The organism is Billgrantia montanilacus, from assembly GCF_003336675.1.
GTDB classification, from domain to species: domain Bacteria; phylum Pseudomonadota; class Gammaproteobacteria; order Pseudomonadales; family Halomonadaceae; genus Halomonas; species Halomonas montanilacus.
On sequence record NZ_QPII01000017.1, the window covers coordinates 1 to 96,014 of the forward strand.

At 64.6% G+C, this 96,014-nt stretch carries 89 protein-coding genes and 1 tRNA gene; 42 read left to right on the plus strand and 48 right to left on the minus strand.

Annotated features, from left to right (window positions below):
- From DU505_RS17890 to def, 5 genes are all read right to left on the minus strand, one after another.
- Positions 1-117, minus strand: a 117-nt coding sequence (locus DU505_RS17890; RefSeq protein ID WP_147273095.1) for an NAD-binding protein, incomplete at its 3' end; no start/stop codon positions are given.
- Positions 118-225: 108 nt separating this feature from the next.
- A complete protein-coding gene (locus DU505_RS17895) occupies positions 226-432 on the minus strand; it encodes a dodecin (protein WP_114480355.1) in 207 nt (68 codons plus the stop codon).
- Positions 433-474: 42 nt separating this feature from the next.
- The gene (rsmB, locus tag DU505_RS17900; protein ID WP_114480356.1) at positions 475-1,824 is read right to left on the minus strand and encodes a 16S rRNA (cytosine(967)-C(5))-methyltransferase RsmB; all 1,350 of its coding nucleotides are present in this window, start codon (positions 1,822-1,824) and stop codon (positions 475-477) included.
- Positions 1,824-2,810 carry a methionyl-tRNA formyltransferase gene (fmt, locus tag DU505_RS17905; protein ID WP_114480433.1) on the minus strand — a complete coding sequence of 329 codons (987 nt, stop codon included), beginning with the start codon at positions 2,808-2,810 and terminating at the stop codon, positions 1,824-1,826. The genes rsmB and fmt overlap by 1 nt, the downstream gene beginning before the upstream one ends.
- 109 nt (positions 2,811-2,919) lie before the next feature.
- The gene (gene def / locus DU505_RS17910) at positions 2,920-3,432 is read right to left on the minus strand and encodes a peptide deformylase (RefSeq protein ID WP_114480357.1); all 513 of its coding nucleotides are present in this window, start codon (positions 3,430-3,432) and stop codon (positions 2,920-2,922) included.
- Between the two features lie 264 nt (positions 3,433-3,696).
- Here def and DU505_RS17915 point away from each other — a divergent pair, with 264 nt between their 5' ends.
- From DU505_RS17915 to aroE, 5 genes are all read left to right on the plus strand, one after another.
- Entirely contained in the window at positions 3,697-4,725 is a 1,029-nt protein-coding gene (locus tag DU505_RS17915) for a LysM peptidoglycan-binding domain-containing protein (RefSeq protein ID WP_245948062.1), read from the plus strand.
- A gap of 53 nt (positions 4,726-4,778) precedes the next feature.
- Positions 4,779-5,840: a DNA-processing protein DprA gene (dprA, locus tag DU505_RS17920; RefSeq protein WP_114480359.1), complete on the plus strand. Its 1,062-nt coding sequence runs from the start codon at positions 4,779-4,781 to the stop codon at positions 5,838-5,840.
- A gap of 261 nt (positions 5,841-6,101) precedes the next feature.
- Positions 6,102-6,659: an L-threonylcarbamoyladenylate synthase type 1 TsaC gene (tsaC, locus tag DU505_RS17925; RefSeq protein WP_114480360.1), complete on the plus strand. Its 558-nt coding sequence runs from the start codon at positions 6,102-6,104 to the stop codon at positions 6,657-6,659.
- A 42-nt stretch (positions 6,660-6,701) separates the two neighbouring features.
- Positions 6,702-7,625 (plus strand): oxygen-dependent coproporphyrinogen oxidase, encoded by a 924-nt coding sequence (gene hemF, locus DU505_RS17930; RefSeq protein ID WP_114480361.1) that lies wholly within the window; start codon positions 6,702-6,704, stop codon positions 7,623-7,625.
- 159 nt (positions 7,626-7,784) lie between these two features.
- Entirely contained in the window at positions 7,785-8,597 is an 813-nt protein-coding gene (aroE, locus tag DU505_RS17935; protein WP_114480362.1) for a shikimate dehydrogenase, read from the plus strand.
- 140 nt (positions 8,598-8,737) lie between these two features.
- Here aroE and DU505_RS17940 read toward each other — a convergent pair whose 3' ends face one another.
- Positions 8,738-8,998 carry a hypothetical protein gene (locus DU505_RS17940; RefSeq protein WP_114480363.1) on the minus strand — a complete coding sequence of 87 codons (261 nt, stop codon included), beginning with the start codon at positions 8,996-8,998 and terminating at the stop codon, positions 8,738-8,740.
- An 18-nt stretch (positions 8,999-9,016) separates the two neighbouring features.
- Positions 9,017-9,817: a M48 family metallopeptidase gene (locus tag DU505_RS17945; protein ID WP_114480364.1), complete on the minus strand. Its 801-nt coding sequence runs from the start codon at positions 9,815-9,817 to the stop codon at positions 9,017-9,019.
- A gap of 121 nt (positions 9,818-9,938) precedes the next feature.
- Between DU505_RS17945 and DU505_RS17950 the strand changes: the two genes are divergently transcribed.
- On the plus strand, positions 9,939-10,805 hold the full coding sequence (locus DU505_RS17950) for an ATP-binding protein (RefSeq protein WP_114480365.1): 867 nt from the start codon (positions 9,939-9,941) through the stop codon (positions 10,803-10,805).
- Between the two features lie 145 nt (positions 10,806-10,950).
- Here the strand turns inward: DU505_RS17950 and DU505_RS17955 are convergent, their stop codons facing one another.
- The 15 genes from DU505_RS17955 to DU505_RS18025 all read right to left on the minus strand — a co-directional run bounded on the left by DU505_RS17955 (position 10,951) and on the right by DU505_RS18025 (position 25,152).
- Positions 10,951-11,586, minus strand: coding sequence for a hypothetical protein (locus tag DU505_RS17955; RefSeq protein WP_114480366.1), 636 nt, complete (start codon positions 11,584-11,586; stop codon positions 10,951-10,953).
- A 199-nt stretch (positions 11,587-11,785) separates the two neighbouring features.
- A complete protein-coding gene (gene der, locus DU505_RS17960; RefSeq protein ID WP_114480367.1) occupies positions 11,786-13,189 on the minus strand; it encodes a ribosome biogenesis GTPase Der in 1,404 nt (467 codons plus the stop codon).
- Complete coding sequence (gene bamB / locus DU505_RS17965; RefSeq protein WP_114480368.1) at positions 13,186-14,352, minus strand: outer membrane protein assembly factor BamB; 1,167 nt, start codon at positions 14,350-14,352, stop codon at positions 13,186-13,188. The genes der and bamB overlap by 4 nt, the downstream gene beginning before the upstream one ends.
- Positions 14,349-15,008 (minus strand): YfgM family protein, encoded by a 660-nt coding sequence (locus DU505_RS17970; protein ID WP_114480369.1) that lies wholly within the window; start codon positions 15,006-15,008, stop codon positions 14,349-14,351. The genes bamB and DU505_RS17970 overlap by 4 nt, the downstream gene beginning before the upstream one ends.
- Positions 15,009-15,055: 47 nt before the next feature.
- A complete protein-coding gene (gene hisS, locus DU505_RS17975) occupies positions 15,056-16,369 on the minus strand; it encodes a histidine--tRNA ligase (RefSeq protein WP_114480370.1) in 1,314 nt (437 codons plus the stop codon).
- A 26-nt stretch (positions 16,370-16,395) separates the two neighbouring features.
- Positions 16,396-17,511: a flavodoxin-dependent (E)-4-hydroxy-3-methylbut-2-enyl-diphosphate synthase gene (ispG, locus tag DU505_RS17980; protein ID WP_114480371.1), complete on the minus strand. Its 1,116-nt coding sequence runs from the start codon at positions 17,509-17,511 to the stop codon at positions 16,396-16,398.
- A 10-nt stretch (positions 17,512-17,521) separates the two neighbouring features.
- Positions 17,522-18,514, minus strand: coding sequence for a RodZ domain-containing protein (locus DU505_RS17985; protein WP_114480372.1), 993 nt, complete (start codon positions 18,512-18,514; stop codon positions 17,522-17,524).
- Positions 18,515-18,544: 30 nt separating this feature from the next.
- Positions 18,545-19,279 carry a type IV pilus biogenesis/stability protein PilW gene (gene pilW, locus DU505_RS17990; protein WP_114480373.1) on the minus strand — a complete coding sequence of 245 codons (735 nt, stop codon included), beginning with the start codon at positions 19,277-19,279 and terminating at the stop codon, positions 18,545-18,547.
- A 99-nt stretch (positions 19,280-19,378) separates the two neighbouring features.
- On the minus strand, positions 19,379-20,503 hold the full coding sequence (gene rlmN / locus DU505_RS17995) for a dual-specificity RNA methyltransferase RlmN (protein ID WP_114480374.1): 1,125 nt from the start codon (positions 20,501-20,503) through the stop codon (positions 19,379-19,381).
- Between the two features lie 70 nt (positions 20,504-20,573).
- Entirely contained in the window at positions 20,574-20,999 is a 426-nt protein-coding gene (ndk, locus tag DU505_RS18000) for a nucleoside-diphosphate kinase (protein WP_114480375.1), read from the minus strand.
- A 247-nt stretch (positions 21,000-21,246) separates the two neighbouring features.
- A complete protein-coding gene (locus DU505_RS18005) occupies positions 21,247-21,573 on the minus strand; it encodes a HesB/IscA family protein (protein WP_114480376.1) in 327 nt (108 codons plus the stop codon).
- A 36-nt stretch (positions 21,574-21,609) separates the two neighbouring features.
- Complete coding sequence (locus tag DU505_RS18010) at positions 21,610-22,758, minus strand: aminotransferase class V-fold PLP-dependent enzyme (RefSeq protein ID WP_114480377.1); 1,149 nt, start codon at positions 22,756-22,758, stop codon at positions 21,610-21,612.
- 49 nt (positions 22,759-22,807) lie between these two features.
- Positions 22,808-23,278, minus strand: a complete 471-nt coding sequence (gene iscR / locus DU505_RS18015; RefSeq protein WP_114480378.1) for a Fe-S cluster assembly transcriptional regulator IscR — start codon at positions 23,276-23,278, stop codon at positions 22,808-22,810.
- 131 nt (positions 23,279-23,409) lie between these two features.
- A complete protein-coding gene (cysE, locus tag DU505_RS18020) occupies positions 23,410-24,273 on the minus strand; it encodes a serine O-acetyltransferase (protein WP_114480379.1) in 864 nt (287 codons plus the stop codon).
- Positions 24,274-24,360: 87 nt separating this feature from the next.
- The gene (locus tag DU505_RS18025) at positions 24,361-25,152 is read right to left on the minus strand and encodes an RNA methyltransferase (protein ID WP_114480380.1); all 792 of its coding nucleotides are present in this window, start codon (positions 25,150-25,152) and stop codon (positions 24,361-24,363) included.
- 173 nt (positions 25,153-25,325) lie between these two features.
- On the opposite strand from DU505_RS18025, the gene DU505_RS18030 reads away from it, so the two are divergent.
- Entirely contained in the window at positions 25,326-26,120 is a 795-nt protein-coding gene (locus tag DU505_RS18030) for an inositol monophosphatase family protein (protein ID WP_114480381.1), read from the plus strand.
- 79 nt (positions 26,121-26,199) lie between these two features.
- Here the strand turns inward: DU505_RS18030 and secF are convergent, their stop codons facing one another.
- The 5 genes from secF to queA all read right to left on the minus strand — a co-directional run bounded on the left by secF (position 26,200) and on the right by queA (position 31,917).
- On the minus strand, positions 26,200-27,129 hold the full coding sequence (gene secF / locus DU505_RS18035; protein ID WP_114480382.1) for a protein translocase subunit SecF: 930 nt from the start codon (positions 27,127-27,129) through the stop codon (positions 26,200-26,202).
- Positions 27,130-27,138: 9 nt separating this feature from the next.
- Positions 27,139-28,989, minus strand: a complete 1,851-nt coding sequence (gene secD, locus DU505_RS18040; protein ID WP_114480383.1) for a protein translocase subunit SecD — start codon at positions 28,987-28,989, stop codon at positions 27,139-27,141.
- 192 nt (positions 28,990-29,181) lie between these two features.
- Positions 29,182-29,511: a preprotein translocase subunit YajC gene (gene yajC, locus DU505_RS18045; RefSeq protein WP_114480384.1), complete on the minus strand. Its 330-nt coding sequence runs from the start codon at positions 29,509-29,511 to the stop codon at positions 29,182-29,184.
- Positions 29,512-29,610: 99 nt separating this feature from the next.
- Complete coding sequence (tgt, locus tag DU505_RS18050) at positions 29,611-30,729, minus strand: tRNA guanosine(34) transglycosylase Tgt (protein WP_479688579.1); 1,119 nt, start codon at positions 30,727-30,729, stop codon at positions 29,611-29,613.
- Positions 30,730-30,876: 147 nt separating this feature from the next.
- Positions 30,877-31,917, minus strand: a complete 1,041-nt coding sequence (queA, locus tag DU505_RS18055) for a tRNA preQ1(34) S-adenosylmethionine ribosyltransferase-isomerase QueA (protein WP_114480386.1) — start codon at positions 31,915-31,917, stop codon at positions 30,877-30,879.
- 138 nt (positions 31,918-32,055) lie between these two features.
- Here queA and DU505_RS18060 point away from each other — a divergent pair.
- Positions 32,056-32,142 (plus strand) — tRNA-Leu (locus DU505_RS18060).
- A 142-nt stretch (positions 32,143-32,284) separates the two neighbouring features.
- Here the strand turns inward: DU505_RS18060 and DU505_RS18065 are convergent.
- Complete coding sequence (locus DU505_RS18065) at positions 32,285-33,022, minus strand: Crp/Fnr family transcriptional regulator (RefSeq protein ID WP_114480387.1); 738 nt, start codon at positions 33,020-33,022, stop codon at positions 32,285-32,287.
- 920 nt (positions 33,023-33,942) lie between these two features.
- Between DU505_RS18065 and DU505_RS18070 the strand changes: the two genes are divergently transcribed.
- The 6 genes from DU505_RS18070 to DU505_RS18090 all read left to right on the plus strand — a co-directional run bounded on the left by DU505_RS18070 (position 33,943) and on the right by DU505_RS18090 (position 37,441).
- Entirely contained in the window at positions 33,943-34,137 is a 195-nt protein-coding gene (locus DU505_RS18070) for a hypothetical protein (RefSeq protein ID WP_114480388.1), read from the plus strand.
- A gap of 217 nt (positions 34,138-34,354) precedes the next feature.
- A complete protein-coding gene (locus tag DU505_RS18075; RefSeq protein WP_147273096.1) occupies positions 34,355-34,675 on the plus strand; it encodes a hypothetical protein in 321 nt (106 codons plus the stop codon).
- Between the two features lie 76 nt (positions 34,676-34,751).
- Entirely contained in the window at positions 34,752-34,907 is a 156-nt protein-coding gene (locus DU505_RS22635; protein WP_181872864.1) for a hypothetical protein, read from the plus strand.
- Between the two features lie 139 nt (positions 34,908-35,046).
- Positions 35,047-35,460, plus strand: a complete 414-nt coding sequence (gene rnk / locus DU505_RS18080) for a nucleoside diphosphate kinase regulator (protein ID WP_114480390.1) — start codon at positions 35,047-35,049, stop codon at positions 35,458-35,460.
- A gap of 53 nt (positions 35,461-35,513) precedes the next feature.
- Positions 35,514-36,131 carry a LysE family translocator gene (locus DU505_RS18085; protein ID WP_114480391.1) on the plus strand — a complete coding sequence of 206 codons (618 nt, stop codon included), beginning with the start codon at positions 35,514-35,516 and terminating at the stop codon, positions 36,129-36,131.
- 74 nt (positions 36,132-36,205) lie between these two features.
- Entirely contained in the window at positions 36,206-37,441 is a 1,236-nt protein-coding gene (locus tag DU505_RS18090) for an EAL domain-containing response regulator (protein ID WP_114480392.1), read from the plus strand.
- Here the strand turns inward: DU505_RS18090 and DU505_RS18095 are convergent.
- Positions 37,381-39,033: an isovaleryl-CoA dehydrogenase gene (locus DU505_RS18095; RefSeq protein ID WP_114480393.1), complete on the minus strand. Its 1,653-nt coding sequence runs from the start codon at positions 39,031-39,033 to the stop codon at positions 37,381-37,383. The two genes, DU505_RS18090 and DU505_RS18095, sit on opposite strands and share 61 nt — an antisense overlap.
- A 361-nt stretch (positions 39,034-39,394) precedes the next feature.
- Between DU505_RS18095 and DU505_RS18100 the strand changes: the two genes are divergently transcribed.
- From DU505_RS18100 to DU505_RS18120, 5 genes are read left to right on the plus strand one after another with little or no spacing between them, the layout of a single operon-like run.
- Entirely contained in the window at positions 39,395-39,949 is a 555-nt protein-coding gene (locus DU505_RS18100; protein ID WP_114480394.1) for an NUDIX hydrolase, read from the plus strand.
- Positions 39,946-40,872 carry an AAA family ATPase gene (locus DU505_RS18105; protein WP_114480395.1) on the plus strand — a complete coding sequence of 309 codons (927 nt, stop codon included), beginning with the start codon at positions 39,946-39,948 and terminating at the stop codon, positions 40,870-40,872. Before DU505_RS18100 ends, DU505_RS18105 begins: the two co-directional genes overlap by 4 nt.
- Positions 40,873-40,874: 2 nt before the next feature.
- Positions 40,875-41,849 carry a DUF58 domain-containing protein gene (locus DU505_RS18110; RefSeq protein WP_114480396.1) on the plus strand — a complete coding sequence of 325 codons (975 nt, stop codon included), beginning with the start codon at positions 40,875-40,877 and terminating at the stop codon, positions 41,847-41,849.
- On the plus strand, positions 41,846-44,005 hold the full coding sequence (locus tag DU505_RS18115; RefSeq protein ID WP_114480397.1) for a transglutaminase TgpA family protein: 2,160 nt from the start codon (positions 41,846-41,848) through the stop codon (positions 44,003-44,005). Before DU505_RS18110 ends, DU505_RS18115 begins: the two co-directional genes overlap by 4 nt.
- Positions 44,006-44,031: 26 nt before the next feature.
- Positions 44,032-44,517, plus strand: a complete 486-nt coding sequence (locus DU505_RS18120) for a glutathione peroxidase (protein ID WP_114480398.1) — start codon at positions 44,032-44,034, stop codon at positions 44,515-44,517.
- 12 nt (positions 44,518-44,529) lie between these two features.
- Here DU505_RS18120 and DU505_RS18125 read toward each other — a convergent pair whose 3' ends face one another.
- Positions 44,530-44,919: a DUF7079 family protein gene (locus tag DU505_RS18125; protein ID WP_114480399.1), complete on the minus strand. Its 390-nt coding sequence runs from the start codon at positions 44,917-44,919 to the stop codon at positions 44,530-44,532.
- 331 nt (positions 44,920-45,250) lie between these two features.
- On the opposite strand from DU505_RS18125, the gene fabV reads away from it, so the two are divergent.
- From fabV to DU505_RS18140, 3 genes are all read left to right on the plus strand, one after another.
- Positions 45,251-46,462 carry an enoyl-ACP reductase FabV gene (gene fabV, locus DU505_RS18130; RefSeq protein ID WP_114480400.1) on the plus strand — a complete coding sequence of 404 codons (1,212 nt, stop codon included), beginning with the start codon at positions 45,251-45,253 and terminating at the stop codon, positions 46,460-46,462.
- A 54-nt stretch (positions 46,463-46,516) separates the two neighbouring features.
- Positions 46,517-46,717 carry a hypothetical protein gene (locus DU505_RS18135; protein ID WP_114480401.1) on the plus strand — a complete coding sequence of 67 codons (201 nt, stop codon included), beginning with the start codon at positions 46,517-46,519 and terminating at the stop codon, positions 46,715-46,717.
- A 147-nt stretch (positions 46,718-46,864) separates the two neighbouring features.
- On the plus strand, positions 46,865-47,842 hold the full coding sequence (locus DU505_RS18140) for a GlxA family transcriptional regulator (protein WP_181872865.1): 978 nt from the start codon (positions 46,865-46,867) through the stop codon (positions 47,840-47,842).
- Positions 47,843-47,867: 25 nt separating this feature from the next.
- Here the strand turns inward: DU505_RS18140 and DU505_RS18145 are convergent, their stop codons facing one another.
- Positions 47,868-48,512: a class I SAM-dependent methyltransferase gene (locus tag DU505_RS18145; protein ID WP_114480402.1), complete on the minus strand. Its 645-nt coding sequence runs from the start codon at positions 48,510-48,512 to the stop codon at positions 47,868-47,870.
- A gap of 193 nt (positions 48,513-48,705) precedes the next feature.
- Here DU505_RS18145 and DU505_RS18150 point away from each other — a divergent pair, with 193 nt between their 5' ends.
- The 7 genes from DU505_RS18150 to zapE are packed head-to-tail and all read left to right on the plus strand — an operon-like array spanning position 48,706 to position 56,580.
- Complete coding sequence (locus tag DU505_RS18150; RefSeq protein ID WP_114480403.1) at positions 48,706-49,920, plus strand: aspartate aminotransferase family protein; 1,215 nt, start codon at positions 48,706-48,708, stop codon at positions 49,918-49,920.
- Between the two features lie 50 nt (positions 49,921-49,970).
- Positions 49,971-51,041, plus strand: a complete 1,071-nt coding sequence (locus DU505_RS18155; RefSeq protein WP_114480435.1) for an arginine N-succinyltransferase — start codon at positions 49,971-49,973, stop codon at positions 51,039-51,041.
- Positions 51,041-52,087, plus strand: a complete 1,047-nt coding sequence (gene astA, locus DU505_RS18160; protein WP_114480404.1) for an arginine N-succinyltransferase — start codon at positions 51,041-51,043, stop codon at positions 52,085-52,087. The genes DU505_RS18155 and astA overlap by 1 nt, the downstream gene beginning before the upstream one ends.
- Positions 52,084-53,553 carry a succinylglutamate-semialdehyde dehydrogenase gene (gene astD / locus DU505_RS18165; RefSeq protein WP_114480405.1) on the plus strand — a complete coding sequence of 490 codons (1,470 nt, stop codon included), beginning with the start codon at positions 52,084-52,086 and terminating at the stop codon, positions 53,551-53,553. Before astA ends, astD begins: the two co-directional genes overlap by 4 nt.
- Positions 53,550-54,914 (plus strand): N-succinylarginine dihydrolase, encoded by a 1,365-nt coding sequence (gene astB, locus DU505_RS18170; protein ID WP_114480406.1) that lies wholly within the window; start codon positions 53,550-53,552, stop codon positions 54,912-54,914. The genes astD and astB overlap by 4 nt, the downstream gene beginning before the upstream one ends.
- A 53-nt stretch (positions 54,915-54,967) precedes the next feature.
- Positions 54,968-55,441, plus strand: a complete 474-nt coding sequence (locus DU505_RS18175; RefSeq protein WP_114480407.1) for a GNAT family N-acetyltransferase — start codon at positions 54,968-54,970, stop codon at positions 55,439-55,441.
- Entirely contained in the window at positions 55,438-56,580 is a 1,143-nt protein-coding gene (zapE, locus tag DU505_RS18180) for a cell division protein ZapE (protein WP_114480408.1), read from the plus strand. Before DU505_RS18175 ends, zapE begins: the two co-directional genes overlap by 4 nt.
- A 96-nt stretch (positions 56,581-56,676) precedes the next feature.
- Here the strand turns inward: zapE and DU505_RS18185 are convergent, their stop codons facing one another.
- The 4 genes from DU505_RS18185 to DU505_RS18200 form a co-directional block, all read right to left on the minus strand.
- On the minus strand, positions 56,677-58,455 hold the full coding sequence (locus tag DU505_RS18185) for a bifunctional diguanylate cyclase/phosphodiesterase (RefSeq protein ID WP_114480409.1): 1,779 nt from the start codon (positions 58,453-58,455) through the stop codon (positions 56,677-56,679).
- A 53-nt stretch (positions 58,456-58,508) separates the two neighbouring features.
- Entirely contained in the window at positions 58,509-60,170 is a 1,662-nt protein-coding gene (locus tag DU505_RS18190) for a methyl-accepting chemotaxis protein (protein WP_114480410.1), read from the minus strand.
- Between the two features lie 554 nt (positions 60,171-60,724).
- Positions 60,725-61,774 carry an SPFH domain-containing protein gene (locus DU505_RS18195; RefSeq protein ID WP_114480411.1) on the minus strand — a complete coding sequence of 350 codons (1,050 nt, stop codon included), beginning with the start codon at positions 61,772-61,774 and terminating at the stop codon, positions 60,725-60,727.
- 116 nt (positions 61,775-61,890) lie between these two features.
- Complete coding sequence (locus DU505_RS18200) at positions 61,891-62,355, minus strand: NfeD family protein (RefSeq protein ID WP_114480412.1); 465 nt, start codon at positions 62,353-62,355, stop codon at positions 61,891-61,893.
- Between the two features lie 325 nt (positions 62,356-62,680).
- On the opposite strand from DU505_RS18200, the gene copM reads away from it, so the two are divergent.
- The 3 genes from copM (at position 62,681) to DU505_RS18215 (ending at position 64,814) form a co-directional block, all read left to right on the plus strand.
- Positions 62,681-63,163: a CopM family metallochaperone gene (gene copM, locus DU505_RS18205; RefSeq protein ID WP_245948055.1), complete on the plus strand. Its 483-nt coding sequence runs from the start codon at positions 62,681-62,683 to the stop codon at positions 63,161-63,163.
- 104 nt (positions 63,164-63,267) lie between these two features.
- The gene (locus tag DU505_RS18210; protein WP_114480413.1) at positions 63,268-64,290 is read left to right on the plus strand and encodes a DUF21 domain-containing protein; all 1,023 of its coding nucleotides are present in this window, start codon (positions 63,268-63,270) and stop codon (positions 64,288-64,290) included.
- A gap of 329 nt (positions 64,291-64,619) precedes the next feature.
- Positions 64,620-64,814, plus strand: coding sequence for a hypothetical protein (locus DU505_RS18215; RefSeq protein ID WP_114480414.1), 195 nt, complete (start codon positions 64,620-64,622; stop codon positions 64,812-64,814).
- A 96-nt stretch (positions 64,815-64,910) separates the two neighbouring features.
- On the opposite strand, the gene DU505_RS18220 is transcribed toward DU505_RS18215, so the two are convergent.
- On the minus strand, positions 64,911-66,101 hold the full coding sequence (locus DU505_RS18220) for a glycine C-acetyltransferase (protein WP_114480415.1): 1,191 nt from the start codon (positions 66,099-66,101) through the stop codon (positions 64,911-64,913).
- Between the two features lies 1 nt (position 66,102).
- Entirely contained in the window at positions 66,103-67,131 is a 1,029-nt protein-coding gene (gene tdh / locus DU505_RS18225; protein ID WP_114480416.1) for an L-threonine 3-dehydrogenase, read from the minus strand.
- Between the two features lie 258 nt (positions 67,132-67,389).
- On the opposite strand from tdh, the gene DU505_RS18230 reads away from it, so the two are divergent.
- The 3 genes from DU505_RS18230 to DU505_RS18240 are packed head-to-tail and all read left to right on the plus strand — an operon-like array spanning position 67,390 to position 69,847.
- A complete protein-coding gene (locus DU505_RS18230; RefSeq protein WP_245948057.1) occupies positions 67,390-67,971 on the plus strand; it encodes a helix-turn-helix domain-containing protein in 582 nt (193 codons plus the stop codon).
- Positions 67,972-68,025: 54 nt separating this feature from the next.
- Complete coding sequence (locus tag DU505_RS18235; RefSeq protein ID WP_114480418.1) at positions 68,026-68,781, plus strand: trimeric intracellular cation channel family protein; 756 nt, start codon at positions 68,026-68,028, stop codon at positions 68,779-68,781.
- Entirely contained in the window at positions 68,771-69,847 is a 1,077-nt protein-coding gene (locus tag DU505_RS18240; protein ID WP_114480419.1) for a DUF3541 domain-containing protein, read from the plus strand. The genes DU505_RS18235 and DU505_RS18240 overlap by 11 nt, the downstream gene beginning before the upstream one ends.
- On the opposite strand, the gene DU505_RS18245 is transcribed toward DU505_RS18240, so the two are convergent.
- The 5 genes from DU505_RS18245 to DU505_RS18265 all read right to left on the minus strand — a co-directional run bounded on the left by DU505_RS18245 (position 69,811) and on the right by DU505_RS18265 (position 78,974).
- Entirely contained in the window at positions 69,811-70,671 is an 861-nt protein-coding gene (locus tag DU505_RS18245; protein WP_114480420.1) for a PEP-CTERM/exosortase system-associated acyltransferase, read from the minus strand. The two genes, DU505_RS18240 and DU505_RS18245, sit on opposite strands and share 37 nt — an antisense overlap.
- 41 nt (positions 70,672-70,712) lie before the next feature.
- Positions 70,713-73,553 carry a bifunctional diguanylate cyclase/phosphodiesterase gene (locus DU505_RS18250; protein WP_114480421.1) on the minus strand — a complete coding sequence of 947 codons (2,841 nt, stop codon included), beginning with the start codon at positions 73,551-73,553 and terminating at the stop codon, positions 70,713-70,715.
- 47 nt (positions 73,554-73,600) lie between these two features.
- A complete protein-coding gene (locus DU505_RS18255; RefSeq protein WP_220250867.1) occupies positions 73,601-74,791 on the minus strand; it encodes an OprO/OprP family phosphate-selective porin in 1,191 nt (396 codons plus the stop codon).
- A complete protein-coding gene (locus DU505_RS18260) occupies positions 74,760-75,197 on the minus strand; it encodes a hypothetical protein (RefSeq protein WP_422667062.1) in 438 nt (145 codons plus the stop codon). The genes DU505_RS18255 and DU505_RS18260 overlap by 32 nt, the downstream gene beginning before the upstream one ends.
- Before the next feature lie 336 nt (positions 75,198-75,533).
- On the minus strand, positions 75,534-78,974 hold the full coding sequence (locus DU505_RS18265; protein ID WP_114480422.1) for a translocation/assembly module TamB domain-containing protein: 3,441 nt from the start codon (positions 78,972-78,974) through the stop codon (positions 75,534-75,536).
- Between the two features lie 125 nt (positions 78,975-79,099).
- Between DU505_RS18265 and DU505_RS18270 the strand changes: the two genes are divergently transcribed.
- The gene (locus tag DU505_RS18270; protein WP_114480423.1) at positions 79,100-79,813 is read left to right on the plus strand and encodes a DUF3581 domain-containing protein; all 714 of its coding nucleotides are present in this window, start codon (positions 79,100-79,102) and stop codon (positions 79,811-79,813) included.
- Between the two features lie 38 nt (positions 79,814-79,851).
- Here the strand turns inward: DU505_RS18270 and DU505_RS18275 are convergent, their stop codons facing one another.
- Together DU505_RS18275 and DU505_RS18280 are read right to left on the minus strand one after the other, a co-directional pair.
- Entirely contained in the window at positions 79,852-80,745 is an 894-nt protein-coding gene (locus DU505_RS18275) for a universal stress protein (RefSeq protein ID WP_114480424.1), read from the minus strand.
- 45 nt (positions 80,746-80,790) lie between these two features.
- On the minus strand, positions 80,791-81,852 hold the full coding sequence (locus tag DU505_RS18280; protein ID WP_114480425.1) for an acyltransferase family protein: 1,062 nt from the start codon (positions 81,850-81,852) through the stop codon (positions 80,791-80,793).
- A gap of 206 nt (positions 81,853-82,058) precedes the next feature.
- On the opposite strand from DU505_RS18280, the gene DU505_RS18285 reads away from it, so the two are divergent.
- The gene (locus DU505_RS18285) at positions 82,059-82,976 is read left to right on the plus strand and encodes an alpha/beta hydrolase (protein ID WP_114480426.1); all 918 of its coding nucleotides are present in this window, start codon (positions 82,059-82,061) and stop codon (positions 82,974-82,976) included.
- Between the two features lie 117 nt (positions 82,977-83,093).
- Positions 83,094-84,326: a DUF3422 domain-containing protein gene (locus DU505_RS18290; RefSeq protein ID WP_114480427.1), complete on the plus strand. Its 1,233-nt coding sequence runs from the start codon at positions 83,094-83,096 to the stop codon at positions 84,324-84,326.
- A gap of 14 nt (positions 84,327-84,340) precedes the next feature.
- Here DU505_RS18290 and DU505_RS18295 read toward each other — a convergent pair whose 3' ends face one another.
- Complete coding sequence (locus tag DU505_RS18295; RefSeq protein ID WP_114480428.1) at positions 84,341-85,501, minus strand: MFS transporter; 1,161 nt, start codon at positions 85,499-85,501, stop codon at positions 84,341-84,343.
- A 117-nt stretch (positions 85,502-85,618) separates the two neighbouring features.
- A complete protein-coding gene (locus DU505_RS18300; protein WP_114480439.1) occupies positions 85,619-89,227 on the minus strand; it encodes a S41 family peptidase in 3,609 nt (1,202 codons plus the stop codon).
- A gap of 183 nt (positions 89,228-89,410) precedes the next feature.
- Between DU505_RS18300 and DU505_RS18305 the strand changes: the two genes are divergently transcribed.
- Positions 89,411-90,733 carry an acyltransferase family protein gene (locus tag DU505_RS18305; protein WP_114480429.1) on the plus strand — a complete coding sequence of 441 codons (1,323 nt, stop codon included), beginning with the start codon at positions 89,411-89,413 and terminating at the stop codon, positions 90,731-90,733.
- Here DU505_RS18305 and DU505_RS18310 read toward each other — a convergent pair.
- On the minus strand, positions 90,626-91,663 hold the full coding sequence (locus DU505_RS18310) for a diacylglycerol/lipid kinase family protein (protein ID WP_114480430.1): 1,038 nt from the start codon (positions 91,661-91,663) through the stop codon (positions 90,626-90,628). The genes DU505_RS18305 and DU505_RS18310 overlap by 108 nt on opposite strands.
- A gap of 392 nt (positions 91,664-92,055) precedes the next feature.
- Between DU505_RS18310 and DU505_RS18315 the strand changes: the two genes are divergently transcribed.
- Both DU505_RS18315 and DU505_RS18320 read left to right on the plus strand, forming a co-directional pair.
- Positions 92,056-93,192 carry an alcohol dehydrogenase catalytic domain-containing protein gene (locus tag DU505_RS18315; RefSeq protein WP_114480440.1) on the plus strand — a complete coding sequence of 379 codons (1,137 nt, stop codon included), beginning with the start codon at positions 92,056-92,058 and terminating at the stop codon, positions 93,190-93,192.
- Positions 93,189-94,232: a proline racemase family protein gene (locus tag DU505_RS18320; RefSeq protein WP_114480431.1), complete on the plus strand. Its 1,044-nt coding sequence runs from the start codon at positions 93,189-93,191 to the stop codon at positions 94,230-94,232. The genes DU505_RS18315 and DU505_RS18320 overlap by 4 nt, the downstream gene beginning before the upstream one ends.
- Before the next feature lie 35 nt (positions 94,233-94,267).
- On the opposite strand, the gene DU505_RS18325 is transcribed toward DU505_RS18320, so the two are convergent.
- Positions 94,268-95,161 (minus strand): LysR family transcriptional regulator, encoded by an 894-nt coding sequence (locus tag DU505_RS18325; RefSeq protein WP_114480432.1) that lies wholly within the window; start codon positions 95,159-95,161, stop codon positions 94,268-94,270.
- Positions 95,162-95,338: 177 nt separating this feature from the next.
- Between DU505_RS18325 and DU505_RS18330 the strand changes: the two genes are divergently transcribed.
- Positions 95,339-95,941: a penicillin-binding transpeptidase domain-containing protein gene (locus DU505_RS18330; protein WP_245948060.1), complete on the plus strand. Its 603-nt coding sequence runs from the start codon at positions 95,339-95,341 to the stop codon at positions 95,939-95,941.
- The last annotated feature ends 73 nt before the right edge of the window (positions 95,942-96,014 follow it).

Consider the following 96,014-nt stretch of genomic DNA (forward strand, 5'->3'; position numbering starts at 1 on the left):
CAGTTCGCGCAGCCGCTCGCCGTCGGTGTCCACCACGGTGATGTCGTTTTCCTCGCGGGCCAGGTGCTCGGCCAGCGTACCGCCGACCTGGCCGGCGCCAAGAATGATGATCTTCATTGCTGTCGGGTCCGTGAAACGGCTCTGCGACGCCGATTTGGCGCCGCAGGATCCGTGGCTAGCATAAACCAGCCGAAGGGGATGTAACAGGTGTGTGTACGTTGGCCGTCAGTCGAGGGTGAAGCCGACCTTGACGGTGACCTGCCAATGGCCGACACGGCCATTGTCGATATGCCCACGGGTATCCGTTACCTCGAACCAGCGCATGCCGTGCAGGCTGTGCGATGCCTTTTCCAGCGCGCGGTTGATGGCATCCTCGATGCCCTTCTCCGAAGACCCGGTCAGTTCGATGTGCTTGTAGACATGATCGCTCATATGGGCTCCTTGCTCCTTGGTGGTCGAGAAGGCAGGGCAATATCAGCCCTGCCGCTTCAGTCTGGCATAAAAGAAACCATCGTGATTTTCCGCTTCCGGCAGCAGCTGGCGTCCGGCACCGGCCCGCCGGCCCCAGCTGACCTCCTGGGGCGTAGTCGCGATGGCGTCTTCCGTGCGGGCGAGGAACGCCTCGATCTGTTCGTCGTTCTCCTCGCGCAGCACCGAGCAGGTGGCGTAGACCATCGAGCCCCCCGGACGCAGCAGCGGCCACAGGTTGTCGAGCAGGTTTGCCTGTAGTTCGACCAGCTTGGGGATGTCCGAGGATCGTCGCAGGCGCTTGATGTCCGGGTGACGGCGGATCACGCCACTGCCGGAGCAGGGGGCGTCGAGCAGGATGGCATCGAAGGGCGTGCCGTTCCACCAGCCTCGCTGGGTGGCATCGGCGTGCAGCAGTGTTGCCGAAAGGCCCAGCCGGGCCAGGGCGTCCTCTACCCGGGCGAGGCGCGTGGCGTCGCTGTCCAGCGCCAGTAGATCCACGTCGAAGAGTTCCAGCAGGTGGGCGGCCTTGCCGCCGGGGGCGCAGCAGGCGTCGAGCACCCGACCGCCGGGGCGTGGAGCCAGTACCGGTCCTAGCAGTTCGGCGGCGAGCTGGGCGGCCTCATCCTGTACGCTGACATCGCCTTCGGCGAAGCCGGGCAGTGCCTGAACGTCACAGGGTGTATCCAGTACCAGGCCATCGGGCGAGTGCGTACAGAGCCTGGCCTCGTGGCCGGAATCGATCAGCCGTGCCAGGTAGGCTTCCCGGTCGCCGCGGCGGCGATTGATGCGCAGCGTCATCGGCCCCGGCGCATTGTTGGCGGCGGCGATGGCGCGCCAGTCGTCGGGCCAGGCCTGGCGCAGCGCCTTGAGCAACCAGCGGGGGTGCAGCAGTGCCACCGCCGGGTCCTGGTCGACCTCGGCCTGGAGCGCCTCGGATTCTCGCTGCAGGCGGCGCAGGCAGCCGTTGAGCACCTTGGTTGCCCACTCCTTGCCCAGCAGTCTCGCTGCGCCGGCGGTTTCACCCACGGCGGCATGGGCCGGAATGCGCATGTAGAGCAGTTGGTGGATACCCAGCAGCAGCAGGGCCTGGACATCGGCATCGCGGGCCTTGAAGGGGGTCTTGAGCAGCTGCGTGGCGAGCGCCTCTAGCCGAGGCAGCGTGCGGCAGACGCCAAAGCACATCGCCTTGAACAGGGCGCGGTCCCGGGTGACAACCTGATGATCGTCCAGGTCGGCCAGCGACCCCTTGCCGGTGATGACCGGCACCAGCGCACGGGCGGCACTCACCCGCACCGCCTGGCCGCCGTCCTGAACGGCCTTTCCCGCACGGGTGGAGGGTGTCGATCGATGCATCAGGAGGTCTCCTCGGTGGCTTGCCCCAATAGCAGGCCGGGTGCCAGGGTGCCGCTACGGGCGTTGAGCAGGTCGCGGACCGCCAGCGGCTTGCCGCCGGGCAGTTGGGCGCGTGTCACGGACAGTACCTCGGTGCCCTGGGCGCCACAGGCGATGCGCAGGGCATCGGGGGCGTGCTCGAGCAGGGTGCCGGGGGGGTGTGGCGCTTCGCCATTACGGCGGGCCGATGCCGTCGCCATCAACAGGCGCAGGCGTTCCTTGCCGTGGGCGCACCAGGCTACCGGCCAGGGGTTGAAGGCGCGTATCTTGGCCGCCAGCGTCTTGGCCGGCTGGCGGAAGTTCAGCTCGGCCTCGGCCTTGGAGAGCTTGGCGGCGTAGGTGACCCCGGTTTCGGGCTGGGGCGTGGCGGGCAGGCCAGGGCCTGCCAGGGCATCCAGTGCCTCGACGATGGCCTCGCCGCCCAGGGCGGCCAGGGTGTCATGCAGTTCGCCCCCGGTCGTGGTGTCCGCAATGGGGGTATGCCTGACAAGCAGCATGTCGCCGGTATCGAGCCCGGCATCCATCTGCATGATGGTCACGCCACTTTCGCTGTCACCGGCCTCGATGGCCCGCTGGATGGGAGCGGCACCCCGCCAGCGAGGCAGGAGCGAGGCGTGCACGTTGAGGCATCCCAGCGGCGGGATGTCCAGTACCGCCTGGGGCAGGATCAGACCGTAGGCGACGACCACCATGATGTCCGCCTCGAGCCCGGCCAGCTCGGCCTGGGTCTCCGGCGCCTTCAAACTCTGCGGCTGCAGCACCGGCAGGTCGTGCTCCAGTGCCAATGCCTTGACCGGGCTGGCGGTGAGTTTGCGACCACGACCGGCGGGTCGGTCGGGCTGGGTGTAGACGGCGACCACGGAGTGGCGGCTCTGCAGCAGCGCAGCCAGGCTGGAAGCGGCGAAGTCGGGGGTGCCGGCGAAAACGACACGCAGGGGTGGAGACATGATTTCGAAGCCTTGCCAGTGGGCGATGTTCCCCATCATAACGGAGGCAGGCGGAAACGACGAAGGCCGACGTAATCACGTCGGCCTTCACGATGAAAAATTGCGGGCCTCAGGCACCCTGCATCTGCTTGTGGCGCTTCTGCATCTTCTTCAGCACCCGGTCGCGCTTCAGTGCGGAGAGGTAGTCGACGAACAGCACGCCTTGCAGGTGATCGTATTCGTGCTGGATACAGTGAGCCAGTAAGCCTTCGGCATCGAGCTCGTAAGGATTGCCGTCCCGGTCCAGCGCTTTCAGGTGTACCTTCAGTGCGCGGGGCACCTCGGCGTAATACTCCGGGATCGACAGGCAGCCCTCGGACATGAGGTCGCGCTCATCGCCGATCGGCGTGTATTCGGGGTTGATCAGAACCAGCGGACTGGCACGACTATCGCTGACATCCATCACGATGACGCGGCGGTGAACGTCCACCTGGGTGGCTGCAAGCCCGATACCGCTGGCTTCATACATGGTCTCGAGCATGTCGTCGACCAGCTGGCGCACCTCGTCATCAACCGCTTCGACCGGCGCGGCCTTGGTGCGCAGTCGCTCGTCGGGGAATTCGAGGATAGGTAATTTGGCCATGGCGTTGGAACCACCGTTATGCTGTCATCAGGGATTCCCTTATTCTAGGGGGCTGCGGCTCGGGGTGAAACCGCCCTGTCGCCTATTATTTCGATAAAATCAGACTATAACATGGTGCTCAGGTTCCCTGCGGGATGGCTTCAGGGTTTCCGGGATGGGGTAAGAGCAGGGGAGTTGGGGATGGCGGGATACAATGATAGGGCTGGACGTGGCTGGCTGGCTGGCTATTTCAGGGTCGCCTTGATAAGCAGCGCCTGTGTCGCCATGCTGCTTGGCGCGCCGGCCCAGGCTCAGGGTCTCACCTGGGAGGAGGGGCTGCGCGGCGACGCTCCCGACCGCTATACCGTGGTACGTGGCGACACGCTCTGGGGTATTTCCGGCCGCTTTCTGCAGCACCCCTGGCAGTGGCCGGAGGTGTGGCAGGTCAACCCACAGATCCGCAACCCGCACCTGATCTATCCTGGTGATGTGGTCTACCTCTATGACTGCAACGGACGCCCCTGCCTGGGCCTCGAGCGCGGTCAGGGCACCGTCCGGCTCTCGCCGGAGGTGCGGCGCATTCCTGCCCGCGAAGCCATCGAGCCGATCCCCCTGGAGGTGATACGTCATTTCCTGCGCGACCATCGGGTCGTCGACGACCCGGAGGCACTGGATGAGTTGGCCTATGTGGTCGCCGGCGACGACCGACGCATCATCAGCGGCGCGGGCGATCGAATCTATGCCCGTGGCGAGATCCAGCGCGGCCCCCGGTATGGCATCTACCGCGTCGGCGAGCGCTACAGTGACGCGGTTTCCGGCGAGCTGCTCGGCCTGGAGCTGGAGGGCGTCGGCCAGGCCCAGGTCGTGCGCGCCGAGGAGGATATCGTCGTGCTCGAGGTGCTGTCCGCCTCCCAGGAAGTGCGCAACAACGACATCATCCTGCCGCTGGAGAGCCGCGAGCTGACCAGGGAGTTCGTCCCCCGCGCCCCGGATGGTACGGTCGACGGGCGCATCCTGGCAGCACCCGGTGGCGTTCGCTTCATCGGGCGGCTGCAGGTGGTAGCGCTCGACCGCGGGCGGCGCGACGGCCTGGAAGCCGGTCATGTACTCCAGGTCGAGCAGCAGGGTGAGCGGGTCAACGATCCGCGTAGCGGTGAGGCCCTGCGGCTGCCAGGCACCGAGGCGGGCCTGGTCATGGTCTTTCGCCCCTACGAGAAGATGAGCTATGGCCTGGTGATGCGGGCCTCCCGTACGCTGGAAGTCGGCGACCGGGTGCACAATCCCCGCCATGGGCGGGGGGTGGCGCTGCGGTGAAAGCGGTGTCACCGGGCACGCGGGAGTGGCTGGCGGTCGTGCGCCTGCCAGGCATGGGCGCGTCGCGGCTGGCCGAGCTGATAGCCACGGAGCCGGCCTGGCCCGACGGCTGGCTTGCACGCCTGCCGCGGCAGGCCGCCACGGCGCTTCGGCTGTGGCTCGACCACCCCGCTCGCAGCCCCCTCGATGCCCTGGTCGATGCCGATCTGGCCTGGCTCAATGCCGATCCAGCCCGACACCTGCTATTCCCCGGCCACGTGGCCTGGCCGGCGCTGCTCGATCAGATCGCCGATCCTCCACCGGTACTCTGGGCGCTCGGCGATCTCGACGCACTCTTGCCCCCCGCGTTGGCCATCGTGGGTTCGCGACGACCGACCCGCGAAGGCCTGACCAATGCGGCGGTCTTCGCTCGAGAGCTGGCTGCCCGGGACTGGTGTGTGAACAGCGGCCTGGCGCTGGGCATCGACGGTGCCGCTCAGCACGCCGCCCTGGAGGCCGGTGGGCGCAGCGTGGCAGTGCTGGGTTGCGGCGTCGATGTGATCTACCCGCCCCGCCATTCGGGGCTCTACCACCAGCTGCTCGATCGCGGCGGTCTGGTGCTTTCCGAACACCCGCCGGGTACCCGGGCGCGACCGGGCTTCTTTCCCCGTCGCAACCGCATCGTTACCGGCCTCTCTTTCGGGGTGCTGGTGGTGGAAGCCGCCGAGAAGAGCGGCTCGCTGGTCAGTGCACGGCTTGCCATCGAGCAGAACCGCGACGTCTTCGCGCTGCCCGGCTCGATCCACAATCCCCAGGCACGGGGCTGTCTGCAACTGATTCGCCAGGGTGCGGTGCTGGTGCGTCGGCTGGACGATATCCTAGAGGAGCTGACCCACTGGGCGGCACCCGCCTTCACGGCGCTTTCCTCCACGGCCCCGGCGTCTGCTGCATCAGGCGATGGCGGCGGGGACCCGCTGCTGCGCTGGCTCAGCGACTCCCCGTCGCCACTGGATGCGCTGGTCGCACTGACCGGCTTGACCGTGCCCGACTGCCAGCGGCGCCTGCTGGAACTCGAACTGGAAGGTCGCGTTGCCCAGGCCCCGGGCGGCTGGGTGCGCCTGCCGCGTGGGGTTTAGGAGCCTGTCGGGCTTAACACTGATCTACTGCGAAATCCGGATTTTCGGCCAATTCCATTCGATCTGTTTCGTTAAAGAGCCCCACTATTCGCCTCTACAGATCGATAAACTTGTCTCGAAAACCGTATCTCTCGCTACGATCGGTCAAGCCCGACAGGCTCCTGAGCGTGATAGCATATTGGCCGGCCGATATCCGTGTCTTGCCGGCCGGATGTAGGGAGCCGTAATGTCTGTGTTCGTAACGTCGAGGGTCAACCCGGTATGCCTCAGGTAACGTCTCTTTCCAACGCCGTGGCCGCGCTGCGTGCCGGCGGCGTGATCGCTTATCCCACCGAAGGCGTGTGGGGGTTGGGCTGTGACCCCGACAATGACATGGCCGTGGCGCAGCTGCTGCGGCTCAAGCAGCGCGACCCGGCCAAGGGACTGATCCTGGTCGCCGCCAGCATCAAGCAGTTCACTCCCTGGCTCGAGGGCCTGCCGCTGGAGCTGCATGCACCGCTGGTTTCCACCTGGCCGGGACCCCATACCTGGCTGGTGCCGGACAACGGGCGCACCCATGCACTGGTGCGTGGCGCTCATGACTGCGTGGCCCTGCGGGTCAGCGACCACCCCGGGGTGGTCGCACTGTGTGAGGCCTTCGGCGGCCCCCTGGTATCGACGTCGGCCAATCGTGCCGGTGAGCCCTCGGCACTCAGCGCCGACGAGGTCCGCGAGGCCTTCGGCGACGAACTCGATGCCATTGTCGAGGGCGAGCTGGGCGGACTCGATCGTCCCAGCACCATTCGCGACCTGGTCAGCGGCAGGGTGCTGCGCGCCTGAGGCGTACCTGTTGCAGAGACGTACCTGGCGAAAGGAGGCCCCATGGCCCGTGCCAACCTGGAAGACGTCAAGACCTACCTGCTCGATCTGCAGGAGCGGCTTTGCCAAGCCATGGCCGCGGTGGATGGCGAGACGCACTTCCATGAAGACAGCTGGCAGCGTGCAGCCGGGGGCGGTGGCCGCTCCCGGGTGCTCGAGCATGGCCAGATCTTCGAGAAGGGCGGCGTCAACTTCTCCCATGTCTTTGGAGACCTGCTGCCCCCCTCGGCGACCGCCGCCCGCCCCGAGCTGGCCGGGCGCGGCTTTGAGGCCGTCGGCGTCTCCTGGGTGATGCATCCCGAGAACCCGCACGTTCCGACCAGCCATGGCAACGTGCGGTTCTTCATCGCCGAGAAGGCGGGCGAGGCACCGGTCTGGTGGTTCGGCGGCGGCTTCGACCTGACACCTTTCTACCCGGTGCACGAGGATGTGTTGCACTGGCATCGGGTGGCACGGGACGCCTGCGCCCCTTTTGGGGAGGACGTCTACCCACGCTTCAAGGCGTGGTGTGACGACTATTTCTATCTCAAGCACCGCGAGGAAACCCGCGGTGTCGGCGGGCTCTTCTTCGACGATTTCAACGAGTGGGGCTTCGACCGCAGCTTTGCCTTCCAGCGGGCCGTCGGCGATGCCTTCCTCGACGCCTACCTGCCCATCGTGCGCCGGCGCAGCGAGATGCCCTGGAGCGAGCGCGAACGCGATTTCCAGCTTTACCGCCGCGGCCGCTACGTGGAGTTCAACCTGGTGTGGGACCGTGGCACCCTGTTCGGGCTGCAGAGCGGCGGACGCACCGAGTCGATCCTGATGTCGATGCCGCCCCTCGCCCGCTGGGAATACGACTGGCAGCCCGAACCCGGCAGCGCCGAGGAGCGCCTCTATCGAGATTATTTGCGCCCCCGCGACTGGCTGGGGGAAAGCGCTGAATGAGCATCTGCGCGACCAAATCGCTGCGTTACGCGGTGCTGGTGCGCCAGCCCGGTCGATCCTCACCTATAACCCATAGGCTCCGGTTGCTGCGCTCCGGGCGCCTTGCGCTTCATGTCGCTCGTTGGCTATTCAGGCGCTTCCCGTGTTTGAGGAGATCCCATGACAGACCGCTACTGCGTCTTCGGCAATCCCATTTCGCATTCGAAGTCACCGATGATTCATGCGGCCTTTGCCGAGCAGACCGGTGAGGATATCGACTACACCGCCATCGAGGCGCCGCTGGACGACTTCGCCGGCGCCTGGCGCCGCTTCACGGCCGCGGGGGGGCGGGGCGCCAATGTCACCGTGCCGTTCAAGGAGCAGGCGTTCTCGCTTTGCGACACGCTGAGCGAACGGGCCCGGCGTGCCGGGGCCGTCAATACGCTGCTGCTGGGGGCAGATGGTCGCTCCCACGGCGATACCACCGATGGGGTCGGCCTGGTCCGCGATCTGGAGCATCATGGGGTGAGCCTGGCCGGCGCCCGCATCCTGGTGCTGGGAGCCGGTGGGGCTGTGCGCGGGGTGCTGGAGCCGCTGCTGGCGGCGGGACCCGCGAGCCTGCTGGTGGCAAATCGTACCGCGGCCAAGGCCGAGGCCCTGGCGGTCGACTTTGCCGACCTTGGCGAGATCCGCGGCGGTGGCTTCGATGTCGTCTCTGGGCCCTTCGACGTGGTGATCAACGGGACCAGCGCCAGCCTCGGCGGGGAGCTGCCGCCGCTGCCCGACGACCTTTTCGGAACCGGCGCCACCGCCTACGACATGATGTATGGTGCCGAGCCCACGGTGTTTCTGAGCTGGGCAGCCAAGCGCGGTGCCTGCACCGTCGACGGCCTGGGTATGCTGGTGGAGCAGGCCGCCGAGTCGTTCTTCCAGTGGCGCGGGAAGCGTCCGCTGACAGAGCCGGTACGGGAAAGCCTGCGGCGGACGTTGTAGCACCAAGCAAGGGTTTAAGCCGTGGGTTCATACCTTCAACGCCCCATGAGGGGGCGGCAATCGGGCGGTATATGTTAGCCAACGCAACGAGGCGGCGCGATAACCCGGCGCCGCCTCGTCGTTGGCGTTGAGCGTTGCCCTCAGCGCCGCTTGACGTAGAGCCCGGCCATACAGATGACCAGACCCACCACGGAGAGCAGCATGCCGCCGTTGACCAACCAGGGCTCACGCTCCACCCAGGGCACGAAGGGCTGGGACGTATCACGGCAGACGCCGTCCAGATAGTCCCAGTGGCCACCCTGCATCAGGGTGCATTCGCGTACGTCGCTGAGCTCCCAGAAGTAGAGGCCCATCAGGGACAGCGGCGGGACGATCAACAGCAGTAATCCGATTCTCAGCATTCGCTTTCCAGAAGTGGTTTAGGGACGGGGGCAGTTGGGCGTTCGCCCCGCCTGCCGAGCCTGCTCGTAGCGCGCCATGGCGTTGCCCATCTCCGCCTGCAGGCCCTGCATGCGCTGGCCATGGCTGGGGTGGGTGGACATCCACTCCGGCGGGCGGGCGCCGCCCTGGGCGCTCATGTTCTCCCACAGTGCGACGCTGGCGCGCGGATCGAAGCCGGCATCGGCCATCAGGCGCAGGCCGATAACGTCGGCCTCGCTCTCGTGACGACGCGAGAAGGGCAGCATAATGCCGTACTGGGCGCCGAGGCCCAGTGCCCCCATCAGTTGATCTCCTCCCGGGCCCTGCAGGCCGGCGGCGGAGCCCAGTACCGACAGAGCAACCTGAGTCGAGGTCTGGGTCGAAACCCGCTCGTTGGCGTGACGTGCCAGCACGTGGCCGATCTCGTGGCCGATCACCGAGGCGAGCTGATCCTGGGTCTCGGCGATCGCGAGCAGGCCCGTGTTGACCCCCATGTAACCGCCGGGCAGAGCAAAAGCGTTGGCCTGCTCCGATTCGAAGACGCGGATCTGCCAGTCCTGGTTGCGCTCCCGCTCCGGCAGCACGTCGACGATGGCACTGGCCACGCATTGGGCGTAGCGCTGCTGGGCCTGGCCAGCCGCCGGGAGGTCCTGCTGATACTGCGCGAAGGCCTCCTGGCCCATCTGGTTGAGCTGCGCATCCGACATCAGCGTAAGCTGCTGGCGACCGGTAGGTGAAGTGGTACAGGCGGTAATGGTCATGGCCAGCGTGGCCACGGCAACACAGCGAATCCAGCGCATCGTTCTATACCTCTTCGGTTCAGATCCCTTGAGACCCTGGACGGGGATGACGGTTAGCCACAAGATACCCCGAACCGTCATAAGGTCAACCATGAACCGTGGAAGTCCCAAGGAGATGCCGATGGATGCCGAGCTGAGCAGACGCCTGTCCCGCCTGCTGGATCATGTGGAGCACTGGTTGCCCCCGGTACCCGAGGAGGTCGACTGGGAGCGTGATGTGGCCGCCCTGTGGCAGCGCCACGCCCTGGGCGGTCGGCTGCTGCCGGTACCGCCCCGCGACGCCCTGGCGCTGGACGACCTGCTGGGCATCGAACGCCAGAAGCTGGCACTGATCGACAATACCCGCGCCTTCCTGCAGAAGCTGCCGGCCAATCACGCCCTGCTGTGGGGCTCCCGGGGCAGCGGCAAGTCGTCACTGATCCGTGCCCTGCTCAACAGCCTGGCGCCAGAGGGGCTGCGACTGGTCCAGGTCGATCGCCACGATCTGTCCGGGTTGCCGACCCTGGTAGAGCAGCTGAGGCACCAGCCCCAGCGCTTCGTGGTCTACTGTGACGATCTCTCCTTCGAGGGCCACGATGATGCCTACAAGGCACTCAAGAGTGTGCTCGACGGTGCTTTGACCGGGCCGCCGGAGAACGTGCTGCTCTATGCCACCTCCAACCGCCGCCACCTGCTGCCTGAATCGCTGTCGGACAATGAGGCGTCGCAGCTGGTGGGTGACGAGCTGCACCATGGCGATGCCGTGGAGGAGAAGATCTCGCTATCGGACCGTTTCGGCCTGTGGCTGGGCTTCTATCCCTTCAACCAGGACACCTACCTGGAGGCGTGCTGCCACTGGGTCACCCAGTTGGGTAGCGTCCGTGACTGGGGGGCAGAGGCCCGCGCCGAGGCAATCCGCTTCGCCACTCTGCGCGGCGGCAGAAGTGGCCGCGGGGCCTGGCAGTTCGCCAGCCACTGGGTTGGCCGCCGTCGCCTGCACGGGAAGTAGCCGCCAGACGCGCCGAGGCAGAGGGACGCCGGGGACAGGCCAGGAGGGGGTCCTACGCCATGGATGGCGTCGGTAGCGCCCAGGGAGGGGTTCACAGCGCCCCCGAACTGGCCTGTCGACGGGATCGCCCGGGTTTCGTCAGCGTTTACCTGCGAGGAATCAGTCTGCCGTCCTCTCCCACGCCCAGGCGGATGGTGGGGGTGAGCAGGCCTGCGGGCAGGGTCATGCCCAGGCCGCGTAGGTCGCCGGGGGTGATGGCCAGCTCGCTGCCGGCGGGCAGTTCGCCCTGGCTTGCCAGCTGGCTGGCCAGTTCCACCATGGGGGCCAGTCGCTCGCGGCCGCCGTCGAGCAGGTCGAAGGCCACCGGCAGGCGCAAGTTGGCATCCTCACCCGAAGTCAGGGTCACGTCCTGCTCGTAGTTGCCGCTGACCGGCTCGACGCCAGGCATGTCAAGCGTCCAGCGAAAGCCGGACATCTCCACCGCCGGCATCCCGGTGGGCAGCCCCAGGCCCATGGCCAGGGTTGCCTGCACCGGCAGGCTGCCGGCACCGAGGCTCGACAACGCCAGTGACATGATATCGCTGGTGTCGAGGCGGGCATCCACGGCGTAGGGGCCGATGCGCACCTCTTCCACTCCCAGGGAGGTGACAGCCAGGCGGAAGGCGAACAGGCCGGTCTGGGGGATGGCCAGGCAGCCGGTCAGCAGCCCCGCCAGGCACAGCGGCGCCAGCAGGCGCCAGCGTCGCTGGGAAAATTTCGGCAGTAAGCGGGTCAGGATCATGCAAGGGACTCCCTGCCCGGAAGGGCAGCAGCGGTGGATAAACGGGCGTATTTCAGGTTCGGCGGAGCTAGGTGTCAAGAAAAATTCCGCAACGGCGCGGTAACCGATAGGAACAGGGCTCAACCGGAAAGGAAAATGACACGACAGGAAGCGGCACCGCAGGCCCGAGAGCCGACGGCACCTGACAAAAGAAGCGGGTTCAGCGACGGCTCTTGCGAGCCTCCTTGGTGCGGCCCAGCTCGCGCTTCTTGGCTTTCTCGCGATCGCTGGCGTCGGCCATGGGGTCGAAGGGATTGTTGCCGGAGCGGAATTCGAAGCGAATCGGCGTGCCGCGAACCTTGAGCACCTTGCGGAAGGTGTTGATCAGGTAGCGCTTGTAGGCTTCGGGAAGCGCCTCGGTCTGGTTGCCGTGCACCACGATGATGGGCGGATTGCTGCCACCCTGATGCGCCATGCGTAGCTTGATGCGGCGGCCGTGCACCAGGGGGGGCGGATGCTGGCTGACCGCATCCTGCAGCAGCGTGGTGAGACGGTTGGTCGACCAGTGGCTGTTGGCGGAAGCGAAGGCGCGCTCGATGGAAGGATAGAGGTCGCCCACCGCCGTGCCGTGCAGGGCCGAAATGAAGTGCAGCTCGGCGTAGTCGGCGAAGCCCAGGCGGCGCTTGATCTCGGCGCGCATCTTCTCCTTGGCTTCGCTTTCCAGCCCGTCCCACTTGTTGACCGCCAGCACCAGGGCGCGCCCCGTGGTCAGCACATAGTCGAGCAGATGCAGGTCCTGCTCCACCAGGCCACTGCTGCCGTCCAGCACCATGACGGCAACATGGCACTCCTTGATCGCTTCCAGGGTCTTGATGATCGAGAACTTTTCGAAGGACTCGCGGACGTTCTTGCGTCGCCGCACCCCGGCGGTATCGATCAGCACATAGGGCTTGCCGCGGCGTTCGAAGGGAATCTCGATGGCGTCCCGAGTGGTCCCGGCTTCGTCGAAGACCACGACCCGTTCCTCGCCGAGCAGCCGATTGACCAGGGTCGACTTGCCCACGTTGGGGCGGCCGATCACGCCGATGCGGATCCCCTTGGTGCCGGTATCGGCGGGAATGCTCTCGTCGCGCTCGGGGAAGGGCTCGAGTACCGTCTCGATCAGGGTGGTGACGTTGCGACCGTGGGCCGCGGCGATGGCAAAGGGATCGCCCAGGCCCAGTGCCCAGAAGTCGGCCATGGCCGAGTGTTCTTCAAGGCCGTCGGTCTTGTTGACCACCAACCAGGTCTTCTTCTGGTTGACCCGCAGGTGGTTGGCGATGGCCTCGTCCGCCACGTTGAGGCCGGCCCGGGCATCGACCATGAACAGCACGATGTCGGCCTCGTCGATGGCCGCCAGCGACTGTTCTGCCATGGCGGCGTCGATGCCTTCCTCGTCGCCGCTGATGCCCCCGGTGTCGATCACCGTATAGCTCTTGTTGCCAAGCAGCCCGTTACCGTACTTGCGGTCACGGGTGAGGCCCGGGAAGTCAGCCACCAGAGCGTCCCGCGAGCGGGTCAGGCGGTTGAACAGGGTCGACTTGCCCACATTGGGCCGGCCGACCAGGGCAATCACAGGCGTCATCGGCGAATGTCCAGGGCTTCCAGGCGACCGTTGTTGGTCAGCACATAGATGCGCCGCGCGTCGGTGACAGGCCGTACGCTGATGCCCGATCTGTCGATGCGGGTCCGGGCGCTGAAGCGGCCGGTCTGGGTATCGACCAGGTGCAGGTAGCCCTCGAAGTCGCCCACCACCAGGTTGCCGCCGGCGAAGGCGGGGGCGGTAAGCCAGCGGCCTTCGAGGTCGCGGTTGCGCCACACTTCATCGCCGCTTCGCGCATCCAGGGCGATCAGGTGACTGGCTTCGTTGACGGTGAAGAGACGATCACCGACCAGGACCGGTGTCAGGTGGCTGGAGTGTTCACGCTCCCACAGGATCTCGCCGGTGTTGGCCTGCAGGGCCACCAGGCGGCCGTTGTAACTGGTCACGAACAGGCGCCCATCCGGCGTCAGCACCGGTTGGCCACCCAGATCGACCATGCGATCGATCTCGCTGCGGCCCTGAGGCACGGCAATGCGCCGTTCCCACAGGGGCTGACCACTGCGATTGTCCAGGGTGACCAGGCGACCATTGGCGAAACCGGCGAAGGTCACCGGATCGATCACCGAGGGCGTGCCGGTACCGCGCAGGGTAAGGGCGGGTTCGGTGGTGCTGTGTGACCAGCGCTCCTGGCCGTTGCTGCGGTCCAGGGCGGTGACGCTGCCGTCGACGCTCTGGACTACCAGCAGCTGTTGGGTAGGCTGGGGGGCGGCCAATACTTCACTGGGCACCCGTGAGCGCCACAGCACGTCGCCATCGGACTGACTGAGCGCCAGCACTTCACCATTTCGCGTGCCCAGGTAGATCTCCCCGGCCACGGCGGTCAGGGCGCTGGAAACGCCGATCTCGAGGTCCTTCTGCCACAGTCGGCTGCCGCTGTCAGCGTCGAATGCCATCACCCGACCGCGTTCGTCGGCGGCATAAAGGGTGCCATCATCCAGCGACGGGGCGATGGGGTACTCGGCCCGCCCCAGACCCTGTCCGACCCGCTGTCGCCAGTCGCTGTCGAGCTGAGCGGTGGCGTCGAAGCGAGATAGCTCCTTGGGCGAGTAGCGGGGCTCCGGCTTGCTGGCGCAACCGGCCAGCAGGCCGACGGTGAGCGTGGCGACAATGGCCAGGGATGCCTTGTGCCGCATGACAGAAATCATAGTATCGCCTCTTCAACGCCAAGGTCTTCCAGCTTGAGCTGGACACCGTAGATCGGTTGGTCACGCTGTTCGGCGTGGGCAAGTGCTTCACGCCAGGCCTCGCGCGCCTGGTCCTGGCGGCCCAGCGCGAGCTGGGCGTCGCCGCGGATATCGGCTCGCTGGGCAGCAAGTGCCTCCGGGATGCCACTGTCGAGGGTCTCGAGCGCCGCTTCGGCATCGCCCTGGGCCACCTGCAGGCGTGCCAGGCGCAGCCGCGCCAGGCCCTGGAGGTAGTCGCGTCCGCTGTTCTCGATCACCGCCCGCAAGGCGGCCTGTGCGGCATCGTAGTCGTCCTGGGCTACCGCCAGGCGAGCGTCGATCAGCCGCGCCATGTCGGCATAGAGCGTGCGGCCGTGGTTGTCGACGATCTCGTCGGCCAGCGCGCGGGCCTGGGCGAGGTTTTCGTCGTCCTGCCCTTCCGCGTCGGCCAGGTTGACCAGCTGCTGGTAGCGCAGCGAGGCCGCCTCGGCCTGGTTTTCCTGGTAGTTCTGCCAGGCGTTCCAGCCGAATATGCCGGCGGCGGCGAGGGCCACACCGGCGATCAGCGCGGTGCCGTTCTCCTTCCACCATCGCTTGATGGCATCCAGCTGCTCTTCTTCGGTTCTCAGCTCCGCCACGGGCGGTCTCCTCTACGGCATGTCTGGTTCGGTGTCAGGCGGTCGTGTTATCCGACAGCGTTGCCTGACAACAAGGTAGCGAGGTCGGTGCCCAGCGAGCTCCTGCTCAGGCTCTGCTGATCGCGCGCTTCGCGCAGGAACTTCAGGCTGACCCGATCATTGGCCAGTTCATCCTCGCCCAGCAGCAGGGCGAAGCGGGCGCCGCTCTTGTCGGCCTTCTTGATGCGACTCTTGAAGCTGCCGCCCCCGCAGTGCAGCTGCAGCCGCAGGCCGGGCAGCGCCGTGCGCAGCTGCTCGGCCAGCAGCATGGCGCTTCCGGTGGCGTCATCATCCATGGGCAGCAGGTAGACGTCCAGCTCCTCCAGGGCACTGGCCGGCACCAACTCCAGGGTCTGCAGCAGCAGGATCAGCCGCTCGATGCCCATGGCGAAGCCCACCGCAGGAGTCGGCTTGCCGCCGAGCTCCTCCACCAGGCCGTCATAGCGGCCACCGGCACAGACGGTGCCCTGGCTGCCCAGCGCCGTGGTGGTCCATTCGAAGACAGTGCGGCAGTAGTAGTCCAGGCCACGCACCAGGCGCGGATTGATCACGTAGTCGATGCCGGCCGCCTCGAGCAGGGCCGTGAGTTGCTCGAAGTGCTGGCGGGAAGCGTCGTCCAGGTGGTCCATGAGCCTGGGCGCATCAGCCAGCATCGGCGCCATGTCCGGATTCTTCGAATCCAGGATGCGTAGCGGGTTGCTGGCAAGCCGGCGCTGGGAGTCCTCGTCGAGCACATCGCGATGCGCTTCGAAATAGGCCACCAGCTTGTCGCGATAGGCGGCTCGGGCCTCGTTGGAGCCAAGCGAGTTGAGCTCCAGGGTGACATGCTCGAGCAGGCCCAGCTCCTTCCACAGCCGTGCCGAGAGCAGGATCACCTCGGCGTCGATGTCGGGCCCGTCCAGGCCGAAGGCTTCCAGGCCGACCTGATGGAACTGCCGATAACGTCCCTTCTGCGGACGCTCGTGGCGAAACATCGGGCCCTGGTACCACAGCCGCTGGGTCTGGTTGTGCAGCAGCCCGTTCTCCATGGCGGCGCGCACGCAGCTTGCCGTGCCCTCGGGACGCAGGGTCAGGCTGTCGCCGTTGCGATCCTCGAAGGTGTACATCTCCTTCTCGACGATGTCGGTGACCTCGCCGATGGAGCGGGCGAACAGCGCGGTCTGCTCGACGATGGGGGTGCGAATCTCGGCGTAGCCGTAGCGCCGCATCAGCGACTGCACCTTGCCCTCGAAGTACTGCCACAGCGACGACTGCTCCGGCAGCAGGTCGTTCATGCCACGAATGGCCTGGATCTTTTTCTTGCTCAAGACGTTCTTGCTCAACACTGGCTCCTTGGTTTTCGCCCGGCTCACTGGCCGCGGACGATCACATCCTGTTCGGCCTGCTCTTTCTCGCGTACCCGTTCGCGAATCAAGCGTTCTAGGTCATCGACCAGATTGTCGTTGCGCAGCTTGGAGGCTGGCTTGCCGTCGATGTAGACGAGGTTGGCGGGCGAGCCACCGGTGAGGCCGACATCGACCTCCTTGGCCTCGCCCGGGCCGTTGACCACGCAGCCGATCACGGAGACGTTGAGAGGTGTCATGATGTCCTCGAGCCGTTCCTCGAGGGCGTTCATGGTGCCGATGACATCGAAATTCTGGCGCGAACAGCTGGGGCAGGCGATGAAGTTGATGCCCTTGGCGCGCAGGCGCAGGCTCTTGAGCATGTCGAAGCCGACCTTGATCTCCTCGACCGGGTCGGCGGCGAGCGAAACACGAATCGTGTCGCCGATACCGTCCATCAGCAGCATGCCCAGGCCAATGGATGACTTCACCGTACCGGAGCGCAGCCCCCCCGCCTCGGTGATGCCCAGGTGCAGCGGCTGCTCGATCTGGGTGGCAAGCTGGCGGTAGGCGGCCACCGCCATGAACACGTCCGAGGCCTTGACGCTGACCTTGTATTCCTGGAAATCGAGGCGGTCGAGGTGGTCGATATGGCGCATGGCCGACTCCACCAGGGCTGCCGGTGTCGGCTCGCCATATTTCTTCTGCAGATCCTTCTCCAGCGAACCGGCATTGACGCCGATGCGGATCGGGATGCCATTGTCCCTGGCGGCGCTGACCACGGCGCGAACCCGCTCTTCCTTGCCGATGTTGCCGGGGTTGATACGCAGGCAGTCGACGCCGAGCTCGGCGACGCGCAGGGCGATCTTGTAGTCGAAATGGATATCGGCCACCAGCGGCACTTCGACCTCGCGCTTGATGCGGCCGAAGGTCTCGGCGGCCTCCATGGTCGGCACCGAAACCCTCACGATGTCGGCCCCGGCGGCTTCCAGTTGGCGTATCTGGGCCACGGTGGCGGCTACGTCCAGGGTGTCGGTGTTGGTCATGCTCTGCACGGAGATGGGGGCGTCTCCCCCTACCGCAACCTTGCCGACATGGATCTGGCGGGACTTGCGTCGAATGATGGGCGATTGAGCGTGCATGGTGACGGAATCATTCTCCCAGAGTGAAGCGGGCGACGTTGTTGGCGCCGGCGCGGGCAGCGAGATCGACCGGTTCGCCGCGCCATATCAGCTCGACGCCGGTGGCATTGCCGATGGTCATGCGGAAAGGCGGATCGCCTTCCACGCTGGCGGTGGTGCCGGCTTCCTGGAGGCCGACGAAGATGCGCTGGTTGTTGGCATCGAAGATCTCGGTCCAGGACTGTTCGTTGAAGGTCAACTGCAGTTCCCGCACGTCACCGGCGGTCGGGGCCTCGGTGGTCTCGGGCTCCTCCTCGGTGACGATGTCGGGGGTCTCGACTTCATCTTCGGTCACCGGCTCGAGGTCTGCGGCAATCGGTTCGTCGGTCTCGCCGGCCCCGGCAAGCCGCTCGGCCCCGTCCGGTTCGACCTGCGGAGAGGGGGCGGCGGGGGCCTGGGTGCCGATCGGGTCGACGCCTTCCTCGGGCAATGGTGGCAGGGACTCCTCGACCTCGGCGCGCGGCTCCTCTTCCACCACGGTAGTGGTGCCATCGAGGTTGTCCACCGAGACGGGGTTGCTGTCGTCGAAGTCAAACAGCTCGTTTCCCCCCCGGCTCTGCCACCACACCAGGGTCAGGCCGATCAGCCCGGCAATGACCAGCAGGGTCACCAGCTTGAACAGCCAGGCGCCGATACGGGAGGGGGGGCGGGAGACGTTCACCGGGGTGACCCGCTGTTCCATTTCCTGACTGCTGAAGCGACTGGCATAGGATTCGAGGACAGGCCCATCGTCCATGCCCAGCAGGCGGGCATAGGCGCGCAGGTAGCCGCGACGGTAGGCGGCGACCGGGATCTGGTCGTAGTTGTCCTCTTCCAGTCCGCTGACGACGGCTGGCCGCAGGTTGAGCGCAGTAGCGACTTCTTCCCGGGAGAGACCCTGGGTCTCTCGCTCGCGGCGCAGCAGTTCGCCGGGCGAGGCCTGGGACCCGAAGTCGACCGTATCGATATTGTGAGTGTCGCTCATGGCTGAGCATCCTTCGTCATGAATCGTTGATCAAGGGGCGTCACTTAGGGTGTCCGGGTCAGGGGTGACGGCCGTGTTCCCGCTACGGGCCACGGCGATTTCGTTGGCCAGCGCCTGGGCGTTCGGTGTCATGCCCGCCAGCCGGATAAAGGCATCCAGCTGCTGGTGGGCACGCTCCGGATTCCCCAGCGTCAGCTCCAGTTCTGCCAGCGCGAAGTAACTTCTCGGACTGCGCGGCTCGAGGCTCTGGGCGCGCTCGAGGCTGCTGCGGGCTTTGGTCAGGTCTCCCATCTCCCAATGGCACTGCCCCAAGTTGGCAAACAGCTGGGCACGGTTGGCGTACTCGGTATCGCGGGAGGCCAGCTCGAGCTGCTCGCAGGCTTCGGCGATGCGGCCCTTGTCATAGAGAAAGGCGGCGTAGTTGTTGCGCGCACGGCTGTAATCGGGGTCGGCCTTCAGAGCTTGCTGGAAGGTCTCGTTGGCCAGTTCGTCCTCGCCCTGCCGCTGGTAGACAATGGCCATGGCCTGAAGTGCCTGAGGATTTCGCGCATCGCTCTCCAGGGCGCGATTGAGTGCCGCAATGGCGCGCGGTAGGTTGTTCTGCTCCAGGTAGGCCATGCCCAGCTCGGTAAACGCCTCGGCGGGGGTGCTGCCGTCGCCCCGCTCGGCCTGGCTGGCACAGCCGGACAGCCACAGCGACCCGGCGAGCAACGCTATCAGCGAAAGCGGCCTGAGTCGTGAAGGCAGGGAGGGGCAGCGCGTCATGGCATCCTCATGCAAAGAGCTCGTCGGCAGTGGTGGTGGGTAAAAAAAGCCTGTCCATCAAAGCGCCGTGACGTGTTGAAGTCAAGGCGCCCGCCTGCTTCAGTCGGCGTCGATCTGTATCGAGCGGATATAGCGTTCATGCCGTTTGGTACGATCCTTCACCCGACCCACCAGTTGGCCACAGGCGGCATCGATGTCGTCGCCGCGTGTGCTGCGAACCGGGGCCGTGTAGCCCAGTTCGTAGAGCCACTGCTGAAATCGCATGGTCTGGTTGCGTGACGGCGTCTCGTAGCCCGAGTGGGGGAAGGGGTTGAAGGGAATCAGGTTGATCTTGCACGGCAGTTCGCGCAGCAGTTCGGCGAGCTGTACGGCATGCTCCTGCTGATCGTTGACGTCCTTGATCAGGGTATATTCGATGGTCACCATCCGCCTGTCGTCGCACTTGGCGAGATAGCGCTGACAGGCGTCCAGCAGGGCACGAATGTTGTACTTGCGGTTCAGCGGAACCAGCTCGCTGCGCAGCTCGTCGGTGGCGGCATGCAGCGAAATGGCCAGGCTCACATCGAGCTCGTCGCCTAGCTTGTCGAGCATCGGCACCACCCCGGAGGTGGAGAGAGTGACGCGACGCTTGGAGAGGCCGTAGCCGTTGTCGTCCAGCATCAGCTTCATGGCCGGTACGACGTTGTCGTAGTTCATCAACGGCTCGCCCATGCCCATCATCACCACGTTGGTGACCGGACGGTTGGCGGTGTCGCGGCGCGGTCCGAAGCTGTTGCTCGCCACCCAGACCTGGCCGATGATCTCGGCGCTGGAGAGGTTGCGTTGAAAGCCCTGCTTTCCGGTGGAGCAGAAGCTGCAGTCCAGTGAGCAGCCGACCTGGGAGGAGACGCACAAGGTGCGCCGCTTGCCGTTCTCTGCCGGAATCAGCACGGTCTCCACATAGGTGCCGTCCTCCACTTCCAGCACCCACTTGCGGGTGCCGTCGCTGGAGGTGCCCTCATAGACCACCGCGGGCCCACGAATCTCGGCCACCTCGGCCAGGCGCGTGCGCAGCGCCTTGGACAGGTTGGTCATGGCTGCGAAATCGTCGCAGCCTTCGTGGTGAATCCATTTCATCACCTGGGCGGCACGAAACTTCTTCTCGCCGATGGAGAGGAAGAACGCTTCCATCTCTTCACGAGTCATGCCGAGCAGATTGGTGCGTTGGGGAGCGGTGGCGGTCATGGCATCACGGACATCGGAGGGACAGGGGCGGGGGCGAAAAGCCCCCGCGGAGGCAAGCCTGGCGTGTGGCTCAGCGCGGGCAGATTTCGTCGGCGCTGAAGAAATACGCCACTTCCCGCTCGGCGGAGGCCGGAGAGTCGGAGCCATGCACGGCATTGGCATCGATGGTCTCGGCGAAGTCGGCGCGGATGGTGCCCGGCGCGGCTTCCTTGGGGTTGGTGGCACCCATCAGGTCACGGTTCTTGGCGATGGCATCGTCGCCTTCCAGCACCTGCACGACGACAGGGCCCGAAGTCATGAAGCCGACCAGGTCCTTGTAGAAGGGACGCTCCTTGTGCTCGGCGTAGAAACCACCGGCCTTCTCCTCGGAAAGGTGCAGCATTTTTGCGGCCACGACCTTGAGGCCGGCCTTCTCGAAGCGTGCGATGATCTCGCCGATGGCGTTCTTGGCGACGGCGTCGGGTTTGATGATGGAAAGAGTGCGTTCGGTAGCCATGTGGCCTGTCTCCGTTGGTAGTACGTATGGGGATAGCGCCACGCTGCGCCGGTCTCGAAGAGAAGCCGGCACGGCGCGGCGCTACGAAAAGGGTGCGTTCGGCGTCGCACGCCGGGGCGGCGCGACGATTCAGCGCATAAACAGTGGGCGCAGAGTATAACGCTCCCGGCGGGCGTTGAACAATCGTAGGGCCTTCAGGGGAGGAACAATCGCCCCGGCTGCCAGGGTCGAGGCTTGGCGAGTCGCCTCAAACCGTGAAGCTTTCCCCGCAGCCGCACTGGTCCTTGACGTTGGGATTGTTGAAACGGAAGAAGCGGTTGAGCCCCTCCGAGACATAGTCGACCTCGCTGCCGTCGAGCATCTCGAGCGCGTCGGGGGCAACGAAGACGGTCACGCCATGATCCTCGAAGGCGATGTCGTCATTGGCCGCTTCGTCGGCAAAGTCGAGGACATAGCTATAGCCCGAGCAGCCGCTGGGCTTGACCGAGACCCGCAGGCCCAGGCCCTGGCCGCGCTCCTCGAGCACCCGTTGGATCTGCTCGGCGGCGGCGGTGGTGATCGAAAGATGCGACATCATCATTCTCCTGCTTGTGTGGGTGGGCATGGCCGCCTAGCGGCGCAGGCCCGGAAGAGCATGTTGCAGGGCGTCCAGTGCCCTGTCGATATCGGCTTCGGTGGTGAATCGGCCGAAACTGAAGCGAAGCGATGCCAGTGCCAAGGGGCGCGGCACGCCGATACCCTTCAATACATAGGATGGCTCAACGCTCGCTGAATTGCAGGCCGAACCGGTCGAAAGCGCGATATTACGCAGCGCCATCAGCAGCGACTCGCCGTCGACACCTTCGAAGGCGAGGTTGAGAATATTGGGAACCGCGACGTCGACAGCCGTATTGCGGTGAATGCCATCAAGGTCCGACAGGCCGTCGAGCAAACGGTTCCGCAACGCCAGGATGCGAGCCTGGTCGGCTTCGCCTTCCTGTGCGGCCAGGGCGAAGGCCTCCCCCATGCCGGCGATCTGGTGAGTCGGCAGGGTGCCGGAGCGCATGCCGCGCTCGTGTCCGCCGCCGTGAATCAGTGGCGCCAGGCGGATATCCGGGCTGCGCTTGACGTAGAGAACCCCGATGCCCTTGGGGCCGTAGACCTTGTGCCCGGAGAGCGACATGAGGTCGATGCCGAGAGCGGCGACATCGAGCGGTATGCGCCCCACCGCCTGGGCGGCATCGACATGGAACAGGGCGCCACCGGCATGCGCCACTTCCGCCAGCGCCGCCAGATCATGGATGCAGCCCAGCTCGTTGTTGACCGCCATCAGCGAGACCAGGACGGTATCGGCACGCATGGCGTCGCGCAGCTGGTCGGGGGTGACGCGCCCGTCTTTCCCCGGGGTCAGCCAGGTCACCTCGAACCCTTCGGCTTCCAGCGCCCGGGCGGTGTCCACCACCGCCTTGTGCTCGATGATCGAGGTGACAAGATGGCCGCCCCGACTGCGGTTGGCCCGCATGTAGCCGATCAGCGCGAGGTTGTCGGCTTCGGTGGCGCCGCTGGTCCAGACGATCTCGCGCGGGTCGGCGCCGATCAGGTCGGCGACCTGGCGGCGGGCACTCTCCACGGCCTGTTCCGCCTGCCAGCCGAGCATATGGCTGCGCGAGGCGGGGTTGGCGAAGATGCCGTCCTGGGTGAGATGGCGCTGCATCACGTCGGCGACACGGGGGTCGACCGGGGTCGTGGCGGCATAATCGAGGTAGACGAGGTCGCTCATGGGCTCGCGGGAGTCTCCATACGGGGTCTGGTGAGGCGTCCGTTGGCGATCAGGGCGCAGAGGTCAGGATGGTGTTGGCATCCTGGCGGCCGCGCTGACGCTTGGCGATTCGGCGAACGTCGCCGTTCTCGACCAGCTGTCCGAGGGTGATGCCGTCGAGAAAGCCACGGATCTGCTCGGAAAGGTCACACCACAGGTGGTGGGTCAGGCAGGTATCGCCCTGCTGGCAGTCGGACAGACCCTGGCAGCGAGTGGCATCCACCGATTCGTCGACGGCATCGATCACCTTCGACACCGATATCTCCTCGGCCGGCAGCGCCAACAGGTAGCCGCCACCGGGGCCGCGGACGCTCTTGACCAGGGCAGCGCGGCGCAGGCGTGCGAAGAGCTGCTCCAGATAGGGCAGCGAGATCTCCTGGCGGCGCGAGATGTCGGCCAGGGAGGTCGGGCCCTTGTCGCTGTTCAGGGCCAGGTCAAGCATGGCGGTGACGGCGTAGCGCCCCTTGGTTGTCAAACGCATGCTGGGCTCGTCGAACGCATGGCTGCGTACCTCTGCGCCTCGGTATAGGGCTGGCGCTCAGTGTGCGGCGCGGCCGGTGCGGCGGGCCACGGGAGTCAGAACGCCATTATGGTAAAGCCCGAGCGTTGCGGTCAACCATTGCCCTGCTGGGCGTCGCCCTTGTCATCGGCCTTCGGCGCGTGCTGGGCCGTTTTGGGTGGGCCGCAGCAGGCATCGACATCGTCGAGGATATCGGCGAAATCCTCGTCGCGCAGCTCGGGCAGCTTGCCCTCGCGGTAACCGGCGTCCAGCTTGCGCAGCGTGCTGCACATGCGTTCGATGCGCTCGTCCACGGCATGCATGTGATCGAGCATGGCCTGGATCGAGCGTGCCACCGGGTCTGGCATGTCTTCGCTGACGCCGTAGGCGTCGAAGCCGAACTTCTGGCAGATCGCCTCGCGCCGTGCCGGGTCGACGTCGAGCACGGCGGCCACATCGGGCTCCTCGCGCTTGACGACCTTGCCCGGGATGCCCACCACCGTGGCGCCGGCGGGTACCTCCTTGGTGACTACCGCATTGGAGCCCACCTTGGCCCCGGCACCGACGGTGAACGGACCGAGGATCTTGGCGCCGGCCCCGACGATCACGCCCTGTTCCAGGGTCGGGTGGCGCTTGCCCTTGTGCCAGCTGGTGCCACCCAGGGTAACACCCTGGTAGAGCGTGACGTCGTCGTTCACCTCGGCGGTCTCGCCGATCACCACGCCCATGCCGTGATCGATGAAGAAGCGGCGGCCGATCTTCGCCCCGGGGTGTATCTCGATGCCGGTCAGCCAGCGCGAGAAGGTCGATAGGGTGCGCGCCAGCCACTTGAGATGCTTCTTCCACAGCCAGTGCGCCAGGCGATGGAGCAGCAGTGCATGCAGGCCCGGATAGTTGGTCAGCACTTCCAGGAAGTTGCGTGCCGCCGGGTCACGGGCGAATACGCTGTTGATGTCCTCGCGCAGGCGTTGAAACATGCGGCGGTCCTTGGGTGGCGGTGGGACGGAGCCGGTAGCGGCATCTGTCGGGATAACTTCCCATATTGGGGGCGCAGGGAGCCGGCTTCAAGGCGCCGGGGTGTTGCTGTCGTCGGCGTCTTGCCGCTGTTCGCCCTGTGGTCGGGCTACCTGCTTCTCCGTGGTGGTGAGGATACCACGCAGGATATTGAGTTCCATGCGCTCGGGGCGGGCCTTCAGGGTGAAGCGGCGTAGCCGGGCCATCAGTTGCCGGGGCAGGGCCGGGTCATGGAAGCCGATGGTGATCAGCGTGCGCTCCAGGTGGGCAAAATAGTGTTCCAGCTCCTCGTGGCTTGCCAATGGCTGTTGTGGCTCGGCCTCGGCGCCTCCCTCTTCCTCGTGCTGTGCCAGTGAGGCCAGGCGGCACTCGTAGGCCAGTACCTGGACCGCCGCGGCCAGGTTGAGCGAGCTGAAGTCCGGGTTGGTCGGGATATGCACGTGGGCATGGCAGCGCTGTAGCTCGGTGTTGGAGAGGCCGCTGTCCTCGCGGCCGAATACCAGCGCCACCCGCGATTCGACGCCGGAGAGCTCATCTGGCAGCCGGCTTCCCAGCGTCCGGGGCGTGATCATCGGCCAGGGCAGGGTTCGTGAACGCGCGCTGGCGCCGACCACCAGGGTGCAGTCGGCAACGGCCTGCTCCAGGGTCTCGACCCTGCGAGCGCTATGCACGATATGATCGGCGCCCGAGGCGCGGGAAATGGTGTCGCTGGTCAGCGGCTCGCAGCGCGGGGCTACCAGGGCCAGGTCGGCAAGCCCCATGTTGTGCATGGCACGGGCGGTGCCGCCGATATTGCCGGGGTGGCTGGTGCCGATCAGAACGATGCGGATGCGGTCGAGCATGGGAGTCCTGCCTGTCGCGTCACGGGAAAAGAGGGCGCAGAGTCTACCATGTCCGCTCGTGGCGATGGCACAGGCGGGCCGACTCTGCTAGGATTCGCGCCGATACGTTCGACCCGCACGCTTCGTTCGAACTAGCCTGTTCTTTAACACCACCGACGCTCCAAGGCCCGATCATGCATCCGATGGTCCAATTTGCGTTGCGCGCCACGCGCAGTGCCGCCGAACAGTTCCTGCGCATTCGTGAGCGCATCGAGAACTCTCACGAGGAACACAACCTCGAGCGCCTGCTCGAGGACACCGCCCGCAATGCCGAGACGCTGATCGTGCATCAGCTCAGCCGCGGATATCCGCAGCACGGTATTTCCGGCCGCTTCACCCCCCACCGTTCCGGCGAGGGAGAAGGGCAGGACATCGAATGGCGGGTCGAGCCCTTCCATGGCTATTCCAGCCTCGCCGTGGCCGGCAAGGGTTTCGCCCTGTCCCTGGTCTGCCTGGTGAAGGGGCGCCCGGAGCATGCGGTGGTGATTTGCCCCTTCAGCGATGACGAATACCTGGCCAGCCGTGGCCGCGGTGCCCAGCACAACGGCAAGCGTATTCGCGTGCCCAAGACCACCGCCATCAGCGGCGCCAGCCTGGCCATGAGCCTGCCCGAATTCGACCAGCGCAGCCGTCACCTGCCTGCCTACCTTACCCTGGTCCAGCAGCTCGGCCCTCTGGTCCAGCTCCAGCTGGCCACTGGTAGCGGCCTGCTCGACATGGCCGAACTCGCCGCGGGTCGCGTCGATGCCGCCTTCGTGCTGGGTCTGGAGGAGCAGGACCGCCTGGTCGGCAGCCTGCTGCTCAAGGAAGCCGGCGCACTCATGGGCACCCCCGACGGTCAGCCTTCGGTGGAGGACGACGGCAGGCTCATGGCCGCCGGCCCGCGCCTCTACAAGGCCTTGGTTCAGCAGCTCAAGCCGCACTTCTGATGTGACATGAAACGCTAACGAAACCGCCCCCGCAGCGTCGCTGCGGGGGCGGTTTTGGTTCCAGCCAGGGATACGCGCCTTACGGCAGTTCCTCCTCGCCCTCTTCCAGATTTTCCTTCTTGGTCGGGATCAGGTCCTCGCGCTCCAGCTTCACCGCGAGCAGCAGGGCCGCGGCAACGTAGATGGAGGAGAAGGTACCGACCACCACGCCGATGATCAGCGCGATCGAGAAGTAGTGGATCATGTCGCCGCCCAGCAGCAGCAGCGCCAGCAGTACCAGCAGGGTGGTACCGGACGTCGCCAGTGTGCGGGACAGGGTGAGGTTGATGGCTTCGTTGAAGATCGCCGGCATATCGTCGATCCGCGACATGCGGATCGTCTCGCGGATACGGTCGTAGACCACGATGGTGTCGTTGAGCGAGTAGCCGATCACCGCCAGCAGCGCGGCCAGCACGGTGAGGTCGAAGTCGAGCTGGAACAGCGAGAAGATGCCGACCACGATGATCACGTCGTGCATCAGTGCCAGCAGGGCGCCGATGGCGAACTTGTACTGGAAGCGAAAGGCGACGTAGAGCATCACCACGCCCAGTGCCACCAGCAGCCCCAGGCCGCTTCGGTCGCGCAGCTGCTCACCCACCTGGGCGCCGACGAACTCGGCACGGATCAGTTCGACGGTGACGCCTTCGGCTCGTAGCAGGCTGACCACCCGCTCGCCGACATCGGGGTCGAAGGCCTGTTGCAGGCGGATCAGCACCTCGGTGGAGGCGCCGAAGGTCTGCACCGAGACGTCGCGGAAGCCGGCGTCCTCCAGGATCAGGCGGATGGCCTCGAGCGAAGGCGCCACGCCGTAGCGCACCTCCACCAGGGTGCCGCCGGTGAAGTCCAGCCCCAGGTTGAGCTGCTGAAACAGCAGCGAGACGATCGACACCAGGATCAGCGCCGCCGACACCGCGAAGGCGATGCGGCGCTTGCCCATGAAGTCGAACTGTCGATTGTTGAGGATTTTCATTACCACCTCTTATATCCAGAGCTTCTTGACTGGTTTGCCACCGTAGGTGAGGTTCACCATCGAGCGGGTCACCAGCAGGGCGGTGAACAGCGATGTGATGATCCCCAGCGACAGGGTCACGGCGAAGCCCTTGACCGGCCCGGTGCCGATCGAGAACAGGATGACCGCCACCAGCAGGGTGGTGATGTTGGCATCGACGATCGAGGTGAAGGCGCGCTCGTAACCGGCGTGTATCGCCTGCTGGATCGACAATCCGCTGCGCAGTTCCTCGCGTATTCGCTCGAATATCAGCACGTTGGCATCCACCGCCATGCCCAGCGTCAGCACGATGCCGGCAATGCCGGGCAGGGTGAGGGTCGCACCCAGCATCGACATGGCGGCAATCAGCAGGGTCAGGTTGAGCGCCAGGGCCACGTTGGCAAAGATGCCGAACACCTTGTAGCGGATCAGCATGAACAGCACCACCAGCAGCAGGCCGATCTGTACCGACATGACGCCGCGCTTGATGTTTTCCGCACCCAGGCTCGGGCCGATGGTGCGCTCCTGTACGAAGTAGATCGGTGCCGCCAGCGAGCCGGAGCGCAGCAGCAACGCCAGCTCGGCCGCTTCTGTGGGCGAGTCGAGCCCGGTGATGCGGAAGCTGTTGCCCAGTGCGCTCTGGATGGTCGCCAGGCTGATCAGGCCACGCTCGGTATAGGGTTCGCGAACGGTGATTTCCTCGCCGTCCTCGATCACCGTGCGGTCGCGTGTCCGGTGCTCGATGAATAGCACCGCCATGTTCCGACCGATGTTGGTGCGGGTGGCGCGGTTCATCAGTGTGCCGCCGGTACCGTCCAGGTTGATGTTGACCTGGGGCCGGCCGTTCTCGTCGAAGCTGCGGCTGGCGCTGGAGACGCTGTCGCCGGTGATGATCACGTCACGCATCAGGTCGGCGCTGCGCGAAGGATCGTTGCGGAAGCTGAAGGACTCAGTCTCGACGTCCGGGGTGTCGGGGCGTGCCTCGAGGCGGAATTCGAGGTTGGCGGTCGCACCCACCACCCGCTTGGCAGCCACGGTGTCCTGCACGCCGGGAAGCTCGACCACGATCCGGTCGGGGCCCTGCCGCTGCACCATGGGCTCGGCCACGCCCAGCTCGTCGACCCGGTTGCGCAGGGTCGTGAGGTTCTGGTTGATGGCATAGTCCTGGAGGTCGTTGACCGCCTGCTCGGTCATGGTCATGACCAGCTGGGCGCCACGTCCATCGCCGGCACTCTCGTAGTCGAAGTCGCGGAACTCGCGGGCGATCAACCGGCGGGCAGTATCGCGATCCTCTTCGTTGGCGAAGGTAATCGTCAGAGTGCGGTCTTCGATCTCGGTGCCGCGGTAGCGGATGCGCTCGCTGCGCAGCTGCTCACGCATGGCACTGGCATTCACTTCGAGCCGTTGCTCGAGCGCTGCGTCCATGTCCACTTCCAGCAGGAAGTGTACGCCGCCGCGCAGGTCGAGTCCCAGGGTCATGGGCGAGGCGGAGAGCGCCTGCAGCCACTCTGGTGTCGCTTCGGCAAGGTTCAAGGCCACGACGTAATCGTCGCCGAGCATATCGGCGATCATGTCTCGGGAGCGCAGCTGGTGGTCGGGATCGTCCAGGCGGATGAGGACACGGGTGTCCTCGCTTTCCACGCCCTTGATGTCGATCCCGGCGTCGAGCAGCGACTGGCGAATGCTGTCGAGCTGGCCGGCATCGATGGTGGCATCGCCGCGGGCACTACTGATCTGTACCGACGGGTCTTCCGGATAGAGGTTGGGCAGCGAGTAGACCAGGCCTACGAGCAGCACAATGCCTATCAGCAGATACTTCCACAGGGGGTAACGGTTGAGCATGCGAGCCCTGCCCTTGGTTGCTGAATACGGGTTGCTGAAAGTGAGAAGGAGTGGCTGAAAAATCGGCTAACGAGACGACAATACGGCCGCATGCCCGTTGGCGCGAAGGGCGCCCGGGGCATCGGCCGGATTGCGACCCTCGCCGTTACCCGACCGGGGAGGGTCGATCGGCAAGGACGAGGAGCGTCGAAGTCAGATGGACTTGATGGTGCCCTTGGGCAGCACGTTCGCCACAGCGCTCTTCTGTACATTGACCTCGGTATTGTCCGCAATTTCCAGGGTGATGAAATCATCGCCAACCTTGGTGATCCGGCCCAGCAGGCCACCGCCGATGACCACTTCGTCGCCCTTGGAGAGGCCGCCGACCAGTTCACGGTGCTGCTTGGCCCGCTTGGCCTGAGGGCGCCACAGCAGGAAATAGAAAATCAGTACGAAGCCGACCAGCATGACGATCTGAGCGATGCCGCCACCGGCGGCGCCAGCGTCCTGGGCCATGGCCGGAGAGATGAAGAAATCCAGCATGAGAGGCGTGTCTCCTGAGAGGGTAAGTTAAGGTTGCGTGCGAGAAACGTTTATCCAGCGATGCTGCGAGGCGGGCGGGCCAGGGCAGTCGACCGGTCATCAATTCGGTGCGGGAGGTACCGGCAGCCCCCGCTGCGCATAGTAGCCTTCCACGAAGTCCGCCAATGTACCCGCTTCGATGGCACCGCGCAAACCGGCCATGAGGCGCTGATAGTGGCGCAGGTTGTGGATCGTATTGAGCATTGAGCCGAGCATTTCGCCACAGCGGTCCAGGTGGTGCAGGTAACCGCGGGAGAAGTGCTGGCAGGTATAGCAGTCACAACCCGCTTCCAGAGGCCGCGTGTCGTGGCGGTGCTTGGCATTGCGGATCTTGATGGTGCCTTCGGCGGTGAAGAGGTGGCCGTTGCGGGCGTTGCGGGTGGGCATCACGCAATCGAACATGTCCACGCCGCGGCGCACACCCTCCACCAGGTCTTCCGGCTTGCCCACGCCCATCAGGTAGCGAGGGTACTCCTCCGGCATCCATTCGGGCAGGTAGTCCAGCACCCCGATCATCTCTTCCTTGGGCTCGCCCACGGAGAGGCCGCCGATGGCCAGGCCGTCGAAGCCGATCTCGAGCAGGCCGTCGAGGGAGCGGCGGCGAAGCTCGGGGTACATGCCCCCCTGGATGATGCCGAACAGCGCCGAAGGGGAGTCGCCATGGGCCTCGCGGGAGCGCTTTGCCCAGCGCAGCGAGCGCTCCATGGAGAGTGCGGCTTCCTGCTCCGTGGCCGGATAGGGCGTGCACTCGTCGAAGATCATCACCACGTCGGAACCCAGCGAACGCTGCACCGCGATCGACTCCTCGGGCCCCATGAAGACCTTGGCGCCGTCCACCGGCGAGCGGAAGTGCACGCCCTCCTCGGTGATCTTGCGCATCTTGCCCAGAGAGAAAACCTGGAAGCCGCCGGAGTCGGTGAGGATCGGCCTGTGCCATTGGGAGAAATCGTGCAGGTCGCCGTGGCCCTCGATCACCTCGGTGCCCGGGCGCAGCCACAGGTGGAAGGTATTGCCGAGGATGATCTCGGCGCCGATCTCCTCCACCGAAACGGGGGTCATGCCCTTGACCGTGCCATAGGTGCCCACCGGCATGAAGGCCGGCGTTTCCACCGTGCCGCGGGGGAAGGTGAGGCGACCGCGTCGGGCCCGGCCGTCGCTGGCCAGCCGCTCGAAGGACAGGAAGGATTCGTTACGCATGGGTATCTCGATAGGGAAACGGGGGGTGCCGAGCAGGATGGGGCGAGGCAAGCGCTGGCGAACTCACGGCGTTTGCCGGGCAGGAAGCCGGGTGTGAATGAGTCGGCGTTGAATTCAGCATGATCGAACTCAGCCTGTCTTGCGGGTCAGGAGCATGGCGTCGCCATAGCTGAAGAAGGCGTAGCGCTCGGCCACGGCTTCGCCATAGGCGGCCATGATGGTCTCGTACCCGGCGAAGGACGCCACCAGCATCAGCAGCGTCGACTCGGGCAGGTGGAAGTTGGTGATCAGGGCATCCACGCAGCGCCATTCGTAGCCCGGGTAGATGAAGATATCGGTCTCGCCGCTGTAGGGAGCGATCTCGCCGTCGCTGCTGTTGGCGCAGGCGCTCTCCAGGCAGCGCACGCTGGTGGTGCCCACCGCGACCACTCGGCGGCCGGCGGCGCGGGCGGCTCGCACCTTCTCGCAGGCGACCTCGCCCACCTCGATCCACTCGCTGTGCATCTCGTGTTCGCGGATGTCGTCGGCGCGAACCGGCTGGAAGGTGCCTGCGCCCACGTGCAGGGTGACGAAGGCACTGTCGATGCCCTTCTCGGCCAGGCGCTGCAGCAGCGGCTCGTCGAAGTGCAGCCCCGCGGTGGGGGCGGCCACGGCGCCGTCGCGGCGCGCATAGACGGTCTGGTAGCGCTCGCGGTCGGCCAGCTCGTCGTCGCGGGTGATGTAGGGCGGCAGCGGCATATGGCCATGACGCTCCAGCAGCGCGATCAACGGCGTCTCGCCAAGGAAGCGCAGCTCGAACAGCGCATCGCGGCGGCCCTCCACCACGGCATGGATGTCGCCCTCGAAGATCAATTCGGTGCCGGGCTTGGGCGACTTGCTGCTGCGCAGGTGCGCCAGGCCCCGGTGGGTGTCCAGCGGACGCTCCAGCAGCATTTCCACCTTGCCGCCGCTGGCCTTGTGGCCGTGCAGTCGCGCGGGAATCACCCGGGTATCGTTGAACACCAGCAGGTCACCGGGCTCGAGCAGGTCGAGCAGGTCGACGAAGCGCCGGTGGGCCAGCTCGCCGCTGGCGCCATCCACGCACAGCAGGCGACAGTCGCTGCGCTGCTCGGAGGGGTAGCGAGCAATCAGCTCCTCGGGAAGCTCGTAATGGAAATCGGCGCGCTGCATGCAGGTTCGGGTCCGCAGGAATGGTCGGCGAAGCGGCTGTCGGGCAGCCGGACAAGCCCGCAAGGATACCGAAAAATGGCCGCGTCGTCAGGCATCCCGATTGACCTGCGGTGACGGCCACGTATAATGCACCGCGCTGCCGGCGTGGCGGAATTGGTAGACGCAGCGGATTCAAAATCCGCCGGGTGCAAGCCCTTGTCGGTTCGAGTCCGACCGCCGGTACCACTTGAAAAACAGTCGCTTACGAGCGGCTGTTTTGCGTTTCTGGCCCTCTGTTTTCAGTGCTTGGTCGCACAGTTTCGGTCGCGGCGAGGCGCGCCAGCCGATGTCATCATGCGCCTGCTTCGAAGATGACCTGAGGTAAGCGCTATCCGATCCCCCTGTCCCGGGGAGGACGACGATAGGTCATCAGGCGGTCGTATTCCTTCTTGACGATCGCATAGCACTCACAGACCCGCGCTTCCAGACCGGGTCTGTCCAGAATAGTGATGCGCCCGCGATGGTAAGCAATCAGGCCGGCTCTCTGCAGCTTTCCGGCCGACTCGGTGACACCTTCTCGACGTACGCCAAGCATGTTGGCGATCAGTTCCTGGGTCATTCGCAGCTCGTTGGTCGGCAAGCGATCCAGGCTCAGCAACAGCCAGCGACACAGCTGCTGATCCAGGCTGTGATGCCGGTTGCACACCGCAGTCTGCGCCATCTGGGTGATCAGTGCCTGGGTGTAACGCAGCAGCAGGTCCTGCAGGGGGCCCGCACGATAGAACTCGGCCTTCACCAGCGGCCCACTGAGGCGATAGGCGCTGCCTGCGCTCTGCACGATGGCACGGCTCGGTGTGGTTTCGCCGCCCATGAACAGCGAGATGCCGACGACACCCTCGGCGCCGACGACGGCGATTTCTGTCGAGTCACCATCTTCCATGACGCACAGCAGCGATACGATGGCATCCGTCGGGAAATAGACATAACGCATCGTCTCTCCCGACTCGGCTAGCGAAGCCCCCAGCTTCAGCTCGACCGGCTCGAGCAGGGGCGCCAGGCGCTGGTATTCATCCAACGGCAAGGCTGCCAGCATGGAATTCTGACGCGGATCAGATTGTTGGGCCATGATCGACAACACTCCTCTAGCTGACAAGTTCTCCAGGCGCGGGGGCAAGCGCCGACACACGCCAGAATCGAAACACGTGCTATGTACGTTAGCCCAGGAATACACAATTGCTATGGAATCCGCGAAGGCTTGCCTTGCCCGCGCTTCTGCCGATTTCGCAACGCTATGTTCGTCAGCGCACAGTGAGTGCGTGCCGTAAGGTCCATACTCTGGACAAGCGTGGCAAAGGAGATGCCTAAACAGGACGTTGCGCGCAGCGCTACAGGGACGTAGCGCAACTCGCATAGTGCTACGTGCGTGATTCGATCCCGATGCTGAGCTGGCAGCGCGCATGATGATCTGGCCTGGCAACTAGGTATTATCCCGGCTGGTTTGTGACACGGCAATGCCAGACAAAGAAAAATTTAATTCCTGTCAGCAGAAAAGATATTCCAAGTATGTTCACTTGGTACGTTCATTTCTTCTTAAGTTGTTTTCATTTGTCCTGTCCTTCATGATTTTTCAGCTATCGTGACAGTGCAATTCTATAGAGAGTAATATTTATGAAATCCACGAAATTTAACGGTAATTCGTTCGAGAAAATTAAATCAACTGCATTTGATGCTGAGGTCCTGGAGTGCTGGGGCGAGCGGGCGCGGATTAACCTGTCTTGCGTGGACGCAATAGCTGCCTATCTTGACTGAGATGCCCGGCTGCCTGAAAGAGCCGTTAATCTACAGATATTCACCGCTACCGATGCGCCAGGAACACGTTTTCCGGCAATTGGGGTGTGTTGATTCGATGAGGTGTCGGGCTCGAAAAGGTAGCTGATAAAGAATTTAGTTAAAGTCGAAAACTGTTTGGTGGCTCTGTTCTGGCCTGGAGAGATATGCTCTCAGGCCGACGTGATGGCTGACCAAGATGAGTAATCAGGAAGTGTTATGAAATCCATCTTTGCCCTGGCGCTTGGAACGATAGTTTTTCTCTTGGCTATCACCGCCCAGGATTCCCCCGGCACGCGAATCATCCTTGGATCCGTGGGCCTGATGTTATACGCGGTGGCGCTGAGCCCCGGGTCTGCTCGAAGAAAGCCGAAAGTATCCTGGCGCCGCACGCCGAAACAAGCCCAGGCTTGACGAGTTCGGTGATCGGCCCCATACAAGCTGGACAGGACGAGCCCCCTCCTTTCGGCCAATTTTATTCGATTTGATTCATTAAATAGCGCGCGATTCGCCTCACCAGTTCGATAGACTTCTCTCGAAATCCAAATCTCTCGTGACGACCGGTCAAATCCGCCAGGCTCCTGGGGCTATGATAATGTGACGCAGTGGCGATACTGGTGAGGGTGCGAGCATGGGGATGGAAGATCGGGAGGAGAGTTGGAAGGAGGGGGACCGGCGTGAGGGCCGGCCGCCGCCGGGGTGGTTGCGCCGTGGCCGAGCAAGCGACGACGAGACGTTCGCCGACGAGACGGGCTTTCCACCCAGGGCACATCGAAGCGGAAGCCGCCCGGTGGAGGCGGCTGCGCGGCGTGGCTTTCACGTGGTGAGCTTCTTCATCGGCTGCGCGGTAACCTTCACCCTGTTGATGGTGGTACTGAACCTCAGTCCGGAAGCGCTCTACGTTCCTTTCGAGGTGACCCGCAGGGCGCTGGAAACTCTCGGTGTGATGTGACGCATCCGCTATTTCCTTGATATGCCTCAGTATCGACGTCATGCTGGCGGCTATACTGAATTTCGAGGAGTGCGTCATGGGTGTGAAGTGGTTCGCCGTGGCATTGATCGTGCTGGGGGTAGCCTTGACCCTGTTCGGCTTCCAGGCCCAGAACCCGGCAATGTTCGTTGGCCTGGCGCTGGCCGTGCTGGGCGTCGTGGTGATCCTGACAGGCCGCCGAAACCGGCCGTGAGGGCCTGACAAGGCCCGCCATCGGGCTTATCATGGTGCTTTCGTCACAGTCCTTCTCCCCCAATGCGGGCGAAGGGCTGTTTTTGTTGCAGGGCCGGCAGCGCGTTCACCTGTCGCTGACCGGCCACAAGGAGGTCGTAATGTCACCCCGTCCCCCCATTCTCATCAATCGTCTGGATGCCGACCGTCTGCAGCGCCTGATCGACCAGGCGGATGACAAGGATCGCTTCGTCGCCGACTGCCTGGAGGAGGAGCTCGAGCGGGGCGAGGTTGTCGATCCCGAAGAGATTCCCGACGATGTGGTCAGCATGAACAGTCAGGTACAGTTCACTGATCTGAACCGCAACCGACAGATCATCCGCACCCTGGTCTACCCCCACGCCCTGGCCAAGACCGAAGACGGCATCTCGGTCATGGCGCCCATCGGCGCGGGACTGATCGGCCTGCGTATCGGTGACGTCATCGACTGGCCGCTGCCGGGAGGCGGCGAGACGAAGCTGCGCATCGACGCCATCCTGTGGCAGCCGGAGCGGGAAGGGCAGTTTCACCGCTGAGGTCATGGGCGGCGCCGAAGGGTGGCGTCGGCTATATCGAGGAGAAGATCAGGATGCCGTTTTCACTATGGATGTCGCTGGTGGCGGTCTGCGCCATGGGGGCCATGTCTCCCGGGCCCAGCCTGGCGCTGGTGCTGCGCCACACCCTGGGCGGCGGACGCGCGCCGGGGGTGGTGGCGGCACTCTTCCATGCGCTGGGGGTGGGCTTCTATGCCCTGCTGACGGTATGGGGCCTGGGGGCGCTGATCGTGCGCTACCCGACCCTGTTCCAGGCGATCACCTGGGCGGGCGCGGCCTATCTGGCCTGGCTCGGCATCAAGGCGCTGCGCGCCGGGCGGGCCGGCGCCCTGGAAGCCGCGGGCACGGCCACGACCCGCAGCCAGGCGGCGCGGGAAGGCATGCTGGTGGCGCTGGGCAACCCCAAGCTGATCCTGTTCTTCATTGCCCTGCTCAGCCAGTTCGTCACCCCGGACATGAGCCTGGCGGCCAAGGCGATCATCGTGCTCACCGCCATGATCATCGACGGCGGCTGGTATGTGCTGGTGGCGGTGGCGCTGACCCACTCCCGGGTGCTGCCCTGGCTCCAGAGCCGCTCGCACTGGATCCATCGCATCACCGGCGTGATGCTGCTGGCCCTTGCCCTGCGGGTAGTGGTCGGCCCTCTCGGCTGACAGCGTTGATAGTCGGCCCGGCCTCGCGCAGGGGATGATGGTAGCCTCAAGGCTGTTCGCAAGCGGAAGCCCCCATGGACGTGTTGTCGATAGAAGAGCAGGACCGCGCCCTGGCCGTGGTCCTGGACGAGGATCCCGATGTGGTGGCTGTCCTGTCGCTCCAGCTGCATGTGCTGGGCATGGAGAGCCGCTGCTATCGTCGGGCCGATCTCCTGCTGGAAGAGTTCGCCGAGTGCGAACCTCAACTGGTCATAATGGGGCTGGAATTCGGCGACCCGGATGGAATTGCCTTGCTGCGCCTGCTGGCCGAACGGCGCTATGCCGGCTGGGTGCTGCTGCTGGGCGGCGTCGAACGGAAGATCTCACGCATCGCCGAGCGGGTGGGGCACACCCTGGGCCTGCAGATGCTCGGCTCGCTGGACAAGCCGATGCGCCTGGCCGAGCTGCGCCAGCGGTTGGACCGGCTGCATCTGGGGCGCAAGCCGACCATCGCCCCCGAGGACGACCCCTTTTTCTCCGCCGCCGAGCTCGACCGGGCCCTGGAACAGCACGAACTCACCCTTCACTACCAGCCGCAGTTCGAGCTCGCCACGGGCCGATTGAGTGGCGTCGAGGCGCTGGTGCGCTGGTCGCACCCCGAGATCGGCCTGATCGGACCGGCCAGCTTCCTGCCCATGCTCACTGCCGGCCAGAGCCGCCGGTTGACCTGCCACGTGCTCGAGCAGGCGCTGTCTGATGCCGAGCGGTGGGCGAGCATGGGCGTCGTACTGTCGCTATCGGTCAATGTCACCGCCGATGACCTGATGGAGTCGCAGCTGCTCGCGATCACGCGCCATCGCCGGCCGGGCGAGCCGCCCCTGGTGGTGCTCGAGATCACCGAGACCGCGGCCATGGATGACGAGCTGCTGGGCTCGGAAATCGCCGCCCGGCTGCACCTCAACGGGATGGAAGTGTCGGTGGACGACTTCGGCGTGGGCTTCTCGTCGCTGTCGCGGCTGCAGATGCTGCCGATCAGCGAACTCAAGATCGACCGCAGCTTCGTGCGGCACCTGCAGCAGGACTCTCAGGATGCGGCTATCGTCGAGGCGGTCGCCCTGCTGGGGCGCCGTCTGGGTATCCGGGTGGTGGCCGAAGGGGTCGAGGAGCTCGACTGCCTGCCGACCCTGGCCCGTTTCGGCTGTACCCATGTGCAGGGCTTCGGCCTGTCGCGGCCGGTCCCCGCCGACATGATTCCCGAGCTGGCCTCGGATCAGTCGCCGATCCGTGCCAGGATCGCGGCCAGTGGGGCGTCGGCCGGCAGCACGCCGTAGGCCGGGCTGGCTTCCCTGCCGAGCCGGGAGCGACAGAAGGTCTCGGCCACCTCGTTGGGGGCAAGACGCAGCAGCAGTGAGGCCTGCAGGCACTGCGCCAGGCGCTGGGACAGCCAGCGCGCCCTGGCCTCCACTGCATCGGAGTGCAGCGCCAGCTCGCGCTCCAGCCCGGCCAGCGCCAGGTCGAAGTCCGGCTGCTGTCCCCGGGTCGCGACCAGCTCGGCTCGCAGCGCCTCGATCGACTCCGGGTGCCGGGCCAGTACCCGCAGCACGTCGAGGCACATCACGTTGCCCGACCCCTCCCAGATCGAGTTCACCGGCGCCTCCCGGTAGAGCCGCGCCAGCGGCGCCTCCTCCACGTAACCGATGCCGCCCAGGCACTCCATGGCCTCGGCCATGAACCCGGGCCCGCGCTTGTTGTGCCAGTACTTGGCCAGTGACGGCAGCAGCCGGGCCAGGGCGGTTTCATGCTCGTCGCCCTGGGCGGCCCCGTCGAAGGCGCGAGCGGTGCGCATGGCGAGTGCAACGCCGGCCTCCACCTCCAGCGCCAGGTCGGCGAGGACGCTGCGCATCAGTGGCTGCTCGGCCAGCGCCTTGCCGAAGGCGTGTCGCTGCCGCGTGTGCTGCCAGGCCTCCGCCAGGGCCTGGCGCATCATGCCCACCGGGGCGGTGGCCGCGTCCAGCCGGGTCTGCTGCACCATGCCGATGATGGTGGCCACGCCGCGTCCGGGCTCGCCCACCGGCGTGGCCCAGGCGCCGCGATACTCGATCTCGGCGGAGGCATTGGCGCGATTGCCGCACTTCTCCTTGAGCCGCTGCAGTTCGATGGCGTTGCGTTCGCCGTCCGGCGTGAAACGCGGTACCAGGAAGCAGGAGAGGCCGTCGTTGGTCTGTGCCAGGGTGAAAAAGGCGTCGGACATCGGTGCGCTGCAGAACCACTTGTGTCCGGTGAGCCGCCAACCGTCGCCGTCGGGTTCGGCCCGTGTGGAATTGCTGCGCACATCGCTGCCCCCTTGCTTCTCGGTCATGGCCATGCCGAAGGTCAGGCCTCGCTTATGCGCGGCCGGCAGAGGGCGGGGATCATAGGCGTTGGCCAGCAGGCCGGGTGCCCAGGCCGCCTCCACCTCCGGGCTGTGGCGCAGCACCGGCATGGCGGCGTGGGTCATGGTCACCGGGCAGCAGAAGCCCGGTTCGGCCTGGGTCAGCAGGTAGAGGGCGGCGACATGAGCCTGGTGGCCGCCGCGGCCCTCCTCCTGCCAGGCCACTGCATGCCAGCCGCCGGCCATCGCCATCGTCATCAGCTCGTGGTAGGCGGGGTGATAGCGCACCTCGTCCAGGCGCCGGCCGTGGCGGTCGAAGAGTCGCAGCTCCGGCGGGTGTCGGTTGGCTTCCTCTCCCAGGGCGGCGACACGGTTACTGCCTGTTTCGCGGCCCAGGGGCGCGAGGCGCTCGGCGACCCACGGCGGGGCTTCCCTGGCCAGTGCCTCGCGCAGCGGCAGATCCCCGGCGAGCAGGTCTCGGTCGCCACGGGGGGCGGGCTGGTTGAGTACCTCGTGGGTCGCCATGCGGGTCCGGGGGGATGAGTCGTTCATGGCGGCACTCCTTGGAAAACACTGCACAACTGTCTGCGCGAGCGAATCGCTGCGTTGCGCGGTGCTGGTGCGCCAGCCCGGTCGAAATCCTCACCTATACCCCATAGGCTCCGGTTGACTCGCAGCCTTCGGCTTCTCGCCCCTTCGGGGCCAGCCTACGGCTGTTTGTCGCTTCGCTCGGTTCTGTGCTCCGTGCGCCTTGCGCTTCATCTCGCTCGTCGATTTGTTCAGCGTTTCCCTTGTGGTCGGTATTTTGGGGAACTGCTCCGAAGCATGGCCAGTGCATCGGGCGGGGTCAACGTGACGTCGGGCGTGACGACGGCACCACCACTGGGTAGGCTTGTGGCTTGATCCTGCGGAGATGACCGTGACGGCCCAGACCCCTCTCGACCCGACACTTCCGGCGCCCTTGGTGGCCGATGAATCCATTCAACTAGTGGACGCGCGCAACCGCCCCTGCGGCAGCGCCTCCCGTGCGCTGATGCGCCGCTTTCGGTTCTGGCACCGGGCCACCTACGTGGTCGTCCTCAATCGACGGGGTGAGATCTGCGTTCAGCGCCGCACCCTGACCAAGGAAGTCTTTCCCGGTGGACTCGACCTGGCCGCCGGGGGCGTGGTCGGTGCCGGCGAGGCTGTCCATGTGGCGGCGCGTCGTGAGCTGGCCGAGGAGCTGGGCATTCGCGGCGTGCCCCTGCGTCATGCCGGGGGGTTCCGGTACGACCGGGGCGGCAACCACATCTTCGGCAGCCTGTACCTGGTCGAGTACGACGGCCCTCTCACCCTGCAGGCGGAAGAGGTCGCCGATACCTTCTGGTGTCCACTCGAGGAGGCGCTAGCGCTGGAGGAGATCACGCCGGATACCCGCCAGGCCGTGGAGGAGTTGATCGCGGCCGGCTGGCTGGAGATGGGGCGATGAACGCACTGACGTCGGTGGGGGACCTGGAGGCCGTGATCGCCAGCCTGGACCGGGTGGTGCTGGGCAAGTCCCGCGAGGTGCGCCTGGCCCTGTGCTGCCTGCTCTGCCGCGGCCATCTGCTGATCGAAGACTTGCCGGGGCTGGGCAAGACCACCCTGGCCCAGGCGCTGGCAAGGGTCACGGGACTCGACATGCAGCGCCTGCAGTTCACCAGCGATCTGCTGCCCGCCGACGTGTTGGGCGTGTCGGTCTTCGACCCGCGTGAGGCGAGTTTCCGTTTCCACCCGGGGCCGATCTTCCATGGCCTGGTGCTGGCCGATGAGATCAATCGCGCCACCCCCAAGACTCAGAGCGCCCTGCTCGAGGCGATGGAGGAAGGCCAGGTCACCGTGGAGGGCGAAACCCGCGCACTGCCCGACCCCTTCTTCGTCATCGCCACCCAGAACCCCCAGGACCAGGCCGGGACCTTCGCACTGCCGGAGTCACAGCTGGACCGCTTCCTGATGCGTCTGTCGCTGGGCTATCCCGACTTTCGTGCCGAGCGCGACATCCTGCGCGGCCTGGCGGGGCGCAGCCGGCTCGACGACATGACCGTGCTGCTCGATGGGGAAAGCCTGCGCCACTGGCAGGCGAAGGTGGCAAGGATTCATGTCTCCGACCGGGTGCTCGACTATGTGCAGGCCCTGGGGCGGGCCAGCCGCGAGCACCCCGAACTTGCCTGGGGGCTCTCGACCCGGGGCCTGCTGTCGCTGGTGCAGGCGGCGCGTGGCTGGGCGCTGCTGGCCGGGCGCGACCACGTGCTGCCCGAGGATGTCCAGGCCGTCTGGGGGCCGGTGGCAGGCCACCGCCTGAGCAGCGGCCATCGCGAGGAGGGCGAGGCGCTGGCCATGCACCTGCTCGGCCGTGTGCCGGTAGTGGCCTGACCATGTCAGCGGCCCGGGCCGACCCGTCAGCCTCCGGTGTGCGCGGTGAGATCGCCCCAAGGGGGTTACGTGCCTGGCTCGGTCGACGCCTGACCATCGCTCCCGGCGAACCCTTGCCCCAGCGTCGGCTCTTCCTGCTTCCCACCCGCTTCGGCCTGGCCTGGCTCGCCTTGGTGGGAGTGCTGCTGCTGTTCGGCGTCAACTACCAGAACAGCCTCGCCTACGCCCTGGCCTTCTGGCTTGCGGGACTGGCCGTGGTCGTGCTGTTGCGCACCTGGCGCAATTTGCTGGGGGTCGCCGTCGAGCTTCAGCTGCCTCGGGAGGCCTTCGCCGGCCGCGAGGCGCGTCTCGGGGTCGCGCTCAGGGCCACCCGCTCACGAACCGCCATCGGACTCATTCTGGACGCCCATGACGTGACGCTGCCACGGCTGGAAACCGAGGCCACGGCAAGCCTGCCCTGGCGCCCCGGTCATCGTGGCTGGCAACTGCCGCCCATGCTGCGCCTGGAGACCCGCTGGCCACTGGGGCTGGTGCGGGCAGTGGCCTGGGTGCAGCCCACCACCAGGCTGCTCGTCTATCCGGCTCCCCTGGAGGCAGCGGGAACAGAACACCGCCAGCTCGGTGAAGGGCTGGACGCTACCGACTTTGCCGGACTGCGACGCTTCGAGCGCGGCGATAGTGCCACGCGAGTGGCCTGGAAACAGTGGAGCCGCAGCGGCATCCTCACCACCAAGGTATTCAGCGTGCCGCCTCGCCAGCAGCTGTGGCTGGATTACGCCACCTGTCGGGGCAGCCCGGAACGTCGCCTGTCGCTGCTCTGTGCCCGGGTGATGGCACATCATCGCGCCGGTGACCGCTATGGCCTGCGTCTGCCAGGGCTGGAACTGCCTCGGGGCGAGGGCGAACGCCAGCGGCGGGCCGCGCTGGAGGCGCTAGCGCTCTTCCCTGTGACCACCAATGGAGTGGACGGCGAATGATCGGCTGGCAGGGGCGCCGTCACCGCCACCCCCCGGGGGTGGTGGTGCTGGCAGACGGTCATGAACTCGGAGCCGTCATGCTGCGCCAACTGTTCATTGGTCAGTGCCTGGTGCTGGCGCTGCATCTGCCCTGGATGCCGGCCTGGCTTGTGGGGCTGGCCCTGGTCGTGGCGGTCTGGCGCTATTTCCAGCTGCGTCAGCGGGTGCCTCCGGCGGGTCGCCTGGTGCGCCTGGGGGGCGTTGCGCTGCTGCTGGGGGCCTTATGGCTGGAGTACGGCGCGCTGCACGGCATGGATGGGCTGATTGGGCTGCTGCTGGGCGTCTATCTGCTCAAGCTGCTCGAGACACACGACCGACGCGATGCGCGGGTGGTGGTGGTGATCGGTATCATCGCGACCGGCGTTGCATTCCTGCACTATCAGGGGATCCTGATGGCGCTGGGCGCCCTGATGGCGCTGGCCTGGCTGCTGCAGTCGCTGACCTGGCTGGCCGGCGCCCCGGATGCGCGTCGTGCCTGGAGCGAAACGGGTTGGCTGCTGCTGTTTTCAGCGCCGTTGATGGTGGCGTTGTTCCTGGCCGTTCCTCGTCTGGGGCCGCTGTGGAGCATGCCGCAGATGGATCGCGCCTCCACCGGGCTGACCGACGAGGTGTCGCCGGGGGATATCGCACAGCTCTCGCGTAGCGATGCCCGCGCCTTCCGAGTGTCGTTCGATGGCGAGGAACCGGCGACCCATGAGCGCTACTGGCGGGTCTATACGCTCTCCGGCACCGACGGCAGGCGCTGGTTTCGCGCGCCACCCGACGAGCTGGCCGCCACCCTGGGTCGGAGCGAAGAGGACTTCGTTCGTCAGGCGCAACGGTCGCCCTGGGTGGACGAGGCAGCCGGTGCGGGGCGCTTTCGCGCCGAGCTGCTGCTGGAACCCGACAGTCGGCCCTGGCTCCCTTCGCTGGGCACGCCGCTGGCCAGCGACAGCGAACAGCGCTACCTGGCCGACGGCACTCTTGAGAGGGTGACGGCACAAGGCTCGCGCAGCCTGCTGCGCCTGGAGAGCAGCGGGGCGGCGCCGACCAATGCCGACCCCGCCGGCGATGCCTGGAACACCCTGCTGCCGACACGGGACAACCCCCGCACCCGGGCATTGGGTGAGCGGCTGTGGCAGGAGAGCGGAGGCGACACGCATGCCTTTCTGGCGGCGATCATGGCGCATTTCGGCGAGTCTCCCTTCCGCTACACGCTCATGCCGCCACGCCTGGGCTCCCGCCATCGGGTCGACGAATTCCTGTTCGAGAGTCGTGCCGGCTACTGCACCCACTACGCTTCGGCCGCCGCGACCCTGATTCGTGCGGCGGGGCTCCCCGCGCGACTGGTGGTCGGCTTTCTGGGCGGTGAACGCCACCCGGATGGTTACTTCACCGTCCGCGACTATGATGCCCACGCCTGGGTCGAGGTGTGGCTCGACGGTGCCTGGCAACGCCTGGACCCCACGGCCGCCATTGCCCCTGGGCGTATCGAGCTGGGCCCCCAGGCCGTCGAGGGAAGCGCCGAGGCCTTTCTGGCCGACTCGCCCTTTTCCTCGCTGCGCCTGCGCGAGCTGGCCTGGGCTAACCGCCTGCGGCTACGCTGGGAGAATCTGGAGTACCAGTGGCAGCGAGGCGTCATCGGCTACCAGCGGGAGGCGGCCAGGGAGTTCATGCTGCGCCTTGGGGAGCGGCTGGAAGCAGGGTATGACTGGCTCGGTACGCATCTGCGCTCGGCCTGGGCGGTGGCTGCCTGGCTGGGAGGCACAGCGCTGGCGCTGGCTGGGTCGGCATGGCTGCTTCGCCACGCCTTGCGCCAGCGCCGCTGGCGTCACGAAAGCGCCATGCTGGGGTATCTTCAGTGCCGGTTGGAGCGGCTGGGGCTGGGGCCAGACCCCGGCGAGACCCCGGCGGGTCACCTGCGACGTGTCGCACCGGCGTGTGGCCCCGCGGGGGAAGCCCTGCGTACCGTGGCCGAAGAGTACGAACGGCTGGCCTATGCTCCACTGAACGAAGTGGAGCGGAGTGCTGGCCGGCGACGACTGCGGAAGGTGATCAAGGAGATGCGGCGGCGCTTGCCGAAACGGCGCTATCGAGCCCATCGGACTGGTGCCGCGGGAGATGACGTGGCATCGTGAATGGATGTCAGCAAGGCAGGCGAGCCATGGCCGTTCACGAACACGAATGCCGCACCCATCGCGGCGAGCCCTTCAATCTGCAGGCCCTCAAGGGGCAGGTGCTGCTGATCGTCAATGTGGCGAGCCGTTGCGGTTTTACGCCACAGCTGCATGAGCTGGAGCGGCTCTATAGCCGCCATCGCGATCGCGGCTTCACTGTGCTGGCCTTTCCCTGCAACCAGTTTGCCCGTCAGGCGCCGGAGTCGGCCCTGGACTTCTGTGCCTTCAGTTCGACCGAATACGGCGTCACCTTTCCGGTCATGCAGAAGGTCAAGGTCAACGGTTCGCAGGCCCATCCGCTCTTCAAGGAACTGAAGAGCAAGGCGCCGGGCGTGCTCGGTACCACAATGATCAAATGGAACTTTACCAAGTTCCTGGTGGGCCGGGATGGCCGGGTGATACGACGCTTCGCACCGGGCGAGCGTGGTGTTTCGCTGGAAATCGCCCTGGAACAGGCCCTGGATGAGAGCTGACCCGGGAAGCGACTAACCGGGTGACTCACCGCGTTCGAGCATCACGCGCATCATCAGTTCGTTCCAGCGGTGACGGGTCATCATGGTGGTCAAGCCGGAGAACAGCGCCCAGCTCTTGCGCCGCCAGCCCTTGAGCCGCATGTTGTGGGCCACCAGGCGTTTCATGAGCTGGTAGTCGTCGAACTTGCGCCACTCGCTGGCGACCGACATCTGGGTGCGGGACAGCACCGGCGCCAGCTCCAGGCGGAAGATCCACTCCAGTTGATGCAGCGTCAGGTCATGGCGCTGGATCACCTCCACCATGTGGGTGTATTCGCGCTCACCGGGTTCACGGTCCAGCCATAGCGGGGCCAGTGCCAGCCACAGCTCGCCGCGCTCATCGACCAGCGTCTGTGCATCCATCGTTCTCTCCTGCCTGCGTATTACCCGGGAAAGGCATCCTGCCCCACTCGAGGGCCAGCCTCAAGAGCGGACAGTAGGGGTGACGGTCGCGAGCAGCCTGCCGGACTTAACGCTAATCTGCTGCGAAATCGGGGCTTTCGGCCAATTTCATTCGATCGGATTCGTTAAATAGCGGACTATTCGCCTCCTCCGATTGATAAACTTGGCTCGAAATCCGACTTTCTCGCGACGACCGGTCAAGCCCGGCAGACTGCTAGAATGCCACCACTGCCCACTCAAATCCGGCCGATGCCGCTGTGCCAGCGGCGGGCCATCGACAACGAGGTTAGACGTGATTATCAAACCCAAGGTTCGCGGTTTCATCTGCACCACCACCCACCCCGTCGGCTGCGAGAAGAACGTGCTCGAGCAGATCGAGGCGACCCGTGCCCGTGGGCTGGACCCGTCTGTGGGCCCGAAGAAGGTCCTGGTGATCGGGGCCTCCAGTGGCTACGGCCTGGCGGCGCGGATAACCGCCGCCTTCGGCTACGGTGCCGATACCCTGGGCGTGTTCTTCGAGAAACCGGGTAGTGAGAAGAAGCCCGGCACCGCGGGCTGGTACAACAGCGCCGCCTTCGACCGATTCGCCAAGGCCGAGGGGCTCTACAGCAAGTCGATCAACGGCGATGCCTTCTCCCATGAAGCCCGCGAGACGGCCATCGAGCTGATCAAGCAGGACATGGGGCAGGTCGACCTGGTGGTCTATTCGCTGGCGTCACCGGTACGCAAGCTGCCCGACAGCGGCGAGCTGAAGCGCTCCGCGCTCAAGCCGATCGGCGAGACCTACCGTGCCACCGCCATCGATACCAACAAGGATGTGATCATCGAAGCCGAGGTGGAACCCGCCACCGAGCAGGAGATCGAGGACACGAAGGCTGTCATGGGGGGCGAGGACTGGGAGCTTTGGATCGACGCCCTGGACCGTGCCGGTGTACTCGCTCCCGGCGCGCGCAGCGTGGCCTTCAGCTATATCGGTACCGAGATCACCTGGCCGATCTACTGGCACGGCGCCCTGGGCAAGGCCAAGGAAGACCTGGATCGCGCCGCCGGCGAGATCGACAGCAAGCTCAAGGCCACCGGCGGTGGCGCCAACGTGGCGGTGCTGAAGTCGGTGGTGACCCAGGCCAGCGCCGCGATTCCGGTCATGCCGCTCTATATCGCCATGGTCTACAAGGTGATGAAGGAGAAGGGGTTGCATGAGGGCACCATCGACCAGCTCAACCGGCTGTTCGGTGAGCAGCTCTATTCACCCCGTGGACTGGCCGGGGAGTTCGATACCGATGACGCCGGCCGCCTTCGCCTTGATGACTGGGAGCTGCGCGATGACGTGCAGCAGGCGTGCAAGGACCTCTGGCCCAAGGTGACCACCGAGAACCTGATCGAGATCACCGACTATGCTGGTTATAAGCACGAGTTCCTGAAGCTGTTCGGATTCGAGCGCAACGACGTGGATTACGATGCCGATGTGAACCCTGACGTGACCTTCGATGTCGTGAGTCTATAGCCCGTCGATACGAAACCGGGATGCTCGCCTTGCAGGCAGAAGAAGGAGATGACGATGGATACCAAGGAAAGCAAGACCGCTCAAGAGGAGTACCAGCACCTCAAGGAAGTGAGGATGCCCGAGGACTTCGAGCATCCGGAGCCGGACGAGGGCCAGCCGGAGGCCAAGCAGTCGCCCCAGAACCTGCACTGGGTCCTGCTGGTGGCGGCGTTGATCGCTGGCGCGATTCTGATCTTTACGCTGGTCTGGCCCTGAGCCATCCTGCCCCCCGGCCTGCAGCCGCAGGCCCGGGGGGTGCCTGATCTGAACCGCTGGTGCGGGGCGGCTCCGCACGGCGCTCGGCGTAGCCCCTGTCAATCGAGTAAGATCACAGCCTCGATTCGGCTCACGGCGTAGCGTTCCATGCCCGACACCCCCACTGCCATTGTTTCCACGTCAGCGACCCGAAGAGTCGGGGTGCTGACGCTGTCGGGCTTTTCCTTGCTCGCCCAGGCATGCGCCCTGGAACCGCTGGTAATGGCCAACCAGCTGGCAGGCCGGCGTCTCTACCGTGTACAGGCCTACAGTGCAGCCGGTGGTGAGACGCCAAGCCTTGCGGAACTTAACCTGGCGGCGGGCAAGCCTTTCGACGAGGTGGCAGCCGAGCTCGACATGCTGGTCGTCTGTGCCCCGACGCCCCTTTCGGCGAACGCCGATGGCGCCATCGTTGCCCGTCTGCGTACGCTGGGCAGAAGCGGCGTCGTGCTGGTCGGCGTGGGCGGCGGCACCGAGCTGCTGGCCCGTGCCGGCGTGCTGGACGGCTACCGTGCCACGCTGCCCTGGCAGCGCTTTACCGCCTTCACCCGCGATTTCCCCCGGGTCCGGCTCTCCCAGCAGCTGTTCGAGATCGACCGCGACCGGCTCACCTGCGGTGGCGGCACGGCGGCCATGGACATGATGATGACGCTGATCGCCTCCCACCACGGCAGCGAGCTTGCCGAGCGGGTCTCCGAGCATTTCGTGCTGGAGCGGATCCGCATGGCCGACGAGCCCCAGCAGGTACCGCTACGCGCCCGCCTGGGCCATGCACCCGCGCCGCTGGTGGATGCGGTGATGCTGATGGAGGCCAATATCGAGGAGCCATTGACCACCCACGAGCTGGCCGAGCACCTGGGCATCTCCCGGCGCCAGCTGGAGCGGCTGTTCAAGAAATATCTCCAGGCGGTGCCCGGCCGCTACTACCTGGACCTGCGCCTGCAGGAAGCCCGGCGGCTCCTGCGCGACAGCGACCTGCCCGCCGGCGAGATCGCCATGAAGACGGGCTTCTCCTCCCCGGCGCACTTTTCCACCGCCTATCGCAATCATTTCGGCGTGACGCCCCGCGAGGAGCGGCTCCATTGAGCGAGTGGCGACAGGCTATGCCTCGTTACCCGTCATGAGCGTATGGGTGCCCGTCTACCTTGTGAGCGATTAGCGCGCGAAAAAGCGAACCCATCATCACCGGAGTGTCGCGTTCGATCTCGAAACCGGCGTTCTCCAGCAAGGGGCGGGCCTGACGAGTGATGTCGGTGGCCACGGTCGCAGTGAAGGCGTTGAGCGCGCGCCTTGCCAGTCCGGCTGAGTGCTCGTCGGACTGGAACTTGTCCATCACGCAGAGCTGGGCGTTGTGGTTGAGGACCCGGTGCGCTTCTGCCAGCCCTTGCCGCGGATTTGGCATCACTGCCAGTATCAGATGCATGATGACCGCGTCGAAGTGCCCGTCGGGGTAGTCGAGGGCCTCGGCGTCCATCACTCGGCACTCCACGTCCATGCCCAGCCGCTCCGCGCGGTGTTCCATGCGCTTGACCATGGCGGGCGACAAGTCGGTGGCATGCACCTCTACATCCCGGGGCAGCCAGGGCAGGTCCAGCCCGGTGCCGGCTCCCACCAGCAGCACCCGCATGCCGGCTTGCCATTCCATGGCGTCCAGCGACAGCTGGCGTGGGCGGCGAAAGCTGCGGTCGGCGACGAAATCGTAGACCGGCGCGTAGAGTCCATAGCGGATTCGGTTCCAGGCCGTGGTGTTGAACATGGGCTTGCTCCGAAGGATCGATATTGAGCCTAGCTGATTCTGCTCGCGAACGATGATCCTATTATTGAGCAAGACCGACAGCCATTTTCACAAGATGGAGTCCCATAGCTGAAAGCCCGGATGGCCGGGGCTCCGTATACTCGATTGACAGTAGCGCTTTGCTTCCCCTTGTTTCGCTGGAATGGAGACCGACATGAGCCAGACCCCGACCCGCGCCGACTTCGATCAGTACATGGTGCCCAACTACTCTCCCCAGAAGGCCATTCCGGTGCGCGGCGAGGGCAGCCGCCTGTGGGATCAGGAAGGGCGTGAGTATATCGATTTCGCCGGGGGAATCGCGGTCAACTCTCTCGGCCACTGCCACCCGGTGCTGGTCGAGGCGCTCACCAAGCAGGCCAACACGCTCTGGCATCTCTCCAACGTCTACACCAACGAGCCGGCCCTGGCCCTGGCCCGGACGCTGGTGGAGCGCACCTTCGCCGATAAGGTCTACCTGTGCAGCTCCGGCGGCGAAGCCAACGAGGCGGCGCTGAAGCTGGCGCGCCGCTGGGCCCATGACAATTTCAGCGAGCACAAGAGCCGCATCGTCTCGTTCTCGCAGTCGTTCCACGGTCGCACCTTCTTCACCGTCAGCGTTGGTGGCCAGCCCAAGTACTCCCAGGGCTTCGGCCCGGTGCCGGGCGGCATCGTTCACGGTGAATTCAATAATCTCGCTAGCGTCCGTGACCTGATCGACGACGATACCTGTGCGGTGATGGTCGAGCCGATGCAGGGTGAAGGCGGAATCGTGCCGGCCACCCAGGAATTCCTGCAGGGGCTGCGGGACCTGTGCGACGCCCACGACGCCCTGCTGATCTTCGATGAAGTGCAGACCGGCGTCGGCCGTACCGGCGCGCTCTACGCCTACATGGAATACGGCGTGACGCCGGACATCCTGACCAGCGCCAAGGGCCTGGGCGGCGGTTTCCCGGTGGGGGCGATGCTGACCACCGACCGCGTTGCCCCGGCGCTGGCCATCGGCACCCATGGCTCCACCTACGGCGGCAATGCGCTGGCCTCCGCCGTGGCCCTGGCCGCGGTCGAGTACATCGCCACGCCGGCGGTCCTCGATGGCGTAAAGCAGCGCCATGACCTGTTCCGCGAGCACCTGGAAGCGATCAACCGCAAGCACGGCGTATTCAAGGAAGTGCGCGGCATGGGGCTGCTGGTCGGCGCCGAGATGGCCCCCGACTACGAGGGCCGAGCCAAGGACATCCTGCCGTTGGCTATCGAAGAGGGGCTCATGGCCCTGATCGCCGGGCCCAATGTGCTGCGCATGGCGCCATCGCTGGTGATTCCCGAAGCCGATATCCGCGAGGGCATGGCGCGCCTCGAGCGGGCCGTGGCGCGACTGGTGGCGGCCAAGTGAAGGCCAGCCTGACCCTGCACGATGACGCCAATCGACCCGGAGACCCTGCCATGATGGTCGTACGTCCTGTCCGGCCGGCCGACCTGCCGGCGCTGGAGCGACTGGCGGGAACCGCCTCGCCGAGCCTGACCAACCTGCCGGCCCACCGCGACCGGCTGGAGGAGCGCATCGCCCGCTCGAGGCACTCCTTCAGCCGCGAGGTGGACTTCCCCGGCGACGAGCTCTACACCTTCGTCCTCGAGGACCTGGAGCGCGGCGAGGTGGTAGGTACTGCCACCATTCGTGCCGAGGCCGGTGCCCGGGAGGCCTACTACACCTATCGGCAGGAGACCCTGATCCACGCCTCGCAGCAGCTCAACGTGCGCCGCGAGGTGCAGACCCTGGCGCTCTCCCATGAGGTTTCCGAGACCACCCAGCTCTGTGCCCTGTCGATCGAGCCGCGCTATCGCGGCACCAGTGCCGAGAGCCTGTTGCGCCGGGCCAGGCTGATGTTCATCGCCCAGTATCCCGAGCGCTTTGCCGAGGTACTGGCGATGGCCTTTCCCGGCTATCTGGACGAGCGAGGCGAGTCGCCGTTCTGGAACAGCGTGGGGCGCCACTTCTTCGTGCGCGACTACCACGACATCAACTATCTGGCCGGGGTGCGCTCGAAGAGCTTCATTGCCGAGGTGATGCCGCAGTTTCCGCTCTATCTCGCGCTACTGACGCCCCAGGCTAGGGCGGCCATTGGTCGAGAACATCCGGACCATGAAACCGCCATGACCGAGATGCTGGCCGAGGGCTTCCTGCGCTCGCGTCATGTGGACATCTTTGATGCCGGCCCGGTGATCAAGGGCGAGCGCGACCGCCTGGCGAGCTTTCGCCGTGCCGCCTGGCACCCGGTGCGGGTGCGGCCCGCCCATGTGCTGCCGGATGCCGAGCCAGCCATGATCGCCAACCAGCGGTTGGACGACTTCCGCTGCGTGGTGGCCCGCTACGCCCTGTCGCCCACCGGCCAGCTGATGCTCTCGTCGGAGCACGCTGAGCTGCTGGGCGTCGAGGAGGGGCGCGCCGTGCTGGTGGCGCCGTTGGCCCTGGCGGCGGACGACTCCGAGCTGGGCTACGACGAGGGAGAGCTGTGATGCGCATTCGAGCGATTGCCGAGTCCGATCTGGACGAGCTGCAGGCACTGGCGCGAGAGACCGGGGTCGGCTTCACCTCGCTGCCCGACAACCGCGAGTTTCTCGCAGAGAAGATCGAGCTGGCGGTGACCGCCTTCGAACAGCGCTCCCCGTCGGACCGGCGCAACTACTTCTTCGTGCTGGAGGACGAGGCCAGCGGCGAGCTGGCGGGCTGCTGCGCCATCGAAGGGCAGGTGGGACGCGAGGTGCCGTTCTACCACTATCGCCTTGGCACCCTGGCCCACTCTTCGGTGCAGCTCGACCTTCACCGCACCATCGACACCCTCTTTCTCAGCTCCGACCATACCGGCGATGCCGAAGTGGCGTCGCTGTTCCTGCGCCCCCAGTACCGTGGCGAGGATCGGCGCCACCAGCGCAACGGCGCGCTGCTGTCGATGATGCGCTGGCTGTTCATCGCCGAGTTTCGCGACCAGTTTCCCGACAAGGTGCTGGCGGAGATGCGCGGTGTCTTCGACGAGCGGGGCAAGAGTCCCTTCTGGGAGTGCCTGGGCAGCCACTTCTTCCCGCTGGATTTCGACGAGGCGGATCGCCTGACCGGGCTGGGCCAGAAGAGCTTCATCGGTGAGCTGATGCCCAAGTTTCCCATCTATACCCCGTTTCTCTCCGACGAGGCCCGGGCCTGTATCGGCCAGGTGCACCGCGATACCCGTCCGGCGCTGGCCATGCTCAAGAAGGAGGGGCTGCGCTGGGAAGGCTTCATCGACATCTTCGACGGCGGCCCCACCGTGGAGGCCTACATCGACGACATACGCGCCGTGCGCAAGTCGCGTCGCTGCCGAGTGGAGGTCCATGCGGGTAGCGAACCACCCGTCGCGCGGCCGCGATGGCTGGCGGCGAGCACCGACATGGCCGCTTTCCGCGCCGCCTGGGTAGCCGGCGGACCCAACGAGGACGACACCATCACCCTGAGCGCGCAGGAGGCGCAGCGACTCGACGTTGTCGCCGGCGACGCCCTGCGCGTTCTGGACACCGAGGAGACACCATGAAAGCCATGCAGCAGCTGTTGATCGACGGCACCTGGCAGGCGGGGGAGGCTACCCGCTTCATCAAGCAGGACCCGGTCTCCGGCGAAAACCTGTGGCAGGGAAACGCCGCCAGCGACTCCCAGGTGGCGGTGGCGGTGGCCGCCGCCCGCGGTGCCTTTGCGAGCTGGGCTCGGCGCTCCTTCGACGAGCGCCTGGCGGTGGTGGAACGCTTCCGCGAGCTGCTGGAGACCCACCGCGAAGACCTGGCCCGGGCCATTGCCGCGGAAACCGGCAAGCCGCTATGGGAAGCCCGTACCGAGGTGGGTGCGATGATCGGCAAGGTGGCCATCTCGGTGCGTGCCTATCATGAGCGCACCGGCGAGCGTAGCCGTGATGTGGGCGACACACGTGCGGTACTTCGCCACCGGCCCCATGGGGTGATGGCCGTTTTCGGTCCCTATAACTTCCCCGGGCACCTGCCCAACGGACATATGGTGCCTGCGCTGCTGGCCGGCAACACGGTGGTGTTCAAGCCCAGCGAGCAGACCCCGTTGACCGCCGACCTCACCCTGCAGTGCTGGCAGGAGGCGGGCCTGCCCGTCGGCGTGATCAATCTGGTGCAGGGCGGCGCGCCGGTGGGCCAGGCGCTGTCGTCGCACCCGGGTATCGACGGCCTGCTGTTCACCGGCAGCGCCAAGGTGGGCGGGCTGCTCAACCGCCAGTTCGCCGATCAGTTCGACAAGATCCTGGCTCTGGAGCTGGGGGGGAACAATCCGCTGGTGGTCAAGGACGTGCACGACCAGGACGCCGTGGTGCTGACGATCCTGCAGTCGGCCTTCCTCTCCGGCGGCCAGCGCTGCACCTGCTCGCGCCGGCTGATCGTGCCCGAGGGCCAGGTCGGCGATCACCTGCTCGACGCTCTGGTGGATGCCATCGGTCGGTTGCACGTGGCCGGTCAGTTCGCCGAACCGGCGCCGTTCTACGGTGGCCTGGTCAGCCCGGCAGCGGCCCAGGGACTGCTCAAGGCCCAGGATGATCTGGAGGCTCTGGGTGGCGTGGTGCTGGCACGCATGGCGTGCCTGGAGGAGGGTACGAGCCTCCTTTCACCCGCCCTGATCGACGTCACCGGCCTGGAGGTGCCCGACGAGGAACACTTCGGCCCGTTGTTGAAGGTATACCGTTATAGGGATTGGGGCGAAGCGGTCACTATCGCCAATGCCACCCGCTACGGCCTCTCCGCAGGCCTGATCGGCGGTGAGCGCGCCGACTGGGACGACTTCCTTCTGCGCATTCGTGCCGGCATCGTCAACTGGAACCGCCAGACCACCGGCGCTTCCGGCGATGCCCCCTTCGGCGGGGTGGGCGACAGCGGCAACCATCGGCCGAGTGCCTATTATGCCGCCGACTACTGCGCCTATCCGGTGGCCTCCATGGAGAGCGACGAGCTGCATCTACCTGACCAGCTTCCGCCGGGAGTGGTGTTATGAGCGACACTGTGACGCTTCACGACGAAGGCTACCGTGAAGTCAATTTCGACGGACTGGTGGGGCCAACCCACAACTACTCGGGTCTGGCCCACGGTAACGTGGCGTCGATGTCCCATGGCGGCCTGGTCTCCAATCCGCGTGAAGCCGCGCTGCAGGGGCTCGCCAAGATGAAGGCGCTGATGGACGCCGGCTACGCCCAGGGCGTACTGCCGCCCCAGCAGCGGCCGGACCTCGGCGCCTTGCGGGCGCTGGGCTTCACTGGCAGCAATTCCGAAGTGCTGGCTCGTGCCGCCAGTGAGGCGCCCCAGGTGCTGCGGGCGGTGTGTTCGGCGTCGAGCATGTGGACGGCCAACGCCGGTACGGTGACGCCGAGCCGCGATGCGCCGGATGGGCGGGTGCATTTCACCCCGGCCAACCTGCAGTCGAGCTTTCACCGCTATCTGGAGCCGGAGACCACCGGGCGTGTGCTGGCGGCGATCTTCCATGATGAGCGCCACTTCGCCCACCATTCGGTGTTGCCGGCGACCCCGGCCTTCTCCGACGAGGGGGCGGCCAACCATACCCGGCTCTGTGGCGAGCACGGCGAGCCCGGTGTGCACCTCTTCGTCTACGGCCGCCAGGCCTTCGGCGGGCGCATCGAGCCGCAGAAGTTCCCGGCCCGCCAGACCCTGGAGGCGAGCCAGGCGGTGGCCCGCCAACACGGCTTGAGCGACGACCAGGCGGTTTTCGCCCAGCAGCATCCCGATGCCATCGATGCCGGCGTGTTCCACAACGACGTGACCGCGGTGGGCAACGGCCCGGTGCTGCTCTACCACGAGATGGCTTTCCTCGACGAGCAGGCGACCCTCGATGAGCTGCGCCGCAAGATGGCGACGCCCCTGATCCCGGTGCGGGTGCCGCTGGAGGCGGTGAGCCTCGAGGACGCCGTGGCCTCCTACCTGTTCAATTCCCAGCTGCTGACCAACCCCGATGGCAGCATGACCCTGGTGGTCCCCGGCGAGTGCCAGGAGCGCGAGGCCGTGTGGCGCACCATCCAGAATCACCTGCTGGCGGGCAACAACCCCATCGGGGAAGTGATCGTCAAGGACGTCAAGCAGAGCATGCGCAACGGCGGCGGCCCCGCCTGCCTGCGCCTGCGGGTGGCACTCTCCCAGGTGGAGCGAGCTGCGCTGACCGGCCGGGTGCTGCTCAACGACGGGCTTCATGACGAGCTGACCGCCTGGGTCGAGCGCCACTATCGCGACCGCCTGGCGCCCGACGACCTGGCCGATCCGCAGCTGGCCGACGAGACCCTGACGGCGCTGGACGAGCTGACCCGTATCCTGCAGATCGGCTCGGTCTACCCCTTCCAGTTGGGTTAGGCTTTCCACCGAGACGTCACTTTCCGCCGAGACCCAAACAGGATAGGGACATCATGCGAGATATCACGATCGTGCGGCTGAATGCCGACTCCGACCATGTGGCGACGGTGGCGAGCTGGACCTACGCCGAATGGGGCCACCTGCACCCCGGCAGTACCCCCGAGTCATACCGCGAGGCCTTTCGCCGCGAGTGCGGCGATGGCGGGGTGCCGTCGGTGTTCGTGGCCATGCAGGGCGATCGGCCGGTGGGGACGGCGGCGCTGATGGCCGAGGACATGGACTCCCGACACGAACTCACGCCCTGGCTGGTCTCGGTGTTCGTGCTGCCGGAGTGGCGCGGACGGGGCATCGCCGCCAGGCTGATTCGTCGCGTCGAAGAGGAGGCGGCCGCCTGTGGAGTCGGCCAGTTCTACCTCTTCACCCCAGACCAGCAGGGGCTCTATCGTCGACTCGGCTGGTGCGACCACGAAGCGCTGAGCTACCGGGGCGAGAACGTCACCATCATGCTGCGCCGGCTCGAGGCATGACGGCCGCCTCGCCCCTGGCCTTGTACCGGGAGGCGGTGGAGCGCCAGGGCTTCGCCCCGGACGAGGCGCAGCGTGTTGCCGCCGCCGGCCTCGACGCCTGCTATCAGTCGCTGCACGAAGAAGCGGTACCGGGAGAGCGCCAGGCCATACCCGGCGTCTATCTCTGGGGCCCGGTGGGACGCGGCAAGACCTGGCTGATGGACGGCTTCCATCGACATCTCCAGGTTCCCGCCCGACGGCTGCATTTCCACCATTTCATGCGCTGGGTGCACCAGCGCCAGTTCCAGCTGAGCGGCACCGCCGACCCGCTCACCGCGTTGGCGCGAGAGCTAGCGGCGGAGGTGCGGGTGCTGTGCCTCGACGAGCTGTTCGTCAATGATATCGCCGATGCCATGCTGCTCGGCCGGCTGCTGGGCGCGCTCTTCGACGAGGGACTCGTGCTGGTGTGCACATCGAATCAGGCGCCGGACGGGCTTTACGCCGACGGTTTCAACCGCGATCGCTTCCTGCCTGCCGTGGCGGCCATGACGCGTCACATGGAGGTGGTCGAACTGGATGGCGGACGGGACCACCGGCTGCATCCGGGCAAGCCCTGCCAGCGCTACTGGGTGAGCGAACCCGGCCGACCTGGCGCCCTCGCGGCACTCTTCGACCGGCTGAGTGGGGACGAGGCGAAGGGCAGCGGGCCCAGCGCCGAGTTCATCGAGTTGGGGCATCGCCGGATTGCGGTGGAGCGGCGCAGCGAGCGGGTCGTGTGGTGTCGCTACGCGGCATTGTGCGAACAGCCGCTGGCGGCGCTGGACTTCATCACCCTGGTCGATGGCTTCGATCACATCCTGCTCGGTGAAGTGCCCCACTTGAGCGATGCGAGCGCTGACGGGAGCATCGCGCGTGGTACCGAGGATGGTATCGAGCGTGTCGAGGCCGGGGAGAGGGAGCTGCCGCCGCTCTCGCGGCGCGACGACGGCGTACGTCGTTTCATCGCCCTGGTCGACGAGTGCTACGACCGCCGCGTGCCGCTCTATGTGGAAGCCGAGGTACCCATGGAGGCGCTCTATCCCCGAGGCTATCTCGCCTTTTCGTTCCGTCGCGCCCTGAGTCGCCTGCAGGAGATGCAGCTGGCGCGGTTCGGTGAATGAGAGAAGAGAGTAAGAGGGAATCGTGACCATACCAGTGTCGCTACTATTAGCTCTCACCAGCGATGTTACTGTCATCATTGTTGATGACATGCCGAACTAGATGACCGCAGGCGCTTCATTGTCGAGTGGTAGAGCTTCAGTGGTACGGAGAATAGGGTGGCGTCGATCAATGAAAAGGCTGTTACCGAGGCACAGTTTGGCCCGATGCTTAAGTTCGCTGAGGCTGTTGGCAATATCCAGCGCGCTACCATGGGATGCTGACGTCACCGGCTGCAGCGCGATGGACAGGGTGACGATAGGGTAGAATGTCTTCTCGCCCTGACGATTGCGGATCCAGAGACCACCCTGGCGGCGATCGCTCTGCGAGTAGAAGCTGGGCGCCAGATACTCGAAATCGCTGAGGATGGTTTCACAGGTATGCTGGGCTCGCTCGATCGGAACGATCATTATGAAATCATCGCCCCCCACGTGGCCTATGAAGTCGCTCTCGCCTCGCGCATGCTGCTGAAGCAGACACGACAGGGCGTTGATGACCTGGTCGCCGTGAGCGTAGCCGTAGGCGTCGTTGTATGCCTTGAAGTTGTCCAGGTCGCAGTAGATCGCGGCGAAAGGCTCGCCTCGGCCGAGCCACCGAGTCATCATCTCGTTGATCAGTACGTTGCCCGGCAGACCGGTTAACGGGTTGGCATGGCGTGCGCTACGTACTTGAAGCGCTGTAATCTCGCGCAGCAGATCGAGGATATTGCCCATGCCAAGATACTGCAGTCGTTCATCGACGATGACGAAATCCTGCTGCTCAAAACTGGCGGCCTCGGTGATCTGCTGACTGAGGGTCTCCAGTGGCGTGCTCTCGCCTGTCACGATCATGTGAGTATCGAGTAGTTCGTCAATGGTGCGCCGGGCATAAAGCGCGTGGCTGAAGGGATTGGTGAATAGGTTGAGGAAGTCGTGATGGCGCACCACGCCTATCGGCCGGCCCGCTTCGACGACGGTGAGGCAGCGAATAGTCGGCTGTGCCTTGAAGCGTTCGACCACTTCCAGCACCGGAGTGCCGCGCTCGATAGGAGCGACATGTCGGCAGACCATTGCGGCACTTCCCTGCGAAAGGCTGTCGGCATTGTTATTGGCCGGCAACAGGTGCGATATCGCCCTTGGCGGGGTCTCGCTTGGGCGGCTGAAGTAGTACCCCTGCAGGAAGGGACAGTTCAGCGTCCACAAGCAGTGGTACTCGCCAGCGGTCTCGATGCCTTCGGCGATGACACTGCACTCCAGGCTGCGCGAGACCTCCAGTAGCGACTGCAGGAATTGGCGCTTCAGCGGGTCGTGGTCGATATCGGAAACGAAGTGTCGATCGATCTTGACGAAATCGGGGCGCAGTTCGGCCCAGTGACGCAGACTCGAGTAGCCGGCCCCCAGATCGTCCAGTGCGACCCTGAATCCCATACTGCGATAGTGTGCAACGGCCTGGCGCATCAGGTCATAGTCGTGAATCGGCGTATGCTCGGTCAGCTCGATAACCACACGCTCCGGAGCCATGCCCACGCTGTCGAGAAACGTCATCGTCAATCCTTCGCGAAAATCGCACTCGATCAGCGAGGTCGGCATGACGTTGAGAAACAGCTGGCCCGGGAGCCCCAGGCTCACGAAGCGCTGAATTGCCAGCCGGCGGCACAGCAGGTCGAGCTCCACCAGGTGCCCGGTACGTGCGGCCGTGTCGAATAGCGTCAGGGGAGAATGGAGGGGCGAGTCGGAGGGCCCGCGTACCAGTGCCTCGTAGCCGAAGATGGTCTGCCCACTGGCGTCGACAATAGGCTGGAAGAGCGTGTTCAGCTTCTCCTCGCACAGGATGGATTCCAGCAGCATGGCGTCTTGCATGTGAGGTGGTCTCTTGGCGACTGTTAGGGAAAGCGTAAACAATCCGTGCGCCGCTATGCCGGAGCCACCAGCATGCGGGGCCGCCACTCAAACGCCTTGTGTACCGTGTCATCCTCCCTCCCTATCTTCTCATCAACTGCTTCGGCCTGATGCGGCAGTTCCGCCGTGGCGAAGCGCGCGGCAAAGGTGCGCATCCGTTCGGCCTCGTCCTCCAGGGTTCGGGCTGAACCTGTCGCTTGCTCGACCAGCCGCGTGTTGTGCTGGGTCACCGCTTCCATCTGGTGCATGGCCTGATTGAGCTGCTCGATGCCGTGATGCTGTTCAGTGGAGGCCTGAGCGATTTGCTGAATCAAGTCACTCACCTGCTGCACGGCGGTCACGATCGAGCGCATTTCGTCGCTGGCACGTGTCGACAGGGTGTTGCCATGGTCCACGCTGGCCCGGGAAGCACCGATGAGTTCACGGATATCATGGGCAGCGACACTGCTGCGGGAGGCCAGCGAGCGCACCTCGTTGGCGACCACAGCGAATCCCCTGCCGTGTTCGCCGGCACGGGCCGCCTCCACCGAGGCGTTGAGTGCCAGTATGTTGGTCTGGAAGGCGATCGAGTCGATCAGCCCGACGATTTCACCGATCTGCGCCGAGCGGGCATGGATCTCGTTCATGGTATCGACGAATGCAGTGACGGCACTCTCGCCCTGCTCGGCACTCTGCACCGCGTCGCTCGCCAGTTCGCTCGCCTGCCGGGCATGGTCGGCATTATTCGCCACATTGGTGGTCAGCTCTTCCAGACCGGAAGCGGTCTGTTCGAGCGAGGCGGCCTGCTGCTGCGTGCGCGATGCCAGCTCCTGATTGCCATCGCTCATGTGCTGAGCGCTTTCGAGCACGAGGCCGCTGCTGCCGCGCATGCGGGAAACGGTATCGGCCAGGGATGCCTGCATTCGGCCCAGCTCGGCATATAGCTGTCCGATCTCGTTGTTGCCACGCGTCTTAATCGGCTGCGACAGGTCCCCTTCGGCGATCCGCCGGAAATGCGCGATGATGCGCTTGAGCGGGCGCAGTACGTTGGCGTTGACGCCCCAGATCACGATGGCGACAGTCAACAGGGCCGCGATCAGAGCCGCCCCCATGGCACGATTCAGCCAGGTCGACATGGCCTCGAAGCGGCTTGAGAGGCCTACACCGCTGGCAGCGGAGGCGGCGAAGAAGTCGTCGGCACTCTCCATGAAGGCCTGGCTCATGTCGCTGACGCGGGACTGACCGGAGTCGTAGGCGGCAACGTCCCCATCCTTCAACACCATCAACTGCAGGTTCAGTCCGGTATTAAGCAGCGACTGTAAGCGGTTTTGCAGCGTCTCGATGGCGTCGGTCTGTTCCGGCTGGGCAGGTATCTCCAGAAAACGCTGGAAGTCATCGTCAGCACTTTTCATCAATGTCTCGGCCTGCTCGATGACAGGTTCGGGACGGTCGAAGGAGGGGCGACGAATCAGCTGAGCGGCCCGATCCAACTCCACCCGGGCGCGTAGCATGCCGAGATAGGCGCCATTGAGTGCCTGCGTCTGCTCGACGTTGATCTGATTCAGGGTTCCGAAGGCATGGCGACTGTGGTGATTCGAATACAGCCCCAGCGCGCCGGCTCCCAGAATGATGGTGGTGAAAGCGAGCAGCACCAGCGACCAGCTGAGCCTGATGGTCATGCGATCGAGAAGCCCCATGTCGATACCTGCCTTATGGATGTTCCGGCCGGGTTGCCCCGTGTTGGCAGCGACAATAGCTTGTATCTGTTACATTTAAGTAACAGCTAACGGAGGGGGTGTGATTGTGCCCTGCAGGGAAGACGGCTCTACCTCAATCCCACTATTCTCAAGACGCGTCGCACGCCTCACCTTCAGGAGAGCGCTACGGACGTCATCTGCCGGTGAGGTTCCCTATGAGGGACTGTATCGATCAGCTGCCGGGTATCTGCGTGCTGCGGGGCCGCGAGTACCAGACTCGTTGAGCTTGTCTCGACGATACGCCCACCCAGCATCACGGCCAGGCGCTTCGGCGTTACCATTGTGAATGTCGCTGAAAGCACCGGCCTATGGGCCGGTGGCTAGCAGCCTGTCGGACTTAACGCTGATCTACTGCGAGATCCGGTTTTTCGGCCAATTTCATTCGATCTGATTCATTAAATAGGGGGCTATTCGCCTCATCAGATCGATAAGCTTGTCTCGAAATCCGTGTTTCTCGCGACGGTCGGTCGAATCCGACAGGCTGGCTGGATCGACTAGCTGGCGCTGCCACCTCCGCCGACGATGCCGCCGCGCAGGCCGCTCTGGTTGTCGCTGGACCGAAGGTGCCGGGATACGGCGTCTTCCGGTGAGCCGGCCATCTCGCGGAACATGCCCATGGAGCCGAGCAGGGCGGAGGACTCGTAGGGCACGAAGACCCGCTCGCCGTCCTTGGCCATATTGGGCAGGCCCTTGATGTAGCTCTGGCCGAGCAGGTAGCCCACGACGGTGCGCTTGTGCTCGTCGCTGTCGCCGATGGCGCTGAGTACCAGCTTGATCGACTCCTGCTCGCCCTGGGCGCGCAGGATGGCCGACTCCTTGTCCCCCTGGGCGTTGAGGATCGCCGACTCACGCTGGCCCTGGGCCATGGCGATGGCAGCGGATTTCTCACCCTCGGCCTCGGTGACGGTGGCGCGTCGCTTGCGTTCGGCGGCCATCTGCAGGCGCATGGCGGACTCCACCTCTTCGGGCATGGCGATGTCCTGAACCTCGACCCGTGAGATCTTTACTCCCCACTTGGAGGCGGCTTCTTCCATGGCGGCCTGGATCTCGTTGTTGACCTCGGCGCGGGACTCGAACAGCTTGTCGAGCTCCATCTTGCCGACCACCGAGCGCAGCGTGGTCTTGGCCAGCACCTCTACCGCCTGGCTCATGTTCTCCACTTCATAGACGGCGCGCTTGGGGTCGATGATCTGGTAGTAGAGCGCGCCGTTGATGTTCACCGTGACGTTATCGGTGGTCACCACCGGCTGGCCCGGAAAATCCATCACCGTTTCACGACGATCGATACGAACCTCGCTGCTGGTGATCGGGTGATAGTCCTCGCCCATCTTGCGATAGCGAACCATGGTGATGGCGCGGGGCTGCTCGATGAAGGGGATGATGATATTGATACCGCTTTCCAGCAGCCGATTGAACGACCCCAGTCGCTCGATGACCATCACCTCGGACTGGCGCACGATCACCAGCCCCTTGGCGATAATCAGGATGCCGATGATGACGATGATCAGGGTGAGTATCAGCCCGGGGCTGAAGGGAAGGTCCATGTTCACGATGTACTGCTCCTTGAGTGGTGGAAGAGACGTCTTGCAGAAAGCGACTCGTTGAACGCTTTGGTGTGTGTTGTGGGGCGGTTACCCGGTTGGGAGGAGGGATCCATGCATCACTGCGCGGGCGTCTCTTGTTGGCAGTGGCTGACGATGGCCGTGGTGCCTTCGAACTGCTTGAAGATGACCAGGGTATTCTCCGGCAGGTCGGTCTCGCCGGTTTCGTCGACGCGCAGGCGGTAGAAATCGCCGTTGACCTTGACCCCGCTGGCGCCATCGAAATCACGCTTGAGCGTCGTGTAGGTGCGACCCTTCTCCACGCCGGTGCCGGTGGTGCCGTAGGCGACGCCGCGAGGCGAGAACCAGGGGCGAATGACCATGACGGCCAGGGGCACAAGCAACCCCGAGAAAATGCCCATTCCCAGCAACTGCCAGGGAAGCGATAGCCCCAGGGCGGCCAGTGCCGACGTCAACACGGCTGCCACTGCCAGCGCCAATAGCACAAGGCCCCCGGAAGAGAGCTCCGCCAGGCCCAGCAGCAGGGCGATGGCAATCCAGATCAGGGCAGGGTTCCAGTCCATGGGGCGTTCCGTTGCTCGAGGGAGAATTTAACTCGGGAAAAATGAGGTAGAGCTCGTGTCAGGAACTCACCACGAGGGTACTCGGTTACCGCGTCGTGGGCTATGCCCGCGAGAGACTTGCCCTCCTGGATGACTTGAGCTGCCTCATTTAGGTTGGTAGTGACGATCCCCTACAGTTGGGCAGCCTGGGCTGGCGCGGCTCTGAGGAACTTGTCCCGTATCGCGGCCTCAAAGTATGGCACTTGGAACTCTTGTCCCTTATGCCGCCTGCAAGTTTCAGAATGGGATTGTCAGGTGTTTCGATCCACATCCAAAGGAGCTCTCGATGACCCATCGTCAGCCGCGTCATCCGCACCGTAACGACGAGATCCGTATCATTTCCGCCAGCCGCTCCCAAGGTATGCCGAAGTGGACGCTCGCCCTGGGTGCAGTCGCTCTGGCCGGGGCCGTGCTGCTGGCCCAGCCGGCGACTGCCGGCAGCCATAGCGATGACCATGGCCACCAGGATCACGGCGAGACCCGTGTAGACCACGAACATGCCGACAATCCGGCGGTGCAGGCCTATCGCGAAGCCAATGACCGCATGCACGAAGGCATGATGGGCGGCTTCACCGGCGATGCCGACGTGGACTTCGCTCGTGGCATGATCCCTCATCATCAGGGTGCCATCGACATGGCCAACATCGTGCTCGAGCATGGCGAGGACGAAGTGATTCGTGACCTGGCTCGTGAGGTCATCGAAGCTCAGGAAGAAGAGATCGCCTTCCTCCGGGACTGGCTAGATGAGCGCGGTCACGCTGTCGACTGACCTCCACCGGGGGTAGTGGTAACCTGTGCAGGCGGCCTCCGGGCCGCCTGTTCGCGTCAGGTACTTGTCGCGCTGCCATCCTCGCCGACAGCCAAGGAGGCTCGATGACCCTGCTGACCTGGATCGGTATCGCACTGTGCCTGGCCCAGTCGGCGATGTTTTCGGGGCTGAACCTGGCCTTCTTCTCGATCAACAAGCTGGAGCTGGAGCTCGAGGCCCGCAAGGGCAATCGACAGGCCCGTCAGGTGCATCACCTGCGGCAGGATGCCAACTTCCTGCTGGTCACCATCCTCTGGGGCAATGTCGCGGTCAATGTCCTGCTGGCGCTGCTCTCCGGCTCGGTGATGGGGGCCATGGTGGCGTTCCTGTTCTCCACGGTGGTGATCACGCTCTGGGCCGAGATCCTGCCCCAGGCGTTCTTCTCCCGGCATGCGCTGCGCATGGCCTCCCTGCTGGCACCGATGGTGCGCTTCTACCAGCTGCTGCTGTGGCCGGTGGCGCGCCCCACGGCCTGGGCGCTCGACCGCTGGCTGGGTACGGAGGCGATCCCCTTCTTCAAGGAACGGGACCTGCATCAGCTGATCCGACTGCACATGGAGTCGACCGAAACCGAGATCGATCGGGTCGAGGGGCGCGGGGCCATGAACTTCCTGACGCTGGACGATGTGCCCCTGGGGCGGGAAGGAGAGCGGCTGGATCCCGACAGTATCCTCGTTCTGCCTTTCCACGGTGCCATGCCGATCTTCCCCGACATCCAGCGTACCCGTCACGATGCCTTTCTGCGGCGTCTGCAGGTCAGTGGCAGGAGTCGGGCGGTGGTGGTAGATGAAGCCGGCGAGCCGCGGTTGGTGATCGATGCCGATGCGTTCCTGCGGGCGGCCCTGTTCGATCCCAACGGCTTCACGCCGCTGGCCTATTGTCATGTCCCCATCGTCGTGCGCGATCCGAGCATCCCGCTGGGCGATGTGGTCGGGCGTTTCCGGGTTCATGCCAGCCATCGCCAGGACGACGTACTCGACGAGGATGTGATCCTGCTCTGGGCCGAGGAGAAACGCATCCTTACCGGCTCCGATGTACTCGGCTACCTACTGCGCGGCATCGCCAGGAATGCCACCCTCTCGGGGTAGTGACTTGTGGGTCGTAGCCGCCTGCACCCACAGGAAACAATCACTGGTTGCTAATAATAATTAGTTTTCCTGGCAGCGATTTCCGTTGGAGCAGGAGCTCTGCTCAGCGACGCAGCTTGCGTGCGTTCGATCTGTGTTGGTGCGCCACTACACCCTGTTCATCGTGCTGGACCTGCTTCAGTCATCCAGGTCTGTTTTTCGCTTTGTGTGGCATCGTACCGATACAGCTATTGCCGTCTCTTAAACTGGGTAGCGGAGATTGCTGTGGATCCGATCCATGCTGTCCTAGGCGAAGTCATGTCACAACCCTGCTATTGCGAGGAACCAACATGCAACTCATCGATCAGCTGAATAATCCCCAGGCAAAGGCGTATGCCAAGCATTGTTTTGAGAAAAAAACCACCGAAGAGCTACGCGCTGCGACAAATGAAAGCCCCGATCCAAAAGTGCTTAGTGACTGGGAACTGACGGAAGGCCAGTATGCCGAAGCCATTACCACGGCTTTAGCAGAACGCGAAGCGTAACCATCTCCCCATATCGCTGACCCATGCAGAGCATGTGTAACGTCTTCGCCGACTTGGCCCAGCGACTGGGCCTCGCCGGCGAGGGGAGCGGGAGCGCTACAGCCCCAGGCTTTCCTTGACCCGCCCGAAGGCGGCCAGGGCGAATTCCAGGTCGTCGCGGGTCAGCGCCGCCGACATCTGGGTACGGATGCGGGCACGGCCCTTGGGCACCACGGGGAAGGAGAAGGCAATCACGTAGACGCCCTCCTTGAGCATTTCCTCGGCGAAGCGGGCGGCCACGGTGGCGTCGTGCAGCATTACCGGCACGATGGGGTGCTCGCCGGGCAACAGCTCGAAGCCCAGCCGCTCGAGCCCTTCACGAAAGAAGGCCGTATTCTCCTTGAGTTGGCTGCGCAACTCGCGCGACTCGCTGGCAAGCTCGACGGCTTTCAAGGCCCCGGCCACCACCGGCGGCGCCACGGTATTGGAGAACAGGTAGGGGCGCGAACGCTGGCGCAGCAATTCGACGATTTCGCGCTTGCCGCTGGTATAGCCGCCGCTGGCGCCACCCAGCGCCTTGCCCAGGGTGCCGGTGGTGATGTCAACGCGGTCCATGCAGCCACGGAACTCGTGGGTGCCACGGCCTTTGTCCCCGATGAAGCCGGTGGCATGGCAGTCGTCGAAGTGCACCAGGGCACCATAGCGTTCGGCCAGGTCGCAGATCTCGTCGAGCGGGGCGATATAGCCATCCATGGAGAAGACCCCATCGCTGGTGATCATCTTGAAGCGTGCGCCGTCGCGATCGGCGGCCTTGAGCTGCTCTTCCAGGTCGGCCATGTCTCGGTTGCGGTAGCGATAGCGCTTCGCCTTGCTGAGCCGAACGCCGTCGATGATGCTGGCATGGTTGAGTTCGTCAGAGATCACCGCGTCTTCCGCGCCGAGCAGGGTCTCGAACAGACCGCCGTTGGCATCGAAGCAGGAGGGGTAGAGGATCGTATCCTCGGTGCCCAGAAACTCGCTGAGCGTCTCTTCCAGCTGCTTGTGCAGGCTCTGGGTGCCGCAGATGAAACGCACCGAGGCCAGTCCGTAGCCCCACTTGTCGAGGCCGGCCCTGGCGGCGGCATTGACCTCGGGGTGCTGGGCCAGGCCCAGGTAGTTGTTGGCGCAGAGGTTGAGCACCTCGCGACCCTGGTTGATGCCGACATGGGTCCCCTGGGGCGTGGTCAGCTGGCGCTCATGCTTGTAGAGGCCCGCCTCCTGGATGGCATCGAGTTCGTGTTGCAAATGCTGTTGAAAGGCTCCGTACATGTCATGACTCCCAGTTGAGGACGACCTTGCTCGCTTCTCCGCTCAGCATGGCATCGAAGCCGTGCTGGAACTCGGTATAGGGCAGGCGATGGGTGATCACCGGCGAGATGTCGAGGCCGGACTCGACCATGACCGACATCTTGTACCAGGTCTCGTACATCTCGCGGCCGTAGATGCCCTTGAGCGTCAGCATGTTGAAGATCACCGTGTTCCAGTCGATGGCGATCTCCTCGGTGGGAATGCCGAGCATCGACACCTTGCCGCCGTGGCACATGTTGGCAAGCATGTCGCGAAAAGCGGCGGGACTGCCGGACATCTCCAGGCCCACGTCGAAGCCTTCGCTGAGGCCCAGGTCGCGCTGAACCTCGGCCAGGCTCTCGTGGCGCACGTCCACGGTGCGGGTGGCACCCAGGCGCTTGGCCAGCTCGAGGCGCCCCGGGTTGAGGTCGGTGATGACGACGTGGCGCGCCCCGGCATGGCGGCATACCGCCGCGGCCATGGCGCCGATCGGTCCTGCGCCGGTGATCAGCACGTCCTCGCCGAGCAGGTCGAACTGCAGCGCAGTGTGCACGGCGTTGCCCAGAGGGTCGAACAGGGCTGCCACGTCGAGGTCGATGCCTGGCGCATGCTCCCAGACGTTGGACATTGGCAGGGCAAGATACTCGGCGAAGGCGCCGGGGCGGTTGACCCCCACGCCGCTGGTATGGGCGCACAGGTGGCGGCGTCCTGCCAGGCAGTTGCGGCAGCGACCGCACACCACGTGGCCCTCGCCGGAGACGATCTGCCCCGGGCGGAAGTCGTTGACGTTGGAACCGACCTCCACGATCTCACCGACGAACTCGTGACCCACCACCATGGGGACCGGAATGGTCTTCTGCGCCCAGCTGTCCCACTTGTAGATATGAACATCGGTACCACAGATGGCGGTGCGCTTCACCTTGATCAGCACGTCATTGATGCCGACCTCTGGGTCCGGCACCTCATCCAGCCACAGGCCGGGTGCCGCCTGCTTCTTGATCAGTGCTTTCATGTCGCTCTCTTCCTGTTGCTTGTCGTTGGGTGTTGGTCAGGTAGTTGGGCGTTGGTCAGGTGATTGGGCTATGAGTGGATTCTGGCAATTCACAACGATATGTTTACTATAGAAGAAACAGTTCCAGTATTGCAGAATATTTCCTCTATTCAAGAAAATATTCCTGCATAGGGGATTTCTTCCGCTAGGTAGGTTCGCTCCGCCGCATGGGCTGGGCATGCCCGGGTATAGAGGACCGGGTATAGAGGAGAAGTGTAGGTGGATGACTCAGCAATGACCGAATCGCAGACCGCACCCGGCAGCCTCTCCGTTCGCGTGATCGAGTTGCGCAAGAAGCGCGGGCTCACGCTGGAGCAGCTTGCCGCAGCGTCTGGGGTCAGCCGCTCGATGCTCAGCCAGATCGAGCGCGGCCGCGCCAATCCGACCCTGGCGGTGACGCTGCGTATCGCCCAGGCCTTCGACATGAACATTGGCGATCTCGTGGACCAACCCTGGACGGCCTCGCGCATCGAGGTGGTGCGTAGCGACGATGCCAGCCAGCTGTTCCGCGATGACCGCGATTGCCGCATTCGCACGCTCTCGCCGCTGCACATGGAAAAGAACGTGGAGTTCTACGAGATCCGGCTCGCGCCGGGGGCGCGCTTGCAGAGCGCCGCCCACTTCGAGGGAACCCGGGAACTGCTGACCGTCACCCAGGGGCGTGCCCGGGTCCTGGCGGGTGACAACCGCTGCGAGCTGAATCCAGGGGATTCAGCCCATTATCATGCCGACCTGGAACACACCATCGAAAACTGGGGTGAGGGAGAGTTGGTCAGCTTTCTTGTCGTGACCTATCAATGAGGGTGCGGCGCACTGGTTGCCGCTCGGATAACGTACGACCCGGGAGAGAGTGACTTGACGGAGCTGGTGTATTGGCTGGACATGGCGGGCGTGATCGTCTTTGCCCTCTCGGGGGTGATACTGGCCTGTCGCTCGCAGATGGATCCCTTTGGCATGCTGGTGCTGGCGGCGGTGACCGGCATCGGCGGTGGCACCCTGCGCGATCTGGTGCTCGGCGTGCGCCCGGTGTTCTGGGTCGCCGACCCCACCTACCTGTGGGTGATCCTGGCGACGGTGGGGCTTTCCGTCGTCGGTTTTCACTATATCCACCGTCTTTCACGGGTATTCCTCCCGGTGGCGGATGCCTTCGGCCTGGCGCTGTTCACGGTGATCGGCGCCCACAAGGCGCTTCAATTGGAAGCCCCCGGCGTGGTGGCTGTGCTGATGGGGCTGTTGACGGGCGTAGCCGGCGGCATGATGCGTGACTTGCTGGCACGTCGCGTGCCGATGGTGCTGCGTCAGGAGGTATATGCCACGGCCTCAATTGCCGGGGGCATCACCTATGTCGTGCTGTTTGCGCTCGAGGCCCCCTGGGTCTTGACGATTTCCCTGGCGTTGTCGATGACGCTAGGCCTGCGCTTGGCGGCCATCCACTGGCACCTGTCGCTACCGGTGTTCGCCTGGGTGGAGATTGCGCCTCCGGCACCGGCAGAGGGCGATGCGGGTCGTGGCGATACGACATCGCCGTCGGTTCGAACCAAGGCAAGGGTCAGGATGATCCGCCAGAAACGCGGCCGCAGTGGGCCTGGAGATCGGCACGATGAAGAATAGATATGCTTGCCCACACAGCCCACCTTTCTGGTGCGGCCTGCTGTTTTTCCTGCTGTTGGCGGGCTGTGCCGTATCGACGGCGGAGCTCGAGCGCGAGCGTCACCGAGAGGCTGGCCTGGCGATCCAGTCGGTCTATGAGGCCGCGCTGCCCGAGCTCTCCATGTCCAAGCAGCGGCACTATGCGCAGCGGCTCTACCGCATCACCGGGGAACCGCGCTACCGCGAGATTGCCCATGCCCATGGCCGGCGCCTGGTGCTACAGATCAGCGACGATATCGAAGGGCTGGCCGACCCCAGTCATGCCGCCGCGCGAAGCCGCCAGATCGTCGAGGACTACCCGCAGCGCACCGCCAAGCAGCGTGCCCGGAAGGCGATGCTGGCCGAGTGGGGCGAAATCCCCTTCGCTCGTCAGCTGCTCTTTCGACTGGTGCAGGCCGATTACTACGGTCTACTGGACACGTCGGCGATGGATGGCCACGAGCGAGCGCTCGACTACCTGGCCGGTGTGGCGTGGGAGCAATTCCTGACCGATGCCGATGTCATGGGTATCTATGCCGCCCAGGTGGCCAACCAGGTCCATTTCCTCCACCAACTTGGCATCGCCGACCTGCGTGAGGAAGTGGTGGCGGCCTTTCGCCGACAGTACCCGGATGGCAGCGTCGCTGGGCTTAGCGAGGCGGAGTACCACAACAAGCTCTACGGCATGACCCACTTCGTGATCGCTTCGAGCCGTTATTATCAACGCTGGGTGGATCCGCAGGATTATGCCTGGATACTCGAATCCTTTGCGGAGGACATCGACAGGATTCTGGCCAGCGCCACCGAGGACATCCAGGCCGAAGTGGCGCTGAGCTTCCTGCTGGCCGGGCGGGAGGCGCATCCTGCTGTTGGCCGAATACGCGATTCGCTCGTGGCGGCAGTCGATCCGCAGGCAGGCATCATCCCCTCTACCAAGGGCTCAACCGACGTGGAGCGGGGGGAACATCGCAACGTTCTGGCGATCATGACGCTGCGCTGGCCGGGCAGGCTCTACCCGGGGCCTGATCTGTCGGTGATGGGGCTATGACCAGGCGCTAGGATGGGGGAGGCGCCGATCAGGCGCTGTGCGTTAGCCTCCGCGAGCTGGGGTGAAAGTTCGGCAATGATATGTCGGTACAGGGGACGCAAGGTCTCGTGCATGTCCCGTTCGGCTTGATGCTGATCGATATAGTAGGCAGCCCGGGGTCCGCAGTAGTCGATCACACGCCCTACCTTGTGAAACGCCAGGCCCGACATCTTGAGCAGTCGTGAGAAGCGTGGCTCCATCATGGCGAACACATGGCGTCTTCCCGAGAGGCCGACGATAGCAGTGGCGGCGAGAAACAGGCTCAGCCCCAACAGCGGTGAGAAGGGTTTGACGTCATGGCCCGAGAGCTGCTGTATGTCGTGCTCGTTCAAGCCGAGTACGCAATCCTTGCTCCTGCGAAATGCCGGGTGGACGGCAAGGCGGGAGACTTCGCAGATGGTGGAGCGATGGAAAAGATCGGGGTGTAGCTGTGGGTGGTCGAGGCTATATCCGCAACTCTGTTCGAGCGGTAGTGTGTCGAGTGGCGAGGTCGCGTTGCCGGGAACCAACACCACCCGCAGGCAGCCGGTATCTATCCCGCTGGGGAGGTGGTTCAACAGGCAGAGAATGGCATGCTTGTCGTGGACATCGTTCTCGAACGGGATATCGACATTTTCACCCAGATTGTAGTGCAGCTCCTGGCGAAATACCTTGTGCCGAAGGGCGTAGGCTCGATACCGGGACTCCTTGTCATTGGCGATCGAAAACCGGAACTGATTGGCGAAAGCCGCCAGCGGGTTTTTCTCGTCGAGGCTCTGGGCTTTTCTTGCTGTATCGTTGGTCATGTCTCACCGGCATCCTTTCCTGTTGAGCTTCCGCTGGTTGGTCAAGCCCCGTTGCTGTTGCCCAGGGCTCCCGGAATGACGTCAGTCAGTAACACCGGTCGACCAAGGTGATAGCCCTGCCCGTAGGTGATTCCATAGGATTCGAGCAATGGCACCAGCGCTTCCTGATCCACGAACTCTGCGATGGCCTGCTTGCTGAAGCCGGCGGCAATATCGGCGATCGCCCGGACGATGACACGGCTATCAGGATTGGTCAGCAGGCTGCGGATGAAGGCACCATCGATCTTGATGAAGTCCACCGGCAGTTCGCCGAGATAGTGGAAGCTGCTGAATCCGACACCGAAGTCATCAAGGGCGGTGCGACAGCCAAGATCGCGAATGGATTGAAGTACGCCACGCGCCGTGGAGAAATCGGTGACGGCGGCGGTCTCGGTGATCTCCAGGATCAGGTAGTTCGGATCGGCACCGCTGGCGGCCAGCTCTTCAATCAGGTACTGCTTGAGCCCATCGTCGTGAAGGGTCTGTCCCGAAAGGTTTATCGCCAGGCTGACGCCCTTTTCCTGAACGTGTTTCAGTGCCTTGAGGCCGTGGCGAAGCACCCATCGGTCGAGTTGAACGATCTGGCCGCTGCGTTCGGCAATCGGAATGAAGTGCAGTGGAGCAATCAGCGAACCCTTGGGGCCTCGCATGCGCAGCAGGATCTCGTAATGACGCACGTTCCTGTCCTTCAGCCGGACGATGGGTTGCACCATCAGCTCGAAGCCGTCCTCATCAATGGCCTGACGTATTCGCTCGACCCAATAGACCCGCTCCTGGAGTTCATCCTTGGCATTTTCGACGGTAGAGAGCAGATGCCAACGTTGTATGCCGCTCTCCTTGGCCTTGTACATGGCAAGGTCGGCGCTGGCCATCAGGTCGGCGGCAGTGTTGCCATGGTCCGGGTAGAGGGCGATGCCCAGGCTGGCAGCGGCCCGGTGGCGCTGGCCGCCGGCGTCCAGTCCGGTATTCTCGAGCTGGGGAATGATTTGCTGGGCTACGCCCATGGCCTGCCTGGCATCGGCACCTTCCAGCAGCAGGGCAAATTCGTCGCCGCCCAGCCGTGCGATCACGCCGCGATGCCCGAAGACCTGGAACAGGGTGTCCGCCACCATGCGCAGCAGGCGGTCGCCGGTGTGATGGCCGCTGAGTTCGTTGACATCCTTGAACTGATCGAGGTCGAGCAGCAGAACGGCTCCGCACCGTCCGCGCTGCATGGCGAGCGCAAGCGCTTCATGGAAATAGCGGCGATTGTAGAGCTCGGTCAGGGGGTCCCGTTCGGCCAGCCAGGTCAGGCGGGCTTCCGCCACCTTGCGTTCAGTGATATCCAGACCCACCGAGATGCGGGACGCGCCTCCCTCGAGGCGTGCCGGCAGCGGAGCGTGATACCAGGCGATGGTGCGCTGTCGTCCTTCCGTGGTGAGCAGGCTGCGCTCTTCTTGAATCTCGCTCGCCTCGCCGAGGCTGGTGCTGTCGCGCGCGGAGAATACATCATCGAACAGGCGGCCCAGCAGCTTTTCCTCTTGAGTGGCCATGATCGAGAGTGCGTAGTCGTTGACCAGGCTGATGCGGCCATGCTCATCCTGAATGACAATGAACACCCGGGCCGTATCCAGCAGGCTGCTGACGAAGTCGCGTTCCCGGGCGAGTTCCTCGACGCGCTCGGCCAGTTGAGTCCCCCTGGCGCCCACCTCTCGCTCCAGGGTTTCCAACTGGTTGGATAGCTCGAGCGTGGTCCCTTCAAGAACGTCGATCTCATCGGGGAAGCGGCTGCGCGGGGTGGGGATGGCGTTGCGGGCTTGGCCAAAGCCCCCATGGGCGAGGGCCGGCAATACGCCGGCAAGCCGGCGCAGTCGTGCCATGGGGCGCAGCAGGATGGCGAGCAGCAGGAGCTCGGCGGCGAGCCAGCCCACGAGGCCGGCAGCGAGCAGGGTGCGCGTGTCCTGATTGATGCCGCGCATCTGCGGCGTGATATCGGAGGCGAGCAGGAAGAAGCCGCTGCTGCGACGATCCTCATCTGCCGTCATATGGACGGCAGAGAGTTCGATATCGTGCCCCTGGTGATGCAGATGCAGGGGAGACTGAAGTAGCTCGTTGAGGGAGGTCTGCTCGGCTGCCCTTTCCAGCAGTTGCAGATAGGCTTCCTGGCGTGTCATGGCGATCAGGTTGCCATTCCAGCTCTCCAGGTGTCGTTCCGGCATCGATATCGGCTCTGGCGTGCCGGTGATCAGCAGGGCGACGTCGCTGCCCGACACCTGCTGGACCTGCCGGGTCACGTCCGCCAGTGAGCGTGACAGCATGACGATGCCGACACTCTCGCCGGCAACCAGAATAGGCACGGCGGCATATTGACGGCAGTCGGTGGCGCAGCGCAGCGCGGAAAGGGGGAATTCGGTGGACATCACCTGGTCGACCCATGCCTGGATCGGTCGCTCATTGTCGGCCTGCCCCTGTCCCCACTCCGCCAACAGGCTGCCCTCGGCATCGAAGACAAGAATTTCATCGATGCCCGCTTCGAGCTGGAGAGTAGGCCATTGCGAGGAGAGGGAGTGAAACAGGGCTTCCGCGTCGCCGTCCTGCAGCGCGGGGCCAAGGTCGGGGGATGCGGCGCTCAGGGCGGCCAGCTGTTGGAGGCCGTCTTCGGAGCGTTGGAGTGCCAGCTGGATCTCCCGGGCCTGACGCGCATTGTGCTCATCGCGACTCTCCTCGAATTGGCGGGTGAGGTTGGCATGGCCGATCCAGGTGAATAGCACCACCAGCGCCAGCAGCAGCAAGCTGCTCAGGGCGATGACTCGCCATGTGAGGCTCAGCCGATGGCGTATTCCCCGGGATTTCGATGCACTCATGCAAACCCTGTCCCTAGCCGGTATTGAGAAGAAGTCAGTATGGCGGATCAAAAACGAAGTGAAAGCTGGAACAACACCATGTTCCAACGTCGTCTGGTCTCAGCAGGAGCCGGATTGTCCTGCAGTGGCAACCAGCCGGTGCCGTCGATATGGTGGTACTCGGCTGCCAGCAGCAACCTGGGGGTGACACTCCACTGCAACCCCATGGTGAGGTCATCAGCAAATCGCGAATGAGCAGAGCCCAGGCCCTGGGCCTGATACGCGCTACCCGAGCGGTCGCTGCGGTCGGTTACCAGGCTGTCGTAGCGCAGCAGCCACTGCCAGTCGGGGTGGAACCGACGGGTGTATTGCACATACCAGCTCTCGCCTGTGGTGTCGGATTGGCGTATGTCACCGGAAAGAGAGACGTTGCGTATCGCGTATTCGCCTGTCAATGCCCAGTTTTCCCGATCGTACTGCAGGGAGAGTATCCAGGGTTGAAAGTTCAGCTCACCGTTGCCTGAACCGGAACTGAGGTCGAGATTGACGTCCGCGGCGCTCAGTGCAGCGGTGAAATGACCATTGCCGTGCTCATAGAGGACCTGGCCGATATAGGAGGTACTGCCATCGACGTGGATGCCCATGCCGGGGGGGAACAGCTGGTCTTCCAGGCCACGGGTCGTCGGCGTGCCGATGCCGGCCTGGGCTCTCAGTGTTCCGCTCTCCAGGCGCTCCTCGGCGTAGACGCTGCCCCCGTCGGCAGACAGCCCCAGCGAGCGGGTTCGATCGAAATAGATGGATTGTGGCAGCAGGATGCTCGGCCGCGTAAAAGCGACATCCCGCGTCCGGTTATAGAAGCCGAAGGGGTTCTTGAAACGTCCGGCCTGGATTCCCAGGGTACGCTGCTGGCTGGAGTGCAACTGATAGTCGATGACCCCATAGTCGAGCACCGGCCTCGCATCGCTGCCGTCACCGCCGGCCCGGCGGCTGAGTACCTGAGCCGCGACCAGGAAATCCTGATGCGGACGGAACGAGGCATTGGCACCGATCTCGGTGTACTTGAGGCTACCGGAGCTGCTGCTGCTAGGTCCGAAGAAGTCATTCCTGTCCGTGATGACCAGGGCCTGACTGAGGAATCCATGCATTTGCAATGTGTCTAATGGACCCTCCTGCGCAGCGGCAGCCGGCATGCCAAGTGCCAGTGCAGCCAACAGGCGAGTGCAACGGCTACTCCATCGAAATAACTTGGACTCGATCATCCAGATACTCCCTTTCCAGATACCCAAGGGCGCCGGGCGTGGTCGCGATGCGCTCCAGCATCTCGGGTTGGCTGCTGACTCTATTGGGTGCTTGCCCGGTCCCCGAAAAGACCATGCGGTCCCAGGCCAGCTGCAGCTGGTGGGGATAGACGGCCAGGCGTTCCTTGGTGAAACGCCCGTGAACGGCGTGATTGCTGGGCAGGACGAAGACGCGCACGGCCTGTCCATCAGGCCAGGTACGCTGGCGCATGGCGAAGATGGCGCGGGTGGTATCGCGGGTCAAGGTACGAGTATCGACATCCGGATGGGCAACCAGGGAGACCTGGTGCCCATCCGCACTGGCGAAGGCCGTCAGCAGTGGCAGCAGCATCAGTGCCAGCAGCCGGAGTCGCTTCAATGCAGGCACGCGGCATCATCCCCGAGAACGGGCGTGTAGCGCGCCGCCGCAAGGCGAACTGACATATCCTTCGACTCGTATGCCGACGATGATCTCCCCATGTCCGGCCTCTGGTGTGACGTTAATGGCCTGGACACCTTGCGCTTATCGATAGTGAGTTCCCCCGATCCCTTGCTGGGTGCCCCTTCGGCCCTCGGCAATGTCATGCCCCTGAATGTAATAGTCTTACATCAAAGCTACATATCTGCACAATAGACGCATTGAGTCACAAAGTGGCACAGTCGATGCGTCGGGCCGTCAACGCAAGCCGTCAGATTTTGCCAAGGTAGCATATTTTTCAAGGCGCTAGCGTGGGTCTGAAGCGGTAACGCCTTCAATTTCCTGCTGCCAGCCCGGCTGAAGCGGTTGACGGACATCCGCTTCGGAACGGGCTTCTTCGACGCTCCGGTACCAGCGGCGCGGGCGAAACAGTTGCAGGTCGCGCCCTCCGTTTTCCAGCGCCAGGCCCAATCGCAGTGCGCCGAATCGAGCATAAAGCTCTCCCTGCATTGTATCCTCGGCGAGACGCAGGTCAGCCAGCATCTCCAGGTTGCGTCCGGTGAGGCGAAGGTCGCTAAGGTGCAGCCTGTTGTTGGTCAGCTCTACATCGGCATGGCCGCTGACCGCGGATACGGTCAGCAGGCGGGCCAGCCTTGGCTGCTCACTAGTGCGAGAGAGCATGAGATTGGCCAGCAGCCCGGTATCGCGCATGGTGAGTCCGAGTCGAGCCGACAAGCTCAAGGGTTGTTGCCAGGTCAGCCGTCCTCGCTCGAGGTCGAGCTGTGCCCACCAGCCACGCTCTCGGCGTCCCTCGGCACCTTCGCGTGAGACATTGTCCAGGCGCAGGCGAGTACCGGCGGCATCGAAAGTCAGGGTCTCGAGGTTGCCCTCCCGCAGTCGAGCATCGAGGGAGAGATCGCCTCGAAGCTGCTGTTCGCCGATGCGCAGGTCGGTATTGAAGGCCCTCAATGTCATGTCTCCCCGGGCGTGAAGGCCTTCCAGCCGCAGGTCGGCCGTCAGGCTGGCACTGCCTCCGAGCAGGGAAAGCCCGGCTCCGCGGGGCAGGTAGTCGTCGTAGATGGCGATATCAGCCACTTCGGCGATGGGCAGCTCGATCCGGGTCGTGAGAGCATCCACCGGGATCGTATCCGGGTCGATGGTGAAGCGGGGTAGTGTAGTCTCGAGCCGAAAGTGGCGGCCGCTGAGGTAATCCGTCGTGGCCCCTCGCCGTCCCAGGGAGACCCGGGGAAGGTTGAGTACCAGCCTTGCCGAGGGGGCGGCCGGGTTGCCTTCTACGAGGGCTTCCAGCCAGCCGTTGCCGTTAACGCCATAGTCGAGGAAGGTGGCAGCCAGGCGATCGGCATCCACTCTGACCCGGCTGCCTGGCTGGGGCTCGTGGCCGACCAGGTCGAGGTCGGCCTGGAGCTGGCCGGCGCCGCGCAGCGTCACACCATGGGTCCGGGGCAGCAGGCGATCGAGAAAGCCGAGACGGTCGACGCTGCCGTCCAGCACCAGGCGGGTACGGGGCGTTTGCCCGTTATCGCCGAAAGGTTGGGTGAAGCGGGCCTGGCGGGCCAACAGCCGCGTCGTCATCCGCTCTTCTTCATCGCCCCCTTCCATCTCCAGGGTGAAGCGCGAGCCGGAGAGGTCGAGCACGGCCCCGTCCAGGCTGGCGTGGCGCAGCGGCAGCTCCAGGCTTAGCGCCCCTTGCACCTCTGTATCGAGCAGGCTCGTCTGCAGCGCTTGGCCGTTCAGGGCGACCTGCCCCCGCACCCCGCTGGCGTCGAAGGTCAGTTCGCCCCGGCTCGTGGCGCTGCCGCCGAGCAACCTCAGCGGCGACGAGTCGGGAAAATGACGCCCGAGTACCGCCACATCGGGCACGACTGCCTCCGGCCAGGCCAGCCGCAGGGTGATGTTGCCTGAGACATGCTCCCGCGTCAGGGTATCGATCGCGGCCGTCAGGTTCAGCAACGGCGCTACCAGCATAGGAGATGTGCCCTCTCCCCGGGTCAGGCGCGCTTGCTCCAGGCGGAGCTGCAACTCGGCGGCGGGGCCCTCGCTGGCATCGAGAAGGCGGGCGACGAGACTGCCCTGGCCCTGGGCGTGAAAGTCGAGGAAGCGTGTCTCCAGCGACGATGCCGCGACGGTCACTCTGCCACCGGCCACTGGGCGCCCCTCCCGGAACCTGATATCGGCAAAAAGCCGGCCTGCACCGTTCAGTGCCATGCCGCGTCCATCGAAGGCGTCTTCCAGGAAGGCATCGAGAAAAGCCAAATGCGATACTTGTCCGACAACCGTCAGTTCGCCGTCCAGGAGTGTCGGCCCCTTGTGGGCATGGCTCTGCGTGAGTGGCTCTTGCACGGTGAATCTGGCCTGGGGGAAGGTCAGTTCAGTGACCATGGGGTTGGCTGTGCCCGTCTGGGTAGCCGCCACGGTCAAGCGGCTACCGGAGAGATCCAGGCGGGAAGCTGCCGGGTCCAGCTCGGCAAGGTTCATCCCCAGTGCCAGCTCGCCGACGAGGGACTGTGCCATCAGTGTCATTGCGATGTCATTGCCACTCAGCTCCGCCTGGCCCTCGAGCCGCCCCTCACGATAGTCGAGCCAGGCATCCAGGCGCGCCGTGCCGGCGTGAAGCGTGAGAGGCAAGCCGGGCGGAAGGTGGCGCGACAGGCGGCTCACATCGGGGACTTCGGCTTCCTGCCAGGTCATTCGTGCCGAGTCGGGTGGGGCGGGAGGGGAGGAGAGGTCGGCGCTCTCGAGCCGGGCCGATATCGCGAAGAGCCGGCTGGTCAGCAGTGGCCCTCCTTCGGCCGGCTCGAGGGTGTGCATGGCGACATCCTCCAGGGTCACATCGAGGTAGGGCTGCGATGTCGTCTCACCGGCTCGGACCTCCAGGCTGGCCTGGCCGCGGCCGGAGAGTCGTTGACGGGTGCCGCTGCCACGTTCGCTGCCCACCAGGGCGGCCTCGACGAGTTCGACGGCCAGGTCCGGCGACTCCAGCGTCACGTGGCTCCCCGCCTCCAGCAAGCCGTCATGCAGCGACAGTTCAGCGGTGAGACCACCGCTGCCATCCAGCGTGAGCCAGGGCGTGGCCCGAAGATAAGGGTTGAAGACGACCCAGGCATCGGCGCGTCCTGCCAGGGAGAGGCGTCCGCTTACCTGGCTCAGTATCTGCCGATCCAGTCCCGGGGCGGGGTCGAAGGGGACCACGCTCAAGGCCGCGTCCAGTGTGAGATCGTCGGCCAGCAGGGTATCGTCGCGCCATAGCGAGCCGGCTTCCAAGGCCAGCCGGAACGATTCGGCGCCCACTCGCGGCGCCGCCAGCTCCAGGCCCGTTGCCCGCAGCTCGCCCTCGCCCTGCAGGCGGTGAGGACCCATGCGCAGCAGGCGAATACCGTGGGCATCGAGCTGGTGAAGAGTCAGTCGCCGAACGACCAGTCCGCTTGTGGCGACACGCACCTCGGCCTCATCCACCGCCAGGTAGAGGGGCAGCTCGGTGGCGTGAACCTCGATGGTAAGGTTTTGAAGGTTGAGCTGTCCCGGCCACAGGCTCCAGCCGGCGGACCAGGTTACCGTGACATGGGGCAGTCGGCGGTCGATCCAGCTTTGCGCCGCCGCAGTGTTGAGCAGGATGTTGGTGCCGAGCTGGGTGAGCAGCACCAGTAGCAGCAGGCTAGGCAGTAGCCAGACCAGGAGCCGAACGCGAAGACGGCGAGGAGAGGGTGTTCTGTCACTGTTCTGAGACATTGTCAGGCGGCTACCTTCTCGTTGGCGATCAGGGCCTTGGTCCCGGTGGCTTCGCACTTGGGGATTTTATGGCATCATCACCGTTACTTTTTGTGGCACATCATCCAGGGCAGGCCGGACCACATATGTTTCTTGATCCCTACTATACGCAAACGGATTCGCGCATTCGCATCACCGCACAGCAGGCGAGCGACTTCGCCAAGGGTATCGCGGGCGACTTCAATCCCATTCACGATCCGCAGGCGCGTCGCTTCTGCGTACCCGGCGATCTGCTGTTCGCCTTGGTGTTAAGCCGCTTCGGCCTTTCCCGGGAGATGGATTTTCATTTCCGCAGCATGGTCGGTGACGGGACCTCGCTGTGTCTGAAGGAGCAGGAGAGCGGGCATATCGATGTCAGCGACGATGACGGCAAGCGCTATCTCGACGTATCCCGCAGCGGTGAAACGACCCGGGACGAGTCTGTGGTGGAGGCCTTCACCCGCTGTTACGTGGCGTTTTCCGGCAAGAACTTTCCCCACGTGCTCAAGCCGCTGCTGGAAGAGAAGGGCGTCATGTTCAATCCGCGTCGCCCGCTGGTGATCTACGACAGCATGGGTTTCTCGCTGCAAAGACTGGACTTGTTCAGGCCTTCGCTCGATTTGGTGGAGTCGAACCTGGCGGTGAACGGCAAGCGTGGCGACGTGACCCTGCAGTTTCGCATCACCGATGGTGGGGAGGAGGTCGGCAGTGGCTCGAAGAAACTGGTGGTCAGCGGCCTGTGCGACTATGACGCGTCAGCCATGGAGGAAATCGTCACCGAGTTCTACCGGCTCAAGGCCGCCTACGAAGCCGGCGGCTGACAGGTTGCCGGCCGGCTCAGGCCGCAACGGTGATCGGCTCACACCACTACGGTGACCGGGCATGGCGCCTGGTCGATCACCCGATGGCTGACGCTCCCCAGTAGCTTTTCCCGCCATGTGCCGAGCCCCCTGCGGCCCATCATGATCACCGGGTAGTCCTCGTGTCGCCTGGCCTGCTGGATAATGGCCTCGGCATAGCGTTCTCCGGTCAGTACCTGCTCGATGATACCCGCTGGCACATCGCCCAGTACCTTGCGGGCGCGGTTGAAGATGCGCTCGGCCTCGTCAGTGGGTTCGTCGGTCTGTTGCGGCGGCTTGCCTGCCGGTCGGCAGAACAGCAGTTCTACCGCGGCATTGGCGCTGCGTGCCAGGTCGCCGGCCAGAAGGGCGGCCCTGTCGCTGTGACGTGAGCCGTCCACCGGCACCAGCACCCGGCCGATACGCTGTATGTCCTCGGGGGCCGCTTCGGCATGCACCACAGTGACAGGACAGCGGGCCTTGTGGACCACCTCGTTGCTGACGCTTCCTTCCACGAACTTGCCCATATCGCTGAGATGGCGGGCCCCTATCACCAGCAGGCATGCCGCGTGGTTCCGGGCATGCTCGACGATGGTGCGTGCCGGATGGCGGATAAAGGTGTTGTCCTCTAGGGTTACCTCGTCGATGGCCGTCTCCAGCGGCGGATCGATGACCTGCCTGGCACGGGAGAAGGCGCTCCTCGCGGCTTCCAGGCGCAGTGAGCGGTCCCGGTCGGCCTCGGCGTGCCGGTTGGCGGGCAGGTCGCTGAGTTCCGGAGGATTCAATGGCATCACATGCAGTAGCTGCAGTGATGCCTTGAGCAGGCGGGCCAGCATTGCGGCATGTCGTGTCGCAGCATCGGCGGTGGGTGAGCCATCCACTGGCACGATCACGAGCGAAATACGCTCACTCATGGTAAGTCTCCCTTGCAGACAGAGATGGTGAGTCAGGCTTGCAGATTAGCGCAATTGCCCAGTTGGCGTCTGCCTGGTACCCGGCACAAACAGCCGCTTGCCGAACAGCATGCCGCCCCAATGAGTACGGTTGGCGACCTGATTCAGCCAGATGGAGCCCGCCAGGCCAACCACGATCAGAAGGAGGGTATATACCGCCAGAGGCATGGCCAGGACTTCGTTCACCGCATCCACCATGGCGAAGAACATGGGATGGGCCAGGTAGATGCCGAAGGAGTATTGATTGATGTACTTGACCAGCGGTGTCGCCGGGCGGTGGCGCAGTCGAGTGACCGCGCTGAGGGTGAACAGGATGAACAGCGGCACCACCCAGACCTCCTTGGAGGAGTACGCCAGCCAGTTGGGCAGCGTCAGCAGGGCGATCAAGCCGACGTAGGCCGCCAGGTAGGCTGGCTGCGAGAGCTGTTTCAGCACCGGCACCTCATCCAGGCGGTGGGGAGTGAGCTGTGGGTAGTAGCGAACCACCAGCATCGCCAGGAAGAACAGGTAGATCCAGCCCAGGGGGGCGACCCAGAGCAGATAGCCGGGTGGCTCGATGCCGTACAGGCGAGTCAGCCCCCAGTAGGCCATGCCGGTCAGGCTGCCGATCACCAGCCAGGGGCCGGGCTTCAGCCAGTGTTCCAGGCCATAGCGGGCATAAAGCCAGTAGAACGCGTAGAACTGCATGGCGATGATCAGGAAATAACCGTGCCAGCCGGCATAGACCAGATAGAAGACCAGGTTCTCCCAAAAGCCAATATCGATACCCTCCTGCCGCAGGCTGAAGAAATTGGTGGTCGAATAGATCAGCCCGTAGACCAGGTAGGGCACCATCACGTACTGCAGGCGCTTGATGAGAAAGCCATCGGGCGGCCGGCTTCCGTAGCGGGCCGCAAACAGGAAAATAGAGATGAAGATGAAGATGGGCGTGCCGAGTACGGTGGGGATGCGGGCCAGGTCGACATAGACATTGTCGACCCGCTGATTCAGGCGGTCGAGGAGGTGAAAACCGAAAACGGCGAGACAGCCGTAGAAGCGCAGCCAGTAGATTTCCTCGATCTGCTTCATGGGCACCCGGGCCTTCCCTGGTTTTGTTGAAACGGCCTGTTGAAGTTGAAAGAGTCCGATGAAAGAGCCCGTTGGCATAGCTCAGTAGGAACAGCTCAATTGGAACATCCTGTACCGCCATGCTGTCGACCACGTGGACGAGCAGAAATTCCCAGATTGGGAAACAGTGATTCACTGACCCGTGTCCGGGCACAGGGAGGCCGTGCATGATCATCAATCGCGCTATCCGTTTCTTCCTTGGATTGGGGCTACTACTGGGAGCTTCACCGGCCCTGGCCGGTGAGGTAACCCATCACCGCTTTCCTTCGACGGTACTGGAGCGCGATTACGCCTATACCCTCTATCTGCCCGCAGGTTATCGGGAATCCAATCTCGCCTATCCGGTGCTCTACCTGCTGCACGGCTCCTTCGGCAGCGAGTCCGACTGGGTCGAGCGCGGGGGGCTGAAGGAGACCGCGGACCGCCTCATTCACCAAGGCGTCATTCCACCGGTAGTCATCGTGATGCCCGGCAGCGAGAGCTGGTGGATCGACGGCTACAACGAGGCGGCACGCACGGCCTTCTTCGACGAGCTCATTCCCCGGGTGGAGGAGACCTGGCAGGTGGTTCCGCAGCGGGAGTGGCGCGGTGTGGCGGGGCTTTCCGCCGGGGGCTATGGCAGCCTCAACTTCGCACTCGAGAGGCCGGAGCGCTTCGGTGCCGCCGCGGCCCTGAGCCCGGCCAGCTATCATCCCCTTCCGCCGGCCCACTCCTCGGCACACCGTCACCCGGCTTTCCTCGACGACGACGGACAGTTCGATGTCGATCTCTGGCAGCAGAGCAACTACACCGCCCATCTCGATCGTTACCTGGAACGGGACATCGTCGTGCCACTTTATCTTAGCGCCGGTAACCGTGACGTCTACAACGCCAAGCACCACGCCCGGCTGGTGCACCAGGCACTGAAGAACCATCAGCCCGAGCTGGTACCCCTGGACGTGTTGGGTGGCGGACACACATGGCAGGTGTGGCGGGCCAGCCTGCCCGTCGCTCTCGAGTGGATGTTCGAGTTCCTGCAGGGGCCGGTACCCCTGGAGACACTGGCGCAGCAGGAGGCTGTCGACAGCCGTTGGAGGCAACGCTAGCGACCTGGTATTGCAGCGGGAGGCAACTGGGCTTGACGCGACGTTCTCGCATTAACGGTTGGCTTGGGGGCCATAAGACCTTAGTCTCGAGCAACAACTTTCCTTCCAGGCCCCGGCATGCACCCACAGCGAGAACGACTGCACAACGAACTGCACGCCCGGCCCTCCATCTACTTCTCGGAGCCGGCCCACGTCCACCACTACGCCTTTCTGGATGAAGGTGGAGGCTGTGATGCCATCCTGGCACAGCTGGGCGCGATAACGGGTCTCGCGCTGGATACCGATTCCGTTCAGGAAATTCTGGCCTTCGAGGGCATGACCCTGAAGTGGGAGCGGCATACCGAATTCTTCACTCTCACCCTGCTGGTACCGCGTGGCAGCGACCGCGAACGATGGCCGGCGCCGCCCGAGCCACTGGCGTCGATCATCGCTGCCAATCAGGCTTTGCTGATCAATGCCACCCTGGTCCTGGTGGAGGCCGAGGAGGCCTGGAGCGGGAAGGGGGAGGCGTATGGTTTCAACGACCCGGCTGGCTCTCTGGTGGGGGATGGCGACGCCACCGTATGGAGTGATTTTCGTCTTACCGAGGAGGGCGTGAATCACCTGCTGCTGATCAACCGCAGGCTCAACGCCTTCCGTCTCGGTCGCATGGTGCGCCGACTGCTGGAGATCGAGACCTACCGCATGATGGCCTCGCTGTCGCTGCCCCTGGCCAAGGAACTCGGCCTCGAACTGCAGGGCTACGAGACCGAGCTCGGCGAACTCTCGGATCGCAATGCCGAGCAGGCGGAGACCAACCCGCGCCCGCTGCTGTCGGCCCTCTCACTGCTCTCGGCTCGCCTGGAGCGTAGCGGCGCCCGGTCGCGGCAGCGCTTCAGTGCCACCGAGGCCTACGCCCGTATCGTCTATACCCGGATTGAGGAGTTGCGTGAATCGCGAGTGCAGGAGTGTCCCCGCCTCGGGACCTTCATCCTGCGCCGCTTTCGTCCCACGGTGCATTTCTGTGCCGCGATCAATCGGCGCCAGGAGAGCCTGGCCGAGAGCGTGGCGCGGCTCAACGACCTGCTGCGAACCCGTGCCCAGGTCGAGATCGAGGAGCAGAACTCGGGCATCCTGCACAGCCTCAACGAGCGCGCCAGCAGTCAGCTGAAGATCCAGAAGGCGGTCGAGGGACTCTCGATCATCGTCATCAGCTACTACGTGTTTAGCCTGTTCAAGCTGTCGCTGGAGAGTCTCGGGGCCCTTGGGGTGCCTGTGGTGCCCAGCGTGGCCGCGTCGATCATTGGTCCGCTAGGGCTTGCCATCATCGGCGTGCTTGCCTGGCGTATCTGGCGGGTCAAGCACCACTGAGGTGCGGGACAACCTCAGGCTGTCACACTCTTGACCCTGGCATGTAGCATGGCGAGGCCCAGCAACAGCAGGCCCATCAGTGCCGCCAGGAGGAGTGGAAAGGCCGCTGCGCCGGCCCACTCCAGCATAGGGCCGGTCAGTGATGGTACACCCAGGGCGCCGATCCCGGCCGACAGGAAGATCAGGCCCGTATTACGGCCACTCATGGTCATCAACTGATTGCAGAGGCCGAACAGCGTGGGAAAGATGGCCGAGGCAGAGAGCCCAAACAGCAGTGCCATCATGGGCAGCGGTAGCCAGGCGACATGCAGTGAGAGGGCCGTGGCCAATCCGAGCCCCAGGCAATTGATCAGCACCGTCCAGGGGGAAAAGAGCCTGAGTAGTGGGATCGCCAGCAGGCGGCCGGCGGAGAGCGTCAACCAGAACAGGGTGACCAGCATGGCGGCGCCCTGCGGAGTCATTCCGCTCAGGGTGCCGTAGGAGGTCGCCCAGCCGGCGAAGGTAATCTCCATGCCTACGTAGAGCCCAAACATCAGCATGAAGATGGCCAGCAGCCAGGGGTCGGAGCGCGGCGTGGCGGGCTTGTCATGGCGTTTGTCGACCAGGGGGCGTGGGCTTGCTTGCCGAGCCAGGGGCCAGAGCAGCGACAGTCCCAGCAGCGCGACCAGCCAGAAGGCCCAGGCAAACTGCCCTGTCACCGCCAGCACGGCTACCAGCACCAGCGGCACCAGCATATTGCCGAATCCGAAGCAGAAATGCAGTGCGCTGATCCAGGGGGTGGAGGCGGTGCCGTGGGTCCAGAGTAGCAGGGTGTTGGATCCGGCATTGAGCGAGACTTCGGCGAAACCGAGTACGAAGATGATCGCCGTGAGCAGGGCCAGCGTCTGGCTGAAGGGCACTGCTGCGAGCCCAAGCGCCATCAGCACGAGCATGGCGCACAACACCCTGTGGCCGGAGAAGCGATCGATCAACAGGCCGGATATCACCGAGCCGAGCATATTGCCCAGCGCCCTGGCCGTGAACAGCACGGCGATCTGCCCCATGCCGGAGCCGGTCGCTTCCGCCAGGTGTGGCAGCGCCGGACCCAGCAGGCCTCCGCTCATGCCAATAGCGATAAGCACCAGAAAGTAGGTCAGGGTGACACGGCCACCGTGTCGACGCGTGAAGGCCAGCATTTCCGCTCCCTGGTGTCGTTGGCAAGCGGGCGATTGTCGCACAGTCGCTGGCCGAGGATCCTCCCATCCTCCGGGAGGGCCTGCCTGAATCGACAGGCCCTCGGTCATTTTCCGAGGTCACTCCCGTGCGTCGAGCTGGGCCAGCAGGTCCGACACGGCACGCTCCAGTTGGCGATCGCGGTCGGCGACTTCATCCTCGGGCGTCTGTTCGACCGGGATATCGGGCATTGCCCCATTGTGTTCCATGTCTGTCCCGTCGGGCAGGAACCAGCCCCGGAACGGCCGGCGGACGGTCGCGCCGTCGATGAGGCTGTAGCTGTTGGTGGAGATTACCCCGCCGTAGGTCTGCTGGCCCACCAGGTTGCCGCGGCCCAGGGTGGAGAAGGCGTGGGCCAGAATTTCGGCATTGGAGTAGCTCTTCTCGTTGACCAGCATATTGATCGGCAGGGTATAGCGAGGCGCGTCCAGCCTGTCCTGCGGGTAATGGCCGGTCGTCTCCGGATCCGCACCAACGGGAACCGTGTAGGCGTGTTCGCCCGCCATGATCGAGGTCAGGATGCGGTCCGTGGTGTGTCCGCCACCGTTATTGCGTACATCGATGATCAGCCCCTCCTTGCCGGTCGCGGCGGCATAGAGGTCGCCCTGGAAGCCCTCCAGCGAGGTCTGGTTCATGGCCTGGATATGCAGATACCCGATCCGGCCGTCGGAGAGCGCCTCCACCTGGCGGCGAGTTGCCTCGCGGAAGTGATCATATTTCAGCCGAGCAAGGTCACCCATGCTTGTCGGAGTCAGCATGGTACGGTACTCGGTATAGCCAGTGTCACCGGGGCGGTCGAAGGTGACGATCACCTCCTGGTCGACAAGCCCACGCAGGCTGAGCAGTAGCGTATCGCTCGCTTCGAAGGGCTGGAGGTCGATCTCGGTGATGATATCGCCTTCCCGCAGAGGCATGGGGCCTCGGCTCGCCGGCCCTTCGGGTATCACGTCGGTGACACGGTATCCGGCCCTGCCGTCAACCTGCGACACGATGCGTTCCTGCTCGATGCCGAACCGGCCGGAGGGCTCGCGCAGCGCCGACACTGGCCCTGGATTGGATACGCCCATGTGAGAGGCAGCGAGCTCGCCCATCAGCCGATTGGCTATGTCGCTGAACTCGCTGGGCGTGCGTGCGCGACGTATCAGCGTTTCGTACTCCTCGACCACCTGTGGCCAGTCCAGCCCCTTCATGTCCTCGCGATAGAAGCTCTCTCCTATCATCCGTGCCGCTTCGTTGAATTTCTGCAGCGACTGCGCTTGCCGGTTGATGCGAATGCGGTCCGAGATATCGGGTCGCTGATGGGTCCCCCCCGAAAGCCGTGCCACCCCCACGCGGCCATCGCTGATATAGACCACGCGGTCGCCGGTGGTGCTCAGGTGCTGCACGTTGGCCATCGGCCCCAGCCGTGTCCGGTTGCCGCCGTCCCAGTCCATGACGAACAGACCTTCGCTTCCCGCGTTGAAAACGTAGCGGTCGCCGCCCGGCGTCATCTCGTTGGCCGATTGATGGGTGGGGGAGGCGGTGATACGTTCCACCCGGCGCCAGGCGCTCTCCAGCTCGAGCACCGGCTCGTCCGTGACATCCTGTTCCTGGCTCTCCTCCCGGATGACCGGCAGCGGTGAGCGGTCGTCGGCCTCGTTGCGAGCGTTGCGATAGTAGGTGGTCCGCTCGCGCGGGGTGTAGGTCTCGATGACACGGTCGAGATAGACGCTGTACAGGTCGTAGCTGTCGCCTGAACGATTGGAGATAAAGCTCAGCTTGCGACCGTCGGCCGACCAGCGAGGATTGAGGTCGTTGCGGGGATGCCGGGTGATGTTGACCGGTGCTGTCGAGCCGTCTGCCGGCACGATGAAGATGTTGGCGCTGAAGTTCAGGTCGTTACGGGAAAAGGCGATATAGCGGCTGTCCGGCGACCAACGCCAGTGGGTGAAACTGTCCCAGCCTTCGACCAGGGTTCTCTCATCGCCGCTCTCCAGATCCCTTATCATCAGGTCGCCGCGTCCGCGACGGAAAGCGAGGGAGCGGCCGTCCGGGGACGGAGAGACCTGACGGTCGTTGTGTTCGCTTGCCACCAGCGGCTGAACATCGAACTGGACCGCGTCATGCCAGCGGGACGGATCGCGCTCGGGCAGTACATCCTCGACAACCTCGTCGTCGAGCTCCACTTCCGGAATACTTTCGGACTCTATCGGCTGATCCTGCAGCGGCTCCGGCTCATCCACCGGGGTCGACGGGGTCGGCAGCAGAATGGGCGTGATCAGAAAGCCCGGGTCCTGCGGGGCGAACGGGTCTTCGGGGTCTTCTCCCTGCAATGCAAGATCCGGCTCACCGTTGACATCGGGGTCCGGTTCGCTCGGCTCCTCGGGGGCGGCCAAGGCTGGCGGCTCGGGGGGTGGCGCCGTGAATTCCCAGCTGCGAGTGGGGCGCTCATCGGATGACAGCCCTTCGTGGGTCTGGCGGATCTCGTCCCGGGTCAGGGCTACGCGGGCCTCGTGAATCGATTCGGTGCCGTCGCTGTCGTTGACGAAATAGAGCACCAGGCCATCGGGGGACCAGGCGATGTCCTTGTGGCGGGCGTGGGTGCCTGGCGTCACGGCCTGGGTCGGGCTCTGGTCATCCATATGCCGCACGTACACCCTGCCGTAGGCGATATAGGCCATGGTCTGGCCGTCAGGGCTGAGCGCCGCCTCGCTCACGTCCCGGTTGATCCGGCGCAGTTCATGGTTGTCCCGGCCGTCCGCCGCAGCACGCAGCGATACCGGCTCTGGCATGGCATCGGGGTCTTCCAGGTCCAGGGTGAGAAGGGTGTCCCAGACCTGCAGGATGGCGGTGCTGCCGTTCCGGGAAACATCGAAGTGCTGCAGGTCGCGCTCATCGAAGTCGGTGAGACGCTCCAAGGTCCGCGTCTCGTCTTCCAGTTCGAGCCGATAGAGATTGACCGTTTCGTCTTCCCTGTCCGACATGAAGAGCAGCGTCTCGTCGTTGGCCCAGCGTGCACTGCCATCGTCTCCATCGCGTTCGGTAAGGGCTTCGAACTCGCCGGTTTCACGATCATGCAGCCAGACGTTCATGGCGTCCGGCCCGCGGTAGTGGCGTCGATTCCAGCCGTGGTAAGCGCCGCCGCGGGTAAAGACGACACGCTGTCCATCGGGCGAAAGCTGCGGCTCGGAGCCGAAGGCATCATGCAGCCGGCGATATTCGCCACCCTCCGGTGACAGCTGATAGGGACGCTGGTCGCGGTAGACATCGGCTTCGAGCATGCCGGAGAAGGTAATGACCGGTTCACCGTCCTCGTTGACGCCATAGGTCGGGTTGCGCAGATGCTGGTCGCCGTGGGTGATCTGGGTCAGCTCCCCCCCGTCACGACGCATGCGCCACAGGTTCAGGTAGCCGTCGCGCATCGAGGCGAACACGATCCACTCCCCGTCCGGGCTCCAGCTCGAATAGAGGTCGTCGAGGTCGTGGCGTGTCAGGCGGATGGCGTTGCCGCCGTCGGTTGGGACCCGCCAGAGATCGCCTCGCCAACTGAAGATGAGTGCCGAGCCGTCCGGGCTGATGGAAGGAAAGCGGGGCAGGCCGACTTCCGCCGTCGCTGTCGTCGGGGCGCTGGCCAGTAGCCCTCCCGTGACTGCCACCAGAGCCATTCGCTGTGCTGCGTTACCCAGCATGCTGCCAATATCGCGCGCCATTCCCATTCGCCAAGCCTTATCATTTGCAGAAGCGTGCCCAGCTCAACGTAGCAACAAACCCACGCTCGTTCGAATGGTGGCGACATATCGTTACACTGAGAGTTGACGACAGGAGGGCAGGGGCAAGACTAGAAAAGGGGCAGGGAATCAGGATCCGGAACAGCAAGGAGAGGGAGACAGCCTGTGAGCGACGCGCGGCCAAAGAACGATACACAACAAAAGACTATAGAAAGTGACGAACGGGACCCCTATCCGGATGCACTGCGTGCCCTGGCACTGCTGATCGTAGTGCTGGGGCATTGGGCGGCGACCTTGCCCCGTGTCGAAGGTGGCATTCTGGTGGATACCGACCATATCCTCCACGTTTGGGAGCCGGCCGGACTGTATACCTGGTTGGTTCAGGTGGTGCCGCTGTTTGTGTTTGTCTCTGCCGCGGTCAGTGCCCAAGGCGTCCTGCAACGGCTGGAGAAGGGCAAGCCTCACCTGCACTGGTGGGCGGGCCGTGCCCTGGGGCTGGCGCGGCCCACCGTCACTTACCTGGCGGTTCTGACCGGTTTCGCACTTACCGCTCTCATCACCAGGGATGGCGTTCTTGGCCCCCTCAACCACTCGCTGACGGTTCACCTCTGGTTCCTGCTGATCCTGCTTGGGGTACAGCTGCTGCTGCCGCTTTGCGTCTGGGCCGACCGTCGCTGGGGGCTCAAGGCCGTTGCCGGCCTGGTCCTGTGCATTGCCCTGGTTGATCTGCTGCGTGCTCGACCCTCTGGTATCGCTGACATGCTCGAGTTCGGCGTGCTGGTCACCGACACCCACAATTATTTTGGCTGGATCAACATCGCCCTTGTCTGGGTGTTGCCGCAGCAGCTCGGCATCGCCTGGTGGCACGGCCGGTTTTTCGGTCGTCGTACCGGCCTGGGTCTGCTGCTGCTCGGGGTGGCCTGGCTGGGGCTGGCCGTGGCGGCCGGCTATCCCGTCTCCATGGTCAATGGCAACGTAGGAGGCCACACCAACCTGCTGCCGCCGACCCTGGCGCTGCTCGGGGTGATTTGGCTCCAGGTCGGTTTGGTCGTGCTCTTCGAAACACCGGTGCGCAACTTTCTCAAGCGCCAGCACATGGGGCCCTGGATGGCGATGTTCGGCGCTCTGGGGCTGCAGCTCTACCTCTGGCACAAGTTCGCCGAGCTTCCCGCCACTTGGCTGGGAATGCGCCTGGACTGGCCGATCAATGCCGGCCTTCCCGGAGAGCCCGGCTTCTGGATCGGCCGGCTGGAGTGGCTTGGGCTCTGCATACTGATGGTCACCCCGGTCATGATCGTAGTGGTGGCCTACGAGCGCTTCCGCAAGCAGGGTGTACCGCACGCGACCAGCACTCCGGCCATTCTCATGGGAGGGGGCGCGTTATTTGTCGGTCTGGGGGTCAGCCTTGGTCTGGGTGCCTTTCCCGGTGCCACCCTTGGCTTGGTGGGGGTGGCACTCGCCTCCTGGCTGCTGCGTGCCCGAAAGTGACGACATCAGCAGGCCGAGCAGTGACTGTTTCAGTCCGGTGGCTTCGGCGGGGTCGGGGCAGGCGGTCACGATACGCCGACAGATGACCTTGAGCACACCAGGGCTGGTCTTCGCTGTGGTGTCCGTAACACGGCCGATAATCTCGCCGTCGGCGGTCAATGTCTTGGCGTGTTGCAGCTGGATGCGGCACTGCAATGACTTGGCGTGGATCACTGTGGAGGTGTCACGGGGCTCCTGCCTTAGTAGCCGTGTTGCCAGGAACACCATCAACAGACGAATTCTCGACCTGGGGCGCACGGCGACAATATCGAGCTTGCCATCGTCGATTCGGGTTTCCTCGATACGCTGGCCGCCACCGAAGAAGGCGCCCGATGCCACCGCAATGGTCAACCAGCGCCCTTCGGCAACGCCATCGTCATGCTCGATTCGGCCATGAAAGCCACGCTGGATACTCATCTTCTGCACCAGCACGGCCAGGTAGCTGAAGCGCCCCCAGAGCGACTTGTGTTTGGTGGAGGCTTCCTGGGCGGGCACCGTTCCCAAGCCGATATGGGCGACATTGAGGAACAGCCGGTCATCGATCCATGCCACATCGACATCGGCGGACTGGCCCGAAGCGATCAGCCGGCACAGCTCCGCCGGATCTTCCGGCAGCCCCAGGTTTCGGGAAAAATCGTTCGCCGTTCCCGAGGGCAGCACAGCCAGGGTCGTTTTTCGCTCGACGCAAACCGATGCCACCCGGTTGACGGAACCATCGCCACCAGCCACCAGTATTCGATCGCCTTCGCGGATATCGCTATCCCAGGTCGATTCCGTCAGGTCGCGTGTCGTGAAATCGGTTATGCCCGCTGCATTCAGGTGGGCCTTCCAGAATGACTCGCCGCGCTTTCCATCGCCCGCCTTGCCATTGATGATCAACCAGTCACGCATTGCGGTGTCTCCTTACCCCTGCGCCCCGTGCATCCATGAGCTTAGCCAGCCAGCCGGGCAGATGCATCTCCAACATATCGATTTGGACCCCTGTCCTCCGTGTCGCCGTTCTTCGCTGCGTCGCGCAGAAGAAAGAAGTGACACGAAATCCATACAATACAGAAAGAAATCGGCCGGTAGGGTGATGTTTCACGGGGCGGGGGTCGTGGTTCAATCTGCTCTTTCCGGGCTCCTCTGGGAGTCTGACAAATCTTTGCTAGGTTGGGGCTGAGAGATACCCGTCAACCTTGTCCAGCAATCATATCCAGCAACCCTGCTCATACAACTTTCCCATCAAACCCAGGAGGTGGAGCGTGGCATCCGATACCCTGACAGAGAGCGTACCCGAGACAATGGCTGCGATGCTGCTGACCGGCCATGGCGGCCTCGACAAGCTGGTCTACCATGACGACGTGTCCACGCCGAAGCCCGGGCCGGGCGAAGTGCTGGTGCGGGTCACGGCGACGGCCAAGAACAATACCGACCGCAAGGCCCGTGAAGGTCTCTACCCCACCAAGGAGAAGGGGGAGGTGACCTCCTTCGCCATGGGCGGGTCGCCGACGCTGACCTTTCCGCGCATCCAGGGCGCCGACGTGGCCGGGCGTGTGGCGGCGGTGGGCGAAGGAGTGGACCCCGGTCGTATCGGCCAGCGCGGGCTGCTGGACTTCAACCTCTACCCCGACGCGCGACGCGACCTCAATCTGATGCCGGACTACTACGGCCATGGCGCCGATGGTGGTTTCGCCGAGTACGTCGCGGTGCCGTCCGATCAGTTCCATACGGTGGACAACCCTGGCCTGAGCGATGCGGAACTGGCCTCGATGGGCATGTGCTCCTACCAGACCGCCTACCACATGATGACCTCGGCCAACGTGGCTGTCGGCGAAAGAGTGCTGGTCAGCGGCGCCAGTGGCGGCGTGGGTACCGCGCTGATACAGCTGTGCCGTATCGTCGGCGCGGTACCCTATGCCGTGAGCCAGCCCGACAAGGCGGATGCGCTACTTGCGCTGGGCGCCGAGGCGGTGATCGACCGCGGGGACCTGCCCACCTTCGTCGACCGGGTACTGGAAACTACCGGCGGCGCCCCGATCGATGCCGTGATGGATCTGGTCGGCGGCGAAATGACGGATCGCTTCATCGATACCATGATCGTCGACATGAAGCGCCGTTCCACCTACCCGCGCCTCTCCATCGCCGGAGCCAGCGGCGGTAACCTCAGCGAAATCATGTGGACCCGGATCTACCTCTACCAGGTGCAGATATTCGGCGTCTCGCACGGCACCCGTGAAGAGGCGGAGCAACTGATCGAGTGGATTCGTACCGGTCAGCTCAAGCCGGTGTTGCATGCGGCCTTCAAGCTCTCCAACCTGCACGATGCCGAATCCTACTTCGTCAATCGTGGGAGCAACTACCTGGGCAAGATCGTTATCGTGCCCGACTCCCAATGGGCCGAGCACGGCGCACCCTACGCACTCGAGGAGAAGGCATGAGCCACGAACTGACGCTGCGCCTGATCGATACCCATGCCGGCGGCGACGTTAGCCGGATCGTGATCGGTGGCATCGATCCGCTGCCCGGGGACACGGTCCGGCAGCAGATGGAGTATCTGGAAAACGATGCCGATGGCCTGCGCCGGCTGCTGCTGGAAGAGCCCTACGGTATTCCCGAAATGTCGGTGGACCTCATCGTTCCGGCCACCGACCCCAAGGCCAGCATGGGCTACATCATCATGGAGGTGATGGGCTACCCCATCTACTCCGGCTCCAATACGATCTGTACGGCCACGGCGCTGCTGGAGAGCGGCCTGATTCCCAAGCGGGAAGGTCGGCAGCGTTTCATGCTGGAGTCGCCGGCGGGGCTGGTGCAGATCGAAGCGCGCGTCGAGAATGGCGTGGTGGAAGCCATCACCTGTGGCGGGCTGCCCAGCTACATCGACACCCATCGTGCCACCATCCACGTGCCCTCCGTCGGTGACGTGACCTACAGCATCGCCTATAGCGGTGGCTTCTACGCCCTGGTGGATGCGACCGAGCTGGGCTTCTCCCTCAAGCGCGAGGAGGAGCGGGCGCTGGCAGAATGTGCCCATCGCATCGTCGAGGCGATCCAGGCCCGCAGCGGCTTTTCCCACTACACCCTGGGCGATGTGGGGCCGCTGCCCTTCCTGCACTTCATGGGGCCGGTCGACCAGGTCGCCGACGACTTCTACCGTTCGCGCTCGGCCACCTACGTGCATCCCGGGGTGATCTGTCGCAGCACCACCGGTACCGGTACCTCGGCCCGGCTAGCGCTGATGCACTACGAAGGCACCATAAAGCCCGGTGATCGGCTGGAAACCGTCTCCTTGCGGGAAACGGGGTTTATCGGCGAGTTCGTCTCGGCGCGCGAGGCCGGCGGCAAGCATCAGGTGGTCGAGAACACCATTACCGGCAAGAGCTACGTCCTCGCCCGTTCGGAGATCGTGATTAACTGCGAGGACCCCATGGTGGTGTGTGGCAGCCTGCACCATATCCTCAGTAGCCGTCACAAATAGCCACTCCGACGATCTGTTCCGCTGTCGCTACGCCGCTAGGCGTCGCTGCCGTATACCAGGCGTATCTCGTCGAGCAGCCATGCCTCGAAGGCGTCCATGGCGTCGGTTGGCGTGCGTGACTTGAGTCGCGTGATCCAGTAGCTGCCCAGCGCGGCATGGATCTCGAAGGGCTGCACGACATCGCCGCTGCTCAACTGGCGGGCAAACATTCGCGGCGGGGCAAGGGCAACCCTCGCGCCCTGTACCGCGGCCTCCATCATCGCCAGGGAGGAGTCGAAGGTCACGCCATTGGCACGTGCCGGCGGCCGTGATACGCCTGCAGCGGCGAACCAGTGCGTCCATTCGTTCTCTCGGTAAGAGCGCAGCAGGGTGTGGCGGACCAGGTCTGCCGGCGTGAGCAGAGATTCGGCCAGGCGAGGGGTACACAGGGCGGAAAGCGGGGCGTCGAAGAGCCGCTGCGCCTCGAGCCCGTGCCAGGCGCCATCACCGAAGCGAATGGCGTAATCGAGCCCCTCGATGGCCATGTCGACCCGATTGTTGTGGGTCGACAGGCGAACCTCGACAAGAGGGTGGGCGGACTGAAAGCGTGGCAGGCGTGGCAGCAGCCAGCCTACTGCGAAGGTGCCCACCGCGCCCACGTTGAGAACGTCGCGTACCCTGCCGCCTTCGAGCCGCTCCAGCATGTTCGCCATGCGATCGAAGGCATCGCGCATCACCGGAAGCAGCGCCTCGCCTTCGGCGGTGATCATCAACCCACGGGGCAGGCGCTTGAACAACCCCACGGCCAGGCGCTCCTCCAGCAGCTTGACCTGGTGGCTCACCGCCGCCTGGGTCACGTTCAACTCGTCGGCTGCCCGGGTGAAGCTCAGGTGGCGGGCCGAGGCCTCGAAAGCGCGCAGGGCATTCAATGGTAGATAGGGTCTCGTCATAAGCCCAAGCTCAGTTTATGGCTCATGCAAGATATCATGGTTTGTGGCGGCAGCCAGGCCTTCGCTAATCTCACATCCGACGCGTTGCTTCACCCTTGATGAACGAACCCATGACGAGCGGATGGAACCATGACCCTAGGACCCTTGAAGCTAAAAAAAATTGCGCAAAGGACAATGATGGCTTGCGCTCTCGTACTGTCCCTGACTCCCTCTGGTGCCCTGGCCGATGCGTGGCAGGAACGCGCCGACTGGAGCGAGATCTTTCGTGCCAACGACGCCAGCGGCACGCTGCTGGTGGTCGACAAGCGAGACGGCGCCACTACCACGCTGGTGCACGACAGCGAGCGAGCCCGGCAGCGCTTCTTGCCCGCCTCCACCTTCAAGATTCCCCACACACTCTTCGTCCTGGATGCCGATGTTGTGGAGGACGAGTTCCAGGTCTTTCCCTGGGATGGCGTCGAGCGTGACTTTTCTCAGTGGAACGCCGACCACGACTTGCGCTCGGGCATGCGCCTCTCGGTGGTGTGGCTCTATCAGCTCTTCGCCCGGGAGCTGGGCGAGGAGAACGAGCGCCGCAATCTGGAAGCGATCGACTACGGTAACGCCGACATCGGCGACGACCTCGAAAACTTCTGGCTCGAGGAGGGCATGCTGGAGATATCGGCCGAGGAGCAGATCGAGTTTCTCGAGCGGCTCTATCGCAACGAGCTGCCATTCGACGAGGCGAACCAGCGTATGCGTCCGGTGAACACACCTTTCGCTGAGCCCCGACTTCGATGACGGTAGGTGTCCACCTATTGCTTAGTGGACACCTACCATGAGTGAGTTAAGCGTATTGGAGGCGCCTCGAAAG

Coding starts and splice junctions, on each gene's coding strand:
- yajC (WP_114480384.1), bottom strand. CDS start 29,511: ATGCTGGATTTCTTCATCTCTCCGGCCATGGCCCAGGACGCTGGCGCC.
- DU505_RS18065 (WP_114480387.1), bottom strand. CDS start 33,022: ATGGCCCAACAATCTGATCCGCGTCAGAATTCCATGCTGGCAGCCTTG.
- bamB (WP_114480368.1), bottom strand. CDS start 14,352: ATGATTTCTGTCATGCGGCACAAGGCATCCCTGGCCATTGTCGCCACG.
- fmt (WP_114480433.1), bottom strand. CDS start 2,810: ATGTCTCCACCCCTGCGTGTCGTTTTCGCCGGCACCCCCGACTTCGCC.
- DU505_RS18070 (WP_114480388.1), top strand. CDS start 33,943: ATGAAATCCATCTTTGCCCTGGCGCTTGGAACGATAGTTTTTCTCTTG.
- DU505_RS18175 (WP_114480407.1), top strand. CDS start 54,968: ATGCGAGATATCACGATCGTGCGGCTGAATGCCGACTCCGACCATGTG.
- DU505_RS18010 (WP_114480377.1), bottom strand. CDS start 22,758: ATGAGCGACCTCGTCTACCTCGATTATGCCGCCACGACCCCGGTCGAC.
- DU505_RS18120 (WP_114480398.1), top strand. CDS start 44,032: ATGGCCGTTCACGAACACGAATGCCGCACCCATCGCGGCGAGCCCTTC.
- secD (WP_114480383.1), bottom strand. CDS start 28,989: ATGCTCAACCGTTACCCCCTGTGGAAGTATCTGCTGATAGGCATTGTG.
- DU505_RS18320 (WP_114480431.1), top strand. CDS start 93,189: ATGAGCCACGAACTGACGCTGCGCCTGATCGATACCCATGCCGGCGGC.
- DU505_RS18270 (WP_114480423.1), top strand. CDS start 79,100: ATGTTTCTTGATCCCTACTATACGCAAACGGATTCGCGCATTCGCATC.
- DU505_RS18085 (WP_114480391.1), top strand. CDS start 35,514: ATGCCGTTTTCACTATGGATGTCGCTGGTGGCGGTCTGCGCCATGGGG.
- DU505_RS18190 (WP_114480410.1), bottom strand. CDS start 60,170: ATGGGGCTTCTCGATCGCATGACCATCAGGCTCAGCTGGTCGCTGGTG.
- DU505_RS18025 (WP_114480380.1), bottom strand. CDS start 25,152: ATGCTCGACCGCATCCGCATCGTTCTGATCGGCACCAGCCACCCCGGC.
- astD (WP_114480405.1), top strand. CDS start 52,084: ATGAAAGCCATGCAGCAGCTGTTGATCGACGGCACCTGGCAGGCGGGG.
- DU505_RS18245 (WP_114480420.1), bottom strand. CDS start 70,671: ATGACCAACGATACAGCAAGAAAAGCCCAGAGCCTCGACGAGAAAAAC.
- cysE (WP_114480379.1), bottom strand. CDS start 24,273: ATGTTTCAACGCCTGCGCGAGGACATCAACAGCGTATTCGCCCGTGAC.
- queA (WP_114480386.1), bottom strand. CDS start 31,917: ATGCAGCGCGCCGATTTCCATTACGAGCTTCCCGAGGAGCTGATTGCT.
- DU505_RS18105 (WP_114480395.1), top strand. CDS start 39,946: ATGAACGCACTGACGTCGGTGGGGGACCTGGAGGCCGTGATCGCCAGC.
- pilW (WP_114480373.1), bottom strand. CDS start 19,279: ATGACGCGCTGCCCCTCCCTGCCTTCACGACTCAGGCCGCTTTCGCTG.
- DU505_RS17950 (WP_114480365.1), top strand. CDS start 9,939: ATGGATGCCGAGCTGAGCAGACGCCTGTCCCGCCTGCTGGATCATGTG.
- DU505_RS18115 (WP_114480397.1), top strand. CDS start 41,846: ATGATCGGCTGGCAGGGGCGCCGTCACCGCCACCCCCCGGGGGTGGTG.
- ispG (WP_114480371.1), bottom strand. CDS start 17,511: ATGCACGCTCAATCGCCCATCATTCGACGCAAGTCCCGCCAGATCCAT.
- DU505_RS18220 (WP_114480415.1), bottom strand. CDS start 66,101: ATGTACGGAGCCTTTCAACAGCATTTGCAACACGAACTCGATGCCATC.
- rnk (WP_114480390.1), top strand. CDS start 35,047: ATGTCACCCCGTCCCCCCATTCTCATCAATCGTCTGGATGCCGACCGT.
- DU505_RS17895 (WP_114480355.1), bottom strand. CDS start 432: ATGAGCGATCATGTCTACAAGCACATCGAACTGACCGGGTCTTCGGAG.
- DU505_RS18325 (WP_114480432.1), bottom strand. CDS start 95,161: ATGACGAGACCCTATCTACCATTGAATGCCCTGCGCGCTTTCGAGGCC.
- DU505_RS17955 (WP_114480366.1), bottom strand. CDS start 11,586: ATGATCCTGACCCGCTTACTGCCGAAATTTTCCCAGCGACGCTGGCGC.
- DU505_RS18095 (WP_114480393.1), bottom strand. CDS start 39,033: ATGAACGACTCATCCCCCCGGACCCGCATGGCGACCCACGAGGTACTC.
- DU505_RS18150 (WP_114480403.1), top strand. CDS start 48,706: ATGAGCCAGACCCCGACCCGCGCCGACTTCGATCAGTACATGGTGCCC.
- DU505_RS17985 (WP_114480372.1), bottom strand. CDS start 18,514: ATGAGCGACACTCACAATATCGATACGGTCGACTTCGGGTCCCAGGCC.
- copM (WP_245948055.1), top strand. CDS start 62,681: ATGACCCATCGTCAGCCGCGTCATCCGCACCGTAACGACGAGATCCGT.
- tdh (WP_114480416.1), bottom strand. CDS start 67,131: ATGAAAGCACTGATCAAGAAGCAGGCGGCACCCGGCCTGTGGCTGGAT.
- astB (WP_114480406.1), top strand. CDS start 53,550: ATGAGCGACACTGTGACGCTTCACGACGAAGGCTACCGTGAAGTCAAT.
- DU505_RS18185 (WP_114480409.1), bottom strand. CDS start 58,455: ATGCAAGACGCCATGCTGCTGGAATCCATCCTGTGCGAGGAGAAGCTG.
- DU505_RS18310 (WP_114480430.1), bottom strand. CDS start 91,663: ATGCGTGACTGGTTGATCATCAATGGCAAGGCGGGCGATGGAAAGCGC.
- DU505_RS18155 (WP_114480435.1), top strand. CDS start 49,971: ATGATGGTCGTACGTCCTGTCCGGCCGGCCGACCTGCCGGCGCTGGAG.
- dprA (WP_114480359.1), top strand. CDS start 4,779: ATGGGCGCGTCGCGGCTGGCCGAGCTGATAGCCACGGAGCCGGCCTGG.
- DU505_RS18125 (WP_114480399.1), bottom strand. CDS start 44,919: ATGGATGCACAGACGCTGGTCGATGAGCGCGGCGAGCTGTGGCTGGCA.
- DU505_RS18140 (WP_181872865.1), top strand. CDS start 46,865: ATGCCCGACACCCCCACTGCCATTGTTTCCACGTCAGCGACCCGAAGA.
- iscR (WP_114480378.1), bottom strand. CDS start 23,278: ATGCGTTTGACAACCAAGGGGCGCTACGCCGTCACCGCCATGCTTGAC.
- DU505_RS18110 (WP_114480396.1), top strand. CDS start 40,875: ATGTCAGCGGCCCGGGCCGACCCGTCAGCCTCCGGTGTGCGCGGTGAG.
- hemF (WP_114480361.1), top strand. CDS start 6,702: ATGGCCCGTGCCAACCTGGAAGACGTCAAGACCTACCTGCTCGATCTG.
- DU505_RS18250 (WP_114480421.1), bottom strand. CDS start 73,553: ATGAGTGCATCGAAATCCCGGGGAATACGCCATCGGCTGAGCCTCACA.
- ndk (WP_114480375.1), bottom strand. CDS start 20,999: ATGGCTACCGAACGCACTCTTTCCATCATCAAACCCGACGCCGTCGCC.
- DU505_RS18265 (WP_114480422.1), bottom strand. CDS start 78,974: ATGTCTCAGAACAGTGACAGAACACCCTCTCCTCGCCGTCTTCGCGTT.
- DU505_RS18100 (WP_114480394.1), top strand. CDS start 39,395: ATGACCGTGACGGCCCAGACCCCTCTCGACCCGACACTTCCGGCGCCC.
- DU505_RS18135 (WP_114480401.1), top strand. CDS start 46,517: ATGGATACCAAGGAAAGCAAGACCGCTCAAGAGGAGTACCAGCACCTC.
- rlmN (WP_114480374.1), bottom strand. CDS start 20,503: ATGACCGCCACCGCTCCCCAACGCACCAATCTGCTCGGCATGACTCGT.
- tsaC (WP_114480360.1), top strand. CDS start 6,102: ATGCCTCAGGTAACGTCTCTTTCCAACGCCGTGGCCGCGCTGCGTGCC.
- DU505_RS18285 (WP_114480426.1), top strand. CDS start 82,059: ATGATCATCAATCGCGCTATCCGTTTCTTCCTTGGATTGGGGCTACTA.
- DU505_RS17945 (WP_114480364.1), bottom strand. CDS start 9,817: ATGCGCTGGATTCGCTGTGTTGCCGTGGCCACGCTGGCCATGACCATT.
- rsmB (WP_114480356.1), bottom strand. CDS start 1,824: ATGCATCGATCGACACCCTCCACCCGTGCGGGAAAGGCCGTTCAGGAC.
- DU505_RS22635 (WP_181872864.1), top strand. CDS start 34,752: ATGGGTGTGAAGTGGTTCGCCGTGGCATTGATCGTGCTGGGGGTAGCC.
- DU505_RS18275 (WP_114480424.1), bottom strand. CDS start 80,745: ATGAGTGAGCGTATTTCGCTCGTGATCGTGCCAGTGGATGGCTCACCC.
- secF (WP_114480382.1), bottom strand. CDS start 27,129: ATGAAAATCCTCAACAATCGACAGTTCGACTTCATGGGCAAGCGCCGC.
- DU505_RS17915 (WP_245948062.1), top strand. CDS start 3,697: ATGCTGCTTGGCGCGCCGGCCCAGGCTCAGGGTCTCACCTGGGAGGAG.
- def (WP_114480357.1), bottom strand. CDS start 3,432: ATGGCCAAATTACCTATCCTCGAATTCCCCGACGAGCGACTGCGCACC.
- DU505_RS18030 (WP_114480381.1), top strand. CDS start 25,326: ATGCATCCGATGGTCCAATTTGCGTTGCGCGCCACGCGCAGTGCCGCC.
- DU505_RS18200 (WP_114480412.1), bottom strand. CDS start 62,355: ATGGACTGGAACCCTGCCCTGATCTGGATTGCCATCGCCCTGCTGCTG.
- DU505_RS18255 (WP_220250867.1), bottom strand. CDS start 74,791: ATGATCGAGTCCAAGTTATTTCGATGGAGTAGCCGTTGCACTCGCCTG.
- DU505_RS18240 (WP_114480419.1), top strand. CDS start 68,771: ATGAAGAATAGATATGCTTGCCCACACAGCCCACCTTTCTGGTGCGGC.
- DU505_RS18075 (WP_147273096.1), top strand. CDS start 34,355: ATGGGGATGGAAGATCGGGAGGAGAGTTGGAAGGAGGGGGACCGGCGT.
- DU505_RS18145 (WP_114480402.1), bottom strand. CDS start 48,512: ATGTTCAACACCACGGCCTGGAACCGAATCCGCTATGGACTCTACGCG.
- DU505_RS18330 (WP_245948060.1), top strand. CDS start 95,339: ATGGCTTGCGCTCTCGTACTGTCCCTGACTCCCTCTGGTGCCCTGGCC.
- DU505_RS18300 (WP_114480439.1), bottom strand. CDS start 89,227: ATGGCGCGCGATATTGGCAGCATGCTGGGTAACGCAGCACAGCGAATG.
- zapE (WP_114480408.1), top strand. CDS start 55,438: ATGACGGCCGCCTCGCCCCTGGCCTTGTACCGGGAGGCGGTGGAGCGC.
- DU505_RS18195 (WP_114480411.1), bottom strand. CDS start 61,774: ATGGACCTTCCCTTCAGCCCCGGGCTGATACTCACCCTGATCATCGTC.
- astA (WP_114480404.1), top strand. CDS start 51,041: ATGCGCATTCGAGCGATTGCCGAGTCCGATCTGGACGAGCTGCAGGCA.
- DU505_RS18005 (WP_114480376.1), bottom strand. CDS start 21,573: ATGTCGCATCTTTCGATCACCACCGCCGCCGCCGAGCAGATCCAACGG.
- DU505_RS18280 (WP_114480425.1), bottom strand. CDS start 81,852: ATGAAGCAGATCGAGGAAATCTACTGGCTGCGCTTCTACGGCTGTCTC.
- DU505_RS18210 (WP_114480413.1), top strand. CDS start 63,268: ATGACCCTGCTGACCTGGATCGGTATCGCACTGTGCCTGGCCCAGTCG.
- DU505_RS18090 (WP_114480392.1), top strand. CDS start 36,206: ATGGACGTGTTGTCGATAGAAGAGCAGGACCGCGCCCTGGCCGTGGTC.
- der (WP_114480367.1), bottom strand. CDS start 13,189: ATGACGCCTGTGATTGCCCTGGTCGGCCGGCCCAATGTGGGCAAGTCG.
- DU505_RS18315 (WP_114480440.1), top strand. CDS start 92,056: ATGGCTGCGATGCTGCTGACCGGCCATGGCGGCCTCGACAAGCTGGTC.
- DU505_RS17940 (WP_114480363.1), bottom strand. CDS start 8,998: ATGCTGAGAATCGGATTACTGCTGTTGATCGTCCCGCCGCTGTCCCTG.
- DU505_RS18295 (WP_114480428.1), bottom strand. CDS start 85,501: ATGCTGGCCTTCACGCGTCGACACGGTGGCCGTGTCACCCTGACCTAC.
- DU505_RS18215 (WP_114480414.1), top strand. CDS start 64,620: ATGCAACTCATCGATCAGCTGAATAATCCCCAGGCAAAGGCGTATGCC.
- aroE (WP_114480362.1), top strand. CDS start 7,785: ATGACAGACCGCTACTGCGTCTTCGGCAATCCCATTTCGCATTCGAAG.
- DU505_RS18290 (WP_114480427.1), top strand. CDS start 83,094: ATGCACCCACAGCGAGAACGACTGCACAACGAACTGCACGCCCGGCCC.